Consider the following 115343-nt stretch of genomic DNA (forward strand, 5'->3'; position numbering starts at 1 on the left):
AACAATTAATGAGTAATGAAAAATGATAAATATTTTACGGAGTAAATCTTATGCAGCAATATAGCAAACAAGTTATGGATCATTTCAATAATCCGAGAAATGTCGGCGAGATCAAGGACGCCGATGGTATCGGCGAAGTTGGCAATATGAAGTGTGGCGACGTCATGTATATCTACATCAAAGTCGGTAAACATGACGGCAAGGAGTATGTCGACGATATCAAGTTCAAAACGCTTGGTTGTGCTGCCGCGATTGCTTCTTCGAGCATGATGACTGAATTGGTCAAGGGCAAGTCACTCGATGAGGCGGCCAAGATCTCTCGCGATGATATCAATGAAGCGCTTGGCATATTGCCACAACAAAAATATCATTGTTCGATATTGTCCGCCGATGGAATTCACAGGGCAGTAGAAAATTATAAAAGTAAAAATAAATAGGTGAAAGATATGTTTGACGGCAAACAAATTAGAGAAGAGATATTGAAAGAGCTAGCAGACAAGATTGTGCTCATGGACCCCAAGCCTATATTGGCTGAGATTGTTGTTGGCGAAGATCCAGTGGTTCTCAAGTACGCAGAGCTCAAGAAAAATTTGGCCGAAAAAGTTGGTATTACTTTCAATATTTATCAATTCGAATCAGATGCTCCAGAGGAAGAAATCCTAGAGTGTATCGAATTTCTAAATGATGACTTTGAAACAAATGGAATTATGATTCAAATTCCAATGCCAAAGTCCTTTGATCGTGCCAAACTTATCACGGCGATCAGCCCAGCCAAAGATGTCGATGGCTTGCGCTATTGCCAGGGATTGGATTCGGATTTCCGACCGCCTGTTGCGGAAGCGATTCTAGAAGCTCTGAAGCGATCAGAGAAGGATTTGAAGACGAGTCAGATCGCTCTGATCGGTCATGGATTTCTCGTTGGCAAACCCCTAGAGAAGGCGTTAAAAGATTTAGATATTCAGGTCAGCGTTTTCGAAAGTGGCTCATCAATCGCAAAACTGGACAAATTTGATATTGTTATCTCCGCTACTGGCAAGGCCGGCATCATCAAGCCAGAGATGGTGTCAGATGACGTCGTCCTGATTGATGCTGGAACGGCTGAAGAAAACGGCGAACTCAAGGGCGATATCGATCCTGAAACATACAAAAAGGCCTTGTACTATACACCTGTCCCGGGCGGCATCGGCCCAGTCACAGTGGCGATGCTATTTCGCAATTTAGTTTCAAAATAATGTACTAAAAAAGGCTTAGCGAGTGCTAAGCCTTAGCTTATTCTACCAGTCTTCGTGACCAGGTGGGTCTTTAACGAACCCATAGTTCACGCATCCAGTCGGTAGCTTTTCTTTTGCGGCGGGTTTATCCGCCTTCTTTTGTTTGGCTTGGGCAGAGTTTGTGCCGGTAGCCCCGGCATTTTTGGCTTTGCGCATTTCCCCTCCTTTACGGCTAATAGCCGTTGCGGGCGGCATAGCATCCAAGGATCAGGAAGACGGCTGCTGTAGCAACCCACATCTTCATGAGTAGGTATGGGTCCAGTTTATCAAGCCAGCTTGGCTTGGGCGTAGGCCATCGTGGGTCATTCTTGGCCAGCGAGATTATCTCGTTTCTCCTGCAGACGATGCCAAGTGTGACCGTCAGAATCCCTACGAGCATCAGTGCAACCCATGTTGCGGTTACAATCAGAATCATTTTTTCCTCCTATCCCCGTGGGAACATTTCTTTTCCTGCAAAAACCATGCAGAAGAAGAGGGCCGCCGTGGCGATTATCCCGCCCCAGAAGATTAAACTCTTGGGCATTTTTTGGCTTCGAGTATCTTTTTGAGATAGATAGCCGCCAAGGAAAATGGCCACGACTGACGTAATTGCGAGTTCGGTAATTGGCATACCTCTCTCGCAGATCCAGATAAAAGCCTGGATCGTAACTCCCGAAATGACTGCGCAGTATGACCACCAGAAGACGGCTTTGGCACCGTAACTGCCTTTCTGGCAAAATAACTTGCCGGAAATCATAATGCACAAGCCCGCAACAGCAATTGCTGCCGGGACGTAGAAAATTAATGCTCTCATCAGTGCCCTCCCGTGTATGAGATACTTAGTTTTCTTCAGAAGTGAATGTCGCCACCCGCTCCGCCATGGTTACTCGGACTGTGCATCTGTTCATGTGCCAGCTCGCCAACAAGTAATATCCACCCGATAAAAGCGAGGTAAAAGCCCAGTTCACCAATTTTTGACTTTTTCCCTCGGGTGCAGAACGCAATGATTATTCCGATGGCCAGCATCGGAAGGCTGATGTACCATATAGGCATAAGAACCCCCTTATTCTTCCACGCTGTCCGGAATATGCCGGAATCCGCCACAAATGTGGCATAAGATTGTCTGCCGTTTGCAACGGCTGCAGAAATTGCCGACTTCGCTTGGCACGACTGCTTCACAATCAGACATGTACTTTGCCTGTGTCGCGGCAATGTCGGGACACGTACATGCGAAAGGTTTCTTTTCGGGCTCATCTTTCATATCACAAGCCTCCCTTGACCGAAACAATAAAATAAACTATGATGTTTGTCAATAGTAAACCAAGCAAAAATGGCAAAAGAAAACGAAAAAAAGAAAATTAAGGTAGCAATTGGAATGTCCGGTGGAGTTGACTCTTCCGTCGCGGCCATGCTTCTCAAAGAGCAGGGCTTCGAAGTGGTCGGCCTTTTTTTGAAGCTCTGGAGCGATGAGAGCTGCGCTATATCTCGCGAAAATGCCTGTTGCGATGAGAAAGCCTTGGCTGACGCGCGCAAGGTGGCGGCGGAGCTCGAAATACCATTTTACGTTGTTGACGCCAGGGAAAAATTCAAGAAAGATATTGTTGATTATTATCTGGATGAATATCGGGCTCTGCGTACTCCAAATCCCTGCGTTCTTTGCAATAAGAAGATCAAGTTTGGCTGGATGCTCGAATTTGCAGAGCAGATCGGTTGCGAAAAAGTTGCGACTGGACATTATTCGAGAATCGAAAAGACAGACCATTACAGATTATTCCGAGGCAAAGATAAGAACAAAGACCAAAGTTACTTTCTCTGGCAATTGGGCCAGGAGCAATTGTCTAAAATCATTTTTCCGCTCGGTGAAATGACCAAAGATCGGGTTCGTGCCTTGGCCAAGGAGAAAAATTTGCCAGTCTACGAAAAGGTCGAGAGCCAGGAGATATGTTTCGTGGCAGACGATTATCGAGAATTTCTGAAGCGTCATTTACCTCCAGAATATTTTGAATCTGGACGGATTGTCGACCAAAAGGGATATACAGTTGGTCAGCATGAGGGCTTGGTCAATTATACGATTGGACAACGAAAGGGCATTAGCCAATCAGCAAGTCAGCTAGCCAGCGAGTCAGTAAATAGACAACCGCTTTATGTTGTTGGGTTTAACTTGGAGAAGAATGAATTGATCGTGGGCGAAAATGCAGACACTTCACGAAGTGAAATGATTGTGGCTGATGCATACATCAACAAGTTTGAAGACGTTAAGGTCAAGATTCGATATAGGGCCGAAGCTGTGACCTGCACTGTAAAATCCCTTATTCCTAATTCCTCATTCCTTATTCAATTTGAAACTCCTCAGCGCGCTGTGACACCTGGGCAATCGGCCGTGTTCTACTGCGGCGACGAAGTCGTTGGCGGGGGAATCATTCGATAAACCCCTTCTAACTTCCCCTTCTAACTTCCCCTTCTAAAGGGGAAGAACCATGGCTATAATAGCAACAGATGGAAAAACTCGATTTTCAAACAAAGATTATATATTTGCCCTCAGTTGGGATCAAAGGCGCCAAGAAATTTGAGCGGCTTGGACTTTTCTCGATCTCAGATTTAATTTACTATTTTCCACGACGTTATGAGGATTACACTAGAATCTCCAAGATCTCAAATATTGCGGCAGAGCTAGCCGATGATTGGCAAAATAACAACAATTTTACGGTCAAAGGTCAGATATTAGCAATTGCCAACAAAAAGACGCGGAGGCGCGGTTTTACGGTCACGGAGGCGGTGGTAGATGACGAGTCGGCTAGTCTAAAAGTGGTTTGGTTCAATCAACCTTACTTGGCCAAAATGTTGCACAACGGTAGCTTCGTCATATTGAACGGCAAGGTTAATTTTGATCGTTTTTCTGGCGGATACGCCATGGAGTCGCCGGTCAGGGTAGACCGACCGAGAATCGCTCCAATTTACAGCGTCACTTCGGGTGTGACTAGTTTCTATATCGCCAAGTTGATCAACACAATTTTGCCCATTGCTGATGAAATCGAAGAGTATTTGCCGGCCGAAATTATTCAAAAATACGATTTGTTGCCGATCGGCGAGACTATTTCGAATATTCACAATCCAAAAGATAATATTTCTCTTGCCAAGGCCCAGGCGCGTCTGGCTTTTGATGAACTTTTCTTCATCTCTCTCCAATCTGCGATTGCCAAAGCGGAAAGAAGCGGCGAGAAGTCCTATAAAATTGAAACTGACTTGGACGAATTGAAATCTGAGATTGCCAAATTGCCATTTGAATTAACTGGAGATCAGAAGAAGGCACTCTGGGAGATTGTCAAAGATCTGGGTAACCCTCACCCGATGAGCCGACTGCTCAACGGAGATGTTGGGAGTGGCAAGACGATAGTAGCGGCTCTGGCGGCTTGGTCCGTCAAGCAAGCGGGCATGAAGTCGCTTCTGATGGTACCGACAGAGATTTTGGCAAATCAACATTTTGAGACACTCACGAAGCTATTTGGCGATGGCGTTGGGATTTTCACCTCATCGAAGAAAATGGCCAAAGATACAGATTGGATTATTGTCGGAACCCAGGCTTTGATCCAAAAGGGTGTTAGTTTTTCAGATATTGGACTGGTAATCGTTGACGAACAACATCGCTTCGGGGTTGATCAGAGAGCTGCTTTGCAGGGTAAATTAGAGGCAAAGAAGGAAGCAATGACGCCTCACTTCCTGAGTATGACAGCCACGCCGATACCACGGACTTTGCACTTGGCACTCTTTGGCGATTTGGACTTGAGTATAATTCGTGAGAAACCAGCCAATCGTAAGGAGATCAAAACACGTTTCGTCGAGCCGTTCAATCGAGATAAGGCCTATGAATTTATCAGAGCTCAGATTCGGGCTGGCCGCCAGGCCTTTGTTATCTGTCCGTTGATTGAGGAGAAGGAACGAGAAATCAAAGAGAATTTGTTTGAGGAGGATAGGAAGTCGGTAATTTCTGAGTTTGAGAAGCTAAAAACTATTTTTTCTGAGCTAGAAATAGCAATGTTACACGGCAAGCTGAAAGCCAAAGAGAAGGATCAGATTATGTCCGAATTTGCTTCTGGCAAGACACAATTACTCGTCTCTACCTCGGTGATCGAGGTAGGAGTTGACGTGCCCAACGCGACCGTAATGATGATTGAGGACGCCGAAAGATTTGGTCTGGCTCAGATTCACCAATTTCGAGGACGAGTCGGTCGGGCAGAGCACCAATCTTTTTGCTTTCTATTTTCAAATTCTACGAGCGACAAAGCATTGACTCGATTAAAGGCACTTGAATCGACAACGGACGGCTTCAAGCTGGCCGAGATAGATTTGGAGACGAGGGGAGCGGGATCGATCTTCGGCACCAGCCAATCTGGCTTGATAGATCTCAGGATGGCTTCATATTCGGACTACCATCTGATCCAGATGGCGAGTGAGGCGGCCAAGGAAACGGTCAACAAAATCAAAACTCTTCCAAAACTTGCCAAAAAGTTGGATAATTTTATCTATAACAAACATTTAGAGTAAATTTCTCTGGGAAATCTATGGGGGATTTCATTGAACGAAACAAAATAGCGATCGGGGTGCTCTTGCTTATTTTGACTTTGGCCAGCGGCGGGTATTTGCTCTGGCGAGAGAATTATTTGAAGCCCGACACGAGCAAAAGATTGGAAGATGCAGAGAAGCAGATAGCGGAGCTCAAAAATGCCAGTCAGAAGGCTCCTTCTGTCCAAGAGGTCAAGCCGGAGGAAATAATCCAGGCTGCAGAGGGCAAGAGCGTAGAAACGGCTCCTGCCGCACCTGTGGTAAAGCCAACCGTCAAAGCTACCGTCCCAGCGCCAGTTGTGACAGCACCGGTTGTTGCGCCAGTCGCTGGGAAAATTAATATCAATACTGCTGATGCAACCGAGCTAGACAAATTGAAGGGGATAGGCCCAGTATTGGCACAGAGAATTTTGGATTATAGAACGAAAAATGGTTCGTTTAAATCGACTGATGAACTCAAAAACGTCTCCGGCATAGGAGATAAAATATTTGAGAAGTTTAAGAACGATATAACGATCTAATTTATACGGATAGGACTTCTTGGACTTCTTTGGCCAGAGACCTCTCGTCATCACGAACCTTGGTAATTTTGGCCAGCATAGCGTCAGCTTTGGTCAATTTGTCTTGCAATTCTTTGATTGAGTCTTCGAGGTCGCCCTTGGCTAGTTTGATCTTGCTCTCCAAATCGGCCAGATTGTCGCCATCATCGTCATCTGCGGCGGCAACGGAGGAGGTTGGTTTGGCATCATTTTCGTGCATCTTGATCAGGTCAGCGGCAGCGACAATGCTGTTGTCATCTGATTTTTCGCTGATAGGAGCTGAAACTGGAGCGTCGGCTAAGCCGTCCGAGCCAGCACCAAACTCAAAATCGCTACTTTTCGTGTCAGTAGTTTGTGTATTAGCGCTATCGTCTGAATTGACCTGTGAAGAACCCCAAGATTGCGTGCTAAAATCATCAGCCATAAAACCCTCCTTATATAGTTACCAATATTATAAATTAATAAAAAATAGTTTGCAAGGCAATCTTCTCTACACACCAAAAATTCGTACGAATATGGTCGATCGACGAGAAACATGCGAATTCTGTTCCGTGTACTACTGTTTTTCGCCCCTAAGCTTGAAAAAATCGTCGTTTTAGGTTAAAATTTCATCTGTTTAGCAAAGAGCCCGGGTGGTGGAATGGCAGACACGCTAGCCTTAGGAGCTAGTGCGGGAAACCGTGTGAAGGTTCAAGTCCTTTCCCGGGCACCAAAAAATGATTATTCTTCGGAATGGTCATTTTTTTATTTGAATACAGAAAACAACCCGCCTCATAATTTTGAAGCGGGTCAACCGATATCCTCTGGGTCGAGGAAGATGTAAGCTCCTTCGGCGATGCGGCTTTGTTGAATCAAGCCTCGCTCGTGAAGGAAGCGGAACGCTTGCCGGATTTGATCGTACATCCCTGTTTCGTAATTCGCGAAACCAAGCTGGTTGTAGATCATACCCGGTGTGTAATCGCAAAAATAGTCTGCGATTAGAATACTCATGATTTGGCCAGCGAGGTTATTTTCCATGAGAGAGTGCCCCCTATCAGTTATTATACATATTTACAAAAAGCCCGATAGATCTCGGGCTGTTTATAAATAAAAGCTATAGAAGTTTACCAACCACCACCGCCACCACCGCCACCGCCACCACCAGAGAAGCCGCCACCGCCTGCACCGGAGCTGGATGGGCTGGAAGAAATCGCCGAATTCATATTGTTCGAAAGGTCTGTCACCATGTCGTTAAATGTGTTCGCGTTAAAATTGGTAAACATCGGACCGTAAAACCAGATTGGGTGATAGTTCATGAAATAATCTTCGTCGTAGATCTTCTTCATATTATTGATCCAAACGCCAGTCAAGCCGAAAAGGATGGCATAGGGCAGAAATTTTTCAAAGATGTTTTCTTTCTCGTTGAAGTTGGCGCGATACTTTTCGGTTTTATTGATAAATTCCTTGAACCCGAGAATTTTATGATGAGTTTCTGCTCCTTTGGCCGTTCGTCTCGGCATGAGAAAGGCGAAAACAAAGACAATCAGGCCGGCGACAATAATATTGAAACCAAGCAAGATGTCGACGGCAAGGAGCCAGAATCCTGAAAATCCGATGATAAATCCTCCGACCAATAGCCCAGCTTTCCATTTGAAGCCATTGGGATCGAAATAACCCTGTGCGTTCAAATCATCCAGCGCCGTTTTCTTCAGCCTTGGAATATTGCTATAGAATTTGTCCTTTAGCTCGGAGATCAGAACTTCCGATTTGCCGGCGAAGAGAAAAGGAAGGAGGTCTTTTTCTGATGTTGATAGAGCGGATTTTCCCTCAAGCTTGATTAACTTGAAATCCTTCTGACCGAAAAGCCCTTTCTTTTCAATTTGTTCTATCTTGAGAAACCCTTTGACCGCTAGATTGATGATGGCGGCAGTAATCGCCTGGTTTCTCATCTGGCCATTTTTTTCCAGGACGCTTAGCTCGATGGGAGCCAAATTATCAGGTGCTTCATATTCGGCCATGACGGCGCCAGCACCTTTGGGGTCCTTACCTGACCGACCCCAGACACGGATCATGTAGAAGAGAACAAAAAGAGGGATTAGAAAGGTGAGCGGGCCACCATATTTCTCAAGAAATGTCGGCGTGTAAGGGGCGATAATTGATTTTGGGAAAGTTGCAGAGAGAGTAATGCCCTCTGTGACCCCTAAAGTTTTGCTTGATTTTACTTCGATTGTGTTAGTATCGGTCCAACTATAGGTCGCAAGTCCTGCATCCTTGATGCCCAAGTTGCCTGAGTACAGATTGATCTCCTTGGCCGTGCTTTTGCTGATCTCCGCAGGGAATTTAATTTTAGCAGTGAATGAGTCGGTTTCGATTTGCCAGAAATTGCCGTTTAAATTCCAATAGAATTCATCAAAATTGGTGCTGTCGAAACGGATCGTATTTTTGACTAGGTAATTAATTTTGTAAATATTTGTACCCGTGACAGCAATATCTGGGTCTCCAATTTTCCAGGTGATCGAGCCATCTTTTTTCGTGGTCGAATACTGGATCGCTTTTCCACTTGAATCGGTAATGCTTTTGAGATCGATTGGAGTGTCTATCTTCTGTGAAGCGGTTTTCTGGTAATAAGTCGGAAGCATGCGAAAAATACCATGCTTGTCTGGTAGTTTGCCGCAATCAGCGGTGATGGTCTCGGTAATATCGAGGCTAGAATCTTTGTTGACTACAATTTCACTTCTAAAATCCTTGATATACCAGTCAGTGATCTGGCTGGTGTCACGAGCAAGGGTTATTCCAGGAAAGAGTGCTGCAACGGAAGCAAAGATAAACGTAAGCAGTAGTTTTTTCATAATTCCCCTAATTCTTAATTCGTAATTCTTGATTCTAGTTATTTGATCTCGGCCCGGCCCGTATCGGCGTTAAATTTGTATTCAAACCCAAATGGATCTTCGGGCACGCTCGGAAGAATCTTCTCGGCGACAAATTGATCTACGTCAACCGGATATTTCCCATTTTTTGTCTTGTAGGCTTTGGCCAAATTCTCTAGGGCGGTCAGAAGATCGAAATGATCCAAATAAGATTTTGATTTTTCTTTGACCACCTCGTCCTTGGTCGTCTCATAAATTCCTTGCCAAATGGCCCGAGTCTCACTTCTCAAATCGGGGCGAGAACCGTAATTGGCGGCGACTTTCTTGATTCCGGCTGGCGACCCAGGAGTGTTGGCGGCGATATCGAAGTAGAGAGCGGCGTTTTGTTTGTCCTCTTTGTTAACATGGTATGTAGTCGCCAGATAATAGGGAATGCGATAATCAGGGATTTTTCTCTCGACTCCGAGTTTGGAGATTGCGATGCCCTGATCAACTTGACCGATAGCAGGCAAGGCAAGGGCGCCAAAAGCGTAGGGATAGGCAAATTTTTGGTCGAGCTCGATTGAGAGAACAAGATAATCGTCAAGTTTTTCGTTAGTTCTTGAGCTCCCTCCACCAAAATACTGGATAGCAGAAAGCCAGGCGACGTCAGCGGCCGCATTATGCAAGCCCATATCGGCCGCCATCACAATATCGCTTTTGAGGACGTGCGGTTCGGGCAGAGCGATTTTCTTGTGGTTTTGGTCAAATTGATATTGAACCAAGATTAGCCCAGCATAAACCAGAAGGAAGCAGATTGTGAGATAGATTTTTTTCATTAGGCAGAAAAGGATAACTGATTGAACAGATAACAGATGGAGATTTTGATCACAAATCCCTTTTCTTTAATAATAAGTTGGCGAGCCAGAGCAAAATACCGGTCATAAGCAGAGAGTAAAGAACCGGATAAATAATTTGAGCGGAAGTGGGGGAAATATTGTAGACGATGAAATTGCGAACGTTAAATTTCTCCAGATTTGGAAAGAGATAATAAACACCATCGGCGACCCAGCGTAAGATTTCGGGGGACTTCTCAGCCGCTTTTTTGACCAAAGAGAGCGAATGGCCAATATAGAGGACGATAATTGAGTAAATCGTGCTAGCCAGAGGCGTGGTCAGCGTTGAGAAGAGAATTGCTAAGGAAATAAAAATCGATAGCTCGAAGAAATTGAGCAGTATGGCCCAAAGAGCTAAGTAATCGAAGCCGCCCTTTTCGAAGTATACTACCGCAAGATATATTATGCTCATAAGGCCGAGATTCAAGAGCAGGGAGAGGAGAAGCCCGAGATACTTGCCAGTGATAAATTGAATCGTTGAGACGGGCTTGGAAAGCATAATATAGAGGGTGCGTTTCTCAATTTCCTTGTAGATGAGCGAAGAGCCCAAGAAAATAGCGATAATAATGCTGAAAATGTAGATTCCGGCCAGTCCTAGATCTTTGACTACTTTGATATCTTCGCCGAGGGAAATAGAGGCGAAAAAGAGTGTGGAAAGGAGGAAAAGAAGGGCAAAGCCCAAAATGCCGTACATTATCTTGTCGCGGATTGTCTCTTTGAAAGTGTTTTTGGCGATTACGAAAATATTATTCATCTTGGTCTCCCGTTTCTAGTTTCTCAATCTCTTCGACGAACCTTTTTTCCAGATTCTTGCCTTTGCAAAATTTCTCGACGCTTCCTGCGTAAATCAATTTGCCTTTGTGAATAATGCCAATGTCATCACAGATTTCCTCGACATCGGAGAGGACGTGGGAGTTGAAGAATATTGTCTTTCCCTCTTTCTTCAATTTCAAGAAGATTTTCTTGAACTCCAGCCGACCGATCGGATCCAGGCCGTCGAGAGGCTCGTCAAGGAAAAGATATTCGGGGTTGTTGACTAGCGCTTGAGCCAGGCCGAGACGTTGCTTCATGCCCTTGGAAAAAGCGCCGACTTTCTTCTCTTTGACGTTAGATAGGCCGACAAGCTTCAGAATTTCATCGATATCGGCCTTGTTGTCTTTGAAAAGTGAGCGCATGTATTCGAGAAATTCGTGAGCGTTGAGCTGTTCGTAAAAGTACGGGTCCTCTGGCATGTAGCCAATTTTCTCTCGGCTAGATAGGGTATCAAGCCCTTTGCCGTCGATTGTGACTTTACCTTTGGACGGTTGACTTAGGCCGACTACCATTTTGACCGTCGTCGTCTTGCCGGCGCCGTTGGGACCCAAAAAGCCAAAGATTGTGCCCTTTTTCACTTCAAGATTCAAATCTGATACCACAACAGTTTCGGAATACTTCTTCTCCAATTTTTCTATTTTGATCATACAGGTTTCTCTAAATGGAAAGTTAATACTAAATATGCTAAAATACGCTCAAATTGATATCGGAAATATTGTAACACATGAGTCTCGTATGCAAAACAAGAAAGTTACCCACAAGCGTAAAGTTGTAGCTATCGTCGGACCAACCGCCTCAGGCAAGACGGGGATCGGGGTCAAATTGGCGAAAGAATTCGATGGCGAGATCATCTCGGCGGATTCTCGCCAAGTTTATCGTGGGCTAGATTTGGGTACTGGCAAAGATTTGTCTGAATTGAGTGGCGTTCAATACCACATGATCGATATTGTCGACCCGGGTGAGAAGATGACGCTTTTTGATTATCTCCCTCTGGCCCGAGCCGCCATTGAAGATATTTTATCGCGAGGGAAGTTGCCGATTATCGTCGGCGGGAGCGGTCTGTTCGTGCAGGGACTGGTCGAGGGATTCGAGCTTGTTCCTGCTGTCATTTCGACTCCTTGTGAAGCAAGGGTGGAGAAATCTCCAAATCAAAGATCTCTCGACAAGCTCGAGATGACAAAAAAATACACTCGAGAACAATTAAATAGCGCAACAATCGAGCAACTAAATAAAAAGCTTCTGGAACTTGATCCAGTTATTTATGAAAATATTGATCACAGCAATCAGCACCGATTGATTCGGGCGATCGAGCGCTCTCAAGAGGGCTTGAAGCCGATCAAAGTTAAGCCAAATTTTGAAGTTCTGCAAATCGGACTCGATATTCCGCGCGAGGAACTGCACGCTCGAATTGACCGTCGAGTCGACGAGAGATTCGAGGAAGGAATGCTAGAAGAGGTTGAAGGACTACTCGAAAAAGGAGTTAGCCCAGATTGGCTTCTGGGGTTAGGGCTGGAGTACCGCGAGATCACACAATTCGTATTGGGGGATGCGTATAACGTATTACGGGGGGGCGACAAAGACCCTAATACCTCATACGGAATACGAAATACGACCGAATTCCAAGCGATGTCGCAGATTCTTAAATTCAAAATTCACCAATTCGCCAGGCGCCAATTGACCTGGTTCCGACGTTTTCCTGAAATAAAATGGCTGTCGGATTATACAGAAATCAAGAAATTAGTTCAAAAATTAATAATCTGATATCCCCAACCCGTCCCAGTTCTAGCGATAGTTTCAGCCAGATATTGTAGACGACATGATTCTCTTATTTGTGTCTAAAGTTTTATTTTGTGATAAAATAAGTTAAAGTTAATTGAATTGTGTGCACGAGGGGAAATGTTCGAACAGAAAAAGCCAATCTATTTCATTATAATTGCAGTTCTAACGGTAGGTTTTGTAGTATCGGACAAGACGGTTTTGGCAAGCGCTGTGGGATCCTCTAGCGCAGACATCTCCCTCGTGGTCAAATCAGATCAGTCCGTTGACTCAAGCATAGTCTACACTGTATTGGCACAAAACAATTCAGACAAAAACCGCTCTAACGTATCCGTTTTCGTTCCCGTACCAACTGACATCAAATATGTAGCTGATACAGCGACCGATGGGGGTCAATTAAATTCGTCAAAAAATCAGCTTGAATGGACATTGCCGTCCTTACCTGCTGGATCATCCAAACTCTTAACCTTCAAAATGAGCAGTGTTGTCAGCTCATCGCATAGAGTTATCTATGTTTCCCCCAACGGCAACGATAGCTGGAGCGGAGGATTACCGCAAAAACAGGACAATACTAACAGTGGACCTTTCAAAACCTTGGAAAAAGCCAGGGACACCATAAGAGCAAACAAACCGCTAACCCATCCTTATGACGTCAAACTTATTGGCGGGACCTACTTGCTCGATCAAACATTCAATCTCACTGTGGAGGATTCGGGAACTTTAGACTTTCCGATCACTTACAGCCATTATGATGAAACAAAGCCGATTTTGAGTGGTACAACCGAGCTGGCCGATCTGACTTGGTCGAGTTACAGAGATGGAATCTACAAAACTGCTCTTCCAGCAAATGCGCCTAGCGATTTTTCTTCATTAGTGATCAACGGTTCCCAGGCTACCAGAGCAAGGACACCAAACAAGGACGTTGGCGACGCCGACTATCTGACTACGGTTCCTGTGGCATACTGGCCGTTGTCTGGGGAAAATTCTTTGCCGCTAGTAGCGGGGTCGCTAGGAGTAATGAGCGATGGCAGAGTATATAAATGCATCAACGCAGACGGCTGCAGAATGTATAGCTTTGATTTTGATCAGCCGGAGAAGGACCAAAACTTTGCGAAAGATTTTGTTCCAGATCTTGCACTTCAGGGTCTCGACCCTTGCACGAGCTACATTTATCGAACAAATACTTCGACTGGAGTGGACGATATCTCTCCTGGACTAACGGATTTGGACAACGTTGAATTGGCGACTTCGCATTCATATCTAGAATCAAGATTTCGGATCAAGTCAGTCGATCCAACCAACAAAAAAGTTACAATCAATTCCGATTATGTAGTAGACGGTCAAACTTATACTCAAAAAATTAATCCTAACGGAGGCGTGAGCTGTACTTCATCAACGCAAAGATACTATCTTGACAATATTTTCGAGGGGCTAGACACACCAGGGGAGTGGTACTTGAAAAAAAGCGCGGGTTACCGCGAGATCTACTATTATCCGAGAAACGATGAAAAAATCAATCAGATTAAAGCCGAAGTCCCAGTGTTGGGCAAACTCGTAGATATCCATAACACGGATTATTTAACTTTTAGCGGAATAGATTTTACTGGCACCAAGTGGGAACTCCCGGCCGCTGGCGCCCAAGATGTTTCGACCCTAACTAGAGATGAAAATAGTTCGTTTGACACAGGCTTCAAAATCAGGAATAGCAGCGGTAATTTGGTGAATGTACCTACATCTAAGCTTCAATACAACATTAACAAGTATGATGCCTTCGAGGCAGTTAACTCGAAGAATCTTGTAATCAAGAATTGTCGCTTTTACAATATCGGAGTCAACGGGATAGTACTTTATGGGTTGATCAACTCAGAGATAACCGATAACGAGCTTTTCAATATTGGCGCGACACCGATTGTCGTTAGCGACTATCTAATTAATTCGGACCGAACGGCCGCGCGACGGAGTCTCTATTCAAGCGCTAATAACAAAATCACGAACAATAAGGTCCATGATTTTGGTCAAGTATTCAAATACTCTTTTGGCATTTATTTGGTTGAGGAAGATAACTCGATAATCAGCCACAACGAATTTTACAACGGCCCGTATGTTGGCATTCTCGTCTCAAGCCGAATGTCAAGTTACTCGACTATCGTCGATAACAACGACGTTCACAACGTCATGCAAGGTCTCAATGATGGCGGGGGAATTTATTATATTGGTAGCTCATCTTCTTTTGTCGAGAACAATTATGTTCACGACATCGTCAAAACGCTACATCATGATTCAAATCTCGGCTTGTATGGAATATACCTAGACGCGAATCAAAACCAAGCTAAATTTGTTCGCAACAATATTATCGACAACACCTCCAACGGCTTCAAATTCAACGACATTAGGAATTGTTTTATTGATAATAACTTAGATTTGAATTCATATATTGCTCAAATATCGACAGTAACGCTTTTAGACGCCTCAAAATGGAATCTTGTTCCACCAGTCTCAGATACGTTGCCAACAGATAGTTTGTTTTCTCACAACATTGTTTACAGTAATCCGAAGCCAAATCCATATTTTTTGTTTAGCTCTCATGCCGTTGGGAAAACTCAGAAAAATGACCCCAATAACCCTCTCTCCAGCCTGTCGGTTAGTTTATTCTCTATCGATAAATCCGACTACAACCTATACTGGCCAGTATCTGAAAATTATACGCGTAATTCATACTGGGCCGATATGAACTTCGAAACCTGGAAAGATGATTTTGCGACTGACAGCCATCCATCCGTCGAACAAAATTCCATACAAAAAGACCCCGAATTCGTTGATCCGACATTCGCTGATCATAATTATTTGTTAAAGCCTACTTCACCCGCATTTGATATAGGTTTCAGACAAATTGAAATAAATGATGTTGGGGTTAGGATTGTCGATCCGAATTTGGTTGGATTGATCGCTTACGCAACGTACAAGAACGCTGACAATCGCTCTTTTTTGATTATTAGCAACGAGAGTCTCGTCAGCAACGTAGGGCTAAAGTCATCAAAAATAAAGCTTTCTGCCGACAAAAAAATGGCTACTTCAAATTCGATTATTACTTATTCACTAATTTATACAAATGACTCTACGACTGGCGACAGTAATATTCTGGTCTCCGCCCTAATCCCAGCTGGCACTGTATACGTCAGTGATTCTGTTTCTGGTTCTGGCAATTACGATGCTGATACCAGAACTATCAGTTGGCGTATCGCTCAGCAACCACCAGGTGCCTCAACAACTTTCGGGTTTAGGGTTAAGGTCAACTAGCTCGCTGGTTGACCAGGACAACCGTTTTTTTCGTAGCTAGAATGGTTGTTGGATTATACAAAAATCAAAAAAATAGTTCGAAAATTTCTAACCTAACTCTACCAATCTGTGCCAGCCTTGGAAGTATCTATCGCCTCGAAACCGAGATCAAAGGCCGGCGAGTCTGGCTCTAGATCGAAATCATTATTCTCCGGATCGACAAACAGTGGGTCGGCCACGGCTGAATTTGGCTCAACGCTCAATTCTCCCGCCACGTTTGCCTTGTAGTAGTCGTTCCATGCATATGCGTCGAGATGAGTATCAAATTCATTTCTTGCATCGAAAGGCGTATTCGAAAAATACAAATTCAGATCAGAATATCGAATCATCGATCGCAGCATATTGAATCTAGTCAAATCAGTCTCGCTCTCATCGAATTGGACGATATTATTTTTGATCAGCATTTTCTGGCTCTCGATCTGAGGTGTTGTTCCATCGTCGCCATTTTTGTATTCTGCTGCTGTCATATAGGAGGAGTAGAAACCATAGTCGACTATCTTGGCCAAAATATTATTAACTACTCGATTATTAATCCCGCTCATGTTCGTGTTTATGCCTTCTAGCGAATTGTAAACCAAATTATTTGTGATAGAGGTATTACTTTGGCCTTCGTCTAGATATATGCCCTCGAGACCAGTTCGAGAATCGTAGTGAAAATCAGTAGGGATAAGATCGGAAACAACATTGTTATCAATTGAAATCGGAACATTCCGAGCTCGATAAGAGTAGATCCCTCCGCCGTCATTTAGCTTTTGCATTACATTTTTGACTCTGTTTTTGGAAATCATAGTCAACGGCAAGTTGGAAGAAAATGTCACGTCGGGGAGTACTGCGCCAGGCGGCCACGAGTTCATAAAGGATCCGCGGATTCCGATATAACCAGCTGTGTCGATATCATTATTTTCGACAAGTGAACCTGCAGAATTGGAGAGCATAATCACTTGTGTTGTTTTGACCGTGCCGGAATTAATAAATTTATTATCGATTATCGCGCTATAGTTCGGCAGCAGTGTTCGATCGGCATACAAATTACCATAAATATATATTGGGGTCGTACCGATATTCTCAAAAGTATTTTTTTTGATTAAGACACGGTTATACATCCCGTTATACGCAGTAATATTAATTCCATTCCCACCGGTTCCTATAAAAGTATTTCCAACTATTTTCAGGCATGAAGAATTGACCGCAACTATGGCTCCAATCTCATTTAATACGCCACGGTTAGTATCATCATCGGCCTTATAGTCTGTTTGCGTTCCAGTAAACTTAATCCCCTCAATGTTCATATAATTTGTAGCAGACAGCGACAAAATAGTTGGGATCTTGCTGACGGCCACTGTTAGGTTATTTATATCTTCTCCGCTTTTAGGCCAGTAATACAGATCATTGTTTGGCGGGTCGAAATACCACTCGCCTTCGATGCTGAGTTTTTCAAACACATTTTCCAGGATATATCGGATTTTTCCGTCTTTCGAAGGGTCATCAGGATTGCGGTAACCACCGTTATAACAATAATGTATTGAAGGGTCCGCCCCGCCTGCAGTCGCATAAGTCTTAACAATTCCAGTCTCGTCGGCGACAGATTTGACTGGTTCGCTTGTCTCGGTCCATTTCACATATGAATGAACTCTAATGTCGGATAAGTTTTTGGAAGAAGAAGACAAGGTGTCCTCTTCGTCTGTTTTTTTGATATATTCACAATTTGAGACTTCGGCATGATTTTCTTTCTTTGGCATATCCGCGACGCTTGGTACTTCTGCCCCCGTCGCAGGATCGACCAAGGCATTGGCTATGTAATACCCGACATCTGGGTCTTTGGCTCGAGTTGCCTGAACACCGTTGACGATTAAATTATTCGGCTTCCAATCGACGCCTTCGATGCGGGCTTTGTAAATTGGCGAACCTTCGGACATCGGACTCCACACTGCAGAAACCTTGTTGCCGCCGACAAAGACAGGTTTCTCGTCAGAATAATTCTTGTATGTAATCGGATATTGGCTGGTCCCGCTGTCCGTTTCGCCGAAACCGACTACTTTGTCAAAATAGTAACTTCCACCTCGAATATTGACCTCAATTGGCTTGTCTAAACCGTTATGTGCTGCTTTGTAGGCGCGGATTTTGAGCCGAGCGCCGTCAATCGATGCGAGCGGGCCATCAGTATTATCGATATTTGGCTCAGGCAAAGCGCCGCTCCAGTCGTTGTTACCGTTGGTCGCCACATAATATCTTTGGGCGGTCGGTACAACGCCGAGCTGAAATGTATAGGCCAAATTGAAATTTGAGCCGGCTATTATATCGGGCAACAACCAAACTATTTTGTCACCCAAAAATTGACCGCCGTTGCTGATGCTGTTTTCGTTCACGGTCACACCGCTGGCAATCGGCAAATCAATTCGGACGTGATCGGCAGTGACCGATGAAGTATTTCTCACATTTATATTTGTTGCGATCGGGCTGGTGTCGCCATTCAAAATATATTTTTTGTCCTGGCTGACGGTAATTGAGACTAATGCGCTTGTCGCTTTAGCTTTCTCTACGCCAAAACCATCGAATTCGGAGAGATTAACACCAAAAACGATCGCCAGCGCTAGCACGATATTAATAATTTTTCTAAACATTCGTCCCTCAACTCCATATACAGTAATACTTATTAAGTATACATCAAGCGAAATCGTGAAACAAACAAAGCAGGTGTTCTCGTGGCTGGCTCCATCTAATTTCTAAAAAAATCAGTACCATGCTTATTATTTAAGACGACACTTGATAAAGTCGGTACAAATATAGATAATTGTATTAATGATTAAATTAGAAAAACGGACGAAGGTACAATTGATCGTAGTGAGCTGCTTGGCAATAATGCTGGCTGGGGTTTTCTTGGCCGGGACGAGAGGTTTCTTGCGAAAAAAAGCCGATACAATCTCAACTGATTCGAATCAGTTGACTGCAGTCGCATCATTAACCTATCAGAATGCAGACGGAGATTCGATGATCGAACAGTCTCAGTCGGTCGTGACGTTAGTTTCTCCTCTTACAATCAAAGCCCAGTTCAGGGGGAAAAGCGTTGCCAACGATAGTCCTGAAGTGTTTTTTGATTTTATTGATAGTTCTTCGAGCCAAAGTGTCGAAAAGATGTCGGCTACTTCCGTCGGGAGCGACGAATTTCAAGCTGATTGGACGTCAAAATCAGAGATTGATCCTGCTAAAACCCTCGACCTGAGAGTTAGCTCTCCAGGCTACCTATCTCGGAAGTTCGCAGGTATTTCTCTCCTGGAAGCCTCTCCAACCGTAAACTCTGCTTCTCTCATCGCTGGCGATATCAACCAAGACCGTAGAATAGACTGGCAGGATTATTTCACTTGGAAATCGTCTTACGGACAAAACACGACAAGTAATTTGAGCGATTTTAACGGCGATGGGGTAGTAAATTATAAGGACTACGCCGTTTCGTTTGGTACTCATTGCTACAACGCGACCGAAGCAAACCAGGATATCCAATGCCAATAATGAAAATAAAACTTTTGGCCATATCCGTTGTTATATTTCTCGCATATTTTGTGATGGTTTTGGCAATCAGAACAGAGCCCGCAATGGCCCAGGGCACTGGAGACCTAGAGTTGTCCTCATCTTGTACCTCGGCATGCGAGGTCGGTTCAGACTTGACTGTTACAGTTTCGGCTGTCGCTTCAACGTCTTCGATCGGTGCGGTCGAAGTCAATCTGAATTATGATAAAACCAAATTACAATACCAATCAGTTTCTTACTTTTCGGGCGAAAATGATTTCGCCGATCATTTCGCGGAGACAGTAAATCAGGATATCGCTGTAATCCATGTCGAAGCAGGGAAGCCAGGAGGGTTGGCAAGCGGGAGCGGCAATGTATTCGCAGTCTCATTTAAAGTCTTAGCTGCAGGGAGCGCTAGTGTTACGGCTGGCCCGATTGATGGTGCTAATCAGGATGGCAGAGTAAATTTGACCAGCAACTCCCTGGTTGTCTCCTGTATCGTCGCAACTGTTCCAGATACGATAGTAGATCCCCCTCCTACCCCTGCCGCTGTTGATGTAAACGAAGCTACCCCTGATGTAGCTGATACGAATACAAGCGCCGGCAGTTCCACACAAAAAACAAAAGCTACGACATATAGTTTTTCCAAATCCGAAGTTATCTTCGACAAAACAACCGCCTTGCCCGATGGCAATGATAAAATTTGCGCCAGTATATTACTCAAAAATTATGGGAAAATTGTGACTAGCTTGAAGCCAACTATCAAATCAGAGAGTGGCATAGATTTGGGGAAAACTACCTTGAGCAAGACCATATGGTCGGTCTGCGCAACCTCAAAACTAGCTGGTAGCAAAAGAATCAAGATTTCTGTCAAGAATATACTGATCAAAGATCAGGTCGTAGTTTTCGCAGCTCCTGTTACGGCGCCTGTGACAAGTGTTCCCGCGGCTACTGAAACAGTCGAGCCAGTAGCATCCATCAGCGATATCACCGAGACCATTATCCAACGGTTGCTAAGCGTCAAGGGCGGCGTTTCGGTCGCTTCTAAGAACGACATCCTGAACAGAAAAGGAATCACAAATGTAGACTTGGTCCAGATCTCTGGCACGGCCGAGCCTGGTACAAAGCTGAAGCTTTATATCCATTCCCCAGTTTTGATAGAGAAAGAAGTGACTGTCGGATCTGATGGCAAATGGAGCGCTGAGGTTGGTCAAACTCTAACACCAGGTACTCATCGTGTAGAGGCGGCGGTTGTAGACGAATACAACACAGAGTCTGATACTAGGTTGATTACCAAGTTTAGTGTTGCCAAATCAAAAAACAACCCTGTGATAATTACTGCGATTTCTTTGTTTGTCTTATTATCGGTTGGAATATTTTATTTCATTCGCCGAAAGCGGAAGATGCAGTTGATGAATCAGGCCCAGACTCCTACCGTGGCTACACCGGAACAGACTCCGATTCCAGCATCGTTGCCACAAAGTGAGACAGTGGTAACTGCCCCAAGCGCTAATTTAGCGCCGCAGAATATAACTACCCAGTCTACGGCTCAACCTGTCGGCCAAGTTCCTGCGGCCTTGCCACCGACTCCGCCAACTCCACAGTCTTCGACTCCGGATCAACAAGAGCTGGTATATCAACAAAACCCAGAGATTAAGTAAGCTCTCTGGGTTTCAAACACTCGGATTTCGATCAAATAGCACTATGAGTATTATTTTTTCTTCCTTTTGGTCAGGAAGAGATCCTTCGGCTCATCCGCTATATGGCGGATTCGCTCAGGATGACATGGACTATCTGTATTTTTTACGTTTATTAAGGAATGTCAATTTTGCTAATTGTTTTTCGAGTGCGGCAGAAGCGTCTGCGAATTCGACACTGTCTTTGGCTTGAGCCAGGCGATGTTCGGCTGCTTTTTTGGCCTCGATGATCTTTAGTTCGTTTAGATTTCCGGCCTCTTCTGCCGTATCGGCGAGGATCTTGACTAAGCCCTGTGAAATCTCAGCTACGCCGCCCTCAGTGGCCAGCTCGCGCACTTTGGCACCGTCTTTGATGATTATCTCGCCCGGTTTGAGCAAGGTGATCAGGGGCGTATGTCCGGGCAAAATAGTAATCTGGCCGTCACGAGTCGGCAAAGTAATCTCGGAGGCTGTCTCTTCGAATTTAACTCCGTCGGGCGCAATCAATTTTAGTTTGAAATTACTCATATATGCCTAAGCGATTGAGCCTTTCATATAGAACTCAGTTTCAGATTTAGAATCGTGTTTGCCAGCCAAGATCTCCTGGATGCTTTTGATCGTATCTTTGAGTGGGACGTAAACGCCAGGAATGCCAGAGAAGACTTCAGCAACGTGGAAAGGCTGAGAGAGGAATCTCTGGATCTTGCGGGCTCTGGCGACAGTCTGTTTGTCGTCGTCAGAAAGCTCTTCCATACCCAAGATGGCAATAATATCTTGCAAATCTTTGTATCTTTGCAAAATTTTCTGAACTTCACGAGCGACAGTGTAGTGCTCTTCGCCGACAATGTTTGGGTCAAGAATATTTGAGCTAGAAGCGAGAGGGTCAACAGCAGGATAAATACCAAGCTCGGCCAAGCTTCTCTCGAGCACGATTGTAGAGTCAAGATGAGCAAAAGTAGTAGCAGGAGCTGGGTCAGTCAAGTCATCAGCAGGAACATAAACGGCCTGAACTGAGGTGATTGAGCCCTTCTTGGTCGAAGTAATGCGCTCTTGGAGATTGCCCATTTCCTCAGCTAATGTTGGCTGATAGCCCACGGCTGATGGCATACGTCCCAAAAGTGTTGAAACTTCAGCACCGGCCTGTGTGAAGCGGAAGATGTTGTCGATGAAGAGAAGCACGTCTTTGCCTTCGTCACGGAAGTACTCGGCTTGTGCCAAACCGGTCAGAGCAACACGCATACGTGCTCCAGGTGGTTCGTTCATCTGGCCGAAGACCAAGGCAGTTTTCTCGAGAACGCCGGACTCTTTCATTTCGTTATAAAGATCATTTCCTTCACGAGTACGCTCGCCAACGCCAGCGAAGACAGAGAGACCAGCGTGCTCAGAGGCGATATTTCGGATCAACTCAGTGATGAGGACGGTCTTGCCTACGCCAGCACCACCGAAGAGGCCAACTTTACCACCTTTGGTGATCGGAGCGATCAGGTCAATAACTTTGATACCAGTCTCGAAGATTTCGACTTTGGTGTTTTGTTCGTCAAAGGAAGGAGCTGGGCGGTGGATCGGATAATATTTCTCAGGCTTCACGTTTGGTTTGCCGTCGATGGCGTCACCAGTAACGTTGAACATGCGGCCGAGCGAGGTCTTGCCGACTGGTACAGAGATTGGCTCGCCTGTGGCGGTCAATTCGATACCTCTCTGCAAGCCGTCAGTCGATGACATGGCTACAGCGCGGACAGTTTGATCGTCAAGATGCTGTTGGACCTCGAAAACGAGGCGCTTGCCGTCAAGTTTGGTCTCAATCGCTTCGTAAATTTCCGGAAGCTTTTCCGTAAATTGTGCGTCGATAACTGCGCCGATGATCTGAGTGATTTTTCCTTTGTTTCCGCCAGAGGTGGATTTCATTTCATTCAACATTTTATTCCTTATGTTTCTATTGATTACTTTGTAATTATTTCATTGCTTCTGCCGCGCCTGATATCTCTGCAATTTCGCGGGTGATATTGTCTTGGCGAACAGAGTTGTAAAGCAATTTGAGCTCGCTGACCAAATCCTCGGCGTTGTCAGTGGCACTTTGCATTGCCACCATCTGAGCTGAATACATTGAGGCGTTAGCTTCTAGAATTGAACCGTAAATCTGAGTACGCAGGACCTGGCGGAGGATTCCGTCCATAACCTCGTCGGCGGTCGGTTCAAATTTAAATTCAACCTCGTTTTCATCAGTTTTCTCCCATACTTCGCCATGATCGATATGATCATCGACAATAGGCAGAAGCTGTTTGACGACGGGAACTTGCTTGAGCGACGAGACAAAGTGAGAGTAGATCACGACCACGCGGTCGTAATTGCCCTTCAAGAATTCCTCGTTGGTCAATTTGGAGATAGGAATGATATCATCGACGGAAATCTTGCTTTCAAATCCTGGGAACTCGGCGATAAGGCGGCCGACTTTGTAACGCTTGACGAACTCAGCACCCTTTTTTCCAATTGTAATGACGTCACAGCCACCCTGATAAGCTCGGCAAGTTTCATCGTTGCAAGCGCACATTTCCTTCTCAAACTGTAAGAATTTCTTCAAAACTTCCGAATTGTATGAGCCGCAAAGGCCGCGGTCGGAGGAGACTAGGATGATAGCCATTTTCTTGATCGGACGATCGGCAATCAAGGGGTGATTTTCAGGCAAAGTCAATTTGGCCAAGCGAGAAAGCATATTCCAAGCGTTTTGAATGTAGGCGCGGGCAGTTTGAGCTGCCTTGACCGATTTTTGCATCTTAATAGAGGCGATCATTTGCATCGCTTTGGTAATTTGCTTTGTGTTGTTGACCGATTTGATTCGGCGTCTAAATTCTTGTGTTGAAGCCATTATAATTGACTAAATTACTATTTTATTGTAAAAGAATATTATTGGAGGGTAATATTATGGCCAAAACAACAGGTGGCGGTTGCCATTGTCCCAGTTGCGTGTGGGGCCCCAACAGTCATCCGGGAAAGAAGGTTAAGCCTTGCGAGAAATGTAACGATGATCTTTGCTACTGGCCAAGGCCAAGGGCTGAAGGCCAGGATGCCATCGACAAAAGTCAGGGTTTTTCCAAAAAATCTCTGGAAGAGAAAGGCCTTTGGTAGAGTAGGGGGTATCACTATGAAATGCCGAAACTGTGGCGCTCCCGATGATGGGATGCTTAGCGCTTGCCCAAGATGCGGTGCCGACCTGGAATGTTCCGGATCAAGAGTCGAAAAGGTTTCCGATGCGGAACCAAATGCTAAATCACCAAATCAGAAAACCGTGTCTGAGACTAATCCTGCTGCAATCTCAAAATAGAGTTGCAGCTTTTTATTTTCCCTTTGTAATGTGCGTCTCAGTTTTATCCGAGCGGAGGGAGAACCGAAGTCCTCACTCTCGTTCGAACAATATTTATTTCTTCTCAGTTTCTTCTTTGGACTCTTTTGATTCTTCTTTGATTGCTTCGGAAACCTTCTTCGTATTTTTGGCCAAGAAGTCTTTCAATTTCTCTTCTTCCTTTTCATCCATGGCGCCTTTTTCTTTGATCGAAGTCATGACATCTTTGATTGCGGTTTTGGCTTTGGAAAGAATTGATTTTTCAACCTCTTTGATCTCGGTCACTTCGTAGCTGTCGAGATAACCGTTGATTGCGGCGTAAAGGCCGACAACCTGCTCTTCAACTGGCATTGGGCTAAACTGAGGCTGTTTCAAGAGCTCAGTGACTCGTTTGCCGCGTTCGATTGTCTTCTTGGTCTCTGGGTCAAGATCGGAGGCAAATTGAGCAAAAGCGGCCAATTCACGATATTGTGCCATCTCCAATTTTAATCTGCCAGCTACCTTCTTCATCGCTTTGATCTGAGCGGCGCCACCAACACGGGAGACGGAGATACCGATATTCAATGCTGGGCGAATACCCTGATAGAAAAGGTCAGACTCGAGGAAGATTTGGCCGTCCGTGATTGAAATTACATTTGTCGGAATATAAGCTGAAACGTCGCCAGCTTGTGTTTCGATAATTGGCAGAGCGGTCATTGAGCCGCCGCCAAAGTCCTTATTCAATCGGCAAGCACGTTCGAGAAGTCGGGAGTGCAAATAGAAAACGTCTCCTGGATAAGCTTCACGTCCTGGCGGCCGGCGAAGGAGGAGGGAAACTTGGCGGTAAGCCCAAGCCTGTTTGGTCAAGTCATCGAAAATAATTAGGACATCCTTGCCCTTTTCCATAAAATATTCGCCAATGGCACAGCCAGTGTAAGGAGCTAGGTAGGAGAGGGAAGCGGGGTCGGAAGCACCAGCCAAGACGATGGTGGTGTATTCCATGGCGCCGGATTCTTCGAGTTTGGCCTGGATACGAGCAACTTTGGATTTCTTCTGTCCGATCGCGACATAAATACAGATTGGACGAGTGGCTTTGGGCTCATCTTTTTGATTGATGATAGTGTCGATGGCGATAGCGGTCTTGCCAGTGCCACGGTCACCAATGATGAGCTCACGTTGGCCACGGCCGATAGGGATTAGGGCGTCGATGGCTTTGATACCAGTTTGGAGGGGGACAGTCACACCCTGACGAGTGATAACACCAGGCGCAACCTTCTCGATTGGCATTGATTTATCTGTTTTGAAAGCGCCTTTGCCATCGAGTGGCACGCCGAGTGGGTCGACAACACGACCGATGATGGCCTCACCAACATCGATTTTGGCGACGTTGCCAGTGCATTTGACCTTGCTACCAGCTTCGATCGCTTGGTAATCGCCCAGGACGATCGCGCCGATAGAAGCCTCTTCGAGGTTGAGCGCCATGGCCGTAACTTCGCCTGATTTTGTCTCGATCGAGAGAAGCTCGCCAGACTTGGCATCTTTGAGGCCATAAATCTTGGCGATACCATCACCGATTTCGGCAACTTCACCAGCTGACTGCTCTTTGACTTTGGAATCAAAGTCAAGAATTTCTTTTTTCAATTCGTCTATGATGTTTGACATCGTTATACTCCGGTATTTTTATTTAGTTTTTCTCTTAATTTGATAATTTTTCCCTCGGCTGACAGGTCGATGATCTTGTCTTCGACTTTGACAATAATGCCGGTGGTGCCGCTTTTGGCCGTATTACGTATTACGTATTTGGTATTAGGGTTTTTGGCGGATAATTTTTGGGTAATATCAAGGATTTCGTTCTCATCAAGTGGTTTTTCGGAATAAACCTTGGCGATGGTTTTGCCCTCAGAGCGAGCGGATTCGATTTCTAATTCTTCCAAGATCCTGCCCAAATCTTTGTATTGTTTGTTCTTCTGCAACATGTGCCAGAAGTTCTTGGCGATCACCTTCAAATTGTCCGCCTTGGCGGATTCGATCAGGATCTTGGCATAAATTTGAGGTTTTATCTTCATAAAATTAAAGTTCTGAGATAGCTTTACTTGTCATTTTTTTCTTCTCTTCTGCCGTAAACTCAGTACCGACAATCTTGTCCAGGGCGATGATGACAACATCTGAGATTTCCTTCTTGGCGTCCTTCATCACATTGGCTTTGACTTGATCAGCCTCGGCCTTGGCATTTTTGATCGTACGTTCTGCCTGCTCAGCTGCTTTGTCTCCAATAGCGCTAGTCTCAGCAAGAGCTGCTACCTTGGCATTCTTCAAGATTTCATCAGCTTCTTTGAAAGCTTTGTCTCGGATTTCAGTTGCTTCCTTCTCTGTCTCTGCCAATTTCTTGGCTGCCTTGTCTGCGTCGGACAAGCCCTTCTGAATCTTCTCTTGGCGATCAGTCAGCATTTTGAGAATTGGTTTGTAGGCAAATTTAGAGAGCAAGAAAAAGAGTAGACCAAAGTTAATGATCTGAGCGATAATAAGTTTTAAGTCAATTCCAAGGGCTTCCATAGACTCCTTCGGAGTAATTTCTAATTATTAATTTCTAATTTCTAATCAATTTCTAATTATTAATTAATAATTGAATAATAATTAAGAACTAAAAATTAAGAATTTTTAAGTGTACTTAGCAACAGCGGAAAGTTCCGCGTGCTGCATAACTGCACTCATTATACAAACTTAACAATGAGGGCGATAACCAAAGCGTAGATAGCAACGGCTTCGGCGAAGGCGGCGGTCAAGATCATAGGACCTTGGATTTTGCCTGCGGCTTCTGGATTGCGTCCGATAGCTTCAACGGCCTTGGCACCGATCATACCGATACCGATAGCTGGCCCGATAGCGCCAACACCGATCGCGATAGCGGCGGCGAGGGAAGATACTGCTTCTGCTTCCATAAATACTCCAATATTAATTTCTAATTATTAATTTCTAATTTCTAATCAATTTATAATTATTAATTAATAATTGAATAAAAATTAAGAACTAAAAATTATGAATTATGCCGCATGCGCTGGTGCGCTTTCGTGCTCTTCGTGTGCACTGTGATCTTCGGTCGCAGTCTTGATGAAGACAGCAGCTAGCATGGTGAAGACAAGCGCTTGGATGAAGCCAACGAAGATCTCAAGACCGTAGAAGGGAATCGGACCGACATAAGGAAGAAGCCAGGTAATAACGGCGAGCAGAACCTCTCCGGCGAAGATATTGCCGAAAAGACGGAAGGAGAAGGAGATAATGCGGGAAAATTCGCCAATAATCTCAAGGATTCCAACAAAGAAACCAATTGGGCCTTCCTTGAAATTGATGAATTTTCCACCGTACTTCCAAATCCCGATTGCGAAAATGCCGAAGAATTGTACCAGCGTCATGGTCATGAGAGCCAAAGCCAAGGTAGTGTTCAAATCAGCATTACCGCCACGAAAGATCGGAACAAGTATTTCTTTGCCGTGGACTATCTCGTGGATGCCGATCGAGCCAACGCCGGGCAGAAGACCAAGCCAGTTGTTGAAAATGATGAAAAGGAAGATCGTAGCAAGATAGGGGAAATATTTCTTGGTCTGATTCATGTCGCCCATCACAGAGTTGACCAAGCCTTGGAGCATCTCGACAACCATCTCGGCGCCATTTTGAATTCCCCTTGGAATCAGGCTCATCTTTCTAGTAGCCACAATGGCCAAAACGATGATTATCAAAGTAGCAATCCATGAAGTAAACATCGAATTGGTGATCGGTATGGGCCCCAAGTGGGCAATTTTTTCTGCAGCTAGCGATATCTCCATGAGATATTAATTTCTAATTATTAATTTCTAATTTCTAATCAATTTATAATTATTAATTAACAATTGAATAAAAATTAAGAACTAAAAATTATTGCTTGTTGATACTTTCGAATTGCTTCAACATTTTGACGACCAGTTGTTTGATCGCGAAATAAATAATTGCGGTCGCGAGGACGAGGCCTCCGAAAAAGAGATAATGGTGCTCAGGGAAGTATTTTCGATCCAGGGAGCGTCCGAGCAAACCAAAAAAAACTAACGGGATCGCCGTTGTCAGCCCGATTTGGCCAATAAAACTATAAGCAAATATCAAGTTTTTCTTCATCTGTACTTAAGAAATTACCATTTATTCGCTTCTAAATCAACTTAAGGCTATTGGCGTTTCCTGTCAATCCTGGGAACGGTTGACCTCAAATTGGTTTTGTAGTAATATGTCTACCCGCCTAGAGGTCGTTCCCGGAATATGAAAGGTTAAAGCTCTTGTTTATGAGCGGAAAATCAGGAACGATGTTGGTTTTCCCGGCATAGCCCAGAACTGTCCAGTTAAGAAAAGAAGGGTCGCGAACTTCGACTCGAGAAATTCCGCCTTTGCTATCGGTCGCGATGAAATAAACGATCTCGCCTCGCCAGCCCTCGACAATGCCGATAGAGTAAGAATCTTTGGCTAAATTAATATTGCCAGAAGCGCAAATATCGCCAGTCTCGGTGAGATTCTCCAGGGCGTGAAGAATAATCCCAATCGAAGCGTTGGCCTCCTTGACTCTGATTTTGAAGCGGGCGTTGACGTCGCCAGTTTCTTCGATTGCGATTTTGAAGGGAACCTTGGCATAGGCGGCGTAAGGATATTCGATTCTAGCGTCTTTTTCGATTCCGAGAGCTCGTCCAGCCACACCTACGACACCATGGTCTACTGCAATTTCCGGGTCGAGTGTGCCCGTTTTTTCTAACCTGTTTTGGAGAGAACTGGTGTCGTTTGCGATCTCAATAATTTCGGCGAAATCTTTTTTGATTTTTTCCAAGTCTTTCGCAAGATCGTTTCCTTGGCTGCCTGAGATATCTTTGGTGACGCCGCCGATTGCGTTTGTGCCTCGGAGGAAGCGACTGCCTGTTATCCTCTCGTTGATCTGCATAATCATCTCTCTTAATCTGGTGCCGTTGCTGCCACCGAAGCTAAATCCGGTGTCCAGCATCATGAAACCGATGTCACCAAAATGATTGGAAAGCCGCTCGAGCTCGGCGAATATTACTCGAAGCCATTTGGCTTTTTCCGGGATTTTTGTATTTGAAATTGCCTCAACCGCCTGACAAAAAGCAAGCGAATGACTGAAGGCAGAATCGCCGGAAATTTTTTCAGATAATTTGATCTTCTGCTCTAGCGGCAATATTTCAAACAATTTTTCTGAGCCTTTGTGAACATATCCCAGCTTTGCTTCTAGATTAACAATTTCTTCGCCGGCAACGCTGAAGCGGAAGTGGCCAGGCTCGATAATGCCGGCGTGGACTGGGCCGACCGGAATTTCATAAATGCCTTCACCTTCGATTTTGGCAAATTCGTAAGTGCCATCAGCTTGTGGCGGCCGGTGGTCCCAGGCGAAATTTTTTCTTAGAGGATGTTGATTTGCAGGCCAGTTTTCGTGCAAAATGATTGGTTTCGGGTCAATGTGACCGACTGGATGCAAGCCAAAAAAAGTTCTAATTTTTCTCTCGTAGTTCGTGATCTCGTGGATTTCGTTGGCGAGAGAAGGAAAGTCGGTCGAATCTCCAAGCTCGATATAGGGAACGAAAAAAACATTCTGTTTTGGGATGCCAAATACGTACATTATCTTGAAAGTTCCGTTACCATTGTCGATAGCGAGAGCAGTCTTGAGCTGGAGATGCCGTCCGTGATAAAGATCTTTACAGACGTCCATGATGTTGGATATAGAAACTTCGTAAATGTTGATATTGCCAAAATTTTGGAGATTTTCGTTGCCTATTAAATTTTTGATTTTTTCTTCCATAATTTAGTAAACAAGTGTTGCTCTTGTGATTAATGTTTTTAATGGGCCAGGCAGGTAGACACTCAAGATAATCAGGACAGAAGCGAGGAGAATCAAAGGTAAAATGTTCCATTTACTAGATTCGCCCACAGCGAGGCTCTCTTCATTTTTACTGAAAACCATTGCACTTGTGTGTCGAAGGAACCCAATGAAAATGAGCGCGATTGAGAAGAGGGCCAAAACAGTGATAACTGGGTGGAGCTTGATCCCTGCTGCAAGAATAGAGAATTCGGTTAGAAATATGCCGAAAGGTGGAACCCCAGTGATGGCCAGAATACCGATCACGAATAGTATGCCAGTGATTGGCAGGGTGATGGCAACACCTCGGATTTTGGCTATCTTGGTCGAACTGTATTTGAGGAAGATATTGCCTGAAGCCAAGAAGAGAAGTGGTTTGGCTAGCGAGTGATAGATCATATGGAGGAAAGCGGCAAAAACGCCGGCGCCGCCGAAGCCGATTCCAAGTGAGACAATGCCCATGTGCTCGATCGTGGAATAGGCCAGAAGCCGTTTGTAGCTACTCTGAAGATAGATCATGAGGGCGGAGAGCAAGATTGAAAAGAGTCCAAAATAAATCATCAAGTTCTGGGCGAAGCCAGGATCGATCTTATCGACGACTACTTTGAATCTTAGAATTGCGAAAAAGGCGATATTCAGTAACACACCAGACAAGAGGCCACTGATAGGCACAGGGGCCTTGCCATGGGCATCTGGTAGCCAGGTATGCATTGGGACGAGACCCATTTTGGTGCCGTATCCGACTAGGATGAAGAGGAAGGCGATTTTTGCGATAACTGGATTCAAGGAGCTTGCGTTGGCCAGGACATCGTTCCAGCTGATCAGGGAATGGTCACCGGCAATTGACATGGAGGCTGAGAGGAAGAGGAGCGTGCCGAAAAAGGCGAGCAAAAGACCGACAGAGTTGATAATCAGGTATTTCCAGGCTGCCTCGATCGAGGATGGTTTGCCGTAAAAACTGATCAAAAACGCGGTTGATAAGGTTGTCGCCTCGACGGCGATCCAGGTCATAATCGGGTTTGAGGCGGAGACGGCGCAGAGCATTGTGGCCAGGAAAATATTGAGTAGGACATAATATTGACGGACGCGACTAAATCCGATTATTTCCTTCTTCATTTCTGCTCGTAAATAGCCGACTGAATAGAGGGAAGCGATCAGACCGATAAACGAGATGAGGAGAAGGAGAATCGCGCCGAGCGCGCCAACGTTGAGGTATTGTAAGAGTACGTAGCTCTGGTTTGTCAGAACTTCTCTTGCTACTGCTATCGAAAGAACGAAGACGGATAAGGATGAGACAACGGTAAATGTTTCCAACAGGCGAGTTCGTTTTTTCACCACAGCAGAAAGAGCTGCGGCTAAGAGCGGTATTACAATAATTAAAGCTAAAATCATACGTTATCCTTTTAAATTGGTCATCGCAGAGACATCTGTGGTGTGGAATTTTTTGTAAATTATAGAGACAAAGACAGTGGCAACAATAATCCAAACGGCGATATCAAAGGTGATCCCGAGTTCCAACCCGAGCCCTTGCCCCAGTCCGGCGGCGAGAACAAAGGAAACGATGGCGTTTTCGAGTGAGAGGATACCGATCATCTGCGAGAGAGCGCCTTTTCTGTTGATAATCAGGAAGAGGGAGATAAACATTGATGCAATGCAGATGTATAGGGCGTTCTCGTTGGCCGGTGCCAGAGTAGTGAGCGGTTGGAAAAATCTGGAGTGAGCGATGGTGGTGATGATAGCGATGCAAGTGAGCGTAAGCGGCAGATTGAGATAATTGTTGGGCGACATCTGGAGGGCTTGTCTTTTAATTAATTTCAAGAAAAAAGCTGGCGCAGCAAACACCTTTATTCCTAAAATTAATATTGCTAAGAAGCCGAGCGAGATCGAACGGTCCAGGATGGCGGAGTAGATCATTAGAGACGCAATTAAGACTGATTGAACGGCGTAAAGGTAGACAAAAGGGCGGCTCTGTTTGGCCAGATGCATCAAGACGATCAGCAGAAAAACCGCGAGATCGACCAGAAACAAAAATTGTGTGGGGATTAGGTGTTCCATAATTAGATGATCAAGCCAATCGCAATGGCGCTAATAATAAACGAGGTAAATAACAGATCTGGCAGGCGGAAGAAACGGTATTTCGAAATGCTGGATTCGAGAAGAGCGATGAAAATGGCTAAGGCTAGGATCTTGGCTAAGAAGATGAGAAGAGCCAGAACGAGCGCGGGAAGTGCCAAAGAGGTTGCGATTCCCCAAGGAAAAAACAAGTTGGCGCCTAAGGCCAGGAAGATCATCATTTTGTTGGCGGCGGCCCACTCGATTAGGGCGAGACGTTTGCCTGAATATTCGAGAATCATTGCTTCGTGAATCATTGTGAGCTCCAAATGGGTGGCGGGATTATCAAATGGAAATCGACCAGTTTCGGCCAGAAGTACGATTATAAACCCAATGAAGGCGAGAACAACTGGCATGAAAGAGGTTATTGGTAAGTGGATTATCGAGCTTACAATATTCGTGAGATTAGTCGAATGGGCAAGTAGGGCTAGGGTCAACATTGAAAAGATCAAGCCTCCCTCGGCCAAAGCCGATATAGTCATCTCACGGCTTGAGCCGAAGCCGCCGAAGGCGCTTCCGGTATCGATTCCGGCTAGAGCGAGGAAGAAAGTCCCAATGGCGAAGAGGTAGATTATGACTAGAAAATCGCCGGTAATATTGTTGTGGAGAGCAGTAGTGATCAAGGGCAGGCTCAGAGCGATCACTAGAGTAACGGCGAAAAGGATAAAGGGCATAAATCTAAATATCCAGGAGGCGTCATGACTGACTACTTCGTCTTTGTGAAAAAGCTTCGCTAAATCCTGATAAGGTTGGAAGACACTTGCTCCTCGGCGGTTTTGCAAATTGGCTTTAATCTTTCTAATAATTCCGACGAAGAGCGGCGACAAGGCTGGAATCAGCATGAATTGGAATAATGTGATTAAGAAATTAGTCATTATTTTATTACTCCCGCGATCAATAGGATGATTAAGGCGATAAAGATATAAAGAATATAAGCGTTGACGTTTCCGCTCTGGCTGATTTTTGCAAAGTTTGAAGCCTTGGCAAACATTTTTTGTAGAGGTGCGTAGAAATATGATTTGTAAACGTCTGTGGTTTCGAGGCTCAAACTATGAGACTTGGGAAAATATTTGGCGTTCCCTTCGTGATAAACAGTCTCGATTTCTTTGGTTGGACGGAGAATACTTGCGAAAATTAGGATGATGGAGCGGCTAAAACCGGTGGCTGTGATCTCCATTCGAGGGCCGAGGTCAGTACCACAATCCCAGGTAATCTCTTTTCTCAATTTTTGTTTTCTTGCAATCATTCGGACGATTACAAAAGTCACGATCAAGGCTAATCCCAGAATCAGAAATATTCTAATTAACGAGATCGAAGCGAAGCTATCAGAGGTGCCGATAGTCGAAGATTGATAATTTAGTTTTGAATTAAACTCGTGAAAAGCTGAGACGCCTTGGGCTACCTTCGATAGAGCTGTAGAGACATAGCCAGAGAATACACCCAAAATAAGGGTCAGAGCGGCAAGCATGCCCATACTGAAGGTCAACGATGAGGAAGATTCAGTGATATTCTTGATGTTCTCACTTCTGGGACGAGCTAGGAAAGTAACGCCGAAAACTTTGACAAAACAGGCCGCGGCAAGGCCGCCAGTCAAAGCGAGAGCTCCAGCTGAGACGATAAAAGCCCATTGGGCGACCGGGCTGCCCAATCTGATTCCCGCGAAGAGAGATTGAAAAGTAATCCATTCGCTGGCGAAACCGTTGAACGGAGGCAGCGCGGAAATTGCCATAGAACCGATTAGGAAGAACAGGGCGGTCAGCGGCATGTATTTGATAATCCCACCGTACTTCTCAATGTTTCTGGTGCCAGTTTTTTGAATAACTGAGCCGGCGCCCATAAAGAGAAGGGCCTTGAAAATCGCGTGGTTCAAGGTGTGAAAAAGGGCGGCAACCAAGCTTAGAACAGCAAAAGTGTGGAGACCGAGTGAATTGAAGGTGAGGGCGCTGCCAAGCCCAAGCAAAATAATGCCGATATTTTCAATGCTATGATAGGCCAATAATTTCTTAATGTCATGTTCTGAGAGAGCGTAGAGAACGCCAAGAACTGAGGAAATAGATCCGATCGCCAGAATAGTAATGCCCCACCAAACTGGTCCGCCTGGGAATATATCCAGGAACAGTCTGATAAGCATGAAAATCCCTGTTTTGATCATAACGCCAGACATCAGAGCCGAGACATGTGAAGGGGCGGCTGGATGTGCGCTTGGAAGCCAGATATGAAGAGGAATAATACCAGCCTTCGTGCCAAAACCAATCAGAGCAAAGATAAAGGCTAGCGTTTGGGTATGCGGAGAAACCAGCCCGATGTTGTTCTTAATTACTTCGAAATCGAAGGAGCCGGTGGAACGATAGAGCAATAGGAAAGCAAGAATGATGAAGGCTGTTCCGACATGAGTCATGATGAAGTACAAGAAGCCGGCCTGGATGTTTTTGATCTCGTTCTTCTCGTAGATCACGAGGAAGTAGGAAGCGAGCGACATGATTTCCCAGACGATCAGGAAGAAGAGGGCATTGTGCGCGGTCACAACCAGAAGCATGCCGGCGATAAAGGCGTTATAAAAGAAGCCGAGACTTCCGATATTGTACTTGCGATAATAATGTTTGACGTAGCCATAGCCATAAATTGAGGCGAAAAGAGCTATCAGCGAGATAACAAGGACGAAAAATCCAGAGAGAAGGTCTGCGTGTACAGAGAACGAAAGGGCTGGTAGTGTCGATGGCAAGCTGAAGGAGAAACTGCCACCCTTGAAGATAGTAAGTATCGAAGAGAAAATCCCGAAAATGGAGCCGAAAATTGCGAAGGCGCTGCTTGTGAAATTTGCGAGCTGGTCCTTTCGGCTGGCTAGCAACGAGAAAATCGCTCCGCATGCGAAGAGGGAAAGTGCAATAATAAAGGAAGACTCGGCGAGGTTCATATTAATTGTCTTTGGCTATTTTAGTTTTGGTCTCGATTTTTTCTAAAATCTCAAGAAGAGCTAGCAGAATTGCTTTTGGTGTTGGTGGATCGCCAGGAATCGAATAATTGACTGGTATTACTTTGTTGACGCCATCCAACACAGCGTAAGAACCTTTGAATATTCCGCCATCGATGGCGTCATCGCCAACGGCTACGACAATCTTGGGGTCGGGAGTCGCTTCGTAAGTCTTGATTAGCGCCTTTTCCATATTTCTTGAGACTGGGCCAGTCACCATCAGCATATCGGCGTGTCTGGGGGAAGCGACAAAGTGAATGCCAAATCTTTCTGAATCATAAAAACAGTTGGAGAGGGCGGTGAGCTCGTGTTCACAAGCATTGGAGGAACCGGCGTCAACTTCGCGAATGGCGAGAGAACCTCTGAACAATTTCTTGACTTTGGCTTCAATCTTTTTGCCAATCAACAAAACTTCGCCGTCCAAAAGTAAATCTCTGGGCTCGATAATTGTTTTCTGAGTCTTAAGTATTTTAGTAAAGAGGTTGGGCATTTTCGCTAGATTTCACTCGTGATTTATATGAACAATATACTATTAGTGAGGCGAAAAATCAAATCCTGTCGGACGGTTGACTAGTTGCCAATTTAAGGGTAGGCTATTACCTAGTTTTTTCGCTGCAATATTGGTTTTTCTCCCCAAGAGGCTAAGTCAGTAGCAGGGCACAAACATTTCTTTGGAGGTCCCCAATGCCGAGGAAATTTATTGGAATAGAGGCAATCCTTGGTGATTGCTCAGACGTTCGTGTCGAGCCTTATTATGACATGATCGCTGACTATCTTGATGGAGCCCGCAAGCCGAGCCCGGGTTGTAAACTACCCGCTAGTTCTGACTTTGTGCGGCTCTACACCGATCGCTATCGTAACAACGATGGCATCATCCCTTTTTTGGCCATACCCCATGACAGCCATTGCGCGGCATGGAATGGCAACGGTGGTGATGAAGCCGGTTTTGAATATGCCGACTTTTTGATTGATTACCTACTCCGCCATGGTATCCCGGCCGCTTCGCTACGGGCGATCGACGGCCATCCGCCGATCGTTTCGCATGATGGCTTGACTTGTCATGGGCATAGCGCCCTCCGCGACCGCATCAGGGAGATGTGCGCAGATCCCTATTTAGCGGATAGATGGGTATTCCACCATCCGGCCCGGGCTTATTCGGTCAATGTCGGTCATCATTTCTTCCGTCGGCCGTACCAACAGATTCTTCGATTCACTAGCTTCTATTTTGAAGAGGGTGCGGAGGCTGCTAATACGGTAGGCAGAATTCTGACCCTTTTTGCGCCGGGGGAAGTTCTGCCAGTTTATTTCTCAAAAGAGGTATCGTGGCGTCGTCGTCGCGAGATCTCTGATCTTCTGACGGCACACAATCTTCCTCTGGACATCAAGGTGATGTCAGCCTAAGCAAACTTGAGGCCGCAAACACTGCGGTCTCTTTTATTTGACCCAGAATTGTACTATAGTGTCGCTTGAAGCAAATGCTTCAAATACAGACGAGGGAGGGATGAACCATGTCGTCTCACGGAATCTCAAAACCAGATAATGAGAAGTATCTGGACGATTTGCGCTATTTCGTAGAAATAGTGACAAAAGGTAGTATCCCGGGGCAAGACCCGATCACTCGAGAAATCGATCGGATAGTGCCACTTGGGCCAAGGACGTTGTCACCGGAGGTGATGCATCTCCTGATGGATGCAGGAGTTATCATAGACACGGGACAGAAGGGTGCCAAATCTGGCGAAATTCGCCCCTACGGCTTACTTGCTGAGAAGAGAAGCCATCGCAACGGTCAACTCTTGTTGGAGCGGGCAAGTTCGCTTGTTCCAGACATCAATTTTGCGACCCTTTGGCGAGTGTCTTCAACGGTGCTCCGCAATTTGGAGTATTTCCTGACTCGCGAGGGGTCACCGTTGCAAAGGCTGGCCTGTCGACCTGACCCTGGTCGTCATCCGCGACTTTATTACATGAACGAATTCAACGAATGGTCACTCAACTATGATTTTGTGAAAGATTATATAGGTGACCAACAAACCTAACCACAACGCCCCCTTGGGGCGTTTTTTAATACGCACGAATTTTGCAAAGAAAAGCAGAAAGTAGTTAAATTAGAAATATACTAAAGAATCTCGCTAACTAATTTAGAAGAGAGGCCCAAATGCCAGGAATTGGAATTGAAGGCGAAGTTGAGATGATAGAAGAGACCGCAGTTAATACGGACACTGCTGCCCCGGCTGAAGCGCCGGAAAAAATCGATTTGCCTATTGTTCGTTTTTGGGTCGGCGAAGAGGTAACTGGTGATGAGCTCAAGAAGAACTGGGAATTTGAATGCAAGCGCCCCGACTTTTCGTATGATGGCAAAACTTGTGAGAAATGGGTCGTTGGCGGTGACGGAGGACAGATTTGGCTGGCTCGAGATAAGGAACAAAACAAGTTGATCGGAGTCTTGAGACTGGTGAAAGGTGAGGCAGCAGCCTCAGTAGAGGAACTGAAAAAGTGGCATTTCACGGAAGGGCAGGAGTATAACCATGGCGGTGAATATTATACGAATTACGAGTTGCATAATGCCGAGGGGCGTCTGCTTGTAAACAAAAATAGCGGCGTGATTAAGTCTTACACAAAAAATCCCGATTTCTAATTTGTTTTGTTTGGGGGAATATGGACAAGGTTGCGAAAATCTATAGTGCGGCCACGGTGGGACTCGACTCGTATTTAGTTGAGGTCGAGGTTGATATTGGGGCTGGATTACCGTCTTTTACCATTGTTGGACTGGGTGACAAGGCGATAGATGAGAGCAAGGAGCGAATTCGGGCGGCGGTCAAGAATTCTGGTATGCACTTTCCGCAACATCGCTTGACGATCAATTTGGCGCCGGCCGATGTGAAGAAGGAGGGGCCAAATTTTGATTTGCCGATGGCAGTCGGAATATTACTGGCCGGAGAGCAATTTGACAACGTCAAGGACTTCGAGGAGTCGCTCTTTATCGGTGAATTATCGCTCGATGGTAAACTTCGCCATGTCAATGGGGTTTTGCCGATCGTAATGTTTGCCAAGGAGAAGGGATACAAGCAAGTATTCTTACCGGAAATCAACGCCGCTGAAGCTAGTTTGGTCAAAAATATTGCGATCAGACCAATTTCTACGTTAATTCAATTAGTTAAGCATCTGCGAGGCGAACAAATAGTTCAAAGTTATAAAGCTCAAAAAGTCGATAAAGTCGAAAAAGAGTCGCAATCGGATTTTTGCTATGTGGCTGGGCAGGAACAGGTCAAGCGTGCGCTCGAGATTGCGGCGGCGGGCAATCACAATATCTTACTCTCTGGCCCGCCAGGGTCGGGCAAGACTCTGCTGGCGCGCACGATGCCAACCATCTTGCCCGAGATGGATGAAGACGAAATGCTCGAAGTGACCAAGATCTACTCTGTGGCGGGGCACTTGGGCAACGGCGACCCCTTTGTTTCTGACCGACCGTTCCGCTCTCCACATCACACCACTTCAAGTGTGGCGATGGTCGGAGGCGGGACTTGGCCTCGTCCGGGAGAGATAAGCCTTTCCCATCGAGGTGTCCTCTTTTTGGACGAATTTCCTGAGTTCCCACGCTCGGTTTTGGAAGCCCTTCGCCAGCCACTTGAGGACGGCGTGGTCACAGTTTCGCGAGCGACCGGAAGCCTGACCTTCCCAGCTGAATTCTTGCTGGTGGCGGCGCAAAATCCTTGCCCATGCGGCTTCCTAAGCGACCCGGAGAAGCATTGCACTTGCACGCCGACGCAGATCATCAGATATCAAAAGAAGGTCTCAGGACCGATCCTAGACCGAATCGATATCCATATGGAAGTACCGAGATTGAAATACGACAAATTGGCAGGGAGTCCGCCAGCTGGCGGAGTGGCGGAGGAGTCAGCCAAGGTCAGAGCTAGGGTTCAATCTGCACGGGACAGGCAAACAGAGCGATTCAAAAATACCAAGATCAAGTCGAACTCCGAGATGAGTTCCAAGGAAATCAAGCAGTATTGCAAACTGGAAGAATCAGCCGAGAAGCTGATCGCTCAGGCGGTGGACTCAATGAGGCTATCGGCTCGCGTATATCATCGATTGCTCAAATTATCTCGCACAATTGCCGATCTCGAGGGCGCAGAGAATATTAAATCAGAACATATCGCTGAAGCATTGCAATACAGACCAAAAGAAAAAACGTACTAGGTCCTGAAGCGATTGAATAGGCAATTAAAAAACGCCCCAATATCGATTGGGACGTTTTGGTGAGTGTCACTCTGCGGAGGCAGAGTTACGGATCATTTGTATTGCGCACGGGGCGCAAATTACAGGGTCACAGACGCCTTGGTTTTTGACCTCTTCAAAGTCGATTGGCATGCGACAAGTCCTGCTTGTCTGCCGATTTGACTCGTTGTCTTCGACCTCGACGAGGGCCCAGGTAAAAACCATTCCTTCCACAAGGTTTACAGTGGCGGAGAGAAGTATGTTCTCCTCGTGGTTTTCGATTGAGCGTTCGAGCCAAACGGCCCAAATTTGCATGACTGGCTTTCCAGTTTTCATTAAAAAATTCCTCCCATAGCGGAATGTGTACTTGTGCTTACTATATCACAAAAGAGTATTTATTGCAACTGAAAATTGCCGATTTTGTAGATCCAATCGCCGATATTGGTCAGAACATCGGTCTTCTGACCGAGAATATATATGCCGACGAAAATTATAGTGAGGGAGGCGATTACGATCAAAAGCTTGTTCACATCTTTGCGGATATGGGCGTATTTGGCATTTAGTTCCGTCTCGCGGTCAACTTTGATTGGAGCTTCTGGCGCAGTTTTGACGGTTTCGACTTGAGTATTGCTCGGGTTAGGTATTGAAATCGTGGTTGTCTCTCTTGCAACTTCATTTTGAATTCTTGGTTTTTGAGATTGTCTGAATTTATTTTTCTTTTTACCCATATATTCCTTTTGTTATCTTGAGTTAAAGGTACTATAAAAAGGACGAAAAGATCAATGGTTGAATTGAAATAAAACGACCACCCAAGTTATCGATGGGTGGTCTGTGCTTGTGGGCTATGATACCAGCTCTGGGAGCGCGTTCAAAGCCTCTTTGACACTGTCAAATTCTTTGCAGTAGTAGAGGCCGTTGGCGGCCAGTCCGGCGTGGGTGGAGCTGCTGGCGTGACGGGGAACGACGACATCGAGACCCGAAAATTCAAGCGCTTTGACGAAGGCGGCGTTTTCGGCCCAGCCACCGGTAATTGCGACTTTGCAAATCAGCGGGATTTGCAAAGTTTCTGCTACACGATCTGCTTCGTGTACCATTGCAACGGCGACTCCGCGGAGATAGGCGGCAATGCCCTTACTTGGATCTTTGAAATTGGTGCAGACCCAGGCCGGCAGATTCGGAGCCAGAATAGTTTCGAGTGGCAGCGGCTCGACCAGTCTGACCACTTCTGCGGCCGACTCGGACGCTTCGCAGTAACTCAGGTCGAAGTGACCGATCAGCTCTTTGTACATGGGGCCGAACATCCCGGTGTTGGTGACGGCGGCGCGGGTGGGGCCGAGGCCTTCAAAGTTGATGTTGGCCTTGAATGTGGTGCTTGTTGGAACGACGTTGTCAGGAATTCGTACGGTTGTACCGAGCCAACTGCCGGTCCAGAAGACCCAATTACACTCAGTCAGCCCAACCAGGCGAGAGAGGACCGAGTCGTGAGAAGTTGCGAGAACTCTCGAACTTTTGTACCCAGACATTACGGCTCCGTCTTCGAGAATCGGACCTGCTCCAATCATTTCTCCTGGTATTGCACCGAAATTAGCTCCAGCATAAATCGAGGCAGCGGTCGAAGCGTGCAGTCCCATGCTTTGGCGCATGGTCTCGTCGTGCCCTGGTATTCCGCCGGACAATTTCCAGTTGATTAGTCCGGAAAACGGTACGACGCCTAAGATGTCGCTTACGGAGAGTAATTCTGGGCAAAGGCGCTCTGTGGCGGCCAATATGCCAAGCGGTTGATAGAAGGCCGCAGCGGCTCCACCGGAGAGGAGATACATCTCTTCCCTGGTACGACCGACTTTGGCCAGCGCGTTTTCCAGGTCGGCTTCGGTGACCGATCGGTAATGCGGCAGGGGATACGTTGTCCCGCCCATACGGAGGCAGAATAGTAAGTCTGCACCCCACATGCCGGAGACGACGATGTCGCCCGGCTCTACAATATTCTTGGTGATCTGGTCGAGAGTGTCGGCCAGCCACTGGATGGGCCACTCCCAGAGTGGGCCATCAATTATCCAGGGGATCTTCTCTTCAAGCAAGATCCGGGCCCCGTCTTTGTCGTAGCTGACCACCGATAACCCAGTAGTAGCACCGAGCACGATGGAAATAACGCGAGAATTGAATTGTGCCATGTCATAAACCTCCTTCAGATTCTAATCCTTGGCTTATGAATGTTAAAACATATTTCGATAAATAAGTCAAAGAAAAAAGCTCCAGCATGAGCTGAAGCATTTTTCTTGGAGCGGGTAACGGGAGTCGAACCCGTATCTCATCCTTGGCAAGGACGTATAATAGCCGCTATACGATACCCGCAAACGTTTGATTTTGGAGGTCTGGCCGGGAATCGAACCCGGCTACGCGGTTTTGCAGACCGCTGCCTAACCTCTCGGCCACCAGACCTAATAACTATTATGCAAACGAAGTGGCCAGCCATCCGTAAGAAGAATGGTGCCGATGGTCAGAATCGGACTGACGACACAAGGATTTTCAGTCCTCTGCTCTACCACTGAGCTACATCGGCGTAAAACAAGAAAATATTAACACTTTTAAGCCGCTAAATCAATATCGCTAGGGCTCTTCTCTTGAAAAATTAGCTGTTCTCAAGTATTATCTAATCTAGGTCGAGAGGCCGATTCACTTATGTCAAACACATTCAAAATTATTCAAATTATTCTGGCCATACTTTTGGTCATTTTGATCTTGCTTCAGCAGAGAGGCTCCGGCCTTGGCGCCGCTTTTGGCGGAGGAGACGGTAATGTCTACCGATCACGTCGTGGCATAGAGAAGATGATTTTCTACGCTACTATTGTTGTCGCAGTTCTATTTTGTATCGTCGCCCTCTTCTCGGTTTTCTTTTCCTAATCTCAAACTATTATGAAATTACCTTTAGATTTTGATTCTAGAGACAAATTTAAGTTTTTTCACGCGAAGAGAAATCCCTTTTCATTTTTGAGTAAGTTTTTCTTTAATTTGAAGAAGAGTTATCTTCTAATGTCCAAGATAGAAAGAGTCGGCGCACTCTTTTTTTCGTTGTTGGCCTTTGTCCTGATTGGATTTAAGCTCTACGACCTGTATCTTCTCATGACTGTCTCAATCCCGACCTCGGGTGGCGTTTACGAAGAAGCGGTATATGGGGATCTCAAATATATCAATCCGATCACGGCTCAATCAGAGACCGATAGGTCTGTCTCCAAATTGCTCTTCTCTGGACTTGTCAAAGTCGCGAGCCAGGACAAGATCTTGCCTGATCTGGCGGAAAAATGGGAAACATCGACCGATGGCCAGACCTACACCTTCTATCTCAAGAAAAATCTGACTTTTAGCGATGGCGCGGCTTTAACCGCCAACGACGTTGCTTACACCGTCGACTATATCAAGGATCCGGCTTCGAAGAGCCCGCTTCTAAACAGCTGGTCAAACGTAACTGTCCAAGTTGTCGACGACTACACCGTCACTTTCTCTCTTCCAAAAGTCTATGGACCATTCATCTACAACTGTGCTTTTGGCATCCTGCCTTCTCACCTATCGAGTGACGAATTTTCGAAGAAGTTGAGCGGGAGCGGCCCATACAAATTCCTGAAATCCAGCAAGACAAAAGATAGTACCAAGATTTCATCAATCGAACTGGTCAAAAACACGAATTATGCCGGCTCGACCCCCTATATTGATAAACTGAAACTCGATTTCTACGCTAGCAAAGATGAGGCCAAGAGCGCTTATGAGAACGGCAAGAAGGTCAACGGGCTTTTTGGCACGACTTCTGGAGTAGGCCAGGACAAGAGCTTTCAGTCTGGCCGCCGCCTTGGCTTGATTGCCAATGTTACGAGCGAAAAATTGAAGGATGTTGCGGTCAGACAAAAACTTTTTGAGGCTACTGCCAAATTTGATACCGCAGTTGACTTAAACCTGGCTACTCTGGACGCTTCGTATCAGCGCGCCAAAGCGGATGAGCTGGTCGCCAAGTACAAAGAGTTGAACGTGAATTTGAACGTTCAATATTTGACGCCTTTGCAATTTCCAGACGCGATCTCGGCTCGCAAATATGATCTCTTGCTCTATGGATTTGACTTTGGCTATGACCGAGACCCTTATACTTTCTGGCATTCGAGCCAGGTCGCTAGTGGCATGAACTTCGCTGGCTGGTCAGACAAGGCTTCGGATATCTTGCTTGAAGATGCTCGCATGATTATTGATCCAGTTCAACGTAATGCCAAATATGACGAATTCTTTGCCAATGTCTTCACCAAGCAGTTCCTGGGCCAATTCTATGATCCGATAAGCTACAATTTCGCTGTCAAAGATTCGATCAGGAATGTTGGCAGTATCGCAGGCAATCAGGTATATTCCAGGTACAGCGATATTTCCAGCTGGCATATCGAGGAGAAGAGAGTACGCAAATAGTTATAAAGTTAAAAGTTTAAAGTTCGTAAAGTCTATGATTTTCTTTACAACTTTATACTTTTGACTCATTTGGGCGAATGGTGAAATGGCAGACACGCAGCGTTCAGAGCGCTGTGAGAGCAATCTCGTGGAGGTTCAAGTCCTCTTTCGCCCACCAAAATAAGATTCAAAAGAGGCGGCTTTACGGTCGCTTCTTTTTTTGTTACGGTCTGGTGGGCAAATGCCCGTACACATATATTTTAAGGGGGGTTATCTCATGCGTATATTCGGAATAGTCGCGGAGCCAGGTATAGATATCTGGCTTGATATCATCGTGGCTCTAAGCCTGCAAGGTTATGCAGGACCGCGAGGATGCGGCTTCGGTCTTCGGACCAAGGCTGGTCTCCAGCTTTGGCACTCGGCTTTGGTAGCCGCCCAAGCCTTTGCGAGGATGTCCGCTAGCGAAATTTCGGGATATGTAGGCAATATTGGTATCGGTTGCAATTCAACGACCGGTGTCATGATGCCAATTCGTTTCTCAAATCTCAGCGGGGATGACATTTTAGTGGTTATCGACAGCAATGTTCAAACTGCTAAGGATGTTGTTGAGCAAATGGAACGGGGGACAACATTACGTGATTCCGTCGAGATTGCGATGAGGAATGTCGTGGGACATTTTGCTTTGGTCGCAATGTCGAACGATGATGAGATTGTCTGCGGTCGAAACAGCGGGCTTATGCCCTTATCGATAAGCAAGATAGTCGGCGACCATGGCGTCGAGGCTATGTACGTCTCGTCTTCAAGCAGAGTTCTCAACCGAGGCGTCTCGTTCGTCCGTAGCGTTATGCCTGGGGAGATAGCTGTTCTGAGCTGTAATGGCTTTATTGCCGAAGGTATCAACATAATTGAAAACCTCGGTTGCCCACTGGAGGGATTGTTTCATCTACCGCCAGGCGATCAATTCGGCGGAATTGGGGTTCAGGATATCCGTTATGCTACCGGGAGAGCTCTCGGTCATAATGTTTTGAGAGATCGCCCCGAAATTATTGATAAGAACTGTGTCGTCATAGCAATCCCTGATGGTGGCAACAAAGTAGCCGAAGGATTAGCTTATCAGCTTGGAGTAAAGTTTTTGTCGAACTTGGCTGTTAAAAACCGCTATCCAGACAATAAAGGGATCAAAAACCTGACCATTCGTGGAGTTGCAATTAGCAGCAAGTACACTCTAGCAGGTGCAATCCCGATTCGCTTGCCAGGAGTTGAGATGTTCAATGAGATGCTGAATGGAAAGAACGTGTTCCTTGTCGACGACTCTTTCTATTCTGGTTGGACATTCGAGCATTTTCTCTATCTTTGCAAGGAAGCTGGCGCTGATAAGGTGCATGGATTTGCACCAACAATTGCGGGTAGTCCGTGCTCTTACGGCAAGGATGCTCATCGTGAAGGATCAAAGGCGCGGGATCACACTGGTCAGATAGATCAGATAGCCAGGGATATCGGCCTTGATAGTTTTACAACACTTTCTCGTAGGGAGCTTATTGGGGCGATCAACACGCCGCAGAAGATACTCTGCACAGAATGCCTGTGCTTCTCGCCCCAGCTAGATTAGCTGGGGCAATTTTAATCCAAATTTTTCTTTGACAAAAATAAAGTAATTTGCTATGGTGAGTAAGTTAAAACATTATTAAACCAGCTTGAATATTTAGATAAGTTATATTCGGGCTGCGGCCCGTTTTTTTATGCGCGCTTAGCTCAGTTGGTTAGAGCATCTCGTTTACACCGAGAGGGTCGGGGGTTCGAATCCCTCAGCGCGCACCAGGGCGAATGGTGAAATTGGTATACACGCTACCTTGAGGTGGTAGTGGGAGCAATCCCGTGGAGGTTCAAGTCCTCTTTCGCCCACCAATCTTATTAGTAAGATTTCGATTATTATGTTTGATAAGGCAACGTTATTTAGCCCAATACCTAGCCCGAATGCGCCATATTTCGTAGTGTTGGCAATTTCGGCAGTGATCGTGATACTGATGGCGACAGCAATATTGCTTTTCATCAAGAACGAATGGAGACGATTTGCCGTCAAATACGTTCCGCCATTTATGACCTTCGGTGTTCTTGGCCTGATTCACCTGGCGGCTCGATATGAAGGTCTGCCATGGCTTGCATCAAACATTTTCTTTGTTTCACTTCTGGCCATCTTCTCAATTTGGATCCTCGTTATAGCCGTTTGGAGCTTGAGAGCGATACCAAAATTTGCGAAGGAGCAGGAAGCGAACGAGAGATATGAGAAATATTTACCAAAGAAAAAGAAATAATATATATAGAAAATCCGGCGAACCCGGAATAGGAGATATTTAGAATGACAGATGAAGAGAAGAAGGAAGAAGTAGTTGAGACAGTAGCAGAAGTCGCGCCAGAGGTTGTGAAACCAAAGCATTCTGGCAAGGACACGATGGAGAGCCTTATCGAGGAACTTGGCGATAAGCTTTTGCCATTTGCTGAAGGCGATACCGTAGAAGCGGTTATTTTGGCCGTTTCTGGAAACAGAATCTGGGTCGACGTAGCTGGCCAGTCGCTTGGTTTTGTTCCTGAGAAGGAAATCACATCCAAAACTGGTATGAAGACAGGTGACAAGATTTTGGCCACCGTACTTTCGATGGAAGACGAGGATGGCAATGTTGTCCTTTCACTCAAACGTGCTGACAGAGAGAAATATTGGGCTGATATGGAAGCCGGATTCAAGAGCGGCGAGCCAGTTACAGTCAAGATCACTGATGCCAACAAGGGCGGACTTATGACTGATATTGGCGGAATCATGGGCTTCTTGCCCGTTTCACAGCTTGCTCCAGCACATTACCCTAGAGTTACTGGCGGAGACAAAGAAGAAATTTTGAGTCGTTTACGCAAATATGTCGGTACCGATTTCGTAGTCAAGGTCATCACTTGCGAGAGAGAGACTAGCAAATTGATCTTCTCCGAGAAGGCTGTTAAAGCTCAGGAAGTCAAAAACAAGATTGATAAATTCGCAGTTGGCGACAAAGTTAAGGGCAAAATTACCGGTATCGTTGATTTTGGTCTGTTTGTCTCTATTGACCCTGAAATTGAAGCGCTTGTACATATTTCCGAAGTATCTTGGAACAGAGTTTCAGACCTCAACAGATTATTCAAAGTCGGAGACGAAGTTGAGACTATGGTTATCTCAGTTGAGGACGGTCGCGTTTCACTTTCTCTCAAGAGATTGCTTCCTGACCCTTGGGTCAAGGCCGCTTCCAAGTACAAAGTTGGCGATGTCGTCGAGGGTGAAGTGACCAAGATTACCCCATTTGGCGCTTTCGTCTCACTAGACGAAGAGATTGACGGACTTGTCCATGTCTCTGAGCTTTCTGTCGAAAGAATTGTAGACCCAAGCAAAGTTGTCGAATTGGGCAAGAAATATTCTTTCAAAATTATCTCTATCGAAGCAGAAAATCACAGACTAGGGCTTTCTATGAAAGTTGATTCCAAGGCTCCAAAAGCTGAAAAAGAAGAGAAAAAGGCCAAAGTAGAAAAAGTAGAAGAAGTTGAGGCCGAAGTCGAAGAGAAACCAAAGAAGGTCAAGAGAGTGAAGAAAACCAAGATCGACGACCTCGAAGAAATGGCCTAATTTAACGATTTAAGTACCTGGAGGAATAATGCAGATAAAATACAAGGGTGACGCGAAGTTCGAGATCAAGTCCAAAGACTTGGAAGTTATGCTCGACGGCAATATTTCGATCAACGGATTTAAGTTTCCTGGTCCAGGCGAATATGAGAAGGGCGGAGTAATCCTAAATGGTATTTCTGATGGAAGCAACACGATCTATACCGCCAAAATCGAGGATATGAATGTATGCTATCTTGGACGGATCAATCATGAGCTTTCTGAAGAAGAGGCCAAGGGGATTGGCGATACTGACATTTTGTTCCTTCCGCTTGGCGAGGATGGCTCGGCTAATCTCAAAATCGCGCTCAAGATTCTTTCAAATATTGACCCTCGCGTAGTGATCCCGATGCTCTATTCAGACCTCTCTGAATTCAAAAAAAGCGAAGGCTATACAGACGGCGAACTAGATGTGCTCAAAATCAAAAAGAACGAACTACCAGAAGAAGAGAGAAAGCTTGTCATCTTGCAAGCCAATTAGCAACAGAATTTCTAATTAATCTAATTGCTCTAATTGACCTAAAATTTAGAAATTAGTAATTAGAAATTAGTAATTGGAGCGAAGCGACCCATGGCCTCATCCACAAAACTCAAGCAAATTCTGGAGGACAAGGAGAGTTTCTTTTTGATATGCCATGTTGACCCCGACGGCGACGCCATAGGGTCAATCTTGGCTTTGGACGAATATCTGATCGGCCAGGGCAAGAAAACGACCTTGCTTTGCCGGGACACTGTTCCCGATATGTTTACTTTCTTGCCGGGGGCAGTGAAAATTTCCATGGATTTTCCGGTTGATCCGCCAGGAGCGATTATTCTGCTGGACAACGGCGATTTTCGCAGGACTGGCTATCAGGAGGAGATTACAAGAGCGAAGAAATCGGGAGTTTCAATAATCAATATTGATCATCACCCGAAGAACGATTTGTGGAAAAAAGTGAGTCTAAACTATGCAGACGAGAGTCTATCCTCGACCTGCGAGGTATTATACGGAATTTTTGCAGACTTGAGCTCAAATCTGACCTCAGCAATGGCGACCGCTCTTCTGACCGGTATATATTTTGATACCGGGGGATTCCGTCACTCCAATACGACAGACGAGGTCTTGTCGATCGCTTCTGATCTTCTGAAGAAGGGGGCACGACTTCAAAAGATCACCGAGAATATTGACAACTCACGCTCATTTTCACTTTTCAAACTCTGGGGTATTGCCCTTGAGCGACTACGATTGAATCGCAAGTATGGGATTTCGGTGTCCGTCATTACAGCGGAAGATATCGCGAAGGCAGGGGCGAGTGAAGAGGAGGTTTCTGGGCTTGTAAATTTGCTCAATTCGGCTCCAGAATCTGAAGTAGCAATGTTGCTTTGCGAAAGTTTTGATGCTAAAATCAAAGGCAGTTTACGGACGGAGAGCGACAAAATCGATGTCTCGCGCCTTGCCAAACTTTTTGGTGGCGGAGGACACAAGAAGGCGGCAGGATTCACGATCGACGGTCGAATCAAGATCGTAGACAATCGTTGGACAATTATATAGTTTTTAACTGGCAGTTTATTATAATTCCAGTTTTGACTTTCTACTTTTTACTTTTAACTTTATAACTTAATCAGCCCGAGTGGTGGAATGGTAGACACAAGGGACTTAAAATCCCTCGCCTAAACAGCGTGCCGGTTCGACTCCGGCCTCGGGTACCATAGAAAAAACCTGGCTTTGTGCCAGGTTTTTTCTATGTAAAGATTTTGTGTAAATTTATTTACTGATTTTGCTGAGTACTGTGTCGTCGATGAAGCCCATAATCTTGGATCCCGTTGGCTCATAGACAAATAAGCCGACAATCAAAACTACGAATACAATCCAGATAATCCATGACATCGCGCTAGCTGGTTTTTTCGTGTTTTCTGGCAGCGGTGCACCCTCTAACCGTGCGGCTTCAGGAGAAGCGCTAGGATAGATACCTGTTGCTCCGGTTTGCTCAAGGGTTGGCGGGTCGCTTGGTACACTTGTCGAAATCGGTGTAGTAATCACAGGATTTTGCGGAGTGGCAGGCGTTGGCTCTGGTATTCCCATCGGAGCTGGAGGTGTAGTAGCAATGGCTGGAGCAGGCTCTGGCCCTTTGCTAAATGAAATTTGATCCGATGGACCAGGAGTCGGCATTGGCGCAACTGGAGGCATCGGTGGGGCTGGCGCGGCCTGCGCTGGTGAGACAAAGGCTGATTCTAGGACGCCATGCGTCGTGTCTACTTCGGCGTCCTGCTCTGGTGCTGCGCTGGTGTCAGGCATGGTGTTTGAGGGCGTGGTTGCTACTGGGGCGGGAGCTGGGTTTGGAACAGTGTTGCTACTCTGGTTTTGACCATTGTTTGTAAGATCGTCCATAATCCTCCTAGATAAATATTCTTCATTATTATAAACCGTAGAGATATTTTTGCAACTATTTGTGAGATTCGGCCAAGTTTGTTAACATCAACTTATGGATCATTGGCAAGAAAATGAATTTGAATCGCATCAGAAGGCGGCAAAAGCGCTGGACATGATAATGGCCGAGGCTTTTGATTTTATCCAGGAAAACGAGAATTCAGTCTCGGAGTATGATGTCCAGCAGAATATTATGAAAGGTTTTAGGCGAGCTGGGCTTGTCTCGGACAATGAGCCGCCGATCGTAGCATTCGGGCCGAACACTCGGCATGTTCATTATTTCCCGGGTCAGGATTCGAGGGTTCTACAGGAAAATGATTTGATCATGATCGACATCTGGGCCAGTTTTCCAGGCCAAAATCCCTATGCCGATATTACTTGGATGGGCTATCGGGGTACCGAGATTGATCCAGAAATCAAATTGAAGACTGACCTTGTTTTTGAGGCTCGCGACCAGGCAATTAAATATCTGAAAAGCTCGTTAGACAAAAATATCATTCCAACCGGCGAAGAAATTGATCGGGTCGCCAGAGACTACTTTGGAGAGTACGAAGCGAACTTCTTCCACACTCTTGGCCATTCGCTCGGATTTGATTCTCCTCATGGCAGACATGGTCGACTTGGAGCGGGGAACATCGATCCGCTTCTTCAAAATGTTGGTTACACGATCGAGCCGGGTTTGTATTTTGATCTGTTTGGCGCACGAAGTGAGATTGATTTTATCATTACTGAAAAGAAAAAAATGATAATTACGACAAAAGTTCAGAGCAAAATAGTGGTAATAAAATAGACAGAAATTCTTCTTTTATCGGAGTTTTTGTGATATTGTGAAAGAAATGAGGGGAATAAATATGATCAAAAGACACAAAGTTTCAATTTTCATCATTCTGATTTTCGCGGCTGTAGCTGCCTTCAGCACCTATATTTTCGTGCCAAAGTTTTTCGCAGATGAAGTTTATCCGCTCAAGTACTCTGAGTTTATCGTCAAATATTCAAAAGAGTACAATGTCGACCCGGCTCTGCTGGCTGCTCTGATCTTCCAGGAAAGCCGCTTTAATCCCAAGGCTGTGTCTCCAGCTGGTGCACAGGGCATCGCGCAGTTCATGCCAGGGACAGCCAGGACGATGGCCAACGAACTTGGGCTCAAGACATATGATATTTTCGACGCCGAGACCGGCATTCGTTTTGCGGCTGCCCATCTTCGAGACTTGCTCAACAAATACGACAACAACACTGATCAAGCTCTAGCTAGTTACAACGCTGGCACTGGCACGGTTGACCGTTGGGTCAGTCTCAACATCTTTGAGAAAATTATTGGTGGTAATTCCAAGACCGAGACAGTCAACTACGTCAAAAAGATCACTCGCTATCGGGATGTTTATCGCACGATGTATCCGGTTGAATTGGGCTTGACAGTACCAGTCGTCAGGACGGTGACTCAGGAAGATACCCAGGCTCAGATCAGAGGCTATATCTGGACCAGGATATTTAGTGATTTGATCACATTCAATAGATAGCCATAATGGATTACCCCAAAGGGGACCCTCCGGGTCGAATTTTCCAAATTACAGATACTATTATCATGAATTCAAACGAATTACGACAGAAATTTCTAAAATATTTTGAGGGGGAAGGACATAAAGTCTTGCCCTCTTCTTCTCTTGTGCCCGGCGAGACCGATCCGACCGTTCTTTTCACCACAGCTGGCATGCATCAATTCAAGCGCTATTATTCTGAGCCTCTCGAGGCGCCGTCAGCTCGGGTTACGACAAGTCAAAAATGTGTTCGAACGGGCGATATTGATGAAGTGGGCGATAAGACTCACCTGACTTTCTTTGAGATGTTGGGCAATTTTTCTTTTGGTTACCCAGAGACAGAACACTCATATTTCAAGAAAGAATCGATCGATTTCGCTTGGCGTTTCCTGACAGATGAACTTGGGCTTGATAAGAAAAGAATTTACGCCACATATTTTCAGGGTGAAAACGGAGTAGCGGAGGATCGAGAGTCATTTGATATTCTGAAAACGATTGAAGGTTTGGACGAGATCAAACCTCAGGGTTTTGATGACAACTTCTGGTCGCTTGGCACAGAGAATTCACCAGGCGGACCGACAGTCGAATTTTATGTTGATGGCGTCGAGGTCTGGAATTTGGTTTTCAACGAATACACTTTCATCGGTGGCGAATACAAACCTGCCAAGTTCAAGGGCGTTGACACTGGCATGGGGTTTGAGCGCTTACTTTGTTCTCTAAATAAAGATTTGGATAGTGTTTATCATACTGATTTATTCGATGCGGCACACAAGAAATTGCATGAACTTCTAAAAAATGAAGATGTCACTGCCGAAAGAGTCATTCTCGATCATATCCGTGCTGCGATTTTCATTATCAACGATGGTGTCGTGCCCTCAAACAAGGACAAGGGCTACGTCCTGCGCCGCTTGATCCGTCGAGCGATAGTGAAAGCTCAGCAAATCGGTATTACCGAAAATTTTGTTATCAAAATAGCAGAACAATATTTTTCTTCCTATGAAGGTGTTTATTCTTTTGACCAGCCGACAATACTTGGTGAATTGGAGAAGGAGGAGGGCAAATTTCGTCATACCCTTAGAGCGGGTTTGAAAAAGTTCGAAATAATGAAAACACTTAAGGAAAATTCAATTAAATCAACGACTTCCGCAGCATTTTTTAATGGCAAAGAGTTATTCGATCTTTATCAATCAGATGGTTTTCCTCTCGAATTAAGCCTTGAATTGGCTAAAGAGGCTGGTTTGCCAGTTCGGGATCAAGAGGTTGAACTTTTTAAGCATTTATCGAAATCCCATCAGGAGCTTTCACGTACTGCTTCTGCGGGTATGTTCAAGGGCGGATTGGCTGAAGCTGGCGAGATTACGACCAAATATCACACCGCGACTCACTTACTCTTGGCGGCACTTCGCCAGGTCTTGGGAGACCATGTATTCCAAAAAGGCTCTAACATTACAGCTGAGCGGATGAGATTCGACTTTTCCCACCCAGACAAGATGACGCCAGAGCAGATCGAAGAAGTTGAGAAAATTGTAAATCAGAAGATTGATGAAGATTTGACTGTTTCAATGGAGGAGATGAGCCTCGAAGACGCCAAAGCTTCAGGGGCAATGGGAGTTTTCGAGAACAAATATGGCGATAAGGTCAAAGTATACACGATCGGGCAAACACCTCACATATCTGAGGTGTTTAGTCGCGAGATGTGCGGCGGGCCTCATGTCACCCGCACTGGCGAGCTTGGCCAATTCAAAATATCGAAGGAAGAAGCCTCCTCTTCTGGAGTCAGAAGAATCAAGGCAGTTCTCAAATAAATTATTCTACTACGAAAATAGCCGCTCGTGCGGCTTTTTTGGTTGACTAAAAAGCCAAATTGTTGTACGATGTAGTGTCGTTTGCAACGACCGACATCAATCGTGACCAATGTGGCACGTTGTCGAAGGGGGTTTCCCCATGAAAACATTTTTGGCGAGGCTTCTCGTCACTGCTATCGGGATTCCCCTGACGATCACATCGATCTTCTTGGGGGACAAGGACTTTTTCTTTGTCATGGTCTTGGTCACTGTTGTCCTTATGGCCAACGAATTCTCAGACATGGCAGGAGAAAAGGAATACCTCAAGTGGTCATCTATCGTGACTGCCGTGGCTGCCTACATGGTAGCTTACGCCAGCATTACCGATGGCTTTGAGCAGATAATTCTTTGCCTGGCTGGCGCAACCATTATTTTTCTGGGAGCAGAGGTTCTATCCAAGAAGCTCTGGGTCGAACGGGACAATCCGTTGCGACTCATTCTTTATCTGGGAGTTTTGTCGGCGTTTCTTGCTGCTATTCGTGCCATTCCAGGTGACACAATAGTGCTTGGCTTCCAGACAGGCATAGGCTCGATCCTGGTCCTAGACTTCCTCTGTGTGGTCTGGGCGATGGATATCTTCGCCTATCTGATCGGTCGGAAGATCGAAAGCCCACATCTTTGCCCTGAAATTAGTGCAGGCAAGACGATTGGTGGCAGTATCGCTGGTTTCGCCGTGGCGGTGATCGTGGCGGCTTTGTTCGCCTTCGTACTTCACAAACCTTCACTGGTCATTATCGGACCAGTTGTAGGCATCCTCGGTCAAATCGGGGATCTGGTCGAATCTTTGCTGAAAAGGAAGTTTGGGGTGAAGGATTCGGGAACACTATTTCCCGGACATGGCGGAATGTTGGATCGGCTTGATAGCGTGATCTATTCTGCCCCGGTAGTTTATTTCCTTTTCCGTTTAATCGGATTTTGAGTAAGGAGGTGCGATATGGCACTTGATGCCAATCTTAGTCTAAATCGCCCTCATTACGAGAGGGTGAATAGAGCCCACGTGGTAGAGCCAAGCACCGTTGAGATAATTGTCCGCCACGGTCGAGTGGTACATTTACTCTGTAAAGACGATAAAACAGCTCACAGACTCTGCAAAGCTATTGACGATAGGATCAGGGCAACCATTGTGTATTACCTGGAACTTGTCCAAGGTACCAAAGCCGTCTGTGGTATCAGGCTCAAGCAGGCGATTGGACCTGAGAACTTTTAAGAAAAAATATCTAGCCCGCGGCAAAATTGCCGCGGGTCTTCTATTTATCGGGCCATATTCTATTGCTATTTCAACACTTTTCTATTATATTGCACAGTATAGGAGGGCTGAATCAGATTCGAAGTGATTGAGCTCTTTTTGTACTTAGTCGGCAACTGTCGGCTAAACAATTTGTCTCCGACTTGATCGGAGCTGTGCTTCCGTGAAAACGGAAAAGGAAAAAGGTATTGAACCAATGGAAAGAAAATTTATGGATCTCCTCCATGGTCAATGGGACGCTGGGAAATTCTCTTGTGTGGGTCTGGACACTAATCACCGGGAAATTTCCGATGAGATTAAGGCTTCTTTGGCAAATGCAGTAGGCTCGACGTCTGTTGCCATTGTCAGGCGATTTAATCGCAAGATTATCGAAGCAACGGCAGACCTGGCTGGGATGTACAAGCCAAACATTGCGTTTTATGAGGCGTTAGGATCTCAAGGTCTGGACGTGCTACGATCGACAGTGGCCTATATCCACCAGGTTGCTCCGCAAGTGCCGGTGATATTGGATGCTAAGAGGGCCGACATCGGCTCGACAAACAAGGGTTATGTCGACATGATCGACTGGCTTGGGGCCGATGCTATCACTGCCCACCCGTATCTCGGGAGCGAAGCGTTGGGACCATTTCTGGAACGTAAAGACAAAGGTGTTATTGTCCTTTGTCGAACCTCGAACCCAGGTGCCAAAGAGTTGCAAAATTATTTTGTCATTGTAAAAACGGGCGATGAGCATAGATTTTTCTTTGAGAATAATTTGGCGAATCATCTTGCGATTGATTATCGCGATACTCCTAACAACGCAACGTCTCATCAAATTGCCGTTCCTCTCTACCAGCATTTGGCTTACAAGATAAGCACCGCGTGGAATGGTAATGGCAATTGCTGTCTCGTCGTCGGAGCGACTTATCCGGAAGAGATGGCAATCGTTCGCAAGATTGCGCCCAAACTCCCATTCCTAATACCAGGAGTAGGGAAACAAGGTGGCACCGCTACTGATGCCGTGAAAAACGGGAAGGATGCGAATGGCCAAGGGATGATTATCAATAGCTCCCGTGGCATCATCTTCGCCTCCAAGGGCATTGATTTTCCAACCGTTGCTCGAGAGCAACTCGAAGCTCTCAATGACGAAATTCGCCAGGCGCTTGAAGTCGCCTGAAAGGAGCATAATTATGACTGAACAAGAGAAAGACTTGATGCAGCCTTTGTTTGTCAGGGGCGGATACTACGATTGCCCCAAGGACCCAGAGGGCATTCGAATGGGGCCGATGGTCGGCTATGCCGGACTCGGCGCTAACGGCCTGCAGAAGGTCGGAGACAAATACTTCGATTATTCAACAATCGAAGGTACCGTTCACAACGAGGCGTTTGCTGCTGTGATCGCAAAGGCGGTTTTTAAGGAATTGAATCCTGAAAGTGTTGTAGTATATGGCATGCCGATGGGCGGTATATATTTAGCTGGCGAAGTGGCACGTTGGCTTCGGTTTTACACAGAGGCCGAAGCGGCTTTTATGGAAAAAAAGGTTACCGCCTTGGCGACAGAGAGCATCCGTGAGCAGTCGATCTTGTCCTTCGGACGTTATGCGCCGAAACCGGGCCAGAAAATTCTTCTCTGCGATGATGTTTTCAATAACGGCACCACTACAGGTCTTGCGATTGACATGTTTGAAGAGGCCGGGGCAGAAGTCATCGGGATACTTTGTGCCATTAATCGGTCATGGCCTTCTATCACTGCTTATGAACGTAAAGGGGACAAGCCGGCGGTTGCAATTATCGCCGGAGTTACGCTTCCGACAGAGCAGTGGGAGCAGTCCGATCCGAAGGTTGCAAGCGATTTGAAGCGTTTCCCATTAGTTAAGAAGCCGAAAATGGCACGCAAGGAGTTGCAGAAGATCATGGCCGATCTCATGTACGGCCAGGTTACCTAATCACGGGGCTTGTTTGACACTGTCAGACGAGCCCTATTTTATTTGGAATCAAAAATCGTTATAATATTAGAAGCTTGTCTAACGACTACATCTGATAGCTGCGAACGGCCTATTTCGGCTACGAAACACGAATTGCTCGTCAAGGTAGAGTCATCTACCTTTCCTCACACTTCCTGCTTCTCGCTCAAAATATTCTCGTTCTCGCCTCAAGAGTAGTCGCTAGACAAGCTTCGGAACCTTAAGCGAGGGATTTTTGTGGCACTATTTGGAAACAAGAAAAAGCATTATGCCATCGGGCTGGATATCGGCACTGAGTATGTCAAAGTGCTTGTTTTCTATGTTCAGGACGACGTCGCACATGTGATTGGGACGGGCAAACAACGCCAACAGCTCTCTGATATGCAGGGCGGGCGAGTGACTGATATTTATGGTGTGACCAAGAATTGCGAAGCGGCCCTCGAGCAAGCCTTCGAAGAAGCCAAAGTGGCGCCACGACAGTGTGTTGTCGGTATTGCTGGTGAATTGGTCAAGGGCGCGACTACCACGATTCATTATCGTCGCGAGAATCCAACCGAGAAAATCACAATCAAAGAATTACGCGAAATTATCGAGCAAGTTCAACAGCGAGCATTTGACAAGATTAAGGATCAAATTACCTGGGAGACAGGCCAATCTGAGGTTGACGTGAAATTGGTCAATTCAGCTGTGGTCGACGTCAAAATCGATGGCTACAAAGTGACCAACCCAGTTGGTTTCCAGGGTCGAGATGTGCTGGTCGGAATCTTCAACGCATTTGCTCCAATCGTTCATACGGGCGCGATACAGACTATTACCGAAGAATTAAAACTTGATTTACTCTCGATTGTTGCTGAGCCTTATGCGGTGGCCAAAAGTGTCGGACTGGAGGATTCAGCTGAATTCTCTTCTATTTTTATAGACATTGGCGGCGGTACGACCGATATTGCGGTTGTGCGTGGCGGCGGGCTCGAGGGGACAGAAATGTTTGGCATTGGCGGACGCGTTTTCACCAAGTCGATTGCTGACGCTACGGACAAGACTTTCGCCGAGGCGGAGAAATTAAAATTGGATTATTCTGCCGGCAAGATAGACAAGAGCTCAGAGCTTGGCAAATTGATCAAGAATACAGTTCGCGAGAATTGCGAAGTCTGGCTCGGTGGGGTAGAATTAGCTTTGGAAGAGTTCACAAATGTCGAGATGTTGCCTAGCAAGATCATGCTTTGCGGTGGCGGCTCGCTTTTGCCCGAAATTTCCGAGTTTTTGTCTGAGAAGGGCTGGACCGAAAATTTGCCTTTTTCAAGACGGCCAAAAGTAGATTTCATCAAACCATCCGAAGTTGCGACAGTTGTTGACGAAACTGGTAAGCTCAAAGGAGCCCAGGATATCACGCCAATGGCTCTGGCTAATTTGGCGATTGACCTGGCCGGTGAAGAAAAAGTGGGGGATGGGATTATGGACAAGATACTTTCAGGGCTTCGGTCATAACCGAAGAATTTCTAATTTCTAATTAATAATTTCTAATCAATTACTAATTACAAATTAATAATTGAATAAAAATTGAGAAGTAAGATTTAAGAATTATTGATGAATCAGGTTTTTTACATCGAAGCAGATGAGGAGATAACGAAAGTTATCAAACGGATGAAAAGCTCCGACAAAGAGGGCGTGATTTTCGTGATCCCTCGTGGCAGTAGCTTGGGCCAGAGTGTCGTAAATCTGAAATTGCTCAAGAGAAGCGCCCGTGACACGAAGAAGGCTTTGGGTATCGTGACCTCTGATTCAGCGACCAAAAATTTGGCTGACCAAATCGGCGTGACCGTATTTTCCAAAGTGAGCGAGGCAGAAAAAGCGCCACTTGACATGGAGAAAGCTGTAGATAAAGCGAAAGATACGGCCAATCTCAAAGTGAATACTTACCAGAAATATAGTCTTGGCGGTGCGAGCGAGTCGGCCAAGGAAGATGAAATTAATGCTCCAGAGCCGAAAGCAGAAGAAGAGCCCGAGGATGAGGCGGCTGTTCTGGAAGCTGGACAATCAGAGGAAGCGGAGTTATCTTCAGAGGAAGAGGAAGTGCCAGAGGCAGTCGAAAGTCGAAAGTCGAAAGTCGAAAGTGAGGAAGCAGAAGAGGAAGTCGAAAGTCAGGAGCAAGACGAACAGACAGAAGAACCAATTAAACCGCGCAAAGAGCCAGAGGCGGCTCCGGAGTTTAAGAAAGTGAAAGATATGAGGAGAAAAAGCAAAAAACCATTGATTATTTTGTTGTCTGCTGTTGTCCTTGTTGCCCTTGGCGCGGCCTATGTTTTCCTACCGAAAGCCAGTATTTCTCTACTTGTAGACAGCCGAGACGTCTCGCTTGATTACAAGGTAATAGTCGACAAAAATCAGGACAGCGCAAATCTCGAAAAAATGTCATTCTCAGGTCAAATTGTTGAATTGTCAAAGGATGGCGCCAAACAATACGACGCAACTGGCGCCAAGGATATGGGAACGAAAGCTAGCGGTACAATTACCATTACCAATTCTCTGCTCACAAACCAAGTCTTGCCTGCTGGCACGAAGGTCACGTCAAGTGATGGCAAAGTTTTTATTATCGCAAAAGGAGTGATTGCGCCTGCAGCAACTTTAATTCAAGCTACTTGCAAGGTTTCGCTGACTGGGACAGTGGAGTGTGATAGCAACCCAGGCACGATCGATGCTGGCGTTACAGCTGATCAGAATGGTGAAGCCTACAATCTGGCCGTCAACACGAGTTTTACTGTTGGCAAGATGACAGCCACCAACAAAGCGGCTTTTGTCGGAGGTTTGACCAAAACACAGAAGTTTGTGACGGAGGAAGATCTCGCAAACGCCTCCAAAGACCTATCGGCCAAAATCAAAACTGATAATGCCGCCGAGTTTACAAAGTTAGTGACTGATAGCAATCTCAAGGTCTTTGAGAAAAGCCAGGGCGAAGAAGTGATTACTCAGAGCGCGGACAAGAAGGCAAATGACGAAGCTGATGTGTTTCAGTACAGCATGAAACTCAAGATGTTTGCGGTCGGCTTCGAAGAGTCAAATTTGGAGGAATTCGCAACCAAATATATCGAGTCCAACATTCTAGCCGACGAAGCGGTTCTGGATCAGAAGAGTGTCTCAACCACTTATAAGTTTGCGGATGCGAGCTTGGCTAACGGCACAATCAACCTAGACATTACTAGCGCGGCCAAAGTCGGACGCAAGATTGACGTCGCAAAGATCAGGAGCAGCTTGGTCAACAAAAGCAAGACGGAGGCAAAGAATTATCTGATGGGACTGCCTGGAGTGAACGAAGCGACGGTCAAGGCGACTCCTTCATCTCTACCGCTCTTGCCATATTTCAAGAACAATATTTCAATAAACTTTGATTACAAAACAAAATAATATGTATTTGGCGATTGATTATGGCACGAAGCGAATAGGGGCAGCGATCGGAGAGATGATACCAACTGGGCTCCCGATCATATTGAATGAAGGCGAAAAAGCCGTGTTAAGGCTTCTCGAGATTATCGAGAGAGAAGAAATCAGCGCGATCGTTGTCGGTTTGCCGACTCGCTCTCAGGGCGAAGAAGGCACGATCTCTCCAGAGATTAGAGAGTTTGCTCGGAAGCTAAGTGAACAAGCCCACAAGCCCGTTTTCTTCGAGCCAGAGGAGCTGACATCGATGGAGGCAGAGTCCATGATCAAGCAAAATAATTTGAAATATGCAGTTGATGAATTGGCGGCTGTTCTGATCCTGGAGCAGTTTATCAATCGAGTGAATCATGAAGGTTATGATAATTTAAAGCCGGATATTGGAGTCGTTTGATGGAAGAAAAAAAGAAGAAAAGCAAAATAATTTGGTGGGTCATGGGAATCGTCCTGACACTAGCGCTTGTAGCCCTCGCGCTTGTTTTTTTCTTTTTAAGCGGCGTCAGAGCGACGAACAGTTTGAGCGAGCCGACATTGATTCTGGTAAAGAACGAGGATGGAATTAATGGGATCTCTGACAAGTTGATCTCGAAAAATGTCATCGCAAGCAAAAAATTATTTTATTACTACGCCAAATTCAATCTGGTCACGATCAAGGCTGGCTATTATGAATTTCCCTCTGGCGCTAGTATCGTCTCTGTCGTCAACCAGCTTCGAGATGGCAAGACCAAGATTGTGAAGTTGACCTTTCCGGAGGGATTTCGAGCCGAGCAAATGGCGATCAGATTGGCAGATAGCAAAGTCGTCTCTTATGCAGATTTCTTGATCGCCGCTCGGAAATATGAAGGTAAATTGTTTCCTGATACATACTTTTTCAATCCGATTATGACTGGCGAGGAAGTGGTGAAGATGATGCTGGATGATTATTCCGATCGAACCAAAGATTTGGTTGTGACAAATCATAATCTGATTGTCGCTTCAATCGTCGAGAAAGAATCATCGAATGACGCTGATCGACCATTGATCGCCGGAATCTATTTAAATCGCGTCAAGGCTGGCATGAAGTTGCAGTCTGACCCGACCGTTGCCTACGGTCGCGACACAAACGCCCTGGCCAAGTTGTCTGAGTCGGCCCAGAAGGAGTACACTTTTTGGAAAGCGGCCAAGACGGTGGAATTTACGAGTGTGATTTCGCCATACAATACTTATCTAAATAGCTTGCCCATTGGCCCGATCTGCAATCCAGGGATCAAAAGCATTGAAGCGACGTTAAACCCACAAACTAGCAACTATTATTACTTCCTCTATGGGCGGGACGGCAAGATTTACCCGGCCAAAACTCAGGCCGAGCACGAAGCCAATGTTGCTAAGTATATGTAAATCAGTTTAATTGCATTTTCTCAAATAAAAAACCGCCACGATGTAATATCGGAGCGGTGGATTTGGCGAGGGAATTTAGTCGCTCTCTCCAGATTTTTCCTTGGATTTTGCATTGATCCACATTATGACCATGATAATGATCAAGATTGGCCAACCAAATATCAATCTTCGCATGAGAAGGGACACAAAAGCTAAGCCCAAGATGTAAACGAATGCGATGATTAACAGAAAGGTTAACATGGCATTTCTCCTTCGGCAGGAATTTTCACTGCCAGAATGGATTTAAGCGGGTTGACCTTCCTTGGTCTCGAGTTCGAGTATGGCCTCCCAGGTCTCGCCCGAAACCGTGATCACGGAAACACCATTCTGGCATTTCATGAGAACATCTTCAGAACTTTGGCGATCGCCTGGCCACAGGAACGTAATGACACTCGCGATGGCAATGATCACGGATATGATTCCGCATAGGGCGAAAAATATCAGTGTCAACGGCCACCAGATGATGGCCAGATCTGATTCTCCATCGTCGAAGATTAGCCCGAGGAATATGACCATTCCGCAGTAGATGCCAAGACTGATGGCTAAAGTGTACATATGATACCTCCAAAAATATTTTCCATCCTTGGATTGGTAAACAATATAACAAATACCTCTAAATGTCAAGAAATTTCTCTCTGTTCAGCAGTGTTTCGATTGAAAGATTGGAGACATCATGATATTGACCGCAGTTACGAATTGAATTAAACTGGAGAGGCTCTGGCAGAAAAGGATTGCAGATTAAACAGATAACAGATGAGGCGGTATTATCGGTCATCGGTAAGATCAGCCATCCTTTTTTGTATGAGAAATCCATTTTCAAAATTATTAGGCCATTTCTCCCATGACATCGGGATTGATTTGGGCACGGCCAACACCCTGATTTATGTCCGAGGGCGTGGCGTTGTGATTCGCGAACCTTCCGTGGTAGCGATCAACAAGCACACCAAAGATATTTTGGCTGTTGGCGAAGAGGCCAAGCGGATGGTCGGCCGAACACCATCTCATATTGTGGCGATCCGCCCGCTGGTGGACGGCGTTATTTCTGACTTTGAAATTACTGAGCAGATGCTCAAATACTTTTTTGATCGAGTTCACAGAGAGAAATTTGCTTTCATCCCTCGTCCTCGAGTTGTGATTGGCATACCGCACAACGTTACCGAAGTAGAGCGTCGTGCTGTTGAGGAGGGCGCGATCAACGCCGGTGCGAGAGAAGTCTATCTAATCGAAGAGCCGATCGCAGCCGCCATCGGGGCCAGATTACCAATCCAGGACGCGTCTGGAAGCATGATTATTGATATTGGTGGAGGCACGACCGAAGTGGCGATTATCTCTCTCGGTGGTGTGGTCGCTTCACGCTCACTCAGAATCGCTGGGGACGAAATGAACGAAGATATTATTCAATATGCTAGAGACAAGTTTAATCTCCTTCTGGGCGAGCGAACGGCCGAGGATATCAAAATCAAAATCGGTAGTGCCATGGAGATGAAAGAAAAACTTGAGGCTCCCATGCGTGGGCGGGACTTGGTAACAGGACTGCCCAAGGAAATTATCGTGAGCGACACTCAGATTCGAGAAGCGATCAAGAAATCAGTAAATCAGATATTGGAAAGTATTCGTGCGACGATGGAAGAATCTCCGCCAGAATTACTTGCCGATATTATGGATCGCGGAATTGTTCTCTCCGGCGGCGGCGCGCTCTTGCGTGGGCTTGACCATCGAATCGCGATCGAGACTCAAACTCAGGTTATCATCGCTGACGACCCGCTGACCGGGGTGGTCCGAGGTACGGGAATGGTCCTGGAGGATATCGAGATGCTTCATGATGTCCTGTTGCCAAGAGAATTTAATCGATAGAGATGAACAAAAGAGCCAAACAATTGATCATGTCATTTGTCATTTTGCTCCTCTGCCTGATTGTATTCTATGGGCCGATCAAGCAGGTCTTTCGAGGTGCGTTTTCGGCTTCAACTCGATCCACTCGCGGTTTTCTGGCCCAAAGCGGCATGAACTTCCGGCACAGCTTTGACTTCATTTTCAAGATTAAGGATCTAAGAAATGAAAATGAAGAACTCTCCAATAAATTACTTCAGCTAGAAGTTGATCACAGTTATACTGCCGAGCTCGAGATTGAAAATGCAATGCTGAAAAAGGAGCTCGGTTTCCTGTCTGAAGCAGAAAAGGGAAGCCTCGTCCCAGCTCGAATTATCCAGCGCGACCCGATCGCTTTCTTGGACTATATCGTCATAGACAAAGGGGAGAAGGACGGTATCGCTCTCAGGGCGGCCGTGGTCTACAACAATGTCCTGGTCGGACAGGTAAGCGAAGTTTTTTCGACTTCCGCCCGAGTTACTTTGATCACGAGCAAAGATTCAATGGTGCAGGCGATGCTTCAAAATTCTCGATCAAATGGGCTTCTCAAAGGTGGCATTTCTGGTCTATATATTGATAATATTGTCTTGGATACCGAATATGTGGCAGGGGAGAATATTATAACATCCGGGCTCGGCGGGACGATGAAACAGGGGATTTTGATCGGGACGGCCGGCAAAGTCGAATCATATTCGTCGGGAATTTTCAAAAGCATCGAAGTCCAGCCATTGGTAGATTTGTCAAAATTAGAGATGGTATTTGTAGAAAAATGAATTATTTCAAAAACATCATTATCATTTTAGCATCGTTCCTGACGGTATTGTTTGACGTCGCGTTTTTCTCAAATTTCCAATTTTTCGAAGCGAATGTTCTCTCTTGTGTCGCTATCCTGTTTACGCTCGCGATTTTTGACAAGAAAGGACGCTGGCTTCTTTTGTACGCTCTCTCCACAGTATTTTTCTTTGCGATTCTGTCCTCATTGCCCTTGTGGGTGATTCTGCTTGATTTCCTCCTCTTGCCAGTATTTCTCAACTTGATCCGCCGCCGCTTTTTCCCAGAACCAAATGTTTTCACCCTGCTGTTTTTCTCAATACCCTTCCTAGCCTTACTGGGGACAGTTATCCTGGCTAGCGCTACCGAATTCAGCTTTCCGGTACTGAAAGTCCTACTGGCCTTCGTGGTCGCCAACCAGGTGTTAGTATCGCTTGTCGCTGGATTTTATTTGTTGGTGGGAAATTTTTATCTCAAAAGAATTGGTTTTATCAAAACTTGAATATGGATATTTTTGGAAATTTCTACAAACTCAAGGGCGACAAAGAAGTTAGAAAAGTTCAGTCTAAGGCTGAGCTTGATTTTTCGTATTCAGATGTCGCCTCGCTTCCGGTGGGCAAGATCGAGAGCGTGGCCAAGCCTGTTTCTCTCAAAATATTTCAAATCGTCATAGTCTTGGCCTTTGCGCTTTTGCTCGGTCGTCTTTTCACGATCCAGGTGACCAAGGGAGAAATCAACCAAAAGTTGGCCGAGGGCAACCGAATTCGTCCTCGTATTCTCGAGGCGGCCAGGGGAATTATTTCTGATGCCAACGGTGTCTGGCTGGCTCGAAACCGTGCCTCCTTTGCCTTGGCGGTTTACCCCTCCGATCTGCCGAAGAATAAGGTGGAGCGTGAGCAGATCTATGCTCGGCTTGCCGAATTAACTGGCCTTGCCGCGGCTGAGATCAAGACTGAAGCAGAGAAAAATACTCTGGCTTCACTCGATGAAGTGATTATCAAAGATAATATTTCGCATGACGATGCGCTGATTTTGGAAGAGAAGGCCAACGGTTTGCAGGGCGTTTTTGTGGCCAAGAAGCCGACGAGGGAATATCAGAGCGTCGCGGGGATGGCTCATCTTTTGGGTTATACCGGTATCATTTCGGAGAATAATTTGAAGGAGCATCCAGAGTATTATTCCTCAGACAAGATCGGCAAGACTGGCCTCGAGGCGACTTATGAGGATTATCTGCGGGGTGTACACGGCATAGAGCAGATGGAGGTTGATTCGAAGGGTAATGTCGTCAAGATTTTGGTCAAAGAGGAGAATCAGCAACCAGTGTCGGGTGACAATCTGGTTCTGAACCTCGACTTTGATCTACAAACGAAAGCGGCGGAGGCATTGCAAAGGGGATTGGACTCGGCCAAGGCGGCGACTCAGGTAGAAGCTCTGGGCGGAGTGGTCGCAATAATGGACGTGAACAGCGGTGCAGTTAAATCCTTGGTTTCACTGCCTAGCTACGATAATAATATTTTTTCTACCAAGATTAGCGCAATTGATTATCAAACAATAATCAATGACCCGAATCTGCCGATGTTTAACCGCGCCACCATGGGGGTTTACCCTCCTGGGTCAGTTTCAAAGATTATTTTGGCCTCTGCCGGGCTGGCTGAGGGCACTATCACCAAGAATACTTCGATTGTGACACCGGCGGCCATTACGATTGGCGAATATGTTTTCCCAGACTGGAAAGACCACAGTTACGAATCGACCAACGTTGAGCGCGCAATTGCCGAGTCCAACAATGTATTTTTCTATTCACTAGGTGGCGGGTATGACAAGATCAAGGGCTTGGGTATCGACAAGATCAAGAAATATTGGCAATTGTTTGGCTTGGGTCAGCCGACTGGAATTGATCTGACCAGCGAGGCGAGTGGTCTCTTGCCTGACGCAGCTTGGAAAAAGAAGGTTCAGAATCTGCCATGGTATTTGGGTGATACTTATCATGCCTCGATCGGCCAGGGCGATCTATTAGTGACTCCCTTGCAAATGCTTCGGGCGACTGCGGCTATAGCGAACGGGGGCAAATTAATCAGTCCGCAGATCGTGAACAGAGTGGTGGCACCCGACGGCCAAGTCGTGAAAACTTTTGAGCCTCGGGTAGAGAATCCTAGTGTGGTGCCTGCCGACGTAATCAAAACAGTCCAGGAGGGCATGCGACTGACAATTACCGACGGCTCGGCCCGTAATCTTAGCGATTTGCCCTTCTCTGTTGCCGGCAAAACTGGCACAGCCCAGTTTCTAAACAATCAGAAGACCCATGCTTGGTTTGAGGCCTACGCGCCATACGAAAATCCAGAAATCGCAATATTAGTAATGGTCGAAGGTGGAGGCGGCGGTCACGAAATCGCCGCTCCGGTAGCAAAAGAAATTTTGCAGTACTATTTTAGTAAAAAGTAAGTTGATTTTCCGTGCTCGATATTGTAAGTTCTCTCTAGGGAACCAAATTTTTGGCTTGAAAGGAGCAAATTATGGCTAAGCTTGCGTTACTGTCCGTCTACAATAAGGACGGCATTGTCGAGTTTGCTAAGTCGTTAATCGAACTTGGCTTTTCAATCATCTCTTCTGGCGGCACTGCCAAGTGTCTGCAGGAGAATGGTGTTGAGACTTCTCTTGTCGCTGACTTAGTCGGCGGCGGTCCGATCCTCGGTCACCGTGTTGTCACTCTTTCGCGGGAAATACACGCAGCGCTTCTGGCTACCGAGAAAGATAGCGAAGAGCTGGCGGAGCTGGGCATTCCTCGGATCGATCTGGTCTGCGTCGATCTTTACCCACTACAGGATGAGATTGACAGACCTGGTGCCACTCTGGAATCGATCATCGAGATGACTGATATCGGCGGTCCGTGCATGCTGCGCTCAGCTGCCAAGGGCAATCGCATCGTCATCTCCGACTTTGCTCAGCGAGTGAAGGTTCTCAAATGGCTTAAAGATGGTGAACCAAATCCTGAATTCATCCGGAACAGCCTTGCAATCAGGGCCGAGGAAATCGTTGCTTATTATTGCTTGGTTTCCGCAAAGGCCAGACGCGATCATGCACCCGATTTTGATTAAGCTAAACTCTGAGGCTAGTTAAGTATATCTTGCTAGCCTATTTTATTTGGCAAAAATAAAAATCCCCCGCCAGCTAATGCTGTGGGGGTGGGAGTGGAGGAAGAAATTATCCTGCAACCCAGCCGTTGAGGCCGTGTTCCTGTTGAGCGGAGTGGGAGCAGATGTAGAAATCTGCATATTCCCAGAGTTTTTCAATCCGCTGGCATCCTTGCGCGTACATTCCTTCAACGATTGCGGCTTGCATTTCTGCAATTTTGTCGCTGATAGGACCACAGGCGGGAACCCAGATCTCTCCGCCGGCCGGCAGACGGGTATTTTTCAACCCGTGATATTCGCGCTGCTTGAGCTTGAGCGAGTGCTCGATTTCTTTCGGCGAGCCCATGCCACTATAGAGGCAGAACTCCTTACTTTTCCATTTTCCGAAATATCGATGGTACCGTTCGGGGACATCTTCTTTGCGAAATCGTTTGCGTGGAGCGGGCGATTCGTCGCATCCCGCGAACTGATTCCCCATCATTACTGCACTGGCGCCGAGGGCCAGAGCGATAACGATCTGTCCGTTTGTCTCGATCCCTCCGTCTGCAATAAGTTGCACTGACCGATTACTAACGGCCAAGGCTCGAGCAACCTCGCGAATGGCGGTTGCTTGGGGCACGCCGTTTCCGGTCTGTGTCCGATATATACAAATATGGCCGGGACCAATCCCAACACGCAATGTGCTGGCGCCTGCGTCTATTAGGTAAGAGGCGGCGTCGTAAGTGGCAATATTCCCACCCATCGTTACAATATGAGGGAATTCTTGTTTCAGGGCACTAACCACTTTGCAGACTTGAGCAAGCGAGTCGCCGTACCAGTCTGCGTCTGCGTCGGCCGTGTCGCCGAGGATCAAGTCGGCGCCTGCTTTTACGGCTCTTTCGACCAGCCGCATCAGTTTGAGAAACTCTGTTCCGTCTCGATAGCTCAAGTCTAGAGCCACCCCAACAGGGACTTCGTGTTGTTTGGCCCGAAAGATTGTCTCAATCAGGTCATCGGGAAGATATGAACGGGGCAAAATACCAAGTGCGCCAGCTCTACCGGCCGCAATTGTAGTTTCAAGCCCTGTTACGGATCGCATCGGTGAAGTGATGATTGGAACTCGGAGTTGCAATTTTCTGTCCAAATTAATTGATGTATCAACTTGGGCAGGGAATATTGAGCTGTGCCGTGGTTTCAATATCAAATCGCCGTAAGAATATCCTGGGTCAAATTTTGTTGGCATTGTGCCATACCTCCTCTCGCAGTCTCGCGGATATTAGAAGGATAATAGCACAATTAAGCGTTATTGCAACTTTTGATTGATTGGGAGAGATGCTCTGACCTGGCATTTTCTCTCTCAAACTATTGACAAAAGTGATCTAGTTTGAGAAACTGGTGGCGAATTTATAAGGGGTTCTGCCGCACGATTAGTCGTGTGACAATTTTTTTAGAAAGGGTCCGAAAATGAGCAATTACGTCACAAAAGAAGGTCTGGAAAAACTGAAAATCCAGCTCGAGGAAACTAGGAACAAATTAAAAGAAACCAGTATCAAGATCAAAGAAGCTCGCGAACTTGGTGATCTTTCAGAAAACGCTGAATATCACGAAGCCAAGAACGAGCAGTCTTTTTTGATGGGCAAAGAAGCCGAACTTGATCAAAAAATAAAGAATGCACAGGTAATCGAAAAATCAGGCAAGACTGATGTTATCATGGTTGGCTCGACTGTGAAGATTGACGATGATGGTGAAATCATGGAGTACGCACTTGTCGGATCTGACGAAGCTGACCCGATGAAGGGTATGATCTCAGTCGATTCTCCAATCGGCGCATCATTGATCGGTCACAAGAAGGGCGACAGCATCGAAGTGAAAACTCCAGGCGGAAGCTCAATGTGCAAGATCATTAGCGTCAGCTAAAGCTTCGCCATAAGGGATTACCCCGAAGGGGACCCTTCGGGTCGGATTGAACAAATTACGAATACTATACGAAAACAGCGGCTCTTGGGCCGTTGTTTTTTGTCGCGAGCTCTTTGCTTCATTTCCATTTTCATTTATGCTATAAATTAAATAAGTCCGTAAAGTCCATAAAGTTCGTAAAGTCATAAAGTTCAAGGAATAAAATGCCACAAGATTTGGGTGCGACCGAAAAAGAGCTTATCGAAAATAGAAAAAGCAAGATCTCTGATCTTATCAAGTTGGGAGTAGATCCATTCCCTTCCGAAACCGGAAGAAACACCACTGCCGCCGAGATTATTGACCAGCAGGATACATTGATCAAATCAGAAAAAGAAGTGACTGCGGCTGGCCGTATTATGGCTCGTAGGGGGCATGGCAAGCTTTGCTTCGTTGATTTAGTTGACGAGTCGGGCAAAATCCAGGCGGTGCTTCGAGCGGACTTCCTACCAGAAAAAGATTTGGAAGTTGTCGCTCTGCTCGATGCTGGCGACTTTCTAGAGGTTACTGGCAAAGTTTTCGTGACCAAAGCAGGGGAGCTTTCGATCGAAGCTCATGCGGCCAAGATTTTGACCAAGTCAATCCGTCCGCTTCCCGAGCAGTGGTTTGGCCTGAAAGACGTCGAGACGAGATACCGAGAGCGTTATGTCGATCTGATTGTCAACTCAGAAGTCAAAGAGAAGTTTTATATTCGGTCCAAAGTCATCCAATCATTACGCGAATTCCTTATTGGCCAGGGCTTTATGGAAGTAGATACGCCTGTTCTCCAACCAATTCCTGGCGGAGCCTCAGCAAAGCCATTTCAGACCCATTACAACGCCTATGAGACGGATGTATTTCTGCGGATTGCACCAGAGCTATATTTGAAGAGATTGGTCGTCGGAGGATTTGAAAAAGTTTTCGAATTCGCCCGAAGCTTTCGCAATGAAGGTGTTGATGCGACTCACAACCCTGAGTTTACAAATCTCGAATTCTATTGGGCCTATGCTGATTATGAGAAATTGATGAATCTGACTGAAGAGATGATCCGTTCTGTTGTTAAATCAATCAATGGCGGAAAGCTTGAGATGGAGCTCGATGGCAAGCAGATTGATTTTGGCCAAAAATTCACAAGAGTTACATTTGACGAGTTAACCCACGGGCAGAATACTGACGCTGCATTTAAGGAAGGCGTAGCTAAGATTGTGGCTCCAACATTTGTGACCAACCATCCGACTGAGCTTATTCCGTTGGCCAAGAGAAACGCCAAGAATCCAGAGGTTGTCGACACTTTCCAGCTTGTTATAAATGGCTTGGAGATGGCCAAAGCTTTCTCGGAGCTGAACGACCCTGTTGACCAAAGAAACAGATTTGAGGCGCAGATGAAACTTCGCGAGAAGGGCGACCAGGAAGCTCAGCTGATTGACGAGGATTTCCTAAAGGCGATAGAATATGGCATGCCACCGACGGCTGGGTTCGGTATCGGGGTAGACCGCTTCGTCAGATTGCTCACAAATTCGAAAACCTTGAGAGAGATATTATTCTTCCCATTCATGAAATAAAAACATTGGAGATGTATGCTGGATATTAAGTTAATTCGCGAAAACCCAGAAGAAATTAAGAAAGCTATTGCTCGCAAAGGATCGGAGCCAGCTCTAATTGACGATGCACTCGATCTGGACAAACGTCGCCGAGATTTGACGGTCAAAATCGAAGATCTCCAAAGCAAATTGAATAAACTTTCCAAGGACGTAGTTTCACTTCACGGCCAGCAGAAGATCGATATTATCAACGAGGCCAGCACGGTCTCAGAGAAGATCAAACAATTGAAGCCGGAACTGGATAAGACCAATATCGAATATCGAAATATCATGATGGAGCTTCCCAACCCGCCTGCTAAAGAGGTGATTGATGGAGAGTCCGACAAGGATAATACTGTCAACCGCAAATGGGGAGAGCCAACCAAGTTCGATTACAAAGTCCAAGATAATGTTGAAATCGGTTTGAACCTTGATCTTATAGATACCGAAAGAGCTGGCAAAGTGGCAGGCTCTAGGTTCTATTATCTGAAGCGCGAAATGGTCGTCTTGGAGATGGCGTTGTTCCATTATGCTCTCGATACATTGATGGCCGAGGGATTCATCCCGATGATACCTCCCGTCATGCTCAACAAGGCCTCAATGGAGGGCGCTGGATACTTGCCGCAGGGCGCGGACGAGATCTACAAAACACAAGATGACTTGTATCTGGTTGGCACAGCTGAGCAGCCGCTGGCGGCCTATCACTCAAACGAAGTCTTGGCCGAGAAGGAATTGCCGCTTCGATACGCGGGCATCTCTACTTGTTTTCGTCGTGAAGCGGGAAGCCATGGCAAGGATGTTCGTGGGATTCTGCGAGGTCACCAATTCAACAAAATTGAGATGTTTTCCTTCACCAAGCCAGAGGATTCTGCCAAGGAGCATGATTTTCTAGTATCACTAGAAGAAAAAATAATGCAGGGGCTAGAACTTCCATATCAAGTGGTCAATATTTGTGCCGGCGACCTGGGCGCTCCAGCGTCGAAGAAATTTGATCTTGAAGTTTGGATGCCAGGGGAGGAGGCCTATCGTGAGACGCACTCTTGTTCCAATTGCACCGATTTCCAAGCTCGACGTTTGAATATCCGTTACAAGACCAAGGCGGGCAAGACTGAATTCGTTCACACTTTGAACGGTACTGCCTTTTCTGAGAGACCATTGATCGCAATTCTGGAAAATTATCAAGAGAAGGACGGTTCGATTAGAGTTCCCAAGGTGCTCCAAAAATATTGTGGATTTGATGTAATTAAAAGATAGGAGGAGGCTTATGAAGGTTGAGTTTCACATCAAGGAGATCGTAATCACGGCCAAACAAAAGTCGTTGATCGAAAAGAAAATTTTAAAGTTGAAGAGATATATTAAGGACGAGCCACTCGTCGTCGACGTTTATCTGCGAGACGAGACTAGCGCCGAAAAGGGTGGAGTAGATCAGTCGGTTGAATTGTCAGCTACATTTGGGACTGAGAAAATGTTTGTCAAAGAGATCGATGATCGTCTGATGAGAGCATTTGCCTTTGCATACAAGAAGCTAGAGAGAAATTTACAAGAATTTCATCGCAAAAGAGTCGACTTCAGCCAGGGTAAAGAGGGCCGCATCAACAAGCTTCTCAAAAGGTTTGGACTAAGAAGATAAATTTGGACTCAGAGCAAAATTTCGCAGGTGGACACACTTGCGTTATTTTGTGTTTGTGGTATGGTTTACACGTTTTCGAACCTTGAAATTACATCCTTTGGGCTTAATTGTTTATCTTTTCGTAGGTAATCAGCTAAGCCCAAAGGGCTACTTATCCTCATAGTGAGGAATAAGAGTGGTCGTGGCGGACGTAAAAACGCTAAAGGGAATGCCATGAAAAAAGAGGCATCTTTTAAACAAGGGAAGCACCTAATGGGATTGCTCCCTGAAGATGGAGACCAACTCCAGGCGCTCGCAGAAAACTGGGATTTGGTCAATATGCTGATGAGTGTATCGGACCCTAAGCTGATTGATCGGAATGCGCTCCGCGCCTTTCTGACCAAATCCAAGCAAACTGTCAATCCGCATGCTGATCAGATCGAAAAATCGACGTGGGATTATCCGTCGAACTTCGAGATGAAGGACTGGAAAACACAGTTCAATATCCTGAACGACATCTACCCCGGCTTCAACGCCGACGGATTGCAAGAGATGGCTGAAGGTTGGCTTGCCGACAAAGCGATTTGGGAAGAAACCTATGATTGCTGGATCCATGATGCCAAGAAGCCTCTCTACGATGGGCTGCTCGTTTTTCTACTTCCTGGTCGTGTTGCCAAAGCCAGGTTGAGCTCAGATCTGTGGTCTGATATCAAGAAAGGCCGCGAAGGTGAGGGCGTCTGGGGTCAACTCTGCGAAGAGATGCTTTTCCCACATTTCGCCGAAAATGATCGCTACAATGGTTTTGTAAATTGGCGCGAGGGCAAGATGGGTTCGGATCATTTCCATCCAACTGTTCCCGTTGCCATTTGGCTCGAACAACTGGAAGCTCAGGCCAAAGGAGACTTTGTCTGTCGTCCATACAGTTTTGGCCGAGCTACGGCAGGACACTCAGTCCAAAGCAGTCGCTGGCATATCGAGAATATTCACAATGGCATTTCTGGTCCGACTTGGATTAATGGCCAAGCGCTCCAGACTCATCCGGAACGTCTGCCTAATGCTAGCTGTCTCTGGATGAACAATGGCGGTGACCAATACCGTTTGGCGGACGGTCTCAGGTTCCTGGACACTCCTTACTTCTGCCGCAGTGACGACGGGCTCGCCTTTGGCACGAGCGATATCTTTGTCACCCATGACAAGTATGGTTTTGGCTTCGTCCGCAGGTAGTTCTCTCCCTGTAATATCTTTTCCGGGCCTCGTCATAGACGAGGCCTATTTTATTTTCATCTTCTTGGTTGAACTAAAATGAGCTTAATGATAGTATAAGACTGGTTCGCACTAGTAAATTTTCAGTTTTTAATTATCAATTTCAAAACATCCATGAGTTTTCTCGACAAAATTTACAATCCAAGCAAGAAGGTCATATCTCAACTCCAAAGGCAGGTTGATGAGATTAATGAACTCGAAAAAGTGATCTCGAAATTGACAGATGCGGAGTTGAAGGCAAAAACGGTCGATTTTCGCAAGAAAATCGAGGAACGTGGGGCAGAGAACGAGGAGCAAGTTATCGGAGAAACCACGGCCGAAGCCTTTGCCGTGCTCCGCGAAGCGATGAAGCGAGTTTGGGGGGAGCGCCACTTCGACGTTCAGTTGATTGGTGGACTTGTACTTCATCAGGGTAAAATTGCTGAGATGAAGACTGGCGAGGGCAAGACGATCGTGGCGACTCTGCCATTATATTTAAATGCGTTGGCCGGTCGAGGTGCTCATTTGGTCACGGTCAATGATTATCTTTCCAAGCATCAGGGCGAGGGAATGGGCGAGGTTTTCGCTTTTCTTGGCCTCACGACTGGTATCATCCAGAGCAATCAGGAAACTTATCGATTTGCCAAGAAACAAGATTACAAGCACTATTCCGAGTGTGAAGGTCTCAATCTCGAGCCGTGTTCGAGGAAGGAAGCTTACGCTTGCGATATTACTTATGGCACGAACAATGAATTTGGTTTTGATTATCTTCGTGACAATATGGCGCCCGATATCATGTCTTGCGCTCAGCGAGAATTGCACTTTGCGATCGTGGACGAGGTAGACTCGATTTTGATCGATGAGGCTCGTACTCCGCTCATTATTTCGGCTCCAGCGGAGGAATCTGCCAGTTTATACCAACAATTTGCCTCTCTGGTCCCACGTCTCAAAGAGACAGAGGATTATATTATCGATGAAAAGGAGCGGACCGTCACTCTGACCGACAAGGGTATTGCCGAGATGGAGAAGATGCTTCATATCAAGAATATCTATGAGGCAGGCGGTATCACTCTGGTTCATCATCTCGAGCAAGCCCTGAAGGCTTGGGCGCTGTTCAAGAAGGACAAAGATTACGTCGTTCGAGAGGGTGAAATTTTGATCGTTGACGAGTTTACCGGTCGTTTGATGGTCGGCCGACGCTATTCTGAGGGTTTGCATCAGGCGATTGAGGCCAAGGAAAATGTCGAAGTCAAAAGCGAATCTCAAACTTTGGCTACAATTTCTTTCCAAAACTTATTTCGAATTTATCACAAACTCTCTGGTATGACAGGAACGGCTGCGACTGAAGCTGAAGAGTTCTACAAAATATACAAATTGGACGTTGTCGAGATCCCGACCAACAAAAATGTGGTGAGGAAAGATTCGCCCGATCGGATTTACAAGAGTGAAGACGCCAAGATAGACGCAATCGTAGCCGAGGTGAAGGAGCGAAGCGCTATGGGCCAGCCAATCTTGATCGGTACTGTCTCGGTCCAGAAAAACGAGCTTATTTCGAGCAAATTGAAAAAAGCAGGGGTCAAGCACGAAGTTTTGAACGCTAAGCATCATGATCGTGAGGCCAAGATTATTGTTCGCGCAGGGCAAAAAGGGGCCGTTACCGTAGCCACCAATATGGCTGGCCGCGGTACTGATATTAAGCTTGGCGAGGGTGTTCGTGAAGTTGGTGGATTGCACGTCTTGGGTACGGAGAGACATGAAGCCAGAAGAATCGACAATCAGCTTCGTGGTCGCGCCGGTCGCCAGGGCGATCCTGGTTCTTCTCAATTTTTTGTCTCGATGGATGATGATTTGATGAGAATATTTGGTGGTGAGAAGCTCAAGTCCCTGATGAATTCTCTCGGTCTTCCTGATGATGTTCCTGTTGAGAACAAGATGATTTCTCGTTCGATCGAATCAGCACAACGCAGAGTTGAAGGATTCAATTTCGACAGTCGCAAGCATTTGGTCGAATACGACGACGTGATGAACAAACATCGCGAGGTTATTTATCGAAAACGACGTAAGATTTTGGATACTTACGCTTCTGACCGCACTTCCACCATGCTGAAAGAGGAGATTCTGGAGATTATAAATTCTGAGATAGAGAGAATTTTCGCTCAATATTTTGAGGAAAAAGAATCAATCGGCAACGAACTCAAGGCAATATTCGGAGACGTCAAATTGCCAGACCTTGAAGCCGATAAGATCAAAGAATTCGCCAAAAACTTATACGATGAACGTGAGAAGTCATACGGCCTCGAGGTGATGAGAGATATCGAGCGAGTGATCTCACTTCGGACCATCGATATGCTTTGGATTGAGCATTTGACCACCATGGACGAATTGCGCACCGGCATCGGACTTCGCGGTTACGGCCAGCGTGATCCACTTGTTGAGTACAAACATGACGCTTACCAATTCTTCGATGGGCTACTATCAAACATCGATGGCTCCATAGCCAAGACAATATACAAGGTTGAGGTATCGAAGGCTCAAGAAAATCCAGCTCCGAAGCCAATGTCTTTCCAGGGACCTGACGAATCTTCTATCGGAAGTTTTGAGGCCGAGGAAACCTCCGAAGCCAGAGCGAAAATTTTGGAGGCGGAGAGACAAGATAATGTTGTTGCTCAAAAGATGATGGCAGACCAGGCAAGCTGCTCTTCTAGCGTTGCGAGCGTAATGGGCAAAAGCAAATCAGTCTTCGATCGTATGAAAGAAAATTCGACCAACGGTCCTGCTTCACAGGTAAGGACTGGAGCCAAAGTCGGTCGCAATGATCTTTGCCCATGTGGTAGCGGGAAAAAATACAAAAAGTGTTGCGGAAAATAATTTGTTCTCTTCCGACATATAGCTCTGACTGCTATAATGGGAGTAACTAAAAGTGCGTTGGAGGGGACGGATGTCGCAAAATAAAGTGCTTCTTATGATATTGGACGGTTGGGGACTTTCACCTGAGAAAAAGGGAAATGCCCCTCTTTTGGCGAAGACCCCGACTCTAGATTATGTCTATTCTAGTTATCCCAAGACATCGTTGACCGCTTCTGGTATGGAAGTTGGCTTGAGCCCAGGAGAGCCAGGAAACTCTGAAGTCGGTCATGCCAATATTGGCTTGGGCCGAGTTGTCTGGGAAAATTTGCCCCGAATCGATCAGGATATCGCTCAGGGACGCTTTTTCGAAAACAAGATTCTCAATGATCTCTATGATAATGTGATCAAGAATAATTCAACTTTGCACCTAATCGGGCTTGTCTCTGACGGCGGAGTGCATTCCCATATTCGTCATCTTATAAGCCTGCTCGAGCTTGCGGCCAAGAAAAAGATCAAGAATGTTTGTGTCCACATGATCAGTGATGGCCGAGATACAGCGCCGAAGAATGCGCTTGAATATGTCAAACAACTGGACGCTGCCTTCGAATATTTCAAGATTGGCAAGATCGCCACTATCATCGGACGATACTCTGCCATGGACCGTGACAAAAACTGGAATAGACAGATCAAGGCTTTCGATCTCTTTGTTGATAATATTGGCGATGCTTATGCCACAGCGGAAGAAGCGATCAACGCAAATTACAAAAATGGCAAAAGCGATGAGTTCCTCGAGGCCTGTGTGATCGGTGAGGGTGGGAAGATTGGCCCCAAGGATAGCGTTGTCCTTTTCAACCATAGAAGCGATCGGATGAGGCAAACCTTGGAGCTTTTCACCGGGGTCAAAAAGACCAAGAATTTGCCCAGGGGGGTCAAAATTGTCTCAATGACGGAGTATGACAAGACGCAGAAAGCACCTCCAATATTTCCGCCGATAAATCTCGAAAATACTCTTTCGGATCTGATTTCGAAGAAGGGCATGACTCAGCTTCATACCGCCGAGACAGAGAAATTTGCCCATGTTACATATTTTTTCAAAGCGGGAAATGAGAAGGTTCTCCGGGGCGAAAAAGACGAAATTGTGCCCTCTAAGAAAGTTTCTTCCTATGATAAATTACCGGTAATGTCGGTGGCAGAAGTGACCAAGAAGGTAGAGACAGGGCTCGACAAGGAGTTTAATTTTATCGTTGTCAATTATGCCAACGGCGATATGGTCGGCCATACCGGGGTGTTGGAGGCGGCCGTCAAGGCTTGCGAGGCAGTCGACGCCGTTTTGCTCGAAGTTTTGGCCAAGGCGTCAGAAAAAGGCTACAAAGTCTTCATCACTGCTGATCATGGAAATTGCGAGAAAATGATTAGCGAGAAGGGCGAACCGGACAAAGAACACACGATCAATCCAGTCCCATTTGTCTTCCTTGATTTCTCGAAGAAACCCTTTGTCTTCGATCCGAGTGTTAAATATAGCGAAGAAGATTATCTCCAATACGCCTCATCGACCCCGATTGGTGTTCTGGCTGATATTGCTCCCTCCATCCTTGCAAATCTGAAAATTGGGCAAGCCAAGGAAATGTCGGGGATGGATTTAAGCATCGCCATGATATAGAATATAGAAGTAAGTTCATTTATTATTTTAGGGAACTTAATGATTTCTGATCTCATAAAAACAAAAACCAAAGACCTGCCCGCAGATGCTAAAGCACAGCTTTTGCAGGCGGGTGAACCCCCAGAATCGAAAGAAGAAGCCAAGAAAGAGGCCAAGGCCACATCAGATGACCATGGTGGTGATATTGTTATTGAATTTGACGAAGTATCAAAGGTTTATCCGGGCAAAGTCGAGGCCTTGATCGATGTTAGTTTCAATGTCAAAATCGGTGAATTTATTTCTCTCGTAGGTCCATCTGGCGCTGGCAAATCGACCATCATCAAGTTGCTCACTCGCGAAGAGGAGCCTACATCAGGCAAAATCTTGGTCGCTGGCCGTGACATATCGAAGCTCTCTAAGAAGGAATTACCATTTTTCCGACGCAAAGTCGGCGTTATTTTTCAGGACTTCAAACTGCTTCCAAAGAAGAGAGTATACGAAAACATCGCTTATGCTCTTGAGGTTTGTGACGCGACCAACGAAGAAATTGAGGATAAGGTGCCCAAGATTATTGAGCTGGTCGGCCTGACTCAGCGCGCTTTTGCCTTTTCGGAGGAGCTTTCTGGCGGAGAGAAACAGAGAGTTTCGATCGCTCGGGCCTTGGTCCACAATCCGAAACTTTTGATTGCCGATGAACCTACTGGAAATCTGGATCCAGTTTCGACATGGGAAATTATCGAATTGCTTTTCAAGATCAACAAGCAGGGGACGATCGTTCTGCTAGCAACACATGACAAGGAAGTTGTCGATTCGCTAGAGAAGCGGGTGATTTCGATCAGAGACGGCAAGATTTTCTCAGATCAGGAGAAAGGAAAGTACAACTTATAATATGATGTATTTTACTTCAATTTATCGGATCCTTCGAACCTCGGCAGTTTCGCTTTGGCGAAACCGTTGGCTTTCGCTTGGGGCAGTCCTAATCATGGTGATGACGCTATTTTCGATCTCGTTTTTCACTACCCTTCTTGTTGTGAGCGGCAAGATGACAGTATTGCTTCGAGAAAAGGTAGATATCGCTGTTTATTTCAATGATGACGCCTCCAAGGACCAGGTTTATTCAATCCAAAACACTTTGCTCGGCCGTGATGACATCAAATCAGTTGACTATATTTCCAAGGAAAAGGCCCTGGAGAGATGGCAGGAGCGCAATAAGAGCAACGAAAATGTGAAAAATATTATTACCGCTGATTATAATCCCTTGCCACGAAGTTTGGAGATCAAAACAGACAAAACAGAGGATCTGGAGAAAGTTTATGATTTTGTAAATTCTGCTGAGTTTAAGCCTCTGATCAAGGAGATCAGCTACCAGAAAAACAAGGTTTTGATCAACAGATTGATCAAGGCGACCACCTTTATCAAATATATCGGTTGGGCCGAATCAAGCATATTCATCCTGATTTCGATCCTAATTATTTATAATACAATTCGGTTGACGATCTACGCTCGGTCGCAGGAAATTGAGATTATGAAATTGGTTGGCGCCTCTGATTGGTATGTCCAGGGTCCTTTCATCGTCGAGGGCATCGCCTATGGTCTGGTCGCTTCAATAATCTCCACTTTGATCCTCTGGGTTATTTACCATTTTTCCCTTCCTTCAGTCGAGGGATATCTCGGCGTTACCTTGGCCAGCTCGATCTACAGCGGAGTCAACATCGGTATGATTTTCCTATTCCAAATTATTATCGGTCTAGCTTTGGGCACGGGTTGCTCCATGCTGGCGGTCAAAAAATACCTTAAATGAAAAGAAAAACGATATTAAAATTTGCCGGAAGATTGCTAGCTATCATCTTGGTGGCTAATTTTTTGCTTCCGGTGCCGATTACGAAGGCTGACAGTTTGACTGACTTGCAAAGTCAATTGAACAAGCTCATGCAACAGAAGAAGCAGAACACGGCTGCCATTGCTCAGAAGCAGCAGGACATCAACACGCTTAAACAACAAATTCAAACAGTTGACGGCCAGATCTCTAGCACGACCAGAGCGATCGGGACTACGGCCGAGCAGATTGATTCGACTTCTACTACAATCGCTGATCTCAAGGCTCAGATCGAACAAGAGGAAGCTAGCCTGAATAAAGAGCAGGACAATTTAAGCAGCGTCCTTTCCTCTTGGTATATGGAGGGCGATAGCAGTCTTCTCGAAGCTATCTTCATGTCAGACAATTTATCCGAAATGTTTAATCGTTCTGAATACTACGAATCTGTCCGTCAGCAAGTCGAAGTTGCCATAGAGCGTATCGACAAGGCGAAAGATGAGCTGAATCTCCAAAAAGGCGATCAGGAGAGGAAACTGGCTGAGCTTTCTGATCTGAAAAATTCGCAGGAGAGCCAGAAAAATTATCTAGAAAATCGCAAGGACCTGAAGAGCTCTCTACTCAATAATACAACCTCGGCGGTTTCAAGTCTGCAAACCGAACAAAAGAATACCGACTCCTTGATTGCCGACATCCAGGGTAGAATCGATAAGATTAGGGCTGCTTCCGTAGGAGCGGGCGGAGATTTGGTCTCAGCGGTTGATTCGAGTTGGTATTTCCAGCAAGACGATTCAAGATGGAAAAATGATAAAATCGGTGCATATGCCACGATTGGTGAAGTCGGTTGTTTGCTTACTTCGCTCACCATGATCGCCAAATATTATGGCAAAAATTATGACCCGCCTAGCGCCGCTGACGCTTCAGCCTTTGTCCGTGGCGGACGATACGATGGTTCCCTGATTAGTACACCAATCGTTTCGGATGGCCATTCTCAGACTATCGACTGGGCAGTGGTGGACAACGAGCTTGCCAACAATCGTCCAGTTGTCGTTGGTGTAGCCCTTGGCGTCGATATGGGAAATTCCTATGGCGTTTCTCACTTTGTTGTAGTAAAATCAAAAATTGGTACTGGCAAATACGCAATTCATGATCCGTTGGGTCCTGGACGGGGTTATATGAAATCTCAGGTCAAGGCGATGCGTATTATACGGCCATAGCAAATACTATAGAAAACAGAAAAATTGATGCAAATATTTTCAAACAAAAAAGGTAAAATTCGGCTAAAGCAAGCCCTATTTTTTGTCTCGACACTCCTACTTCTGGGAGCGAGTTTTTGGTTTGGCGTCTCTTGCGGGAAGGGCAACGTCCCAATTCTTCGTGATCTATCCTCTCAGGTTGTGAACAAAGAGGAGGACAAACCGAGTCAACTTGATTTTTCAATCTACTGGGATGCTTGGAACAAACTGGTTGAAAAAGCGGTAATCAAGCCAGATCAGCAGAAGATGATCTATGGTTCGATCTCAGGCATGCTCTCGTCGCTCAATGATCCCTATACAGTGTTTTTCACACCAGAAGATGCCAAGAGATTCAAAGAAGATATCCAGGGTGAATTTGATGGCATCGGAGTTGAATTGATCCAGAAAAATGGTATACCAACAGTGGTAGCCCCGCTTTCAAAAACCCCGGCCGAGGCGGCTGGTATCAAAGCGGGCGACTTGATCGCCGAAGTTGATGGCACCAAGACTGAGACAATGGGATTCAATGAGGTGGTTGATAAGATACGAGGCAAGAAGGGCACTACGGTGACGCTTAAAATTGTCCGTGAGGGGAAAGACGAGCCGATTACTGTCCTGGTGGTGCGTGACACAATTATCGTCAAAAGCGTCGAGTGGGAATTCAAGGATCAGGATGGCAAGAAGATTGGAATCGTCAAAATCAGACAATTTGGCGACGATACAAACTCGCTTTTTGATCAATTTGCCGCTGAAGCGATCAAAAATAAGGCCGATAGTGTCGTGGTCGACCTAAGAAACAACCCTGGCGGCTACCTCGAATCTGCGATTACTTTATCCAGCTATTTCATTGATGGCGGTACTATTGTCAAAGAGAAAGATCGTAACGACAATGTTCGGGAATACAATGCCAACAAGAAAGCTACTCTGAAAAATATTAAGACTGCAGTGCTGGTCAACAAAGGATCGGCTTCTGCTTCTGAAATTTTCTCCGGCGCATTGCAAGACAGAAAAGTAGGCAAGATCATCGGCGAAAAGACATTTGGCAAGGGTTGCGTTCAGGAAATTATTGAGTTGAAAGATCAATCTGCAGTCAAAATTACGGTGGCCAACTGGCTGACGCCAAACGGCCGAGCGATAAATGGTGAAGGAATTACTCCTGATATCACAATCGTCAAAACTGACGACGCCAAAACAGATAATCAACTGGATCGGGCCATTCAATTTTTGACAAAAGGGGAGTAGAATTAAGTCATAAAGTTATCAAGTTCAGTCTGTAAGCTCTAGGAGGGGCGATGCCAGATACTCAACAAAACACTAATACGCCAACAACAGCCCCGAAGGGGTCTCCTTTGGGAACGCAGACAACAACACCTGCGCCTACTTCGAGTCCGTGGGAAGAACCTTTGCCTTTGGAAGATACCAAGCCGAAAATGATGGGCACTCTATCAAAAGAGGAATCGGCCGCTGTACCAGATTCAGCGCCCCCAAAGGGGGCCCCTTCGGGGCCGGTCTTTTCGTTGCCTAGCAATCCAGAGGAAAATGTTGTGCCCAAGCCTGTAACGCCTGCTGATTTGCCGGTATCTTCCCCAAAGGGGGCCCCTTCGGGGCCGGCTCCAGCTGCGCCTCCGCCCCCTGTCCCACCTGTCCCGCCCGTAACTCCGAAGGCTCCAGCTCCAAAAGTGGAGCCAGCTGTCGCCCCGGCCGCCCCGGTCAAAGCCCCCTCGATATTTGCAAGATTGGCCAAGACCAAATCGATCGGCCTCGAATTGTTGAAGAGCAAAGCTGATGTAACACCACCTGTTGCGGCTCCGGCCGAAAATACTGCTTCGCCTGCACCTACGGTTGCTCCGGCTCCGATAGTTGAGAAAAAGATTGCTCCGACAATTCCAAATCTGAATGAATCAAAGCCAGCAATTTCTGGCGATATTTCTCCGGCTAAGCCCGTTGCTCCTGTTCCTGCCCCTGTTGTAGTGCCTCCACCTGTCGTGGCAGAGCCTATCGCTGCGGCTGTTCCGCAAGCTGCCCCTCCTGCACCAGCAGTGGTCAAGCAGCCCAAAGCCCCAATCAAAATCTCTCCTAGGAAGCTTTGGACGGCTGGCGTCATTGTCGGTCTTTTGGCTATATTTTCGCTGATGACTTGGCTGACAGAGATTGGATTTGTCTCAGTCGGCTTGGAAAAGGTTTATGGTGCGGTTAATATCCAAGCACTTTGGGGTGGTTTGCCAGCAAACGGTGAACTTGCTCTTGGCAAATCATTTGTCGTGATGAAGGACAACCCAAACTTTGAAGTATCTGGCACGCTTGTCGTAGATATCGACCGAACCAAGAATTCTACCGTGACTAAGCCTCTCGTCTCATATTTTCCCGATATCTATGTCAAAGAAACTGTCCAGAAGGCAAAATTGGCAGTTTATACTGGTTATGATGTCGATGGCTCATCGGTGGATGCAACTCCTACGGACACTACGACTTCGACCGACACAACGGACAGCAGCGCTACTTCAGATACAACTACAGCGGCAGATACAACAACTTCTGCTAGCTCAGTTGCGAGCTCTTCGAAGCAGGAGGATTTTCCGGCTTACCAAAACGTAACTTCAACGATCAAAGAATTGAATGCAGATGTCACTGGCAGTTTCACGGACAATGGCGGTAGCGCCAAATTTCAGTTCAAGAAACCTGTCGGATCGACAGATGTTGAGCTCAAACAGCAGGCGGGCAAGCTTTGGCTAAAGAGCAAGATTGCCTTCACCAAGAACCAAGATGCCACCAAATGGATGGAGATGGGCATGGGCCCAGTTAAGGCGGGGAACAGTATTGTCGAGAGTCTTTTTAGCGCCTCACCGGCCGACGGTTTGTCAGCGACAGGCTCGAGGGTGGGCAATGAGAAAATTGGCAATGTTCGAACATACCACTATAATTTCAAATCCCTGGAGATCGGCGATTCGCTTATCGCCCTTGGAATCAAGAATGAAATGGTCGACAGTATCTCAGGAGACGTCTGGATCGGAATCAAGGACCAAAAAATCCAAAAGATTGATCTCAAGATCACTCCAGCGCCGTCCTATTCAGTTACAATGCTGAAATTATCCCTAACTCTCAGTAACTTCGGTGAAGCTGAATTTGCCAAACCGCTTGCGACTGAGATTCTGCCTGCCAGTTTTGTATCTCAATAATTGGAGTATGGTGACCTTTACTATTCGACTTAGCCATAGTATATTCTTCATGACAAACAAATAAATTATCCGCCAGCTGGCGGAAGGAGTAAAATGACTTGGTTTTTAATCATTGTTGCGGTAGCCGTGGTCGCTGTGATCGGAATTTATAACAAATTGGTCCAATTGAACATTCGAACCGATGAGGCTTGGAGCGATATTGACGTCCAGATGAAACGTCGGGCAGATTTGATCCCAAACCTAATTGAGACAGTCAAGGGTTACGCGAAGCACGAAAAAGGTGTTTTTGAGGGCGTGACAGAGGCCAGAACTCAGATGCTCGGGGCAAAATCAGTTGGCGAGAAGGCCAAAGCCGAGAACATGATGGAAAGTGCGCTCAAATCAATTTTTGCCGTCGCTGAGGCTTATCCAGATCTCAAAGCAAATCAGAATTTTGCTCAGCTTCAGGCTGACTTGACTGACACAGAAGATAAGATCCAAGCTTCAAGAAGATTCTATAACGCCAACGTTCGTGATCTGAATATTGCAATCCAGTCTTTCCCAACGAACATTTTTGCTAGCATGTTCAAATACAAGAAAAGAGATCTTTTTGAGATCACTAATGCCGCCGAAAAAGAGCCAGTTAAAGTCGACTTCAACAATTAAGGAAATACCCATATGGCACTAAAGAAAATCAAAATACCAAAGATGAACTTCAAGAAGCTTGATTGGTCAAAGTGGAATTTTCGTAAGATGAACTGGCAGACAATATTGGCGGTAATTGCTTATTTGCCTGTTTTGACAATCATTTCACTTGTTTTCTCTTCCAAAAACCCATATCTAACTTTCCACGTTAGACAGGGTATTGCCCTTCACCTACTCTGGATTCTCTTCGTCTTTTCATTTTTCCTGCCCCTGATCCCATGGATTCTAGCGGTCGCTCTTTTGGCGCTCACTGTGATCGGAATTATCAATGTTGTTTCGGGTCATGAAAGAAAATTGCCAGTCGTTGGTCAATTAATATAAGCACTCAATATGAATATCTGGAAACAAGTCGATGCTAATAAGCAGAGGAGCATTTTTCTGGTCTTCATATTTGTGCTAGTCGTGATTGGGATCGGCTGGTTGTTCTCCAATTATTACGGTAATCCTGCGATTTTGTATTTTGCAGTCGCTCTCGCCTTGACCCAATCATTGGTCGGCTATTATGGCGGTGACAGCATAATCTTGAGTTCTTCTGGCGCCCAGCTTGTCACCAAAAGAAGCGATCTGCCAGTGCTCTGGAATGCGGTCGAAAATATGTCGATTGCTTCTGGCCTACCGATGCCGAAGGTCTACGTCATCAACGATCCCGCGCCCAATGCCTTTGCCACTGGCCGGGATCCGAAGCATGCCTCAATCGCCGCTACGACTGGTCTGTTGCAAGTTTTGGACAAGAATGAGCTAGAGGGCGTCGTCGCCCATGAAATGTCTCACGTCGGCAACTATGACATTCGCCTGATGACGATTATTACCGTTCTAGTCTCCGTCATTGCGATACTCTCTGACATTTTTGTCCGTTCCCAGATATTTGGATTTGGCCGGAAGCGTGACAACAATAGTGAGGGCGGTGGTCTGATGGCAATTTTGAGTATTGTGGCGCTGGTACTAGCACCGATTGTCGGCACTATTATCCAGCTTGCAATCTCTCGCAAGCGCGAATTTTTGGCTGATGCCGATGGGGCATTGCTGACTGGTTACCCAGCCGGATTGGCTGGCGCTTTGGAGAAAATTTCAAAGTTTAGCAAGCCCTTAGAGCGTGCCAATACTGCCACTGCTCATCTTTATATTTCCAATCCATTGGGCGGGGGAAATCCAGAAGAAAAGGAGCCTGGTTTTCTCGCAAAAACGTTTTCTACCCATCCACCGATCAAGGAGCGGATCAGATTGCTTCGTCAAATGAGCTAGACAGTTTTTGATCTTGGGACAACCTCCTGGCGGAGGTTTTTTGATTGACAAGAATCACTTAATGTTATATAGTTTCAGGTCATCGTACATGACAATTTGAGGAGGTAGTAGTTATGTCTATCGGTACGAATTGGTTCGGCATATTTGTCGATTCCATAATGTCACTGGGGAAGCATGGCTTCCGTCCGCCTTTGCAGAAGATTGCAAAGGAAATCGAGCTTTGGTTCGCGGAGCATTATCCGACCGTGAACAGAAAGTTCAAAGTCTCTGTTTCTTGCCGTAGGATTCCAGTCAACGACTGTTTCTATGGCGTTGACGCTCTCCGGATCCCTCCGGACCGTCTAACGACAGTTGAACTGAGAGTTCGCCTCCGTGGAGAACTGAATCAGTGGCAGGTTTTCCTGGCTTGTGGTGATGTCCTTACCGCCAAGAACATTTTTTCTATCCTGCGCCCTGAGGCGATGCAATACCTCGAGCGATACGAAGGGACGTGGGAAAAGCGAGTCAAGGATAGTTCGCCCAATCCGCATCCGATTTTTCGGGATCCAAAGAGATCGGAGAAAAATAGGAAAGCAACTTCGGAAAGCCGTATGCATACGGAGATCCAAAAGATGCTTAGCACTCCTCGGGCCTTGGCAAAGCTTTGCGGCAGCAGCGCCTACTACGCTGAGACGGATGGCTCGATCAGCAAGACAAATTTTGCTCGAATTATGAGTACCATTGTTTTGGCACAGCTGAATGATGAGGCGAAATGGCACCTGACCTATCAGTTGGTGTTTATGTGTATCGTCGATCCTATCCCGGATCGACCAGAGCTCTTCATGCCAAAATCGCTCTTTTGGGAGTATGTGGAAGAGTATCACAAGATGATGACAGGCAGCCGTCAGCGAGCGCTGGAACGGCAAATCGTAGAGGTATTTCAGAAAATCCAGGGCATTCGGGCCGAACGAGGTAATCTTCTTGCTCGGATCAGGTTGGCCGAGGAAAAAGAAGAAAAGCTGAACAACCAGCTTGCCTCTCTCGGGGCGGAGAAAGCGGAGGTCGATTTGGCCTTAGCCCAGTTCCTCTCGAAACAAAAGTAATTTCATCTCGTCATCATATACTGGTGGCGAGTTTTTATATCCGAAAGGTGATTTTCCTCTCTGACTTTGACACTTCCGTTTTCAGTTTTCGGATAGTGATCAGAGAGAGATCCTCGATATTAAGAATGCGGCCGTCCTCAAGCAGGATTTTGCCGCTTTTTTTGTCCTTAAATTTCCCGGTCGATGTTTCGCCGTCTTTGAATTTGAAATATAGAGGAGTGCCTTTGGGGAAGCTAGTGTGCATATTTTCAGAATATCACAATTTGCAAAATAATGTTTAACATGAAAATATCTAGTTCCAGACTATATAATTTACATGTACATCTCATATCTCATGTGTTTTCTGTTGACATATCGTTAGCGATTATGTATCATCGTGTTAACACAGTGAAGCATAATCAACATACAAAAATGAAACGAGAATTAGAATCACAATTAGAAACACCGGCGGCCAAGAGACTTTATGAAGTTCTGGCGCTTATCGATAAGCCAGAAGACATGGCCAACTTTTTACGTGATCTTTTGACGCTCGAAGAAATAGAAGAGGCGAGTCGGAGATTGCTCTCGGCCAAGTTGCTCAAAGAGGGCAAGAGCATTCGCTACATTGCCAAAGAAATTGGTGTGTCGACGACGACAGTTGTTCGTATTAACTATTGGCTCCATCACGGTATGGGCGGTTACGACCTGGCTTTGGAGAAATTAAAGTCTTAATTTTTCTATAAGCTCGATCGTTTCTGCCAATCAATTCCGCCTAACGGCGGTTTTTTGGTTGTGCAGAAAATTCAAAACGACGAGTGGTGAAGGGGACTGTTATGAATAAGCACCTTAAAAAATTAGAACCAGGAGATCAACTCGATTTCCAAAGCAATGGCGGATATTTGCCTTGCTACTGCCTCGATGATGTTAGCGGTAAAATTGTTTTTATCGCTATGATCGCAGAACATTTTTACCAAGCCATGATGAGGTCCTATTGTAGCGGAAGTTATTGGGCTGCAAGTATAACTTGCGGAATTCCCTATAAGACCAAATCGCTTCATTTCGATGAGATAGATCATAGTATTATTTGTCGAGTGGAGATGTTTGTTCATCCTGATTTGATGACTGGTAGGAGGATGTGAGATGAAACTTGATTTTGACAAACTGTTTGCATTATTGATTGATGCAAAGGTCGCTGACGGATTTTTGGTCACAGTCCGCGACATTATGACAAATGTGATTTTATACTCTGATCGAATATCGGTCGAGAATATCAAGGCACTTTTGTCTTGCCGTGATGCTACATATTGGCGTGCCGGAGATGATTGGGAAAGAACAGGTTTGTATATCCTTTCGGCTTGGATTGATGAAAGCAATCTTAATATTTGTTTTTTGACAGAGCCAAGACCACGTAGATCTTTCCTGAATATTCGAAACGAAAAAGGGGGGCTTTCGATGAGTAAACCCAGAAAAATCAATGATGAAATAATCCCCGGAACTATTACCAGTTCTGTTGAGGATCCCTTGATAACTGAAAATACATTGTTTATGTGCCTCTGGACTTGTCCAGCTTGTGATATAAAAATATATTCTCCAGTTTATCTAGATATGAACTTACAGTTGCGTCGTTGCCAGAAATGCGACGAATGCTATCCTGTTGATTTCTCAGAATACCTTAAGGAGGTAAATCATGAGTAAATTCATCGAAGTCTCGAGTCAAGTTTTAGGACTTGATTGGAGCAAAATGTTTGGTTTTGTAATCGTGGTAATTCAAGATTCCAAGACCAATGTAGTGCTGATGGTCGGGGTAATGAATGAAGCGGCGCTTCGCATTACCTTGGCCACCGGGAAGGTGACTTTTTGGTCTAGAACTCGAGATAAACTATGGACCAAGGGGGAAACTTCCGGCAATTTCCTAAATGTTTGTGAGATCTTGGTCGACTGCGACCGAGATACACTTCTCATTCTAGTCGAGCCAATCGGCCCGACTTGCCACACTGGTGCCGTTAGCTGTTTTGAAGAGGCTAATGGTGAATTGCGAATCTTCAAAATGGGAGAAGAAAATGTTTGAATTTTTAGCGGGTTTTGCTCTGGCAGTGCCAGATGGGTCCATGGAAGCAGTCGTGATCAATTGGCTCAAAAAAGCTGGAATCGCGATTCTCTTTTCGAACGGTCGAGTCAAAACTGGTACGACCAATGTTCCTTTTATTCAATCATTGACGTTATTGCGTCCGCAGGAAATACCGATATATCTCGAAAAAGGGTGTTTCCAGGTGGCAATTGCCAACGAAGATTGGATTGCAAATTGGCAGTCTGATGTAGTCATCCTTGCTCGTTTTCCGATTGCGAGGGCGACAAATCAGGCGGTGAGAATAGTTCTAGCCGTGTCTAAGGCAAGTGGCTATGAGGCTATCGGAGATTTGCCCAAAGGGTCAACGATAGCGACCGAATATGTCGAGTTGACAGGGCAGTATCTAGCCCAAAAGGGCCGAGCTGATATCGAGGTGATTCGTTCTTGGGGCGGCACCGAACAGAAGATAAAGTTTGGTGCTGCTGCGATTGTTGAATTAACCGAAACGGGTAGCTCACTTATCTCAAACGGTTTGAAAATTATCGATGAAATCATGATTTCCAATACTGTTATCGCGGTAAATCGCGAGGCATACAATAACATAGATCTGCGTCCGCAGATAGATTGGTTTGTTGAGGTGATGAAGGGTGCAAATCTGGCAGATAGTTATGTATTCGTTCAGGCCAATGTTTCGGAAGGAGCAGTAAAGAAAGCGTCCGAAATTCTTGGCGGAATGTATGCGCCGACTATCAGCTCGCTTACAACTTCTGGCTGGTATTCGATATCTGCCTATGTGCTAAAAAATTGTCAGCACGAAATAGTCTTCCAATTATTGCAGATGGAAGTAAAAGATATCTGTGTTCACGATAATATATCCATGGTCTTGGGTCGTTAATATTTCCCAATATTAAAATACAATTTCACAAAGCGCTTTGATTTTTTATCGGAGCGCTTTTTTAAATTTATTTTTGCTATAATGGCAGGAGAATACTAAACGGGAGAAAAAATGTTTTCAGAGACAGTAGACGAATCGGGAAGTGACAATCTAGGAGAACCGGCTGGGAATCTTGTTACCGGTACGACACCTGAAACACCAGCGCCGAGCGATGAGACCCCTGCTAGGTTTGCGGGTTGGGAGAAGTCAACAATTGAGAAGGTCAAGCAAAGAGCTGACATCAAAGCTGACATTTTGAATGCGTTTAACAATGGGAATGTAGATATGGCTACCGAAGCTCTTATTAGAGCTGGCCATTATCTTCTTGATCTGGAGGCCGAGACAGAATATAAACAGCAAAATTTTGAAGGGACAGAGACGCACGGTCCAATATATTGGCGAAATAGACAAGTTCCGGCGATAATCGATGGTACGGCTTCAGGAGACATGCAAATTGTGTATCTGAGCAGTGTCGATAGACTTCATTTCCGCCGAAAGGATGGCGGGTTTGAGGTATATCTTTGTGGACCGCCAAGCCCGAGGGCAAAACAGAGATGGGAGCTTGTCGAGCAGGCATATGATATTTACTATGGTTCAAATTAGTGCTGTATTGTCTCCCAATTAGCAAACACCTCACATATGTGAGGTGTTTGCTTGTTATAGTCATTGACTATTCAATCGTTTGTATAATTATTTGAAAAATGGTATTAAATACCCAGTATCTTGATCAAGAAATTGAGGCAAAGAAAGGGGGATACCACAAGTGGGCATTTTTGAAAATCTTCTTTTTAAGAAAGGTAGTCATGCGCGGCTGTGCATAATGCTCCAGAAATATTTGGCCAGCCAAGAATTGTCAGACTGGATTATATTTGGCTTGGTGACAACCATTGTCAGAGAGTTTATGCCGAAACATCCATTGCCGAGTGCCACTCTTGCGGAGTGCGTATCGGGGACGGATTTCGTCACATATCATACTGAGTATGATGATGTTTTGAATAAGCTAACGAGTCTTATTTGCTGGTTTCGATTAAGTTTAACGCCTGGCAGCAAATATGCTCTGGATCGTCTTCCTGGCGGTAGTGGCTTGGCGGCCAGTGTGGAAATCTTGCACAAGCTGATTCGGCTACATTGCTGGGATCAGCGACTTTCCATTATTGAGCAATCGTTAACGCCGTTTCAAGCAGATCGAGGGAGTTGGCCACTCGTTATCCAGCCAATTGTGGCTCGGCTTGAAGAGATTACCACTGTCGCGAAGGCGACCGACGAAAAATTCAAGCCAGTCCAGGTCTGTATGGGCCATCCAGCAATGCATCTTCGATGCTATGGCGGAGGCGTGCCGGTTCAAGGTTCTATCTGCTCGGGCATATGCTCCGACAAGTCACGCGATCTTGAGGAATGCCTCAGACGATATAACGAGGCTACCGCCAATGGCAAGATCAAGGATCATGGCTATCCAGAAAAGGAATAGATTCAATTTATCACGGTCAGCTTATCCAAGCTGGCCATTTTTATTTCATTGCACAAGTTATGGAGTCTATTTTGACTTGAATTGCCTCACGCTTAAAGGTAAAATCAAATAGAGTTATAAAGTTGAAAGTTATAAAGTGATAAAGTCTGAAGCCAAAATTAGAATAGAGAAGCTCCGCAAGTATATTGACGAAGTCCGTTATCGATATCATGTTCTTGATGATCCTAGTGTGACGGATGCGGATTATGATTCTCTCATGCGCGAATTAGTCCAATTGGAAAGTGAGTTTCCTGATTTTGCTGATCCCAATTCGCCGAGCCAGAAAGTCGGAGGCAAGCCGCTCAAGAAATTTGAGAATCGAAAGCACCAATTCCCGATGATTTCACTCAACGATGCCTTTGACCAAGCTGAAATGAAAGATTGGTATGATAAGATGGCGAGGTTAGTTGGTGAGAAATCAATTGATAAATCGGGCTATTATTGTGAGATCAAGATGGATGGCCTGGCCGTAAGTTTGGTCTATGAAAAGGGCAATTTGGCTTACGCCTTGACTCGTGGCGACGGTGCGACGGGCGAAGATATCACCAACAATATCAAAACAATCCGTGCTATCCCGATGCAATTGCGTGATTCGGAATTCAATAATATTGATCGAATTGAGATCCGCGGCGAGATCTATATGCCGATAAAGAGTTTTGAGGCGCTAAATACGGAGCGGGCCAAAAAAGGCGAGGAGCCATTTGCTAACCCGAGAAATGCGGCGGCCGGCAGTATTCGTCAGCTCGACCCAAATATTACCGCCTCGAGAAATCTGGATTTCATGGGTTATGCCCTGATCGGTTTTCCAACCAAGAAACACGAAGAGGAACACGAGATTATCAAGAAATTGGGATTGCCGACCAACAAACACAACGAATTTTGTCCCGATCTGGATCATCTTTTTGATCTCTGGGATAAATGGGAAAAATTACGGCCAAAGTTGCCTTATCAGATTGATGGCATGGTCGTAAATATTAACGATGAAAATTTATTTCAGGAGCTTGGTGTGGTGGGCAAATCTCCGCGTGGCGCGATCGCCTACAAGTGGCCAGCCGAGGAAGTGACGACCGTCGTTCTCGACATTCAAGTCCAGGTCGGTCGGACTGGTGCGCTGACGCCCGTGGCCATTCTAAAACCGACGGAAGTTGCTGGCTCTACTGTGTCTCGCGCAACGCTTCATAACGCTGATGAAATCGCTAAGAAAGATGTTCGAATCGGTGACACAGTCATTATCAGAAAGGCCGGTGATGTTATACCAGAAGTGATCAAACCGATCAAGGAATTGCGAACTGGCAAGGAGAAGATATTCAAAATGCCAACAAAGTGTCCAATCTGTGGCGGCTCGGTCGTCCGATTGGATGACGAAGTTGCTTATCGCTGTGCCAACAAAAAATGTTTTGCCGTTGAATTCCAGGCCCTGCGTCATTTTGTCTCCAAGGCGGCTTTCGATATCGACGGTTTGGGCCCCAAGATCATCGAAAAATTGATGAACGAAGGCCTGATCAAGAATTCGGCCGATATATTTGATCTCAAATTGGGGGACATCGAGCCGCTCGAGCGTTTTGCCGAAAAATCAGCTCAAAACCTGATTGAGTCGATTCAAAATGCCAAAAAGATTGATTTGGCCAGATTTATTTATGCTCTTGGGATCAGAAACGTTGGCATAGAGACAGCGATCGACCTAGCCGCCAGATTTGGTACACTGAAAAATCTCGGGGACGCGACTATAGAAGAAATCAATTCTGTTCGTGATATCGGCCCGGTTGTGGCCAAAAGTATTTTTGACTTTGCCCATGACGAGAAAAATCAGGAACTAATCCATGCCTTGCTCCGAAACGGTGTAGAAGTTACCGAAATCGAGCGGGCCAAACCGAAAGAGGGCATAGCCGGAAAAACCTTTGTTTTTACTGGTGGGCTTGATACAATGACCCGTGACGAAGCTAAGGATCTGGTTCGAAAATATGGTGGCAACATCAGCGAATCAGTCAGCGGCAAGACCGATTTTGTGGTGGCGGGCGACGAAGCAGGTAGTAAATTAGAAAAGGCGACCAAGCTTGGCCTGAAAGTGCTGTCTGAGCAAGAATTTAATAATTTAATTAAATAAATATGGCAAAATTTGATATCCATAATTTAGACGTACACCAAATTGAGAAGATGAAGCATCTGGGCAAGGCTGACATTCACATGCACAGCAACCGCTCAGACGGTCGGCCCAGCGTGCAGGAAATTCTTGATTGGGTCGAGGAAAAAACAGATTTAGATATCATCGCAATCACGGATCATGATACGATGGACGGCTATTTCGAGGCGGTTGAATTGATGAAGAAGAAGAAATACCGCTTTGAGCTGATTCCTGGCGAAGAAGTCACGAGTATCGAAGGTCACATCTTGGCTCTTTGGATCAAGGAACCAATCAGGGGCGGTCTCGAAGCCCATACAGTGCTCAAGAAAATTCACGAGCAAGGAGGAATCGCTATCGCCGCCCATCCGTTTCAACACGTTCGGGTTAGGGAACCGAAATATTTGACCCTTGATGGCGTTGGTTTAGTTACGCTCCTCAAAGAGAAGGATCTCTGGCATGGCGTAGAAGTTTTGAATGCGACGCCGACTTTGGGTGAAGAAAATCTCCGAGCCGCATTTGTGAATCGGACCATGTTACTCAAGGCTGAAACTGGTTCGTCGGACGCACATATCCTGGAGGCTATTGGGAAGGGCTACACGGTCTTTGAGGGCAAAACTGCCCATGAATTGAAGGAAGCCATTCGACATCGCCAAACTCAAGCCCTGTATTCCAAATGGACTGTTTTCGCCCTTTTCAAATATCTCTTTTTCTTCATCCCGATTGGCTTGAGATTGATGGTGTACACGATGATGCACGGGAGGAGCAAGAAGCGTCCGCAGATCGTAAATGTGCCTGGTACTACAGTCAAAGAGACTTTCCGCTTCAGAGACGGCGAAGAGTTGAAGTAGCTTCTTGATCATGCTAGTATTTGAACTAAATTAACCAGAACTTTCATGGCAAAATTATCAATTCAAGAAATCGAACATATCGCCAAGCTTTCTAGGCTCGAACTCTCCGAGGATGAGAAGGAATTATATTCCCACCAGCTCTCGGATGTTTTGGCGTACGTCGAACAGTTAAACGAGGTCAATACTGACAATGTCGAGCCGGCTGCCAACGTAACGGGGCTAGAGAACATTTGGCGAGACGATGAAGTTGAAAATTCCGGAATAGTTCACAAAGATATCGAATCAAATGCGCCAGAATTCAAAGCCGGTAGTTTTGTCGTGCCAGGCGTGTTCGAATAATACGAAAATTACGAAAAAATGAATTTTTATTCACTTACAATCAAGGAAGCATCGGGTTTGCTCGCCAAGGGCGAGATTACTTCGGTCGAATTGACCGAGGCTATCTTTGCACGAATTAAAGAAGTCGAGCCAAAAGTAGGTGCGTATATCACTTTGTGTGAAGACAAGGCGCTCGAGATGGCCAAAGCTTCGGATAAGCGTCGAAAGAGTGGCAAGACCTTGAGCGAAATTGATGGAATACCGATTGCGGTCAAGGATTTATTCCTCACCAAGGGCGTCAAGACGACGGCTGCCTCAGAAATATTGAATGATTTTGTCCCGATATACGAATCTGCGGTGACCGACAAACTCTGGAATGCCGGAGCAGTTCTAATAGGAAAGACAAATCTCGATCAGTTCGCGATGGGATCTTCGACTGAGACATCAGCATATAATACCTCAAAAGAATTTGATTCTACAACTAGAAACCCATGGGATTTGGGCAGAATCCCAGGCGGCTCGTCTGGTGGCTCTGCCGCCGCCGTGGCGGCCGATCTTTGCATCGCCGCAGTTGGTACTGATACTGGTGGTTCGATCCGCCAGCCGGCCTCACATTGCTCGATAACGGGGCTCAAGCCAACTTATGGTCGTGTCTCACGTTATGGGACTATCGCCATGGCCTCTTCGCTTGATCAGGCAGGACCGATGACCAAAACCGTAGAGGACGCCGCTATATTGCTCAAAATAATCTCTGGCTATGACAAACACGATTCAACTTCATTTGAGAAGGAAGTGCCAGATTACAGTGGAGAACTTAAGGCGGAAAATATAAAGAAAATGAAAATCGGCGTGCCAAAAGAATTTTTTGGCGAAGGTTTGGACCCAGAAATAGAGAAAACCGTTCGTACAGCCATTTCTCAATATGAAAAATTGGGGGCCGAAATAGTACCTGTCTCATTGCCGATGGCTCATTACGCTTTGGCGGTTTATTATATTCTGATGCCGGCCGAAGTAAGCTCAAATTTGGCTCGATATGATGGAATACGCTTTGGGTTTTCAACCCAAAAAGTCGAAAGTCTAAAGTCAAAAGTCGAAAGATTAGAACAAGTTTATAGTATTTCTCGGGCCGAAGGTTTTGGTGCTGAGGCCAAACGCAGAATTATGCTCGGAAGCTATGTCCTATCTGCTGGATATTATGACGCTTATTACAAGAAGGCACAGAAGGTCAGAACCCTAATCAAACAAGAATTTGAAAAAATATTTGAATCAGTTGATTTACTTATTGCTCCTGTCTCTCCTGTACCGGCATTCAAATTTGGCGAAAAAGCAGATGACCCGTTGGCGATGTATCTTTCTGACGTTTTGACAGTTCCGGTCAATCCTGCAGGATTGCCAGCTATGAGCATCCCTGCTGGCTTTATGAATCGTGACGGCAAGGAATTGCCAGTTGGACTGCAGCTGATGGGGCCTCATTGGGGCGAGCAGGCCATCCTGGACGCTGGCCATGCTTTCCAACAAGCTACTGATTGGCACAAGGCCAAACCAATACTTTAATTTTACATTTTTCATTAATTTAAAAATTTATCAATTGATCAATTAACGAGTAATGGTCAATGGTAAATGTTAAATACGACTGCAAGGAGTACTTTGGGTAAGAAATCACAACTTCGGAGGGAGAAGAAGGAACAATTTGCGAAGGAAAGAGTGGCATATCGCCGACAGATGGAATTTGCCAACACTCCCTGGCTTTTGTTTTGGCGTCGAGTTGATTTTTGGATCTATAGCGTCTGTTTGGCCCTAGTAATCACTTTCCCGTTTGTGATGAGAGATTCTCTGGTAATAGGCGACCAAGCCACAATTCATACCTCGAAGGGTGATATAGAAGTCTCTTTTTATCCCAAGGAGACACCGAAAGCAGTCGAAAATTTTACCGGACTCGCGAAGAATGGTTATTACAATAATACAATCTGGCATCGCGTAATCAAAGGATTCATGATTCAGGGCGGTGATCCAGGTGGGACCGGCACAGGTGGTGAGAGTCTTTTTGGCGGTCCGTTTGATGACGAGATCAATGCTTATGGTCTCGGTATGGCAACTGCTGATATCACAAAGTTGGAAGAGAAGGGTTATCGATACAACCAAACCATTACTACTCATCCAGTCCAAGTCGGAAGTTTGGCCATGGCCAACGCCGGGCCGAATACGAACGGAAGTCAATTTTTCATCGTGACCGAGCAAGACCAGCCTCATCTTAACGGCCAGCACACAGTATTTGGCCGTGTGACAAAAGGTTTAGAAATTGCCAAAGCGATTTCCGAAGTTCCGATTGATAGTAATGATAAGCCAACTGAAGATGTAAAAATATTATCAGTTGATCTGAAGTAAAAATATGTCGCAAAAACACAAAAAAAATCAGGAACCGGATATCCTTCAAGTTATCGTTGTTGGTATTTTCAAGATGATATGGTGGATTCTGACTTTGCCGTTCAAGGGCTTGAGACGTGGCAAAAGCGGTTTGAGCGTTGAAAAAAAGAATTATATTGCTTCGAAACGGCAAGAAATTATTGGGCTGTCAGAAAGTCAATCAATAATTGAATTGAAGCATGCAGTGATGGAAGCAGATAAACTAGTCGACTTTACCCTGAAAAATAAGGGTTTTGCCGGTGAGACCTTCGCCGATAGATTACGCTCAGCTGAATCATCAATGTCGAAGGACGTATACAATAGTGTCTGGACAGGCCACAAGGTCAGAAATCAGATTGCCCACGAATCAGAGTCGAGAATCGAATACGGGGAGCTTAGGGGAGCAATTGATCAGCTATTAAAATACACGAGAGCGATATGAGCGAAATCGAAGAAGTCGGTGAACAACTCAGCCAGGAAGAAATCTCCAAGGAGATAGAAGAGCTTATTATCGCTTTGCGGCCATACAACAACTTGAAAACTTCGGTAATGCATAACAAACATCACGGCGTGGCTTCTGTCGAGGCTGACCCTCGAAGCTTGGAGGGGAACACTCCGGATGATATTAAATTTAGGAATGTTGTTAAGCGATGGGAAGAATATTCTGATGAATTACGCAAGGGAATGGTTACTGTCGACTTAGAGCCAGGACATGGTTATGCATATCAGGATGTCAGATCGAGGGATGGGAAGCGGATGATAGACCTGATTTTTTTGCGAGAGTATTACGAAAAAATTAAAAATCTGCACGAGATACTTAGCCAAAAATGGGATCAGAGCATAATGGGGACGACCTTTGAGGGCGACAAAAATTAATCCTTGATAATTATGGAAAATTTACATACAAAAATTGGATTGGAAATTCATGTTCAGCTCAAGACCAAGAGCAAGATGTTTTGTCGTTGCGACAATGACGCACAGGGCAAGACACCAAATAGCGTAGTCTGCCCGGTCTGCCTCGGATTGCCTGGCGCTTTGCCAGTCGCGAATGAGCAAGCAATCGAGTGGACGATCAAGACTGGATTGGCCCTAAACTGCCAGATCCCAAAGATTGCCAAATTTGATCGCAAGCATTACTTCTATCCAGATCTTCCAAAGGGTTATCAGATTTCACAATATGACGAGCCTTTTTGTGTCGGCGGGATGGTCGAGGTAGACGGCCAGGAAATCAGATTAAATCGGATTCACCTGGAAGAGGATGCGGGCAAGCTGATTCACTCTGGAAACAAGAGCTTAGTTGACTTGAATCGTGCTGGCACACCGCTCATGGAGATAGTGACCGAGCCAGACATCGCTTCGCCTGAAATGGCGGGAAATTTCTTGCGCAAACTTCAGAAAATTGTTCGCGATGTTGTCTCTGTCTCTGAGGCAAGCATGGAGAAGGGCCACATGAGATGCGACGCGAATATTTCAGTCTCTGACGAAAATGGTAGAATGTCTCAGATTATCGAGCTCAAAAACTTGAATTCTTTCAAATTTGTCGAAAAGGCGTTGACTCTAGTTGATGCGAAATTGAAAGAGGAATATCCTGCCTGGCCAGAGAAAAATTCCAAGGAAACATGGGGCTACGATAGCGAGAAAAACAGCGTTTGTCTCCAGAGACGCAAAGAAGAGGCGGCTGATTATCGTTATTTCCCTGAGCCTGATTTGCCACCTTTTGACTCTAGCGCGTTTGACCATGACAAGCTAAGAAATGAAACCAAGGAAACAGCCGAAGAAAAGCTAGAAAAGCTAGAGGGTCTTGGGGTTTCCGGTCAATATGCCAGCAAACTGCTTGATCATGATCGATACGCTTTGACCCTCAAAATGATCGAAGAAGTGGGCAGGGACTCGGCCAATGAAGTGGGGCGAATAGTCGCTGATTACATTGACGACGCAGAGGAAGCGTCCAAACATATCGACGAATTTGTATCTCTCATCAAATCAGAAAATAATTTCCAAAAACAAATCTTGACCAGGCTCGCTGAGCAGATTTTGTCCGGCAAGACTTTTGCTGAGGCTGAGAGTGAGATCAGCAGCGGGATGATTGATCAGACAGAAATCGAATCTGTGATCTCGAGCATCGTTGCAAATCACCCTGATGAATTGAACCGTTACAAAGCAGGTGAGCAACAGCTCTTCGGATTTTTCATGGGCCAGATTATGAAGGAGACCAAGGGCAAAGTGAACCCAGCTGAAATTAACAAAATTCTAAAGGAGAAATTATGAAAGAAGCCAAGGACAAATTAAAAAAAGAGCTTTTCAAAACGATGGTTCAGCTAGCTACTGCAGGCTTTGGCCTAGTAGCGGCTCTGGCCTGGAATGAGGCAATTCAGAGTGCGATCAAGGAAATTGTCCCAGTCGGCGGATCGAACATAATTTCCAAACTAGTTTACGCATTGATCGTCACTATCATCGCGGTTTCCGTGACCTACTCTCTTGGCAAGATGGCTGGTATCAGTGAAGCTGAGAGCAAAGACAAGAAGTAGATTGGAAGATAGTTCTATTGTGATCATGACCTGATCCGTACTATAATAAAGTCTGAATAAAATAAGGAGGACTAGATGGACACAGAATTACTGAGACAGATATTGATATTAACCACTATAGCGGCGGTTGTTTTGTTGATCATGATTTTCTGCCGCGTGTATGATATTCTCGGTGACGCGAAGATAGTTTCAAGTTTGTCTGTGAAGAGGGCGAAGCAGATTGACGGTTTGATCACGAAAGGCGAGCAGATCGTAACCGAATATATAGATGGGTTTAAGGGATTTCTCAGCTCGGTAGGGTTTATTAAGAATATAGTGAAGTATTTTGAAAATAATAAAAAGGGAGAGAATGATGGGAAAGAATAAATTTTTCTTGGGTGCTTTGTTGGGTGCGGCCGCTGGTGCCGTTGCCGGAATTTTGTTTGCCCCCAAGAGCGGCAAAGAGACTCGCAAGATAATTGCTGACAAATCCAAAGAATACGTTGAAAAGGGTAAAGAATACGTCGAAAAGGGTACTGACCTCGCCAAAGAAAAGATCAAGGAAACAGCCGAGACAGTTTCCAAGAGCATGGATAAATAGTTAACCAAAAAGAAAAACAAAGGAGTCTATGCCGTATCATGAGACGGAGGATGAAAATCCTCAGCTTAAGGCGATCAAACCTAGAGGCAAGAAGACAGCTCAGCTTGTTCTGATTGTCCTAATTGTAATCCTAATATTTTTTGCCGGAGCAGTCGGCGGCGTCGGCGGCGTTTTGCTTTTCTCGGCTGATAGCGGTGCACTAGCCAAGAAGTTACATTTGCCAAATAATTTAGCTATCCCTACGACCAAGACGGAGAAGTTGGTGATCGAAGAATCAAATGCGATTATCGATACCACCAACAAAGTCTCCTCGGCAGTTGTCTCTATCACCACCAAGTCAACGGTTCAAGGGTATTGGGGCGCTTACCAGGCTGAAGGAGCCGGCTCGGGATTTATCATTACGAGCGATGGTCTCGTCCTGACCAATAAACATGTCGTTGCAGACGCATCTGGTCAATACACAGTCATTCTACTGGATGGCAAGACCTATGATGCCAAAATCCAGTCAGTCGATCCGACGATGGATCTGGCAGTCTTGAAGATTGACGCGCGGAATTTGCCGGTGGTAGAACTCGGTGATTCAGATCAACTACAAATCGGCCAATGGGTCGTCGCAGTTGGCAACGCGCTCGGACAATTCCAAAATACAGTGACTGCTGGTGTAGTTTCGGCAAAGGATCGAAAAATTCAGGCTTCTGATTCGTCTGGAGCAAGCTCTGAGACGCTCAGCAATCTTCTGCAGACTGATGCCGCCATCAACCCTGGCAATTCGGGCGGGCCGCTGGTTAATTTGGCTGGTCAAGTAGTCGGTATCAATACGGCTGTGGCTTCTGGCGCACAGGGAATTGGCTTTGCTATCCCAATCAACCAGGCCAAATCGGCTATCGATAGCATCAAAAAAACAGGCAAAATCATAAGACCTTACTTGGGCGTTCGTTATTTCGAAATTACGCCAGATACGGCCAAAAGTTCAGGACTCTCAGTCGATTACGGTGCATTGATTCAGCGTGGAAGCGGTCTGACCGATTTTGCAGTCATTCCTGGCTCTCCGGCTGATAAGGCAGGATTGGTAGAGAACGATATTATTCTCGAGGTAAATGGCCAGAAAGTCGACCAAGACCATCCGTTAATCCAGCTTCTTCAGTCTCATCAGGTCGGCGATCAACTGACCTTGAAAGTGCAGTCGAAGGGCAAAGAGAAGGATGTAAAGGTGACTCTCGAAGAGAGCAAATAACCATAACGGATTACGAATAAAAAATTCCGCTCGAGCTTTGGGCGGAATTTTTGTGTTGCATTTGAGAGAGAAAACATATATTATCTAACCCAATCTATCCAAAAGGTGGTACTGCATATGTGGGTATTTACTAAAGACGAACAAGCCGGGAAGCAATTCGTCGATTTTTTTCTTTCGGAACAGAAGAAAGTTCACTTCTGTTCGGCATCAGACATGGCGGATATCGTTATTGAATTCGAGACACACGAGGAAGCGATGGTAGTGATGCGCGACATAATATTGAAGATCAAAATGGGGGGAAACCGATGTATCGATCTCAGGGAGTACAAGAGCATTATTTAACAGGAAATGAGCGTCGGATCAGTCCACTGGCTTTTGCCAGTGGTTTTAAATTCTGATAGACACGTATCTTTGAAGGCCAGCCAGGTCTTTTGTGAGATCGATCTTTGCGGTAGGGAAGTAGCGCTCTGCCGTTTTCTTAATTTCGATAGCATTGCGGGGGTCAAGCTCGATCAGAATTAAACCGTTTTGATTCAATTTGCTACTTGCTTGAGCCAGAAATCTGTTAATAATTTCTGTACCGTTCTCATCGGCGAAAATGGCATCTTGCGGCTCGAAATCGATACTTTTGACTTTTGACTTTTGACTTTCGACTTCTCTTGGTACGTAGGGGAGATTGGCAATGATCAGGTCATACATCTTTGGCAAGCGGGGATTAGCGAAAAGATCGGAGCGGAAAAAATTTATTTTATCTCCGACGACATGCAGTTTTGCGTTTTTTCTAGCAACAATGAGGGCTTTCTCGGAAATATCTGTTGCGCAGAAGGTAGGGAGTGGGGAATTCTGAGTAGGTAAAGATTCGACTAGAGAAATAATAATACAGCCGGAGCCGGTTCCCACGTCCAGAACATTCAGCTGGCTTTCGACTTTATGAAATTTCGACTTTATGAACTCAAGAGCCTGCTCGACCAGAAATTCTGTTTCTGGGCGGGGGATCAATACCCTTTCGTCAACCAGAAAATCGTAACCAAAAAATTCTTTGTGGCCTGTGAGATAGGCAATCGGGACCGATTTTGAGCGCTTATTGGCAAGGTCCTGGATTTTCTCTTTTTGAGTCTCCCCTAGTTCAAATTCTGGGTGTGACAAAATAAATGTTTTGTCTTGTCCCAAAACATGAGCGATGATGACACTCGCGTCCAGCTCCCCGCTCTCAATCCCCGCTTCCTTTAAGCTCCTGGCTATCTTCTTGTTAATTTCATAAATATTCATAACTTGATCATGCCAAAAAAGCCAAAGCTTTTCAATCGATAGGAAATTGTTATACAATCAACTTAAGAATAAATCAGGAGCTTTATGACAGAGAAAAATGATGAAGGACAGATAAGATTAGAAGGCGGGACTCCAAAGCCTGCGATCAAAGAAGACAAGGCTCTCTTGTTTGCTGATTATAAGGCGATGACTGATGAATTGAATGGTTTGGATAAAAAACTAGATCAAGGATTAAACAAGGAATTGTCTGAAAAAAGAGACACATTGCTTATCGATCGAGCTAAATTGCTAAAACTGCTCTGGCAGGAACGCAATATCCATCTGATGGCAACGCTAGACGAAATCCATGGCGAGGGAAGCTACGATCAGGCGATTCTTGGGATAGAGGAGCAGATAGACGCTAGCCCTGTCTATGCGACCGATATTGCCGATGCGAGTGACGAGAGAATACTTCGAGCCCCGGAAGAGATTCAAAGTGAAATCAACTTTTTGCTCGGCAGAATCGAATCAGATCCAGCTCTGTTACCTGACGGGATGACAGCGGATGATGTTCGAGCCATGGCTGATTCCCATGTGGCTTTCACTAATGATAAGAAGGTTTTCACTCGAGACGGCCTTAACGGCACTATAGATTTACTCTCAGACGGGTATGTCCAGGGCAAGAAGGTGAATGAAAGAATTATAGCCAATCCGGAGGCCAAGTTTGAGCAATATCTCCCCGAACTTGAGCAGAAGGATCAGGACCTGGCTAGAAAATTAATAGCTGAGGGCCGAGAAGACGAAGCCTTGGAAATTCTCGAGTCTCTGATCTCTGGTGATAGGAAGCAAGAGTATGGGGCCAAGCTGGAAGCGATTGAAGAAAGCGAGTGGCGCAAAGAAAATAAGCTTATGAGTACTCTCGCCGAAACGGCAAGCGTTTATAAACTGGAAAGATTTTCTCGGGACAAAAACCTACCAATTGAAATAGAATATCTACTTTCGGAAGAGCCATCGGTCGTACCTGCGATCGAAGAGATGCAAAAACGTGGTATCGATGTCCGTTTGCAAACTATTGCAGAAACTCCAGATCATATTTTGCAAGCGATAAATCGTATTGCTGTTATTTGCCAAGAAAATTATATCTCTAGCTGGCTTGTCCCCTTTGTGCGTGAGGGCAAGGCGCCTGATTTAATGCCGACTGTTAACGGATTAAAAAGGGCGAAAGAATCGGGATTGGTTAATGGCGAAGATAACATCGATTTGCAACCTGACTTGGATTTAATCAAAAAATATCTTAGCGAATTCAAGAAATTCGATGTTTTGAATCCAGAGAAAATGACAGAAGAAGACAAGCTTCTGGTCGATAGGGTGAACGGAGTAATCGCGCCCCTGAACACGGAATATTCGGTAATGAGACTTCTATTCGACAACGCCCAGGAGCGAACGGGCGAAGCGATGGAAATAGTGAAAAAAATGATGTTGGTGGGGCCTATCGCTCATGCATTGGAAACTGTGGCCCCAGGCATGGCGAAACTTTTTGCTGCCTCGGCTGATGATATCGGTGGCGAATTTGGCGAAATCAAAGCTTTGATCGGCTCTGGTTATTCAAAATCAGAGGTAATGAAGAGATTGCTGGTGGCCGCCCCTGTATTTATCCTGGCGAGCGCGGGTGCACTTGAGGTCGAGGAGCTTTTGTCTAAGGGCCATGTCATGGAGGCGGGCGCTTTGTTCGGCCTTTCGGCTGTAGCGTTATCTCTCACTACCGCTATTCAATCTATAGCGATGTACAAAAAAGGCTATGACACTCTGATCAAAGAGGGGAAGATCAACGGGCAAATTAGCCCTCTAGTTAACAATCCAGATTTTCAATCTGCTCTGAAGGAATACGAGAAAAGTGAATCTTTGTTTAATGCGGAGAACCGTGGCCAGCTAATTGATTTGATAAGAACTCATCTCAAGGAAATTCCAAATATTACTGATGCGGAAATCAGCTCTTTCATGTCTCTGGTTGAGGACGGCTTAAACAACGGAAGTTTAGAAAAAATGATCAAGTCACCTAGCCAATTTGAAAGGTTTAAGGAGGCGATCAAACAAGATTTCTCCAATCCCGCACGACTTGGCATATTTATGGGCGCGGCATTCGCGCCGGTAGCAGGGATGGCAGCAGCCGCGACGGGCGGACTGAGCAATGGCTTTGTGATGGCTGGCATCGGCTCGACCGAATCAGTTGTTGCGGGGCTTACAGTAATGATGGGTGACAAGCTCAATCAGATCAAATACAGAAGGATTGTGGAGGGTAAGATCAGTTCCAGAGAAAGCCGCTCTGCAACAGAAAAAGCCCAAATTGCTCAGGGCTTGGCGTAATACAGTTTAGCTCGATTATTCTACGTTTGTGGCTAGTTTTCTGGCCTGGTCTTCTGTGATCAGGGCAGAAATTATCGGCTCCAATTCTCCGGCCATGACGCCAGGGATATTGTGCCAACTTTGATTGATTCTGTGATCAGTAATTCTATCTTGTGGGAAGTTATAAGTTCTAATTTTTTCGCTTCTGTCCCCTGTCCCAACTTGGCTGCGTCGGATGTCACTGCGTTCTTGGGCTGCTGTTTCTGCGCGATGAGCCAAAATACGAGAGCGCAAGATGCTCATCGCTTTTTCGCGATTTTTGAGCTGGCTTCGTTCGTCCTGACAGCTGACTACGGTATTGGTAGGCAAGTGAGTAATGCGGACGGCAGAATAAGTAGTATTGACTGATTGCCCGCCTGCGCCGCCGGAGCAGAATGTGTCGATTCGGAGATCTTCTGGGCGGACCTCGATGTCGGCTTCTTCGGCTTCTGGCAATACTGCTACGGTCACAGTAGAAGTATGAACTCGACCCTGTTTTTCGGTCTCAGGGACGCGTTGAACTCGGTGGACGCCTGATTCGTATTTCATCTTGGAATATACTTTTTTGCCGCTAACTTCGAAGGAGATGTCTTTGACCCCACCGATTCCGGTCGTATTTGAATTTAATACGTTTGTTTTCCAGCCCATCACTTCGGCGTAATGAGAGTACATTCGGTAAATTTCGCCAGCGAATAATTCTGATTCGTCTCCGCCTGCGCCTGGGCGTATCTCGATAATGACGTTTTTGTCATCAAAAGGATCAGTAGGGAGGAGAGCGACTTTCAGCTTCACCTCTAGCTCTGTGACCTCACTGTTCAAAAGGCCGATTTCTTCTCGCGCCATTTCTTGCATTTCGGCGTCATCTGACTCGATCAGCTCCTGATCCGATTCAATTTGGTCGAGGGCCTCGAAATATCTTTTGATCAGATTGGCCAATTCGGAAATTTCATTTCTCTCTTTGGCAATCCGGATAGCCTCATTTTGGTTTGCCAAAATGGCTGGGTCTTGCATTTTCTGCTCCAGCTCGAAGAATCGGTCAAGGATAGATTTTAGTTTTTCTTTGTTCATGACATTTTTATAGCAAAAATCGGCTTACTCACCAGAATTATATCTGGTTTTCGACCGATTTCATATAGAACTGATGAGTTATTTCTCTTCTTTGACTTTTTTCACTTTTTCAGGCTTCTTGGCAGCTTCTTCCTTCATTTTCTTGGAAGCCTCGAGACGAGCCTTGAATTTGTCAACGCGGCCAGCAGTATCAACCAATTTCTGTTTGCCTGTGAAGAAAGGATGGCATGCTGAACAAATCTCGACTTTGATCTCTTCGCGAGTCGAACCTGTGAGATATTCGCCGCCACAAGCACATTTGGCGACTACATCTTTGTTATAAGTTGGGTGGATGTCTTTTTTCATAAAATATCTTATCGATAACTAATTTCTTTTGAAATTCTAGCACAGTATTGAACTTTAGTCAACGCAAGAGTATAAGTTTATTAGCGCTAACCGAAAGGGGGCGCAGAAAAAGGGGGAGCATAATTATGCTTACGCGAAATCAGAAGTCTTGGATTTGCTTCCGCACTGACGGAAGCGTGGTCGGCAACGCACTCTATCACGATTCGATTGCCCAGGCCATTTCATCACTGGACACTGGGTCGAATATGGAGTACTTCCTGACCCTCAGAAATGGGCCAAATGAGCAAAGTATAGCTTGCACCAAGCACTTAGATCATCTCTGTTATCTCTCAGCTTGGCGCCTGATTCCTGATTCAATTCGGTATGGGCATACTGATGCTCATACCCTGTATCAACTCTGGTTGGAATACTATTGCGGATGGCAAACGGAACAGCAATATAAGGAGAGTTTCACTCGGTTAAGTTGCTCGGATAATCTCAAGGAGGCCTTGTCTGATCCGACAGGCCGTCATTTCTTTCTTAGATTGTTGCACACTGCAAGAAGAGACAGGATCGACATCCTAAGAAGGACGGCCCAAAATCTGCTTCAACTGACAAAGGGTCCAAGGCTACAGCTCTTTGAGCTGGAATTCGCTCGCATTGTCACGCCGAACTTCAAATTGGACTTAACCCAGAAGTACTGGGAGAGACGGGGGATCACAGGAAAAGTTTTGTAGACTGGACAGACGACAGCAGTTGCCTGTCTTTTTATTTTCCCTTGCAAAAAGTCACAAAATGATGTAATATAGTCAAAGAATTAAGTTCACCAAAATTCACACGCTCAACTCCAGGTTTCTTCCTCATCCGCCAGCTGGCGGATCGGGGCAATAGCTGAGCGGCGGTATAAAGAAACCCAAGAACAGTTCAAAGTTCATAAAGTCTATAAAGTTATAAAGTAGAAAGGTTTTTTGATGACGAATTTACCAACCCTTAGGGAAATGCTGGACGCTGGTGTTCATTTCGGACACAAGACTTCACGTTGGTTCCCAAAGATGGCCCCTTACATTTACACCTCAAAGTCTGGTGTACATATTATCAATTTGGAAAAGACAGAGGAAGCAGTCCAGAAAGCGGCCGATTTTGTACGTAGAGAAGCTGCGGCTGGCAAGACCTTCATCTTCGTCGGTACCAAGAAGCAGACTGGCTCTATCATCAAAGAGGAAGCTGGCAAGGCTGGCATTTCTTATGTCAACATTCGTTGGCTCGGTGGCACAATCACAAACTTCGAGGCTATCAGAGGCGCGATCCAGAGATACAAGAAGCAAGTTGAAGAGATTGCCCTTGATGACGAAGGAAAGTCAGAAATGACCAAGTCTGAGCTTTCACGCGTGCGCAAAGACGTCGCTCGCGGTGAGAAGTTCTTGGGCGGCCTAGTCAATTTGGACAGAAAACCAGATGCATTGATTCTCTTCGGTTCCCATGACGAGAAAATTGCACTCAAAGAAGCCAAATGCGACCATATCCCAGTCATCGCACTCGTTGACACAAACGCTGATCCAAACGCTGTCGAGTATCCTATCCCAGCCAATGATGACGCAACCAAATCTGTCAGACTCTTCGCCTCTCTCTTCGCAGGTATCATCAAAGAAGCCAGAGACAAAGTCAAAGTCACAGAAGACAAGAAATAAGACAATTTCAAATCAATTAAATATTGAAGGAATAATATGGCTATTACTGCCAAAGAAATTTCAGAACTCAGAGCTCGAACCGGTATCGGTATGATGGAGTGCAAGAAAGCACTCGAAGAGACCAATGGCGACCAGGAGAAGGCGATCGAAGTATTGCGCAAACGCGGTATGGCCAAAGCGGCCAAGAGAGCAGAGCGCGAGACCAAAAATGGTGTGATTGATTCATACATTCACAGCAACGGCAAAATCGGCGTCATGGTCGAAGTATTGGCAGAAACTGATTTCGTCGCCAAGAACGATGAATTCAAAGCTTTCGCTCACGATATCGCTCTTCACATCGCGGCAATGAACTCAAAATATATCGCAAAGGAAAATGTTCCAGCCGAAATCGTAGAAAAAGAAAAAGCAATCTTGGTCGAAGAGGTCAAGGCTTTGGGCAAACCAGCCGAGATGGCCGAGAAGATCGCTGAAGGCAAGATCAACAAATTTCTCGAAGAAATCTGTTTGCTCGATCAGCCTTTCGTCAAGGATCCGTCCAAGACAGTTGGCGATTTGCTTACTGACCTGACTTCCAAGATCGGCGAGAAGATCGTAATCGGGCGGTTTGTCAGATACGAAATCGGTGAGTAAAAAAAATTTCAAATATAGAAAATGACCGCAGCAATGCGGTCATTTTTGTAGCTCGTTCGCGAATTACACTCACGATATTGCAATGACAAAATAAATATCACCGTCACATTGTGACGGTGATTGCTGAGATGAAGGTGGTCATCTTTTAATTCCAGTTATCCAAGCATGATATAGGATTGCAGAAATGACACCTAGCCCTGTCCACGTAAGATCGTGAAAATAGATTCCGGAGAATGCAGTACCATAAATTAGTATGCTATAGACTGTTTGCGTCTGACTGTTCATATCAATTCTCCTTCAGATTTGATGTCTTTATTATAAACTAAATCTCAAAATAGTCAATAGAGACAAACGTACGAAATCGGAGAGTAAAGTTATAATCTTGCATTATAGCATATAGAAAATGGTGTTGGAGAAATCCGGCGCCATTTTTTTGTTGTGAAAATAAAAAGTAGTCATCAACATTAGATGACTACTGAATTTGATTATTCGGCCGTTTTTGTTAGCCATTCTTCCATCCTGGCGATGTCTTTGGCTGAGACGTTTGATGTGGAGAATTTGTATCCTCCAATCTTTAGGCCAGTGGCCGAGAGATGCCTGATTGCCTCGGACCAGCTCCCTAAGCCTTCCCTGAGAATATGCTCTTCCAGCTGGGCCCAATACGCCATTTTGTACATCTGATTGTCTCTTACCAGAGTCTGGTGGAGGACAACGATCACAACTGATCCCAATGAAAGTGCATCATTTTCTGAATTTCCGCTTCTGATAGTGTTGGCTCCAAGAAACAATGCGTCTTCCTCATCGGGGATATGTGCCAAGTCGATCCCTGTTTTCTGGTGAGACATATTCAAGTATGCTGATCTTTCCTCAACCTGAGTCAAGATAATAAGGGTTGCATGGACCGCTTCGTCTACAACAGTCTGTATGTTGGATGCGAAAAGTTCGTCGAGACTTTTCATTTTCGTTCCCCTTGTTTGTTTTTTCTTAGCCCTGCTAAGATGTCGTTATTATAAACTAAAACTCGAATTAGTCAATAGAGACAAACAAGCAAGATTGAGCTAATATAAGGGCATGAAATACAAAAGAATTTTATTGAAACTATCAGGTGAGGCTTTGCTTGGGAATGATCACAATATCGATCCCAAAGCTTGTGATTTTGTGGCGGGCGAAATCAAAGAATTGGTGGGGGTCGGCACAGAGGTAGTCGTAGTCCTGGGCGGCGGTAATATTTTCCGCGGTAGAGCGGCGGAAGAGCACGGCATGAAGAGAATTACGGGTGATTATATTGGCATGTTGGCGACGGTGATGAACTCTCTGGCTCTCCGAAGCGCGTTATCAAAGATAGATGTTGAGAGTCGTGTCGCCTCTGCATTGGACATGCCGAAGGTCTGCGAGCCATATATCCGCGACAAGGCAATTCGCCATCTGGAAAAGGGCCGAGTCGTGATCGCGGCAGCTGGTAGCGGCAATCCGTATTTCTCGACCGATACAGCGGCAGCGATCAGAGCGTGCGAATTGGACTGTAACATCGTGCTCAAAGCGACCAAAGTTGATGGTGTTTATGACAAAGACCCTGTGAAAAACGCTGATGCGGTCAAAATACCAAATCTTACCTACCTGGATGTGATCAATAAAAAAATCGAGGTGATGGACAGTACAGCGATCACTCTTTGCATGGACAATGCTGTGCCGATTTGCGTGTTCGAACTTATGAAACATGGTAATATTAAGAAAGTAGTAATGGGCGAGACTGTAGGAACCATTATTAATTAAAAAAGGATAGCCATGTCAGTTGATAATTTATTGAAAGAAGCCAAGCCAAAAATGTTGGCGGCGATCGAAAATTTGAAAGAAGAATTGTCTCGAGTCCGGACAGGCCGAGCCAACCCAGCTATTTTGGATGGGGTGATGGTGCCATATTATGGTTCTAGCTCGACAATCAGTGCGATGGCTTCTGTCAGCGTGCCAGAAGCGAATCAGATTGTGATCAAGCCTTGGGATCGTAACGTCTTGGGCGATATTGAGACGGCAATTCGGGCTTCAAACGTTGGCCTCAACCCAGTAAATGATGGCCAGCAGATCAGACTTGTCTTGCCTCCGATGACCGAAGAGAGACGCCGTGATATTGTCACTCAGGTCAAAAAGTCTGGGGAGGAGACCAAAGTTTCTCTTCGCAATGTTCGAAGAGAAATCTGGGACAAGGTTCAGACAGCTGAGAAAAACAAAGAAGTGACCGAGGACGATCGGTATCGCGCCGAGGACGAATTGAACAAAATCGTTACCGAGATGAATTCGACCGCCGATAGAGTAGTGGCCGAAAAAGAACAAGAAATAATGAAAATCTAACAGAATTCTGAGCAATTATGTTTATCACAATTTTGGCCTTTATATTTGTCCTGGGAATACTGATTCTAGTTCATGAGCTAGGTCATTTTATCGTGGCGAAAATGGTTGGAGTGAAAGTCGAGGAGTTCTCTATCGGTTTTCCGCCTCGGATTTTCTCATTCAAAAAAGGCGAGACGAAGTATTCCATTGGTGCTCTGATTTTTGGCGGCTATGTCAAAATGCTAGGCGAGGAGACCGAGTCAGCCAGCCCGAGAGCTTTTAACCAGCAGAAGCCAGGGAAGCGCTTCGCCATTTCTGTTGCTGGTGTAATTATGAACTTTGTCCTGGCCTGGATAATTCTATCGATCGGTCTGAGCATCGGGATGACGCCGCCGGTCACGCCTTCTGACGAAGTCCCATTCAGCCAAGCGACCAAAGGCCAAGTCTACATCGTCGAGTTTCTTGACGGTTCATCTGCTCAAAAAGCGGGGGTTAAGCTCGGAGACCAAATAGTCAAATTGACCAAGGGAACAGACGAAGTCACACCGACAACTCCAGAGCAAGTGACAGATTTTTCCGGACGGAATAAGGGATCGGAAATTACGATCAAGATAAATCGAAACAATGTGCCAGTAGAGCAGACAATCTTGCTTCCTGCCACAGAAGCGCCGCTAGGGATCGGGATGGTCAACCAGTCTATCGTCAAAGTGAAATGGTATGCCGCGCCGTATGTTGCTCTTCTTGAGACTTGGGGCATCGTCAAAGTCATATTTATGTTTCTGGGAAGTTTCTTCTCCCAATTATTTCACACAGGGACCTTGTCTGATCAAGTTGGCGGGCCAGTCGCAATCTACAATCTTTCTGGAGACGCGGCTCGCGCCGGAATCGGTGTGTTGTTCCAATTTATCGCTATGCTCTCGATCAATTTGGGCTTGATCAATATTCTGCCGATTCCAGCTTTGGACGGTGGCCGTGCCCTTTTCATTATCCTTGAAAAAATCTTTGGCAAGCGTATCTTGAAGGAGAACATCGAAAATATTATTCACAACATTGGCTTCGCAGTGCTTATGCTTTTGGTGCTGGCTGTGACGGTCAAGGATATAATCAGACTATTTCACAAATAAGATAGATATTGGAGTCGTATGAAACAATCACAACTTTTCTTGAAAACTCGTAAAGAGGTGCCAGCTGATGCTGACTCGATCAATGCTTCTTATCTGATCAGGGCTTCTTTTGCTGAAAAGCAGATGGCAGGAGTGTATTCTCTACTTCCGCTTGGGCTCCGAGTCATCAAGAAGATCGAGAATATTGTTCGCGAAGAGATGAACAAAATCGGCGGCCAAGAAGTTTTGATGAACGTGCTCCAGCCCAAAGAGCTTTGGGATGAAACTGGCCGATCAGAATCCGCGGTCGATATTTTCTATAAACTAGTCGACGCTCGTGGCAAGACTATACTACTCGCCCCAACTCATGAGGAGCAGGTGATCGATATTGTGCGCAAGAAGGTCAAATCTTACAAAGATTTGCCACTCGCTCTTTACCAAATCCAGACCAAATTCCGAAATGAGCCAAGAGCCAAGTCCGGGCTTCTGCGCGGCCGAGAGTTCATCATGAAGGATTTATACAGCTTCCATGAAAGCGAAGAAGATTTCAATTCCTATTATGAGAGATCGAAGGAAGCTTACAATGAAGTTTTCAAGAGATTCGGCCTTGATGCTCGAATCGTCGAGGCTTCTGGCGGAATATTTTCCAAATATTCTCATGAGTTTCAGGTTCTGACGGCGGTGGGCGAGGACACAATATATTATTGCGACAAATGTGATTTTGCACAAAACAAAGAGGTAGCCGAAGTGACTGAGGGCGATAAATGTCCAAAATGTGGTGCTCTGGTTAAAGTCGGCCGTGGCATTGAAGTCGGCAATATTTTCCCTCTCAAAGACAAATATTCCAAACCGATGAATGGTACTTTCCTGGACAGAGACGGCAAAGAGCAGGTCTTCACCATGGGGTGTTATGGCATCGGGATCACTCGTGCCTTGGCCACAATTGTCGAAGTTCACTATGACGTAGCCAAGAACAAAATGGTATGGCCAGTTGAAGTCGCACCCTACAAAGTCCATTTGATTTCATTGAACCAAAACGAAAAGGCTGAGGAAATTTACAAAGAATTACTCGAGAAAAATGTTGAAGTTCTATATGATGATCGTGAAATGTCAGCAGGCGAGAAATTCGCCGAGGCCGATCTGGTCGGTAGCCCAATTCGGATCGTCGTAAGCAAGAAGACTCTCGATGCTGATTCAGTAGAAATGGTACGGGGCGGGGAGATGACGATTGTAAAAATATCTGATTTGGACAAAGCGCTCTAAGAAATACCTGATAGCAAAGACGCGGCCTCCTGTGAGACCGCTTTTGTTATTGAATAATTATTAATTTATGTTATAATATCACCAAACGTTTTTGAAGGGGTGGTAGTCTAATGACAGTAAAAACGCGTAGAAATGCAGAGCGTTCTGATAAAAATGTACACCAAAAAAATGTACATCAGTATCTATTATCGAGCGATATACTTGAGAAGGATATCGAACGCGTACTTGAGGAGCTGCGTCCTCGGATAGAGGATTACAAGAAGGCTCACGCACAGAAAACAGAAGTGCCGATTCGTCGTTTCATTTCTCTTGCTCGGATCGGTCATATCTGCCAGACTACGATCTGGACTGTGAGAGAGGCCTATGAGCGACTATCTGAAGGAGATCGGGCTATTTACAGCCGTGGACTGGCCATCGCTGCCATAGTCCGCGAGCGGGAAAAACAGACTGATCGTCGTAACTATCGGAGTTATCCGAGTAAGTTGCGTTGGGCTGTGATGAGATTTGTCAGGAGACGGATCAGGGCAATGCGTCCGATTATCAGCATTGATGATTTGGCACGGCAGTACGATATGCATCCAGATGCAGTTAGTCAGCTACTTCGCAATTGCCTCAGCCATGAGGAACACGAGACGTGGAACAAGCTTGTTCATCTGGAAAAGCGGACGACTGTGAAGCAGGTGAAGAAAAGAGACCCAGAAGGTTTGGGTACTCACAACGGTTCTGGCAAGTTGGACAACAAAAATCTTGCTGTCGCCAGAGGCTGGCAGAGATATCCCGAATGTCAGCTTCATCGTCTCCGTGACTTCGTCATTGAAAATTTCCATGCAGCATCTGCTGGAGAGACGACAATAGTCGGATATCGTCAACTACGCAAGACGTTTGGGGTCGCAGTCTCCGTAATTGGAGACTATCTGCTCTCAGCACTTTCGCTTGAAATGTTTCTTGAGCGCAAGAGACTCTCTCAGTCACATCCTCGAAAGGGGAAAGAACCGACTGGTTCGTCAGAATAATGACGAGCCAGTTTTTAATTATCTAGCGTAAATTATATTTTTCAGCTAAGATCATTGCTATATGAATTCATACAAAACGATCACAAATACCCCAGCGTCTCCAGGCGTATATCGTTTCCTCGATCAAAAGGGGAAGGTTTTGTATTTGGGTAAAGCCAAAAATCTGAAGAATCGAATTAAGCAATATTTCATGAAAGAGCTTGGTCGCGGGCCAGCGATCGAGATAATGGTCCAGGAAGCTGTTGATATCAAGTGGATTGAGACTGATTCTGAGATTGAGGCGGTAATCCTTGAAGCAGAATTGATCAAGAAGCTAAAGCCAAAGTACAACGTACGGCTGAAGGATGACAAGTCATTCTTGGCAATAAAGA

The 115343-nt window shown here is 45.7% G+C and carries 118 protein-coding genes and 8 tRNA genes (1 of these 126 cut by a window edge); 87 read left to right on the forward strand and 39 right to left on the reverse strand.

All coding sequences use genetic code 11. The annotated features are described in order from the left end of the window. Positions 1–50: 50 nt before the first annotated feature. Together WC227_01120 and WC227_01125 are read left to right on the forward strand one after the other, a co-directional pair. Positions 51–437: an iron-sulfur cluster assembly scaffold protein gene (locus WC227_01120; GenBank protein MFA6963303.1), complete on the forward strand. Its 387-nt coding sequence runs from the start codon at positions 51–53 to the stop codon at positions 435–437. A gap of 9 nt (positions 438–446) precedes the next feature. Next, positions 447–1232, forward strand: a complete 786-nt coding sequence (locus tag WC227_01125; protein MFA6963304.1) for a bifunctional 5,10-methylenetetrahydrofolate dehydrogenase/5,10-methenyltetrahydrofolate cyclohydrolase — start codon at positions 447–449, stop codon at positions 1230–1232. 42 nt (positions 1233–1274) lie between these two features. Here WC227_01125 and WC227_01130 read toward each other — a convergent pair whose 3' ends face one another. Genes WC227_01130 through WC227_01140 form a run of 3 tightly spaced genes read right to left on the reverse strand, consistent with a single transcriptional unit; the run spans position 1275 to position 2064 of the window. After that, a complete protein-coding gene (locus WC227_01130; GenBank protein MFA6963305.1) occupies positions 1275–1427 on the reverse strand; it encodes a hypothetical protein in 153 nt (50 codons plus the stop codon). A gap of 16 nt (positions 1428–1443) precedes the next feature. Further along, the gene (locus WC227_01135) at positions 1444–1686 is read right to left on the reverse strand and encodes a hypothetical protein (protein ID MFA6963306.1); all 243 of its coding nucleotides are present in this window, start codon (positions 1684–1686) and stop codon (positions 1444–1446) included. 9 nt (positions 1687–1695) lie between these two features. Further along, a complete protein-coding gene (locus WC227_01140; protein MFA6963307.1) occupies positions 1696–2064 on the reverse strand; it encodes a hypothetical protein in 369 nt (122 codons plus the stop codon). A gap of 516 nt (positions 2065–2580) precedes the next feature. On the opposite strand from WC227_01140, the gene mnmA reads away from it, so the two are divergent. The 3 genes from mnmA to WC227_01155 all read left to right on the forward strand — a co-directional run bounded on the left by mnmA (position 2581) and on the right by WC227_01155 (position 6331). After that, positions 2581–3678: a tRNA 2-thiouridine(34) synthase MnmA gene (gene mnmA / locus WC227_01145; GenBank protein MFA6963308.1), complete on the forward strand. Its 1098-nt coding sequence runs from the start codon at positions 2581–2583 to the stop codon at positions 3676–3678. A 68-nt stretch (positions 3679–3746) separates the two neighbouring features. Further along, on the forward strand, positions 3747–5792 hold the full coding sequence (recG, locus tag WC227_01150; GenBank protein ID MFA6963309.1) for an ATP-dependent DNA helicase RecG: 2046 nt from the start codon (positions 3747–3749) through the stop codon (positions 5790–5792). 17 nt (positions 5793–5809) lie between these two features. After that, positions 5810–6331 (forward strand): helix-hairpin-helix domain-containing protein, encoded by a 522-nt coding sequence (locus WC227_01155; protein ID MFA6963310.1) that lies wholly within the window; start codon positions 5810–5812, stop codon positions 6329–6331. A 1-nt stretch (position 6332) separates the two neighbouring features. Here the strand turns inward: WC227_01155 and WC227_01160 are convergent, their stop codons facing one another. Continuing rightward, positions 6333–6773, reverse strand: coding sequence for a hypothetical protein (locus WC227_01160; GenBank protein ID MFA6963311.1), 441 nt, complete (start codon positions 6771–6773; stop codon positions 6333–6335). Positions 6774–6975: 202 nt separating this feature from the next. Between WC227_01160 and WC227_01165 the strand changes: the two genes are divergently transcribed. Beyond that, positions 6976–7061, forward strand: a tRNA-Leu gene (locus WC227_01165). 77 nt (positions 7062–7138) lie between these two features. On the opposite strand, the gene WC227_01170 is transcribed toward WC227_01165, so the two are convergent. From WC227_01170 to WC227_01190, 5 genes are all read right to left on the reverse strand, one after another. Continuing rightward, a complete protein-coding gene (locus WC227_01170; protein MFA6963312.1) occupies positions 7139–7366 on the reverse strand; it encodes a hypothetical protein in 228 nt (75 codons plus the stop codon). An 86-nt stretch (positions 7367–7452) separates the two neighbouring features. Next, positions 7453–9177, reverse strand: a complete 1725-nt coding sequence (locus tag WC227_01175; GenBank protein ID MFA6963313.1) for a DUF2207 domain-containing protein — start codon at positions 9175–9177, stop codon at positions 7453–7455. A 38-nt stretch (positions 9178–9215) separates the two neighbouring features. Beyond that, complete coding sequence (locus WC227_01180) at positions 9216–10013, reverse strand: hypothetical protein (protein ID MFA6963314.1); 798 nt, start codon at positions 10011–10013, stop codon at positions 9216–9218. A 49-nt stretch (positions 10014–10062) separates the two neighbouring features. Next, the gene (locus tag WC227_01185; GenBank protein MFA6963315.1) at positions 10063–10824 is read right to left on the reverse strand and encodes an ABC transporter permease subunit; all 762 of its coding nucleotides are present in this window, start codon (positions 10822–10824) and stop codon (positions 10063–10065) included. Continuing rightward, positions 10817–11530: an ABC transporter ATP-binding protein gene (locus WC227_01190; GenBank protein ID MFA6963316.1), complete on the reverse strand. Its 714-nt coding sequence runs from the start codon at positions 11528–11530 to the stop codon at positions 10817–10819. Before WC227_01190 ends, WC227_01185 begins: the two co-directional genes overlap by 8 nt. Before the next feature lie 88 nt (positions 11531–11618). Here WC227_01190 and miaA point away from each other — a divergent pair, with 88 nt between their 5' ends. Both miaA and WC227_01200 read left to right on the forward strand, forming a co-directional pair. Continuing rightward, a complete protein-coding gene (gene miaA, locus WC227_01195) occupies positions 11619–12644 on the forward strand; it encodes a tRNA (adenosine(37)-N6)-dimethylallyltransferase MiaA (protein ID MFA6963317.1) in 1026 nt (341 codons plus the stop codon). Between the two features lie 135 nt (positions 12645–12779). Next, positions 12780–15956, forward strand: a complete 3177-nt coding sequence (locus WC227_01200) for a right-handed parallel beta-helix repeat-containing protein (GenBank protein ID MFA6963318.1) — start codon at positions 12780–12782, stop codon at positions 15954–15956. A 98-nt stretch (positions 15957–16054) separates the two neighbouring features. Here the strand turns inward: WC227_01200 and WC227_01205 are convergent, their stop codons facing one another. Then, the gene (locus WC227_01205; protein MFA6963319.1) at positions 16055–18616 is read right to left on the reverse strand and encodes a right-handed parallel beta-helix repeat-containing protein; all 2562 of its coding nucleotides are present in this window, start codon (positions 18614–18616) and stop codon (positions 16055–16057) included. Positions 18617–18794: 178 nt separating this feature from the next. Here WC227_01205 and WC227_01210 point away from each other — a divergent pair, with 178 nt between their 5' ends. Beyond that, positions 18795–19502 carry a hypothetical protein gene (locus WC227_01210; protein MFA6963320.1) on the forward strand — a complete coding sequence of 236 codons (708 nt, stop codon included), beginning with the start codon at positions 18795–18797 and terminating at the stop codon, positions 19500–19502. Continuing rightward, positions 19502–21160, forward strand: a complete 1659-nt coding sequence (locus WC227_01215; GenBank protein MFA6963321.1) for a cohesin domain-containing protein — start codon at positions 19502–19504, stop codon at positions 21158–21160. Before WC227_01210 ends, WC227_01215 begins: the two co-directional genes overlap by 1 nt. Positions 21161–21289: 129 nt before the next feature. On the opposite strand, the gene atpC is transcribed toward WC227_01215, so the two are convergent. The 15 genes from atpC to nuoB all read right to left on the reverse strand — a co-directional run bounded on the left by atpC (position 21290) and on the right by nuoB (position 35939). Then, entirely contained in the window at positions 21290–21703 is a 414-nt protein-coding gene (gene atpC, locus WC227_01220; GenBank protein ID MFA6963322.1) for an ATP synthase F1 subunit epsilon, read from the reverse strand. Positions 21704–21709: 6 nt separating this feature from the next. Beyond that, positions 21710–23092: a F0F1 ATP synthase subunit beta gene (atpD, locus tag WC227_01225; GenBank protein MFA6963323.1), complete on the reverse strand. Its 1383-nt coding sequence runs from the start codon at positions 23090–23092 to the stop codon at positions 21710–21712. Between the two features lie 34 nt (positions 23093–23126). Further along, positions 23127–24038 carry an ATP synthase F1 subunit gamma gene (atpG, locus tag WC227_01230; GenBank protein ID MFA6963324.1) on the reverse strand — a complete coding sequence of 304 codons (912 nt, stop codon included), beginning with the start codon at positions 24036–24038 and terminating at the stop codon, positions 23127–23129. Between the two features lie 549 nt (positions 24039–24587). Further along, a complete protein-coding gene (atpA, locus tag WC227_01235; GenBank protein ID MFA6963325.1) occupies positions 24588–26153 on the reverse strand; it encodes a F0F1 ATP synthase subunit alpha in 1566 nt (521 codons plus the stop codon). Positions 26154–26155: 2 nt separating this feature from the next. Beyond that, positions 26156–26557, reverse strand: coding sequence for a F0F1 ATP synthase subunit delta (locus WC227_01240; GenBank protein ID MFA6963326.1), 402 nt, complete (start codon positions 26555–26557; stop codon positions 26156–26158). A 4-nt stretch (positions 26558–26561) separates the two neighbouring features. Next, positions 26562–27044: a F0F1 ATP synthase subunit B gene (gene atpF / locus WC227_01245; protein ID MFA6963327.1), complete on the reverse strand. Its 483-nt coding sequence runs from the start codon at positions 27042–27044 to the stop codon at positions 26562–26564. Between the two features lie 158 nt (positions 27045–27202). Next, positions 27203–27430, reverse strand: coding sequence for an ATP synthase F0 subunit C (gene atpE, locus WC227_01250; GenBank protein ID MFA6963328.1), 228 nt, complete (start codon positions 27428–27430; stop codon positions 27203–27205). 102 nt (positions 27431–27532) lie between these two features. After that, a complete protein-coding gene (gene atpB, locus WC227_01255) occupies positions 27533–28312 on the reverse strand; it encodes a F0F1 ATP synthase subunit A (protein ID MFA6963329.1) in 780 nt (259 codons plus the stop codon). 88 nt (positions 28313–28400) lie between these two features. Next, on the reverse strand, positions 28401–28634 hold the full coding sequence (locus tag WC227_01260) for a hypothetical protein (GenBank protein ID MFA6963330.1): 234 nt from the start codon (positions 28632–28634) through the stop codon (positions 28401–28403). A 118-nt stretch (positions 28635–28752) separates the two neighbouring features. Continuing rightward, positions 28753–30309, reverse strand: a complete 1557-nt coding sequence (locus WC227_01265; GenBank protein MFA6963331.1) for an NADH-quinone oxidoreductase subunit C — start codon at positions 30307–30309, stop codon at positions 28753–28755. A gap of 3 nt (positions 30310–30312) precedes the next feature. Next, entirely contained in the window at positions 30313–31758 is a 1446-nt protein-coding gene (locus tag WC227_01270) for a hydrogenase 4 subunit F (protein MFA6963332.1), read from the reverse strand. Between the two features lie 3 nt (positions 31759–31761). Next, positions 31762–32421: a hypothetical protein gene (locus tag WC227_01275; protein MFA6963333.1), complete on the reverse strand. Its 660-nt coding sequence runs from the start codon at positions 32419–32421 to the stop codon at positions 31762–31764. 2 nt (positions 32422–32423) lie between these two features. Further along, positions 32424–33353 carry an NADH-quinone oxidoreductase subunit H gene (locus tag WC227_01280; protein ID MFA6963334.1) on the reverse strand — a complete coding sequence of 310 codons (930 nt, stop codon included), beginning with the start codon at positions 33351–33353 and terminating at the stop codon, positions 32424–32426. Further along, entirely contained in the window at positions 33353–35392 is a 2040-nt protein-coding gene (hyfB, locus tag WC227_01285; protein MFA6963335.1) for a hydrogenase 4 subunit B, read from the reverse strand. Before hyfB ends, WC227_01280 begins: the two co-directional genes overlap by 1 nt. Before the next feature lies 1 nt (position 35393). Beyond that, positions 35394–35939, reverse strand: a complete 546-nt coding sequence (nuoB, locus tag WC227_01290) for an NADH-quinone oxidoreductase subunit NuoB (protein MFA6963336.1) — start codon at positions 35937–35939, stop codon at positions 35394–35396. A gap of 194 nt (positions 35940–36133) precedes the next feature. On the opposite strand from nuoB, the gene WC227_01295 reads away from it, so the two are divergent. From WC227_01295 to WC227_01310, 4 genes are all read left to right on the forward strand, one after another. After that, a complete protein-coding gene (locus WC227_01295; protein MFA6963337.1) occupies positions 36134–36850 on the forward strand; it encodes a hypothetical protein in 717 nt (238 codons plus the stop codon). 107 nt (positions 36851–36957) lie between these two features. Beyond that, complete coding sequence (locus tag WC227_01300) at positions 36958–37482, forward strand: hypothetical protein (GenBank protein MFA6963338.1); 525 nt, start codon at positions 36958–36960, stop codon at positions 37480–37482. Between the two features lie 119 nt (positions 37483–37601). Beyond that, positions 37602–38081: a hypothetical protein gene (locus WC227_01305; GenBank protein ID MFA6963339.1), complete on the forward strand. Its 480-nt coding sequence runs from the start codon at positions 37602–37604 to the stop codon at positions 38079–38081. Positions 38082–38101: 20 nt separating this feature from the next. Next, entirely contained in the window at positions 38102–39643 is a 1542-nt protein-coding gene (locus WC227_01310) for a YifB family Mg chelatase-like AAA ATPase (GenBank protein ID MFA6963340.1), read from the forward strand. Positions 39644–40056: 413 nt separating this feature from the next. On the opposite strand, the gene WC227_01315 is transcribed toward WC227_01310, so the two are convergent. The 5 genes from WC227_01315 to WC227_01335 form a co-directional block, all read right to left on the reverse strand. Beyond that, complete coding sequence (locus WC227_01315) at positions 40057–40389, reverse strand: hypothetical protein (protein MFA6963341.1); 333 nt, start codon at positions 40387–40389, stop codon at positions 40057–40059. A gap of 114 nt (positions 40390–40503) precedes the next feature. Further along, positions 40504–41832, reverse strand: a complete 1329-nt coding sequence (locus tag WC227_01320; protein ID MFA6963342.1) for a hypothetical protein — start codon at positions 41830–41832, stop codon at positions 40504–40506. A 106-nt stretch (positions 41833–41938) separates the two neighbouring features. Further along, a tRNA-Gly gene (locus WC227_01325) sits at positions 41939–42013 on the reverse strand. 13 nt (positions 42014–42026) lie between these two features. Continuing rightward, positions 42027–42100: transfer RNA gene (locus WC227_01330), tRNA-Cys, on the reverse strand. Positions 42101–42146: 46 nt separating this feature from the next. Beyond that, positions 42147–42221, reverse strand: a tRNA-Phe gene (locus WC227_01335). Between the two features lie 119 nt (positions 42222–42340). Between WC227_01335 and secG the strand changes: the two genes are divergently transcribed. From secG to WC227_01390, 11 genes are all read left to right on the forward strand, one after another. After that, a complete protein-coding gene (gene secG, locus WC227_01340) occupies positions 42341–42562 on the forward strand; it encodes a preprotein translocase subunit SecG (protein MFA6963343.1) in 222 nt (73 codons plus the stop codon). A gap of 129 nt (positions 42563–42691) precedes the next feature. Beyond that, a complete protein-coding gene (locus WC227_01345; GenBank protein ID MFA6963344.1) occupies positions 42692–44101 on the forward strand; it encodes an ABC transporter substrate-binding protein in 1410 nt (469 codons plus the stop codon). Between the two features lie 71 nt (positions 44102–44172). Further along, positions 44173–44258: transfer RNA gene (locus tag WC227_01350), tRNA-Leu, on the forward strand. 99 nt (positions 44259–44357) lie between these two features. Beyond that, the gene (locus tag WC227_01355) at positions 44358–45689 is read left to right on the forward strand and encodes a phosphoribosyltransferase family protein (GenBank protein MFA6963345.1); all 1332 of its coding nucleotides are present in this window, start codon (positions 44358–44360) and stop codon (positions 45687–45689) included. 132 nt (positions 45690–45821) lie between these two features. Next, positions 45822–45898 (forward strand) — tRNA-Val (locus WC227_01360). After that, positions 45899–45985: transfer RNA gene (locus WC227_01365), tRNA-Leu, on the forward strand. A 26-nt stretch (positions 45986–46011) separates the two neighbouring features. Then, positions 46012–46392 carry a hypothetical protein gene (locus WC227_01370; protein ID MFA6963346.1) on the forward strand — a complete coding sequence of 127 codons (381 nt, stop codon included), beginning with the start codon at positions 46012–46014 and terminating at the stop codon, positions 46390–46392. A 44-nt stretch (positions 46393–46436) separates the two neighbouring features. Further along, positions 46437–47720, forward strand: a complete 1284-nt coding sequence (locus WC227_01375) for a S1 RNA-binding domain-containing protein (protein ID MFA6963347.1) — start codon at positions 46437–46439, stop codon at positions 47718–47720. Positions 47721–47748: 28 nt separating this feature from the next. After that, the gene (locus tag WC227_01380; protein ID MFA6963348.1) at positions 47749–48237 is read left to right on the forward strand and encodes an MBL fold metallo-hydrolase; all 489 of its coding nucleotides are present in this window, start codon (positions 47749–47751) and stop codon (positions 48235–48237) included. Between the two features lie 90 nt (positions 48238–48327). Further along, positions 48328–49287: a DHH family phosphoesterase gene (locus WC227_01385; protein MFA6963349.1), complete on the forward strand. Its 960-nt coding sequence runs from the start codon at positions 48328–48330 to the stop codon at positions 49285–49287. Between the two features lie 73 nt (positions 49288–49360). Further along, a tRNA-Leu gene (locus WC227_01390) sits at positions 49361–49445 on the forward strand. Positions 49446–49500: 55 nt separating this feature from the next. On the opposite strand, the gene WC227_01395 is transcribed toward WC227_01390, so the two are convergent. After that, positions 49501–50124: a hypothetical protein gene (locus WC227_01395; GenBank protein MFA6963350.1), complete on the reverse strand. Its 624-nt coding sequence runs from the start codon at positions 50122–50124 to the stop codon at positions 49501–49503. Positions 50125–50218: 94 nt separating this feature from the next. On the opposite strand from WC227_01395, the gene WC227_01400 reads away from it, so the two are divergent. The 11 genes from WC227_01400 to mltG all read left to right on the forward strand — a co-directional run bounded on the left by WC227_01400 (position 50219) and on the right by mltG (position 61537). Continuing rightward, positions 50219–50953 (forward strand): M24 family metallopeptidase, encoded by a 735-nt coding sequence (locus WC227_01400; GenBank protein MFA6963351.1) that lies wholly within the window; start codon positions 50219–50221, stop codon positions 50951–50953. Positions 50954–51014: 61 nt separating this feature from the next. Next, positions 51015–51680, forward strand: a complete 666-nt coding sequence (locus WC227_01405; GenBank protein ID MFA6963352.1) for a lytic transglycosylase domain-containing protein — start codon at positions 51015–51017, stop codon at positions 51678–51680. Between the two features lie 65 nt (positions 51681–51745). Next, the gene (locus WC227_01410) at positions 51746–53503 is read left to right on the forward strand and encodes an alanine--tRNA ligase-related protein (GenBank protein MFA6963353.1); all 1758 of its coding nucleotides are present in this window, start codon (positions 51746–51748) and stop codon (positions 53501–53503) included. Between the two features lie 139 nt (positions 53504–53642). Next, complete coding sequence (locus WC227_01415; protein ID MFA6963354.1) at positions 53643–54461, forward strand: phosphatidate cytidylyltransferase; 819 nt, start codon at positions 53643–53645, stop codon at positions 54459–54461. A gap of 15 nt (positions 54462–54476) precedes the next feature. Then, positions 54477–54749: a hypothetical protein gene (locus WC227_01420; GenBank protein MFA6963355.1), complete on the forward strand. Its 273-nt coding sequence runs from the start codon at positions 54477–54479 to the stop codon at positions 54747–54749. Between the two features lie 235 nt (positions 54750–54984). Further along, the gene (gene pyrF / locus WC227_01425; GenBank protein ID MFA6963356.1) at positions 54985–55944 is read left to right on the forward strand and encodes an orotidine-5'-phosphate decarboxylase; all 960 of its coding nucleotides are present in this window, start codon (positions 54985–54987) and stop codon (positions 55942–55944) included. Positions 55945–55957: 13 nt separating this feature from the next. Further along, complete coding sequence (locus tag WC227_01430; GenBank protein MFA6963357.1) at positions 55958–56713, forward strand: phosphoribosyltransferase; 756 nt, start codon at positions 55958–55960, stop codon at positions 56711–56713. A 255-nt stretch (positions 56714–56968) separates the two neighbouring features. Further along, entirely contained in the window at positions 56969–58216 is a 1248-nt protein-coding gene (locus WC227_01435) for a cell division FtsA domain-containing protein (protein MFA6963358.1), read from the forward strand. Between the two features lie 99 nt (positions 58217–58315). Then, positions 58316–60130 (forward strand): hypothetical protein, encoded by a 1815-nt coding sequence (locus WC227_01440; GenBank protein ID MFA6963359.1) that lies wholly within the window; start codon positions 58316–58318, stop codon positions 60128–60130. 7 nt (positions 60131–60137) lie between these two features. Next, positions 60138–60554, forward strand: a complete 417-nt coding sequence (ruvX, locus tag WC227_01445) for a Holliday junction resolvase RuvX (GenBank protein ID MFA6963360.1) — start codon at positions 60138–60140, stop codon at positions 60552–60554. Further along, a complete protein-coding gene (gene mltG / locus WC227_01450; protein MFA6963361.1) occupies positions 60554–61537 on the forward strand; it encodes an endolytic transglycosylase MltG in 984 nt (327 codons plus the stop codon). The genes ruvX and mltG overlap by 1 nt, the downstream gene beginning before the upstream one ends. 75 nt (positions 61538–61612) lie before the next feature. On the opposite strand, the gene WC227_01455 is transcribed toward mltG, so the two are convergent. Further along, positions 61613–61777: a hypothetical protein gene (locus WC227_01455; GenBank protein MFA6963362.1), complete on the reverse strand. Its 165-nt coding sequence runs from the start codon at positions 61775–61777 to the stop codon at positions 61613–61615. 42 nt (positions 61778–61819) lie between these two features. Next, positions 61820–62131: a hypothetical protein gene (locus WC227_01460; GenBank protein ID MFA6963363.1), complete on the reverse strand. Its 312-nt coding sequence runs from the start codon at positions 62129–62131 to the stop codon at positions 61820–61822. 246 nt (positions 62132–62377) lie between these two features. Between WC227_01460 and WC227_01465 the strand changes: the two genes are divergently transcribed. The 5 genes from WC227_01465 (at position 62378) to WC227_01485 (ending at position 67311) form a co-directional block, all read left to right on the forward strand. Then, positions 62378–63430, forward strand: coding sequence for a rod shape-determining protein (locus WC227_01465; GenBank protein MFA6963364.1), 1053 nt, complete (start codon positions 62378–62380; stop codon positions 63428–63430). A gap of 2 nt (positions 63431–63432) precedes the next feature. Continuing rightward, on the forward strand, positions 63433–64218 hold the full coding sequence (mreC, locus tag WC227_01470) for a rod shape-determining protein MreC (GenBank protein MFA6963365.1): 786 nt from the start codon (positions 63433–63435) through the stop codon (positions 64216–64218). Beyond that, a complete protein-coding gene (locus WC227_01475; protein MFA6963366.1) occupies positions 64215–64718 on the forward strand; it encodes a hypothetical protein in 504 nt (167 codons plus the stop codon). The genes mreC and WC227_01475 overlap by 4 nt, the downstream gene beginning before the upstream one ends. A 2-nt stretch (positions 64719–64720) precedes the next feature. Continuing rightward, the gene (gene mrdA / locus WC227_01480) at positions 64721–66658 is read left to right on the forward strand and encodes a penicillin-binding protein 2 (GenBank protein MFA6963367.1); all 1938 of its coding nucleotides are present in this window, start codon (positions 64721–64723) and stop codon (positions 66656–66658) included. Between the two features lie 71 nt (positions 66659–66729). Then, positions 66730–67311 (forward strand): hypothetical protein, encoded by a 582-nt coding sequence (locus tag WC227_01485; GenBank protein ID MFA6963368.1) that lies wholly within the window; start codon positions 66730–66732, stop codon positions 67309–67311. Between the two features lie 106 nt (positions 67312–67417). Here the strand turns inward: WC227_01485 and WC227_01490 are convergent, their stop codons facing one another. After that, on the reverse strand, positions 67418–68569 hold the full coding sequence (locus WC227_01490; protein ID MFA6963369.1) for a guanosine monophosphate reductase: 1152 nt from the start codon (positions 68567–68569) through the stop codon (positions 67418–67420). Between the two features lie 221 nt (positions 68570–68790). Here WC227_01490 and greA point away from each other — a divergent pair, with 221 nt between their 5' ends. The 16 genes from greA (at position 68791) to WC227_01570 (ending at position 87407) form a co-directional block, all read left to right on the forward strand. Next, positions 68791–69243, forward strand: a complete 453-nt coding sequence (greA, locus tag WC227_01495) for a transcription elongation factor GreA (GenBank protein MFA6963370.1) — start codon at positions 68791–68793, stop codon at positions 69241–69243. Between the two features lie 203 nt (positions 69244–69446). Further along, entirely contained in the window at positions 69447–70820 is a 1374-nt protein-coding gene (locus WC227_01500) for a lysine--tRNA ligase (GenBank protein MFA6963371.1), read from the forward strand. A 15-nt stretch (positions 70821–70835) separates the two neighbouring features. Further along, positions 70836–72092 carry a serine--tRNA ligase gene (gene serS / locus WC227_01505; protein MFA6963372.1) on the forward strand — a complete coding sequence of 419 codons (1257 nt, stop codon included), beginning with the start codon at positions 70836–70838 and terminating at the stop codon, positions 72090–72092. A gap of 10 nt (positions 72093–72102) precedes the next feature. Beyond that, on the forward strand, positions 72103–72468 hold the full coding sequence (locus WC227_01510) for an HPF/RaiA family ribosome-associated protein (protein MFA6963373.1): 366 nt from the start codon (positions 72103–72105) through the stop codon (positions 72466–72468). A gap of 213 nt (positions 72469–72681) precedes the next feature. Next, positions 72682–73671: a hypothetical protein gene (locus tag WC227_01515; protein ID MFA6963374.1), complete on the forward strand. Its 990-nt coding sequence runs from the start codon at positions 72682–72684 to the stop codon at positions 73669–73671. Positions 73672–73824: 153 nt separating this feature from the next. Beyond that, positions 73825–76557 (forward strand): preprotein translocase subunit SecA, encoded by a 2733-nt coding sequence (gene secA, locus WC227_01520; GenBank protein MFA6963375.1) that lies wholly within the window; start codon positions 73825–73827, stop codon positions 76555–76557. A gap of 70 nt (positions 76558–76627) precedes the next feature. Further along, entirely contained in the window at positions 76628–78196 is a 1569-nt protein-coding gene (gpmI, locus tag WC227_01525; protein MFA6963376.1) for a 2,3-bisphosphoglycerate-independent phosphoglycerate mutase, read from the forward strand. 39 nt (positions 78197–78235) lie between these two features. Beyond that, positions 78236–79063 (forward strand): cell division ATP-binding protein FtsE, encoded by an 828-nt coding sequence (gene ftsE / locus WC227_01530; GenBank protein MFA6963377.1) that lies wholly within the window; start codon positions 78236–78238, stop codon positions 79061–79063. Between the two features lies 1 nt (position 79064). Next, on the forward strand, positions 79065–79976 hold the full coding sequence (locus WC227_01535) for a permease-like cell division protein FtsX (protein MFA6963378.1): 912 nt from the start codon (positions 79065–79067) through the stop codon (positions 79974–79976). Continuing rightward, positions 79973–81205: a C39 family peptidase gene (locus WC227_01540; GenBank protein ID MFA6963379.1), complete on the forward strand. Its 1233-nt coding sequence runs from the start codon at positions 79973–79975 to the stop codon at positions 81203–81205. The genes WC227_01535 and WC227_01540 overlap by 4 nt, the downstream gene beginning before the upstream one ends. 27 nt (positions 81206–81232) lie before the next feature. Then, the gene (locus WC227_01545; GenBank protein ID MFA6963380.1) at positions 81233–82465 is read left to right on the forward strand and encodes a S41 family peptidase; all 1233 of its coding nucleotides are present in this window, start codon (positions 81233–81235) and stop codon (positions 82463–82465) included. A 50-nt stretch (positions 82466–82515) separates the two neighbouring features. Next, the gene (locus WC227_01550; GenBank protein ID MFA6963381.1) at positions 82516–84399 is read left to right on the forward strand and encodes a hypothetical protein; all 1884 of its coding nucleotides are present in this window, start codon (positions 82516–82518) and stop codon (positions 84397–84399) included. Between the two features lie 93 nt (positions 84400–84492). Then, the gene (locus WC227_01555; protein MFA6963382.1) at positions 84493–85044 is read left to right on the forward strand and encodes a LemA family protein; all 552 of its coding nucleotides are present in this window, start codon (positions 84493–84495) and stop codon (positions 85042–85044) included. 12 nt (positions 85045–85056) lie between these two features. After that, positions 85057–85404, forward strand: coding sequence for a hypothetical protein (locus tag WC227_01560; GenBank protein ID MFA6963383.1), 348 nt, complete (start codon positions 85057–85059; stop codon positions 85402–85404). Positions 85405–85413: 9 nt separating this feature from the next. Next, entirely contained in the window at positions 85414–86325 is a 912-nt protein-coding gene (locus WC227_01565; GenBank protein MFA6963384.1) for a M48 family metallopeptidase, read from the forward strand. A gap of 113 nt (positions 86326–86438) precedes the next feature. Beyond that, entirely contained in the window at positions 86439–87407 is a 969-nt protein-coding gene (locus tag WC227_01570; GenBank protein ID MFA6963385.1) for a hypothetical protein, read from the forward strand. A 34-nt stretch (positions 87408–87441) separates the two neighbouring features. Here the strand turns inward: WC227_01570 and WC227_01575 are convergent, their stop codons facing one another. Then, positions 87442–87651 (reverse strand): hypothetical protein, encoded by a 210-nt coding sequence (locus WC227_01575; protein ID MFA6963386.1) that lies wholly within the window; start codon positions 87649–87651, stop codon positions 87442–87444. A gap of 167 nt (positions 87652–87818) precedes the next feature. On the opposite strand from WC227_01575, the gene WC227_01580 reads away from it, so the two are divergent. The 20 genes from WC227_01580 to WC227_01675 all read left to right on the forward strand — a co-directional run bounded on the left by WC227_01580 (position 87819) and on the right by WC227_01675 (position 102270). After that, positions 87819–88118, forward strand: a complete 300-nt coding sequence (locus tag WC227_01580; GenBank protein MFA6963387.1) for a YerC/YecD family TrpR-related protein — start codon at positions 87819–87821, stop codon at positions 88116–88118. Positions 88119–88219: 101 nt separating this feature from the next. Continuing rightward, entirely contained in the window at positions 88220–88525 is a 306-nt protein-coding gene (locus WC227_01585) for a hypothetical protein (protein ID MFA6963388.1), read from the forward strand. Position 88526: 1 nt separating this feature from the next. Next, complete coding sequence (locus WC227_01590; protein MFA6963389.1) at positions 88527–89081, forward strand: hypothetical protein; 555 nt, start codon at positions 88527–88529, stop codon at positions 89079–89081. Further along, entirely contained in the window at positions 89074–89454 is a 381-nt protein-coding gene (gene hisI / locus WC227_01595; GenBank protein ID MFA6963390.1) for a phosphoribosyl-AMP cyclohydrolase, read from the forward strand. Before WC227_01590 ends, hisI begins: the two co-directional genes overlap by 8 nt. Then, positions 89447–90349 (forward strand): ATP phosphoribosyltransferase, encoded by a 903-nt coding sequence (gene hisG, locus WC227_01600; protein MFA6963391.1) that lies wholly within the window; start codon positions 89447–89449, stop codon positions 90347–90349. Before hisI ends, hisG begins: the two co-directional genes overlap by 8 nt. 111 nt (positions 90350–90460) lie before the next feature. Continuing rightward, positions 90461–90991 carry a hypothetical protein gene (locus WC227_01605; GenBank protein ID MFA6963392.1) on the forward strand — a complete coding sequence of 177 codons (531 nt, stop codon included), beginning with the start codon at positions 90461–90463 and terminating at the stop codon, positions 90989–90991. Positions 90992–91208: 217 nt separating this feature from the next. Then, positions 91209–91856 carry a hypothetical protein gene (locus WC227_01610; GenBank protein ID MFA6963393.1) on the forward strand — a complete coding sequence of 216 codons (648 nt, stop codon included), beginning with the start codon at positions 91209–91211 and terminating at the stop codon, positions 91854–91856. 136 nt (positions 91857–91992) lie between these two features. Beyond that, positions 91993–93999, forward strand: coding sequence for an NAD-dependent DNA ligase LigA (ligA, locus tag WC227_01615; protein ID MFA6963394.1), 2007 nt, complete (start codon positions 91993–91995; stop codon positions 93997–93999). A 2-nt stretch (positions 94000–94001) separates the two neighbouring features. Then, positions 94002–94865, forward strand: a complete 864-nt coding sequence (locus WC227_01620; GenBank protein ID MFA6963395.1) for a PHP-associated domain-containing protein — start codon at positions 94002–94004, stop codon at positions 94863–94865. A gap of 45 nt (positions 94866–94910) precedes the next feature. Then, entirely contained in the window at positions 94911–95204 is a 294-nt protein-coding gene (gatC, locus tag WC227_01625) for an Asp-tRNA(Asn)/Glu-tRNA(Gln) amidotransferase subunit GatC (GenBank protein MFA6963396.1), read from the forward strand. 18 nt (positions 95205–95222) lie between these two features. After that, positions 95223–96737, forward strand: coding sequence for an Asp-tRNA(Asn)/Glu-tRNA(Gln) amidotransferase subunit GatA (gatA, locus tag WC227_01630; GenBank protein MFA6963397.1), 1515 nt, complete (start codon positions 95223–95225; stop codon positions 96735–96737). A gap of 93 nt (positions 96738–96830) precedes the next feature. Then, positions 96831–97568, forward strand: coding sequence for a peptidylprolyl isomerase (locus WC227_01635; GenBank protein ID MFA6963398.1), 738 nt, complete (start codon positions 96831–96833; stop codon positions 97566–97568). A gap of 4 nt (positions 97569–97572) precedes the next feature. Beyond that, complete coding sequence (locus WC227_01640) at positions 97573–98028, forward strand: hypothetical protein (GenBank protein MFA6963399.1); 456 nt, start codon at positions 97573–97575, stop codon at positions 98026–98028. Further along, positions 98025–98462: a hypothetical protein gene (locus tag WC227_01645; protein ID MFA6963400.1), complete on the forward strand. Its 438-nt coding sequence runs from the start codon at positions 98025–98027 to the stop codon at positions 98460–98462. The genes WC227_01640 and WC227_01645 overlap by 4 nt, the downstream gene beginning before the upstream one ends. Positions 98463–98474: 12 nt before the next feature. After that, positions 98475–99854 carry an Asp-tRNA(Asn)/Glu-tRNA(Gln) amidotransferase subunit GatB gene (gatB, locus tag WC227_01650; protein ID MFA6963401.1) on the forward strand — a complete coding sequence of 460 codons (1380 nt, stop codon included), beginning with the start codon at positions 98475–98477 and terminating at the stop codon, positions 99852–99854. Next, positions 99851–100114, forward strand: a complete 264-nt coding sequence (locus WC227_01655) for a DUF5654 family protein (GenBank protein ID MFA6963402.1) — start codon at positions 99851–99853, stop codon at positions 100112–100114. Before gatB ends, WC227_01655 begins: the two co-directional genes overlap by 4 nt. Before the next feature lie 75 nt (positions 100115–100189). Then, complete coding sequence (locus WC227_01660) at positions 100190–100480, forward strand: hypothetical protein (GenBank protein MFA6963403.1); 291 nt, start codon at positions 100190–100192, stop codon at positions 100478–100480. Beyond that, on the forward strand, positions 100464–100694 hold the full coding sequence (locus WC227_01665; GenBank protein ID MFA6963404.1) for a YtxH domain-containing protein: 231 nt from the start codon (positions 100464–100466) through the stop codon (positions 100692–100694). The genes WC227_01660 and WC227_01665 overlap by 17 nt, the downstream gene beginning before the upstream one ends. 28 nt (positions 100695–100722) lie before the next feature. After that, the gene (locus WC227_01670) at positions 100723–101928 is read left to right on the forward strand and encodes a trypsin-like peptidase domain-containing protein (GenBank protein ID MFA6963405.1); all 1206 of its coding nucleotides are present in this window, start codon (positions 100723–100725) and stop codon (positions 101926–101928) included. Between the two features lie 117 nt (positions 101929–102045). Beyond that, the gene (locus tag WC227_01675) at positions 102046–102270 is read left to right on the forward strand and encodes a hypothetical protein (GenBank protein ID MFA6963406.1); all 225 of its coding nucleotides are present in this window, start codon (positions 102046–102048) and stop codon (positions 102268–102270) included. A 45-nt stretch (positions 102271–102315) separates the two neighbouring features. Here WC227_01675 and prmC read toward each other — a convergent pair whose 3' ends face one another. Beyond that, positions 102316–103197 (reverse strand): peptide chain release factor N(5)-glutamine methyltransferase, encoded by an 882-nt coding sequence (gene prmC, locus WC227_01680; protein MFA6963407.1) that lies wholly within the window; start codon positions 103195–103197, stop codon positions 102316–102318. Positions 103198–103281: 84 nt separating this feature from the next. On the opposite strand from prmC, the gene WC227_01685 reads away from it, so the two are divergent. Next, entirely contained in the window at positions 103282–105540 is a 2259-nt protein-coding gene (locus WC227_01685; protein ID MFA6963408.1) for a hypothetical protein, read from the forward strand. A gap of 15 nt (positions 105541–105555) precedes the next feature. On the opposite strand, the gene prfA is transcribed toward WC227_01685, so the two are convergent. Both prfA and rpmE read right to left on the reverse strand, forming a co-directional pair. Further along, positions 105556–106626 carry a peptide chain release factor 1 gene (prfA, locus tag WC227_01690; GenBank protein ID MFA6963409.1) on the reverse strand — a complete coding sequence of 357 codons (1071 nt, stop codon included), beginning with the start codon at positions 106624–106626 and terminating at the stop codon, positions 105556–105558. A gap of 78 nt (positions 106627–106704) precedes the next feature. Further along, entirely contained in the window at positions 106705–106971 is a 267-nt protein-coding gene (gene rpmE, locus WC227_01695; protein ID MFA6963410.1) for a 50S ribosomal protein L31, read from the reverse strand. A 125-nt stretch (positions 106972–107096) separates the two neighbouring features. Here rpmE and WC227_01700 point away from each other — a divergent pair, with 125 nt between their 5' ends. The 3 genes from WC227_01700 to tsf all read left to right on the forward strand — a co-directional run bounded on the left by WC227_01700 (position 107097) and on the right by tsf (position 109268). Continuing rightward, positions 107097–107687 (forward strand): hypothetical protein, encoded by a 591-nt coding sequence (locus tag WC227_01700; protein MFA6963411.1) that lies wholly within the window; start codon positions 107097–107099, stop codon positions 107685–107687. A 234-nt stretch (positions 107688–107921) separates the two neighbouring features. Next, positions 107922–108638: a 30S ribosomal protein S2 gene (gene rpsB, locus WC227_01705; GenBank protein MFA6963412.1), complete on the forward strand. Its 717-nt coding sequence runs from the start codon at positions 107922–107924 to the stop codon at positions 108636–108638. Between the two features lie 36 nt (positions 108639–108674). Further along, entirely contained in the window at positions 108675–109268 is a 594-nt protein-coding gene (tsf, locus tag WC227_01710) for a translation elongation factor Ts (protein MFA6963413.1), read from the forward strand. A gap of 485 nt (positions 109269–109753) precedes the next feature. Here the strand turns inward: tsf and WC227_01715 are convergent, their stop codons facing one another. Beyond that, positions 109754–110227 carry a hypothetical protein gene (locus WC227_01715; GenBank protein ID MFA6963414.1) on the reverse strand — a complete coding sequence of 158 codons (474 nt, stop codon included), beginning with the start codon at positions 110225–110227 and terminating at the stop codon, positions 109754–109756. Positions 110228–110339: 112 nt separating this feature from the next. On the opposite strand from WC227_01715, the gene pyrH reads away from it, so the two are divergent. The 6 genes from pyrH to WC227_01745 form a co-directional block, all read left to right on the forward strand. After that, on the forward strand, positions 110340–111041 hold the full coding sequence (gene pyrH, locus WC227_01720) for a UMP kinase (protein MFA6963415.1): 702 nt from the start codon (positions 110340–110342) through the stop codon (positions 111039–111041). Positions 111042–111053: 12 nt separating this feature from the next. Further along, positions 111054–111614, forward strand: coding sequence for a ribosome recycling factor (frr, locus tag WC227_01725; protein MFA6963416.1), 561 nt, complete (start codon positions 111054–111056; stop codon positions 111612–111614). A 17-nt stretch (positions 111615–111631) separates the two neighbouring features. Next, positions 111632–112717 (forward strand): M50 family metallopeptidase, encoded by a 1086-nt coding sequence (locus tag WC227_01730; protein MFA6963417.1) that lies wholly within the window; start codon positions 111632–111634, stop codon positions 112715–112717. An 18-nt stretch (positions 112718–112735) separates the two neighbouring features. After that, positions 112736–113959, forward strand: a complete 1224-nt coding sequence (locus tag WC227_01735) for an aminoacyl--tRNA ligase-related protein (GenBank protein MFA6963418.1) — start codon at positions 112736–112738, stop codon at positions 113957–113959. A 110-nt stretch (positions 113960–114069) separates the two neighbouring features. Further along, on the forward strand, positions 114070–114972 hold the full coding sequence (locus WC227_01740; GenBank protein ID MFA6963419.1) for a hypothetical protein: 903 nt from the start codon (positions 114070–114072) through the stop codon (positions 114970–114972). Positions 114973–115033: 61 nt separating this feature from the next. Next, positions 115034–115343 carry the 5' end (the start) of a GIY-YIG nuclease family protein gene (locus WC227_01745; protein MFA6963420.1) on the forward strand. It continues 974 nt past the right edge of the window, so the window shows 310 of its 1284 coding nt (coding positions 1–310); the start codon lies at positions 115034–115036; its stop codon lies off the right edge, out of view.

This window comes from Patescibacteria group bacterium, from assembly GCA_041671645.1.
In the GTDB taxonomy this organism is placed as follows: Bacteria; Patescibacteriota; UBA1384; order XYA2-FULL-43-10; family 1-14-0-10-43-13; genus JBAZBD01.

Coding starts and splice junctions, on each gene's coding strand:
- WC227_01120 (MFA6963303.1), top strand. CDS start 51: ATGCAGCAATATAGCAAACAAGTTATGGATCATTTCAATAATCCGAGA.
- WC227_01125 (MFA6963304.1), top strand. CDS start 447: ATGTTTGACGGCAAACAAATTAGAGAAGAGATATTGAAAGAGCTAGCA.
- WC227_01130 (MFA6963305.1), bottom strand. CDS start 1,427: ATGCGCAAAGCCAAAAATGCCGGGGCTACCGGCACAAACTCTGCCCAA.
- WC227_01135 (MFA6963306.1), bottom strand. CDS start 1,686: ATGATTCTGATTGTAACCGCAACATGGGTTGCACTGATGCTCGTAGGG.
- WC227_01140 (MFA6963307.1), bottom strand. CDS start 2,064: ATGAGAGCATTAATTTTCTACGTCCCGGCAGCAATTGCTGTTGCGGGC.
- mnmA (MFA6963308.1), top strand. CDS start 2,581: ATGGCAAAAGAAAACGAAAAAAAGAAAATTAAGGTAGCAATTGGAATG.
- recG (MFA6963309.1), top strand. CDS start 3,747: ATGGAAAAACTCGATTTTCAAACAAAGATTATATATTTGCCCTCAGTT.
- WC227_01155 (MFA6963310.1), top strand. CDS start 5,810: ATGGGGGATTTCATTGAACGAAACAAAATAGCGATCGGGGTGCTCTTG.
- WC227_01160 (MFA6963311.1), bottom strand. CDS start 6,773: ATGGCTGATGATTTTAGCACGCAATCTTGGGGTTCTTCACAGGTCAAT.
- WC227_01170 (MFA6963312.1), bottom strand. CDS start 7,366: ATGGAAAATAACCTCGCTGGCCAAATCATGAGTATTCTAATCGCAGAC.
- WC227_01175 (MFA6963313.1), bottom strand. CDS start 9,177: ATGAAAAAACTACTGCTTACGTTTATCTTTGCTTCCGTTGCAGCACTC.
- WC227_01180 (MFA6963314.1), bottom strand. CDS start 10,013: ATGAAAAAAATCTATCTCACAATCTGCTTCCTTCTGGTTTATGCTGGG.
- WC227_01185 (MFA6963315.1), bottom strand. CDS start 10,824: ATGAATAATATTTTCGTAATCGCCAAAAACACTTTCAAAGAGACAATC.
- WC227_01190 (MFA6963316.1), bottom strand. CDS start 11,530: ATGATCAAAATAGAAAAATTGGAGAAGAAGTATTCCGAAACTGTTGTG.
- miaA (MFA6963317.1), top strand. CDS start 11,619: ATGCAAAACAAGAAAGTTACCCACAAGCGTAAAGTTGTAGCTATCGTC.
- WC227_01200 (MFA6963318.1), top strand. CDS start 12,780: ATGTTCGAACAGAAAAAGCCAATCTATTTCATTATAATTGCAGTTCTA.
- WC227_01205 (MFA6963319.1), bottom strand. CDS start 18,616: ATGTTTAGAAAAATTATTAATATCGTGCTAGCGCTGGCGATCGTTTTT.
- WC227_01210 (MFA6963320.1), top strand. CDS start 18,795: ATGATTAAATTAGAAAAACGGACGAAGGTACAATTGATCGTAGTGAGC.
- WC227_01215 (MFA6963321.1), top strand. CDS start 19,502: ATGAAAATAAAACTTTTGGCCATATCCGTTGTTATATTTCTCGCATAT.
- atpC (MFA6963322.1), bottom strand. CDS start 21,703: ATGAGTAATTTCAAACTAAAATTGATTGCGCCCGACGGAGTTAAATTC.
- atpD (MFA6963323.1), bottom strand. CDS start 23,092: ATGTTGAATGAAATGAAATCCACCTCTGGCGGAAACAAAGGAAAAATC.
- atpG (MFA6963324.1), bottom strand. CDS start 24,038: ATGGCTTCAACACAAGAATTTAGACGCCGAATCAAATCGGTCAACAAC.
- atpA (MFA6963325.1), bottom strand. CDS start 26,153: ATGTCAAACATCATAGACGAATTGAAAAAAGAAATTCTTGACTTTGAT.
- WC227_01240 (MFA6963326.1), bottom strand. CDS start 26,557: ATGAAGATAAAACCTCAAATTTATGCCAAGATCCTGATCGAATCCGCC.
- atpF (MFA6963327.1), bottom strand. CDS start 27,044: ATGGAAGCCCTTGGAATTGACTTAAAACTTATTATCGCTCAGATCATT.
- atpE (MFA6963328.1), bottom strand. CDS start 27,430: ATGGAAGCAGAAGCAGTATCTTCCCTCGCCGCCGCTATCGCGATCGGT.
- atpB (MFA6963329.1), bottom strand. CDS start 28,312: ATGGAGATATCGCTAGCTGCAGAAAAAATTGCCCACTTGGGGCCCATA.
- WC227_01260 (MFA6963330.1), bottom strand. CDS start 28,634: ATGAAGAAAAACTTGATATTTGCTTATAGTTTTATTGGCCAAATCGGG.
- WC227_01265 (MFA6963331.1), bottom strand. CDS start 30,309: ATGGAAGAAAAAATCAAAAATTTAATAGGCAACGAAAATCTCCAAAAT.
- WC227_01270 (MFA6963332.1), bottom strand. CDS start 31,758: ATGATTTTAGCTTTAATTATTGTAATACCGCTCTTAGCCGCAGCTCTT.
- WC227_01275 (MFA6963333.1), bottom strand. CDS start 32,421: ATGGAACACCTAATCCCCACACAATTTTTGTTTCTGGTCGATCTCGCG.
- WC227_01280 (MFA6963334.1), bottom strand. CDS start 33,353: ATGACTAATTTCTTAATCACATTATTCCAATTCATGCTGATTCCAGCC.
- hyfB (MFA6963335.1), bottom strand. CDS start 35,392: ATGAACCTCGCCGAGTCTTCCTTTATTATTGCACTTTCCCTCTTCGCA.
- nuoB (MFA6963336.1), bottom strand. CDS start 35,939: ATGCCCAACCTCTTTACTAAAATACTTAAGACTCAGAAAACAATTATC.
- WC227_01295 (MFA6963337.1), top strand. CDS start 36,134: ATGCCGAGGAAATTTATTGGAATAGAGGCAATCCTTGGTGATTGCTCA.
- WC227_01300 (MFA6963338.1), top strand. CDS start 36,958: ATGTCGTCTCACGGAATCTCAAAACCAGATAATGAGAAGTATCTGGAC.
- WC227_01305 (MFA6963339.1), top strand. CDS start 37,602: ATGCCAGGAATTGGAATTGAAGGCGAAGTTGAGATGATAGAAGAGACC.
- WC227_01310 (MFA6963340.1), top strand. CDS start 38,102: ATGGACAAGGTTGCGAAAATCTATAGTGCGGCCACGGTGGGACTCGAC.
- WC227_01315 (MFA6963341.1), bottom strand. CDS start 40,389: ATGGGTAAAAAGAAAAATAAATTCAGACAATCTCAAAAACCAAGAATT.
- WC227_01320 (MFA6963342.1), bottom strand. CDS start 41,832: ATGGCACAATTCAATTCTCGCGTTATTTCCATCGTGCTCGGTGCTACT.
- secG (MFA6963343.1), top strand. CDS start 42,341: ATGTCAAACACATTCAAAATTATTCAAATTATTCTGGCCATACTTTTG.
- WC227_01345 (MFA6963344.1), top strand. CDS start 42,692: ATGTCCAAGATAGAAAGAGTCGGCGCACTCTTTTTTTCGTTGTTGGCC.
- WC227_01355 (MFA6963345.1), top strand. CDS start 44,358: ATGCGTATATTCGGAATAGTCGCGGAGCCAGGTATAGATATCTGGCTT.
- WC227_01370 (MFA6963346.1), top strand. CDS start 46,012: ATGTTTGATAAGGCAACGTTATTTAGCCCAATACCTAGCCCGAATGCG.
- WC227_01375 (MFA6963347.1), top strand. CDS start 46,437: ATGACAGATGAAGAGAAGAAGGAAGAAGTAGTTGAGACAGTAGCAGAA.
- WC227_01380 (MFA6963348.1), top strand. CDS start 47,749: ATGCAGATAAAATACAAGGGTGACGCGAAGTTCGAGATCAAGTCCAAA.
- WC227_01385 (MFA6963349.1), top strand. CDS start 48,328: ATGGCCTCATCCACAAAACTCAAGCAAATTCTGGAGGACAAGGAGAGT.
- WC227_01395 (MFA6963350.1), bottom strand. CDS start 50,124: ATGGACGATCTTACAAACAATGGTCAAAACCAGAGTAGCAACACTGTT.
- WC227_01400 (MFA6963351.1), top strand. CDS start 50,219: ATGGATCATTGGCAAGAAAATGAATTTGAATCGCATCAGAAGGCGGCA.
- WC227_01405 (MFA6963352.1), top strand. CDS start 51,015: ATGATCAAAAGACACAAAGTTTCAATTTTCATCATTCTGATTTTCGCG.
- WC227_01410 (MFA6963353.1), top strand. CDS start 51,746: ATGAATTCAAACGAATTACGACAGAAATTTCTAAAATATTTTGAGGGG.
- WC227_01415 (MFA6963354.1), top strand. CDS start 53,643: ATGAAAACATTTTTGGCGAGGCTTCTCGTCACTGCTATCGGGATTCCC.
- WC227_01420 (MFA6963355.1), top strand. CDS start 54,477: ATGGCACTTGATGCCAATCTTAGTCTAAATCGCCCTCATTACGAGAGG.
- pyrF (MFA6963356.1), top strand. CDS start 54,985: ATGGAAAGAAAATTTATGGATCTCCTCCATGGTCAATGGGACGCTGGG.
- WC227_01430 (MFA6963357.1), top strand. CDS start 55,958: ATGACTGAACAAGAGAAAGACTTGATGCAGCCTTTGTTTGTCAGGGGC.
- WC227_01440 (MFA6963359.1), top strand. CDS start 58,316: ATGAATCAGGTTTTTTACATCGAAGCAGATGAGGAGATAACGAAAGTT.
- mltG (MFA6963361.1), top strand. CDS start 60,554: ATGGAAGAAAAAAAGAAGAAAAGCAAAATAATTTGGTGGGTCATGGGA.
- WC227_01455 (MFA6963362.1), bottom strand. CDS start 61,777: ATGTTAACCTTTCTGTTAATCATCGCATTCGTTTACATCTTGGGCTTA.
- WC227_01460 (MFA6963363.1), bottom strand. CDS start 62,131: ATGTACACTTTAGCCATCAGTCTTGGCATCTACTGCGGAATGGTCATA.
- WC227_01465 (MFA6963364.1), top strand. CDS start 62,378: ATGAGAAATCCATTTTCAAAATTATTAGGCCATTTCTCCCATGACATC.
- mreC (MFA6963365.1), top strand. CDS start 63,433: ATGAACAAAAGAGCCAAACAATTGATCATGTCATTTGTCATTTTGCTC.
- WC227_01475 (MFA6963366.1), top strand. CDS start 64,215: ATGAATTATTTCAAAAACATCATTATCATTTTAGCATCGTTCCTGACG.
- mrdA (MFA6963367.1), top strand. CDS start 64,721: ATGGATATTTTTGGAAATTTCTACAAACTCAAGGGCGACAAAGAAGTT.
- WC227_01485 (MFA6963368.1), top strand. CDS start 66,730: ATGGCTAAGCTTGCGTTACTGTCCGTCTACAATAAGGACGGCATTGTC.
- WC227_01490 (MFA6963369.1), bottom strand. CDS start 68,569: ATGCCAACAAAATTTGACCCAGGATATTCTTACGGCGATTTGATATTG.
- greA (MFA6963370.1), top strand. CDS start 68,791: ATGAGCAATTACGTCACAAAAGAAGGTCTGGAAAAACTGAAAATCCAG.
- WC227_01500 (MFA6963371.1), top strand. CDS start 69,447: ATGCCACAAGATTTGGGTGCGACCGAAAAAGAGCTTATCGAAAATAGA.
- serS (MFA6963372.1), top strand. CDS start 70,836: ATGCTGGATATTAAGTTAATTCGCGAAAACCCAGAAGAAATTAAGAAA.
- WC227_01510 (MFA6963373.1), top strand. CDS start 72,103: ATGAAGGTTGAGTTTCACATCAAGGAGATCGTAATCACGGCCAAACAA.
- WC227_01515 (MFA6963374.1), top strand. CDS start 72,682: ATGAAAAAAGAGGCATCTTTTAAACAAGGGAAGCACCTAATGGGATTG.
- secA (MFA6963375.1), top strand. CDS start 73,825: ATGAGTTTTCTCGACAAAATTTACAATCCAAGCAAGAAGGTCATATCT.
- gpmI (MFA6963376.1), top strand. CDS start 76,628: ATGTCGCAAAATAAAGTGCTTCTTATGATATTGGACGGTTGGGGACTT.
- ftsE (MFA6963377.1), top strand. CDS start 78,236: ATGATTTCTGATCTCATAAAAACAAAAACCAAAGACCTGCCCGCAGAT.
- WC227_01535 (MFA6963378.1), top strand. CDS start 79,065: ATGATGTATTTTACTTCAATTTATCGGATCCTTCGAACCTCGGCAGTT.
- WC227_01540 (MFA6963379.1), top strand. CDS start 79,973: ATGAAAAGAAAAACGATATTAAAATTTGCCGGAAGATTGCTAGCTATC.
- WC227_01545 (MFA6963380.1), top strand. CDS start 81,233: ATGCAAATATTTTCAAACAAAAAAGGTAAAATTCGGCTAAAGCAAGCC.
- WC227_01550 (MFA6963381.1), top strand. CDS start 82,516: ATGCCAGATACTCAACAAAACACTAATACGCCAACAACAGCCCCGAAG.
- WC227_01555 (MFA6963382.1), top strand. CDS start 84,493: ATGACTTGGTTTTTAATCATTGTTGCGGTAGCCGTGGTCGCTGTGATC.
- WC227_01560 (MFA6963383.1), top strand. CDS start 85,057: ATGGCACTAAAGAAAATCAAAATACCAAAGATGAACTTCAAGAAGCTT.
- WC227_01565 (MFA6963384.1), top strand. CDS start 85,414: ATGAATATCTGGAAACAAGTCGATGCTAATAAGCAGAGGAGCATTTTT.
- WC227_01570 (MFA6963385.1), top strand. CDS start 86,439: ATGTCTATCGGTACGAATTGGTTCGGCATATTTGTCGATTCCATAATG.
- WC227_01575 (MFA6963386.1), bottom strand. CDS start 87,651: ATGCACACTAGCTTCCCCAAAGGCACTCCTCTATATTTCAAATTCAAA.
- WC227_01580 (MFA6963387.1), top strand. CDS start 87,819: ATGAAACGAGAATTAGAATCACAATTAGAAACACCGGCGGCCAAGAGA.
- WC227_01585 (MFA6963388.1), top strand. CDS start 88,220: ATGAATAAGCACCTTAAAAAATTAGAACCAGGAGATCAACTCGATTTC.
- WC227_01590 (MFA6963389.1), top strand. CDS start 88,527: ATGAAACTTGATTTTGACAAACTGTTTGCATTATTGATTGATGCAAAG.
- hisI (MFA6963390.1), top strand. CDS start 89,074: ATGAGTAAATTCATCGAAGTCTCGAGTCAAGTTTTAGGACTTGATTGG.
- hisG (MFA6963391.1), top strand. CDS start 89,447: ATGTTTGAATTTTTAGCGGGTTTTGCTCTGGCAGTGCCAGATGGGTCC.
- WC227_01605 (MFA6963392.1), top strand. CDS start 90,461: ATGTTTTCAGAGACAGTAGACGAATCGGGAAGTGACAATCTAGGAGAA.
- WC227_01610 (MFA6963393.1), top strand. CDS start 91,209: ATGCTCCAGAAATATTTGGCCAGCCAAGAATTGTCAGACTGGATTATA.
- WC227_01620 (MFA6963395.1), top strand. CDS start 94,002: ATGGCAAAATTTGATATCCATAATTTAGACGTACACCAAATTGAGAAG.
- gatC (MFA6963396.1), top strand. CDS start 94,911: ATGGCAAAATTATCAATTCAAGAAATCGAACATATCGCCAAGCTTTCT.
- gatA (MFA6963397.1), top strand. CDS start 95,223: ATGAATTTTTATTCACTTACAATCAAGGAAGCATCGGGTTTGCTCGCC.
- WC227_01640 (MFA6963399.1), top strand. CDS start 97,573: ATGTCGCAAAAACACAAAAAAAATCAGGAACCGGATATCCTTCAAGTT.
- WC227_01645 (MFA6963400.1), top strand. CDS start 98,025: ATGAGCGAAATCGAAGAAGTCGGTGAACAACTCAGCCAGGAAGAAATC.
- gatB (MFA6963401.1), top strand. CDS start 98,475: ATGGAAAATTTACATACAAAAATTGGATTGGAAATTCATGTTCAGCTC.
- WC227_01655 (MFA6963402.1), top strand. CDS start 99,851: ATGAAAGAAGCCAAGGACAAATTAAAAAAAGAGCTTTTCAAAACGATG.
- WC227_01660 (MFA6963403.1), top strand. CDS start 100,190: ATGGACACAGAATTACTGAGACAGATATTGATATTAACCACTATAGCG.
- WC227_01665 (MFA6963404.1), top strand. CDS start 100,464: ATGATGGGAAAGAATAAATTTTTCTTGGGTGCTTTGTTGGGTGCGGCC.
- WC227_01670 (MFA6963405.1), top strand. CDS start 100,723: ATGCCGTATCATGAGACGGAGGATGAAAATCCTCAGCTTAAGGCGATC.
- WC227_01675 (MFA6963406.1), top strand. CDS start 102,046: ATGTGGGTATTTACTAAAGACGAACAAGCCGGGAAGCAATTCGTCGAT.
- prmC (MFA6963407.1), bottom strand. CDS start 103,197: ATGAATATTTATGAAATTAACAAGAAGATAGCCAGGAGCTTAAAGGAA.
- WC227_01685 (MFA6963408.1), top strand. CDS start 103,282: ATGACAGAGAAAAATGATGAAGGACAGATAAGATTAGAAGGCGGGACT.
- prfA (MFA6963409.1), bottom strand. CDS start 106,626: ATGAACAAAGAAAAACTAAAATCTATCCTTGACCGATTCTTCGAGCTG.
- rpmE (MFA6963410.1), bottom strand. CDS start 106,971: ATGAAAAAAGACATCCACCCAACTTATAACAAAGATGTAGTCGCCAAA.
- WC227_01700 (MFA6963411.1), top strand. CDS start 107,097: ATGCTTACGCGAAATCAGAAGTCTTGGATTTGCTTCCGCACTGACGGA.
- rpsB (MFA6963412.1), top strand. CDS start 107,922: ATGACGAATTTACCAACCCTTAGGGAAATGCTGGACGCTGGTGTTCAT.
- tsf (MFA6963413.1), top strand. CDS start 108,675: ATGGCTATTACTGCCAAAGAAATTTCAGAACTCAGAGCTCGAACCGGT.
- WC227_01715 (MFA6963414.1), bottom strand. CDS start 110,227: ATGAAAAGTCTCGACGAACTTTTCGCATCCAACATACAGACTGTTGTA.
- pyrH (MFA6963415.1), top strand. CDS start 110,340: ATGAAATACAAAAGAATTTTATTGAAACTATCAGGTGAGGCTTTGCTT.
- frr (MFA6963416.1), top strand. CDS start 111,054: ATGTCAGTTGATAATTTATTGAAAGAAGCCAAGCCAAAAATGTTGGCG.
- WC227_01730 (MFA6963417.1), top strand. CDS start 111,632: ATGTTTATCACAATTTTGGCCTTTATATTTGTCCTGGGAATACTGATT.
- WC227_01735 (MFA6963418.1), top strand. CDS start 112,736: ATGAAACAATCACAACTTTTCTTGAAAACTCGTAAAGAGGTGCCAGCT.
- WC227_01740 (MFA6963419.1), top strand. CDS start 114,070: ATGACAGTAAAAACGCGTAGAAATGCAGAGCGTTCTGATAAAAATGTA.